122 protein-coding genes, 2 pseudogenes, 1 riboswitch and 1 other annotated feature (1 of these 126 running past the window's edge) are annotated in these 115343 nt (G+C 45.5%); of the genes and pseudogenes, 17 read left to right on the top strand and 107 right to left on the bottom strand.

The window, feature by feature from the left end; translation table 11 throughout:
- The 7 genes from ACFQ3W_RS17410 to ACFQ3W_RS17380 form a co-directional block, all read right to left on the bottom strand.
- Window positions 1-1492: the start of an MMPL family transporter gene (locus tag ACFQ3W_RS17410; protein ID WP_379320515.1), read on the bottom strand. The gene continues 1670 nt to the left of window position 1, outside the view; the window shows 1492 of its 3162 coding nt (coding positions 1-1492); it begins with the start codon at window positions 1490-1492; the stop codon falls past the left edge of the window.
- Window positions 1489-1938 (bottom strand): MarR family winged helix-turn-helix transcriptional regulator, encoded by a 450-nt coding sequence (locus ACFQ3W_RS17405; RefSeq protein WP_379320514.1) that lies wholly within the window; start codon window positions 1936-1938, stop codon window positions 1489-1491. The genes ACFQ3W_RS17410 and ACFQ3W_RS17405 overlap by 4 nt, the downstream gene beginning before the upstream one ends.
- A 174-nt stretch (window positions 1939-2112) precedes the next feature.
- Window positions 2113-2547: a GNAT family N-acetyltransferase gene (locus ACFQ3W_RS17400; RefSeq protein WP_379320513.1), complete on the bottom strand. Its 435-nt coding sequence runs from the start codon at window positions 2545-2547 to the stop codon at window positions 2113-2115.
- Window positions 2532-3218 carry a ribose-5-phosphate isomerase RpiA gene (rpiA, locus tag ACFQ3W_RS17395; RefSeq protein WP_379320512.1) on the bottom strand — a complete coding sequence of 229 codons (687 nt, stop codon included), beginning with the start codon at window positions 3216-3218 and terminating at the stop codon, window positions 2532-2534. The genes ACFQ3W_RS17400 and rpiA overlap by 16 nt, the downstream gene beginning before the upstream one ends.
- A gap of 190 nt (window positions 3219-3408) precedes the next feature.
- Complete coding sequence (locus ACFQ3W_RS17390; protein ID WP_379320511.1) at window positions 3409-4659, bottom strand: MFS transporter; 1251 nt, start codon at window positions 4657-4659, stop codon at window positions 3409-3411.
- Window positions 4660-4780: 121 nt separating this feature from the next.
- Window positions 4781-7120, bottom strand: a complete 2340-nt coding sequence (gene helD / locus ACFQ3W_RS17385) for an RNA polymerase recycling motor HelD (protein ID WP_379320510.1) — start codon at window positions 7118-7120, stop codon at window positions 4781-4783.
- 60 nt (window positions 7121-7180) lie between these two features.
- On the bottom strand, window positions 7181-8221 hold the full coding sequence (locus ACFQ3W_RS17380; protein WP_379320509.1) for an FUSC family protein: 1041 nt from the start codon (window positions 8219-8221) through the stop codon (window positions 7181-7183).
- Window positions 8222-8375: 154 nt separating this feature from the next.
- Here ACFQ3W_RS17380 and ACFQ3W_RS17375 point away from each other — a divergent pair, with 154 nt between their 5' ends.
- Window positions 8376-8927 carry a hypothetical protein gene (locus ACFQ3W_RS17375; RefSeq protein ID WP_379320508.1) on the top strand — a complete coding sequence of 184 codons (552 nt, stop codon included), beginning with the start codon at window positions 8376-8378 and terminating at the stop codon, window positions 8925-8927.
- A 106-nt stretch (window positions 8928-9033) separates the two neighbouring features.
- On the opposite strand, the gene ACFQ3W_RS17370 is transcribed toward ACFQ3W_RS17375, so the two are convergent.
- A complete protein-coding gene (locus ACFQ3W_RS17370; protein ID WP_379320507.1) occupies window positions 9034-10110 on the bottom strand; it encodes an AI-2E family transporter in 1077 nt (358 codons plus the stop codon).
- A 166-nt stretch (window positions 10111-10276) separates the two neighbouring features.
- Window positions 10277-10515: a binding site (T-box leader), on the top strand.
- Between the two features lie 93 nt (window positions 10516-10608).
- Between ACFQ3W_RS17370 and ACFQ3W_RS17365 the strand changes: the two genes are divergently transcribed.
- Window positions 10609-11682, top strand: a complete 1074-nt coding sequence (locus tag ACFQ3W_RS17365; RefSeq protein WP_379320506.1) for a bifunctional 3-deoxy-7-phosphoheptulonate synthase/chorismate mutase — start codon at window positions 10609-10611, stop codon at window positions 11680-11682.
- Window positions 11683-11803: 121 nt separating this feature from the next.
- Here ACFQ3W_RS17365 and ACFQ3W_RS17360 read toward each other — a convergent pair whose 3' ends face one another.
- Complete coding sequence (locus ACFQ3W_RS17360; RefSeq protein ID WP_379320505.1) at window positions 11804-12889, bottom strand: lactonase family protein; 1086 nt, start codon at window positions 12887-12889, stop codon at window positions 11804-11806.
- Between the two features lie 217 nt (window positions 12890-13106).
- On the opposite strand from ACFQ3W_RS17360, the gene ACFQ3W_RS17355 reads away from it, so the two are divergent.
- Complete coding sequence (locus ACFQ3W_RS17355; RefSeq protein WP_379320504.1) at window positions 13107-13457, top strand: LytTR family transcriptional regulator DNA-binding domain-containing protein; 351 nt, start codon at window positions 13107-13109, stop codon at window positions 13455-13457.
- A 108-nt stretch (window positions 13458-13565) separates the two neighbouring features.
- On the opposite strand, the gene ACFQ3W_RS17350 is transcribed toward ACFQ3W_RS17355, so the two are convergent.
- Complete coding sequence (locus tag ACFQ3W_RS17350; protein ID WP_379320503.1) at window positions 13566-14558, bottom strand: aldose 1-epimerase; 993 nt, start codon at window positions 14556-14558, stop codon at window positions 13566-13568.
- Between the two features lie 127 nt (window positions 14559-14685).
- On the bottom strand, window positions 14686-15951 hold the full coding sequence (locus ACFQ3W_RS17345; protein WP_379320502.1) for an MFS transporter: 1266 nt from the start codon (window positions 15949-15951) through the stop codon (window positions 14686-14688).
- Window positions 15952-16135: 184 nt separating this feature from the next.
- Between ACFQ3W_RS17345 and ACFQ3W_RS17340 the strand changes: the two genes are divergently transcribed.
- The 4 genes from ACFQ3W_RS17340 to ACFQ3W_RS17325 all read left to right on the top strand — a co-directional run bounded on the left by ACFQ3W_RS17340 (window position 16136) and on the right by ACFQ3W_RS17325 (window position 21742).
- Window positions 16136-16984, top strand: a complete 849-nt coding sequence (locus ACFQ3W_RS17340; RefSeq protein WP_379320501.1) for a C40 family peptidase — start codon at window positions 16136-16138, stop codon at window positions 16982-16984.
- 162 nt (window positions 16985-17146) lie between these two features.
- Window positions 17147-18076 (top strand): molecular chaperone DnaJ, encoded by a 930-nt coding sequence (locus tag ACFQ3W_RS17335; RefSeq protein ID WP_379320500.1) that lies wholly within the window; start codon window positions 17147-17149, stop codon window positions 18074-18076.
- Between the two features lie 87 nt (window positions 18077-18163).
- Window positions 18164-19216, top strand: coding sequence for a LacI family DNA-binding transcriptional regulator (locus tag ACFQ3W_RS17330; RefSeq protein WP_379320499.1), 1053 nt, complete (start codon window positions 18164-18166; stop codon window positions 19214-19216).
- Window positions 19217-19300: 84 nt separating this feature from the next.
- Window positions 19301-21742 (top strand): GH36-type glycosyl hydrolase domain-containing protein, encoded by a 2442-nt coding sequence (locus tag ACFQ3W_RS17325; protein WP_379320498.1) that lies wholly within the window; start codon window positions 19301-19303, stop codon window positions 21740-21742.
- Between the two features lie 101 nt (window positions 21743-21843).
- Here the strand turns inward: ACFQ3W_RS17325 and ACFQ3W_RS17320 are convergent, their stop codons facing one another.
- From ACFQ3W_RS17320 to ACFQ3W_RS17285, 8 genes are all read right to left on the bottom strand, one after another.
- A complete protein-coding gene (locus ACFQ3W_RS17320) occupies window positions 21844-24435 on the bottom strand; it encodes an ABC transporter permease (protein WP_379320497.1) in 2592 nt (863 codons plus the stop codon).
- The gene (locus tag ACFQ3W_RS17315) at window positions 24432-25115 is read right to left on the bottom strand and encodes an ABC transporter ATP-binding protein (RefSeq protein ID WP_379320496.1); all 684 of its coding nucleotides are present in this window, start codon (window positions 25113-25115) and stop codon (window positions 24432-24434) included. Before ACFQ3W_RS17315 ends, ACFQ3W_RS17320 begins: the two co-directional genes overlap by 4 nt.
- An 83-nt stretch (window positions 25116-25198) precedes the next feature.
- Window positions 25199-26188 carry a sensor histidine kinase gene (locus ACFQ3W_RS17310; protein WP_379320495.1) on the bottom strand — a complete coding sequence of 330 codons (990 nt, stop codon included), beginning with the start codon at window positions 26186-26188 and terminating at the stop codon, window positions 25199-25201.
- Window positions 26175-26861, bottom strand: a complete 687-nt coding sequence (locus ACFQ3W_RS17305; RefSeq protein ID WP_379320494.1) for a response regulator transcription factor — start codon at window positions 26859-26861, stop codon at window positions 26175-26177. Before ACFQ3W_RS17305 ends, ACFQ3W_RS17310 begins: the two co-directional genes overlap by 14 nt.
- Window positions 26858-27244 (bottom strand): BlaI/MecI/CopY family transcriptional regulator, encoded by a 387-nt coding sequence (locus tag ACFQ3W_RS17300; protein WP_379320493.1) that lies wholly within the window; start codon window positions 27242-27244, stop codon window positions 26858-26860. The genes ACFQ3W_RS17305 and ACFQ3W_RS17300 overlap by 4 nt, the downstream gene beginning before the upstream one ends.
- A 207-nt stretch (window positions 27245-27451) precedes the next feature.
- Window positions 27452-27700 carry a hypothetical protein gene (locus ACFQ3W_RS17295; RefSeq protein ID WP_379320492.1) on the bottom strand — a complete coding sequence of 83 codons (249 nt, stop codon included), beginning with the start codon at window positions 27698-27700 and terminating at the stop codon, window positions 27452-27454.
- Window positions 27701-27853: 153 nt separating this feature from the next.
- The gene (locus ACFQ3W_RS17290) at window positions 27854-29362 is read right to left on the bottom strand and encodes a DHA2 family efflux MFS transporter permease subunit (protein ID WP_379320491.1); all 1509 of its coding nucleotides are present in this window, start codon (window positions 29360-29362) and stop codon (window positions 27854-27856) included.
- Entirely contained in the window at window positions 29359-29805 is a 447-nt protein-coding gene (locus ACFQ3W_RS17285) for a MarR family winged helix-turn-helix transcriptional regulator (RefSeq protein WP_379320490.1), read from the bottom strand. The genes ACFQ3W_RS17290 and ACFQ3W_RS17285 overlap by 4 nt, the downstream gene beginning before the upstream one ends.
- A 290-nt stretch (window positions 29806-30095) precedes the next feature.
- Between ACFQ3W_RS17285 and ACFQ3W_RS17280 the strand changes: the two genes are divergently transcribed.
- Complete coding sequence (locus tag ACFQ3W_RS17280; RefSeq protein WP_379320489.1) at window positions 30096-31346, top strand: methyl-accepting chemotaxis protein; 1251 nt, start codon at window positions 30096-30098, stop codon at window positions 31344-31346.
- Between the two features lie 73 nt (window positions 31347-31419).
- On the opposite strand, the gene ACFQ3W_RS17275 is transcribed toward ACFQ3W_RS17280, so the two are convergent.
- The 10 genes from ACFQ3W_RS17275 to fabF all read right to left on the bottom strand — a co-directional run bounded on the left by ACFQ3W_RS17275 (window position 31420) and on the right by fabF (window position 47711).
- Window positions 31420-33612: an alpha-galactosidase gene (locus ACFQ3W_RS17275; protein ID WP_379320488.1), complete on the bottom strand. Its 2193-nt coding sequence runs from the start codon at window positions 33610-33612 to the stop codon at window positions 31420-31422.
- A gap of 128 nt (window positions 33613-33740) precedes the next feature.
- Complete coding sequence (locus ACFQ3W_RS17270; RefSeq protein WP_379320487.1) at window positions 33741-34376, bottom strand: GGDEF domain-containing protein; 636 nt, start codon at window positions 34374-34376, stop codon at window positions 33741-33743.
- Window positions 34373-37549 (bottom strand): hybrid sensor histidine kinase/response regulator, encoded by a 3177-nt coding sequence (locus ACFQ3W_RS17265; RefSeq protein WP_379320486.1) that lies wholly within the window; start codon window positions 37547-37549, stop codon window positions 34373-34375. Before ACFQ3W_RS17265 ends, ACFQ3W_RS17270 begins: the two co-directional genes overlap by 4 nt.
- 17 nt (window positions 37550-37566) lie before the next feature.
- Window positions 37567-38205: a class D sortase gene (locus ACFQ3W_RS17260; RefSeq protein WP_379320485.1), complete on the bottom strand. Its 639-nt coding sequence runs from the start codon at window positions 38203-38205 to the stop codon at window positions 37567-37569.
- A 227-nt stretch (window positions 38206-38432) separates the two neighbouring features.
- Window positions 38433-42167 carry a collagen binding domain-containing protein gene (locus tag ACFQ3W_RS17255; RefSeq protein WP_379320484.1) on the bottom strand — a complete coding sequence of 1245 codons (3735 nt, stop codon included), beginning with the start codon at window positions 42165-42167 and terminating at the stop codon, window positions 38433-38435.
- A gap of 182 nt (window positions 42168-42349) precedes the next feature.
- Entirely contained in the window at window positions 42350-42790 is a 441-nt protein-coding gene (locus ACFQ3W_RS17250) for a hypothetical protein (RefSeq protein ID WP_379320483.1), read from the bottom strand.
- Window positions 42791-42995: 205 nt separating this feature from the next.
- The gene (locus tag ACFQ3W_RS17245) at window positions 42996-44135 is read right to left on the bottom strand and encodes a response regulator (RefSeq protein ID WP_379320482.1); all 1140 of its coding nucleotides are present in this window, start codon (window positions 44133-44135) and stop codon (window positions 42996-42998) included.
- 123 nt (window positions 44136-44258) lie between these two features.
- Complete coding sequence (locus ACFQ3W_RS17240) at window positions 44259-45068, bottom strand: transglutaminase-like domain-containing protein (protein WP_379320481.1); 810 nt, start codon at window positions 45066-45068, stop codon at window positions 44259-44261.
- A gap of 13 nt (window positions 45069-45081) precedes the next feature.
- A riboswitch (cyclic di-GMP riboswitch) is annotated at window positions 45082-45161 on the bottom strand.
- Between the two features lie 105 nt (window positions 45162-45266).
- Complete coding sequence (locus ACFQ3W_RS17235; protein ID WP_379320480.1) at window positions 45267-46298, bottom strand: DUF4349 domain-containing protein; 1032 nt, start codon at window positions 46296-46298, stop codon at window positions 45267-45269.
- Between the two features lie 174 nt (window positions 46299-46472).
- Window positions 46473-47711 (bottom strand): beta-ketoacyl-ACP synthase II, encoded by a 1239-nt coding sequence (fabF, locus tag ACFQ3W_RS17230; protein WP_379320479.1) that lies wholly within the window; start codon window positions 47709-47711, stop codon window positions 46473-46475.
- A 142-nt stretch (window positions 47712-47853) separates the two neighbouring features.
- On the opposite strand from fabF, the gene ACFQ3W_RS17225 reads away from it, so the two are divergent.
- On the top strand, window positions 47854-48696 hold the full coding sequence (locus tag ACFQ3W_RS17225) for a helix-turn-helix transcriptional regulator (protein WP_379320478.1): 843 nt from the start codon (window positions 47854-47856) through the stop codon (window positions 48694-48696).
- A 305-nt stretch (window positions 48697-49001) separates the two neighbouring features.
- On the opposite strand, the gene ACFQ3W_RS17220 is transcribed toward ACFQ3W_RS17225, so the two are convergent.
- The 22 genes and pseudogenes from ACFQ3W_RS17220 to ACFQ3W_RS17115 form a co-directional block, all read right to left on the bottom strand.
- The gene (locus tag ACFQ3W_RS17220; RefSeq protein ID WP_379320477.1) at window positions 49002-49541 is read right to left on the bottom strand and encodes a GNAT family N-acetyltransferase; all 540 of its coding nucleotides are present in this window, start codon (window positions 49539-49541) and stop codon (window positions 49002-49004) included.
- A 41-nt stretch (window positions 49542-49582) separates the two neighbouring features.
- Window positions 49583-49897 (bottom strand): hypothetical protein, encoded by a 315-nt coding sequence (locus ACFQ3W_RS17215; RefSeq protein ID WP_379320476.1) that lies wholly within the window; start codon window positions 49895-49897, stop codon window positions 49583-49585.
- 38 nt (window positions 49898-49935) lie between these two features.
- Window positions 49936-50727: a lipid II flippase Amj family protein gene (locus ACFQ3W_RS17210; RefSeq protein ID WP_379320556.1), complete on the bottom strand. Its 792-nt coding sequence runs from the start codon at window positions 50725-50727 to the stop codon at window positions 49936-49938.
- A gap of 143 nt (window positions 50728-50870) precedes the next feature.
- Window positions 50871-51380: a GNAT family N-acetyltransferase gene (locus ACFQ3W_RS17205; protein WP_379320475.1), complete on the bottom strand. Its 510-nt coding sequence runs from the start codon at window positions 51378-51380 to the stop codon at window positions 50871-50873.
- 137 nt (window positions 51381-51517) lie between these two features.
- The gene (locus ACFQ3W_RS17200; protein WP_379320474.1) at window positions 51518-52138 is read right to left on the bottom strand and encodes a class I SAM-dependent methyltransferase; all 621 of its coding nucleotides are present in this window, start codon (window positions 52136-52138) and stop codon (window positions 51518-51520) included.
- Between the two features lie 34 nt (window positions 52139-52172).
- Window positions 52173-52601: a hypothetical protein gene (locus ACFQ3W_RS17195; protein ID WP_379320473.1), complete on the bottom strand. Its 429-nt coding sequence runs from the start codon at window positions 52599-52601 to the stop codon at window positions 52173-52175.
- A gap of 40 nt (window positions 52602-52641) precedes the next feature.
- A complete protein-coding gene (locus tag ACFQ3W_RS17190) occupies window positions 52642-53292 on the bottom strand; it encodes a sulfite exporter TauE/SafE family protein (RefSeq protein WP_379320472.1) in 651 nt (216 codons plus the stop codon).
- A 19-nt stretch (window positions 53293-53311) separates the two neighbouring features.
- The gene (locus ACFQ3W_RS17185; RefSeq protein WP_379320471.1) at window positions 53312-55303 is read right to left on the bottom strand and encodes a S9 family peptidase; all 1992 of its coding nucleotides are present in this window, start codon (window positions 55301-55303) and stop codon (window positions 53312-53314) included.
- A 131-nt stretch (window positions 55304-55434) separates the two neighbouring features.
- Window positions 55435-56913 (bottom strand): amino acid permease, encoded by a 1479-nt coding sequence (locus tag ACFQ3W_RS17180; protein ID WP_379320470.1) that lies wholly within the window; start codon window positions 56911-56913, stop codon window positions 55435-55437.
- Between the two features lie 67 nt (window positions 56914-56980).
- The gene (locus tag ACFQ3W_RS17175) at window positions 56981-57520 is read right to left on the bottom strand and encodes a DUF2812 domain-containing protein (RefSeq protein ID WP_379320469.1); all 540 of its coding nucleotides are present in this window, start codon (window positions 57518-57520) and stop codon (window positions 56981-56983) included.
- A complete protein-coding gene (locus ACFQ3W_RS17170; RefSeq protein WP_379320468.1) occupies window positions 57517-57834 on the bottom strand; it encodes a PadR family transcriptional regulator in 318 nt (105 codons plus the stop codon). Before ACFQ3W_RS17170 ends, ACFQ3W_RS17175 begins: the two co-directional genes overlap by 4 nt.
- Before the next feature lie 144 nt (window positions 57835-57978).
- Window positions 57979-58983 (bottom strand): aldo/keto reductase, encoded by a 1005-nt coding sequence (locus ACFQ3W_RS17165; protein ID WP_379320467.1) that lies wholly within the window; start codon window positions 58981-58983, stop codon window positions 57979-57981.
- 38 nt (window positions 58984-59021) lie between these two features.
- Window positions 59022-59444: an NUDIX hydrolase gene (locus ACFQ3W_RS17160; protein ID WP_379320466.1), complete on the bottom strand. Its 423-nt coding sequence runs from the start codon at window positions 59442-59444 to the stop codon at window positions 59022-59024.
- Window positions 59445-59519: 75 nt separating this feature from the next.
- Window positions 59520-60005 carry a GNAT family N-acetyltransferase gene (locus tag ACFQ3W_RS17155; protein ID WP_379320465.1) on the bottom strand — a complete coding sequence of 162 codons (486 nt, stop codon included), beginning with the start codon at window positions 60003-60005 and terminating at the stop codon, window positions 59520-59522.
- Between the two features lie 302 nt (window positions 60006-60307).
- Window positions 60308-60787, bottom strand: a complete 480-nt coding sequence (locus ACFQ3W_RS17150; RefSeq protein ID WP_379320555.1) for an AraC family transcriptional regulator — start codon at window positions 60785-60787, stop codon at window positions 60308-60310.
- Between the two features lie 129 nt (window positions 60788-60916).
- Window positions 60917-61201 (bottom strand): annotated as a pseudogene (locus tag ACFQ3W_RS17145) (helix-turn-helix transcriptional regulator); the annotation flags it as partial.
- A gap of 31 nt (window positions 61202-61232) precedes the next feature.
- Window positions 61233-61721: a GNAT family N-acetyltransferase gene (locus tag ACFQ3W_RS17140; protein ID WP_379320464.1), complete on the bottom strand. Its 489-nt coding sequence runs from the start codon at window positions 61719-61721 to the stop codon at window positions 61233-61235.
- Window positions 61722-61751: 30 nt separating this feature from the next.
- Window positions 61752-62615 carry an alpha/beta hydrolase gene (locus ACFQ3W_RS17135; RefSeq protein WP_379320463.1) on the bottom strand — a complete coding sequence of 288 codons (864 nt, stop codon included), beginning with the start codon at window positions 62613-62615 and terminating at the stop codon, window positions 61752-61754.
- Between the two features lie 22 nt (window positions 62616-62637).
- A complete protein-coding gene (locus ACFQ3W_RS17130) occupies window positions 62638-63144 on the bottom strand; it encodes a GNAT family N-acetyltransferase (protein WP_379320462.1) in 507 nt (168 codons plus the stop codon).
- Window positions 63141-63779 (bottom strand): hypothetical protein, encoded by a 639-nt coding sequence (locus tag ACFQ3W_RS17125; protein ID WP_379320461.1) that lies wholly within the window; start codon window positions 63777-63779, stop codon window positions 63141-63143. Before ACFQ3W_RS17125 ends, ACFQ3W_RS17130 begins: the two co-directional genes overlap by 4 nt.
- Window positions 63776-64390, bottom strand: a complete 615-nt coding sequence (locus tag ACFQ3W_RS17120) for a uracil-DNA glycosylase family protein (RefSeq protein ID WP_379320460.1) — start codon at window positions 64388-64390, stop codon at window positions 63776-63778. The genes ACFQ3W_RS17125 and ACFQ3W_RS17120 overlap by 4 nt, the downstream gene beginning before the upstream one ends.
- 161 nt (window positions 64391-64551) lie before the next feature.
- Complete coding sequence (locus ACFQ3W_RS17115; RefSeq protein ID WP_379320459.1) at window positions 64552-65235, bottom strand: MOSC domain-containing protein; 684 nt, start codon at window positions 65233-65235, stop codon at window positions 64552-64554.
- Window positions 65236-65336: 101 nt separating this feature from the next.
- On the opposite strand from ACFQ3W_RS17115, the gene ACFQ3W_RS17110 reads away from it, so the two are divergent.
- Window positions 65337-66227: a LysR family transcriptional regulator gene (locus tag ACFQ3W_RS17110; protein WP_379320458.1), complete on the top strand. Its 891-nt coding sequence runs from the start codon at window positions 65337-65339 to the stop codon at window positions 66225-66227.
- Window positions 66228-66371: 144 nt separating this feature from the next.
- Here ACFQ3W_RS17110 and ACFQ3W_RS17105 read toward each other — a convergent pair whose 3' ends face one another.
- The 31 genes from ACFQ3W_RS17105 to ACFQ3W_RS16955 all read right to left on the bottom strand — a co-directional run bounded on the left by ACFQ3W_RS17105 (window position 66372) and on the right by ACFQ3W_RS16955 (window position 89945).
- Window positions 66372-66992 carry a MarR family winged helix-turn-helix transcriptional regulator gene (locus ACFQ3W_RS17105; protein WP_379320457.1) on the bottom strand — a complete coding sequence of 207 codons (621 nt, stop codon included), beginning with the start codon at window positions 66990-66992 and terminating at the stop codon, window positions 66372-66374.
- 116 nt (window positions 66993-67108) lie between these two features.
- Window positions 67109-67348, bottom strand: a complete 240-nt coding sequence (locus tag ACFQ3W_RS17100) for a thioredoxin family protein (protein ID WP_379320456.1) — start codon at window positions 67346-67348, stop codon at window positions 67109-67111.
- Between the two features lie 129 nt (window positions 67349-67477).
- On the bottom strand, window positions 67478-67942 hold the full coding sequence (locus tag ACFQ3W_RS17095) for a DinB family protein (protein WP_379320455.1): 465 nt from the start codon (window positions 67940-67942) through the stop codon (window positions 67478-67480).
- A gap of 38 nt (window positions 67943-67980) precedes the next feature.
- The gene (locus ACFQ3W_RS17090; protein WP_379320454.1) at window positions 67981-69315 is read right to left on the bottom strand and encodes an MFS transporter; all 1335 of its coding nucleotides are present in this window, start codon (window positions 69313-69315) and stop codon (window positions 67981-67983) included.
- Between the two features lie 107 nt (window positions 69316-69422).
- Complete coding sequence (locus tag ACFQ3W_RS17085) at window positions 69423-69815, bottom strand: zinc ribbon domain-containing protein (protein ID WP_379320453.1); 393 nt, start codon at window positions 69813-69815, stop codon at window positions 69423-69425.
- An 8-nt stretch (window positions 69816-69823) separates the two neighbouring features.
- Window positions 69824-70285 carry an NUDIX domain-containing protein gene (locus ACFQ3W_RS17080; RefSeq protein WP_379320452.1) on the bottom strand — a complete coding sequence of 154 codons (462 nt, stop codon included), beginning with the start codon at window positions 70283-70285 and terminating at the stop codon, window positions 69824-69826.
- A gap of 36 nt (window positions 70286-70321) precedes the next feature.
- A complete protein-coding gene (locus ACFQ3W_RS17075) occupies window positions 70322-71020 on the bottom strand; it encodes a class I SAM-dependent methyltransferase (protein ID WP_379320451.1) in 699 nt (232 codons plus the stop codon).
- A gap of 20 nt (window positions 71021-71040) precedes the next feature.
- Window positions 71041-71715, bottom strand: a complete 675-nt coding sequence (locus ACFQ3W_RS17070; RefSeq protein WP_379320450.1) for an HAD family hydrolase — start codon at window positions 71713-71715, stop codon at window positions 71041-71043.
- A complete protein-coding gene (locus ACFQ3W_RS17065) occupies window positions 71712-72089 on the bottom strand; it encodes a VOC family protein (RefSeq protein ID WP_379320449.1) in 378 nt (125 codons plus the stop codon). The genes ACFQ3W_RS17070 and ACFQ3W_RS17065 overlap by 4 nt, the downstream gene beginning before the upstream one ends.
- Window positions 72090-72365: 276 nt before the next feature.
- Window positions 72366-72728 carry a DUF1304 domain-containing protein gene (locus ACFQ3W_RS17060; protein WP_379320448.1) on the bottom strand — a complete coding sequence of 121 codons (363 nt, stop codon included), beginning with the start codon at window positions 72726-72728 and terminating at the stop codon, window positions 72366-72368.
- Between the two features lie 244 nt (window positions 72729-72972).
- Complete coding sequence (locus ACFQ3W_RS17055) at window positions 72973-73470, bottom strand: GNAT family N-acetyltransferase (protein ID WP_379320447.1); 498 nt, start codon at window positions 73468-73470, stop codon at window positions 72973-72975.
- Window positions 73460-74509, bottom strand: a complete 1050-nt coding sequence (locus ACFQ3W_RS17050) for a serine hydrolase domain-containing protein (RefSeq protein WP_379320446.1) — start codon at window positions 74507-74509, stop codon at window positions 73460-73462. Before ACFQ3W_RS17050 ends, ACFQ3W_RS17055 begins: the two co-directional genes overlap by 11 nt.
- Before the next feature lie 17 nt (window positions 74510-74526).
- Window positions 74527-75126: a GNAT family N-acetyltransferase gene (locus ACFQ3W_RS17045; RefSeq protein ID WP_379320445.1), complete on the bottom strand. Its 600-nt coding sequence runs from the start codon at window positions 75124-75126 to the stop codon at window positions 74527-74529.
- Between the two features lie 35 nt (window positions 75127-75161).
- Window positions 75162-75671: a GNAT family N-acetyltransferase gene (locus tag ACFQ3W_RS17040; RefSeq protein WP_379320444.1), complete on the bottom strand. Its 510-nt coding sequence runs from the start codon at window positions 75669-75671 to the stop codon at window positions 75162-75164.
- Window positions 75672-75697: 26 nt separating this feature from the next.
- Entirely contained in the window at window positions 75698-76708 is a 1011-nt protein-coding gene (locus ACFQ3W_RS17035; protein ID WP_379320443.1) for a GNAT family N-acetyltransferase, read from the bottom strand.
- Between the two features lie 70 nt (window positions 76709-76778).
- Window positions 76779-77678 (bottom strand): aminoglycoside phosphotransferase family protein, encoded by a 900-nt coding sequence (locus tag ACFQ3W_RS17030; protein ID WP_379320554.1) that lies wholly within the window; start codon window positions 77676-77678, stop codon window positions 76779-76781.
- 150 nt (window positions 77679-77828) lie between these two features.
- Window positions 77829-78251 carry a hypothetical protein gene (locus ACFQ3W_RS17025; protein ID WP_379320442.1) on the bottom strand — a complete coding sequence of 141 codons (423 nt, stop codon included), beginning with the start codon at window positions 78249-78251 and terminating at the stop codon, window positions 77829-77831.
- 166 nt (window positions 78252-78417) lie between these two features.
- Window positions 78418-79230, bottom strand: coding sequence for a class I SAM-dependent methyltransferase (locus ACFQ3W_RS17020; protein ID WP_379320441.1), 813 nt, complete (start codon window positions 79228-79230; stop codon window positions 78418-78420).
- A 149-nt stretch (window positions 79231-79379) separates the two neighbouring features.
- On the bottom strand, window positions 79380-79856 hold the full coding sequence (locus ACFQ3W_RS17015; RefSeq protein ID WP_379320440.1) for a hypothetical protein: 477 nt from the start codon (window positions 79854-79856) through the stop codon (window positions 79380-79382).
- A 25-nt stretch (window positions 79857-79881) separates the two neighbouring features.
- Window positions 79882-80364, bottom strand: a complete 483-nt coding sequence (locus ACFQ3W_RS17010) for a cupin domain-containing protein (RefSeq protein WP_379320439.1) — start codon at window positions 80362-80364, stop codon at window positions 79882-79884.
- A 32-nt stretch (window positions 80365-80396) separates the two neighbouring features.
- Window positions 80397-80786 carry a VOC family protein gene (locus tag ACFQ3W_RS17005; RefSeq protein ID WP_379320438.1) on the bottom strand — a complete coding sequence of 130 codons (390 nt, stop codon included), beginning with the start codon at window positions 80784-80786 and terminating at the stop codon, window positions 80397-80399.
- Complete coding sequence (locus ACFQ3W_RS17000) at window positions 80783-81721, bottom strand: 5'-nucleotidase (RefSeq protein ID WP_379320437.1); 939 nt, start codon at window positions 81719-81721, stop codon at window positions 80783-80785. Before ACFQ3W_RS17000 ends, ACFQ3W_RS17005 begins: the two co-directional genes overlap by 4 nt.
- Before the next feature lie 46 nt (window positions 81722-81767).
- A complete protein-coding gene (locus tag ACFQ3W_RS16995; RefSeq protein WP_379320436.1) occupies window positions 81768-82547 on the bottom strand; it encodes an MBL fold metallo-hydrolase in 780 nt (259 codons plus the stop codon).
- Between the two features lie 16 nt (window positions 82548-82563).
- Window positions 82564-83028 carry an 8-oxo-dGTP diphosphatase gene (locus ACFQ3W_RS16990; protein ID WP_379320553.1) on the bottom strand — a complete coding sequence of 155 codons (465 nt, stop codon included), beginning with the start codon at window positions 83026-83028 and terminating at the stop codon, window positions 82564-82566.
- A gap of 179 nt (window positions 83029-83207) precedes the next feature.
- Window positions 83208-85721 (bottom strand): ABC transporter permease, encoded by a 2514-nt coding sequence (locus tag ACFQ3W_RS16985; RefSeq protein WP_379320435.1) that lies wholly within the window; start codon window positions 85719-85721, stop codon window positions 83208-83210.
- Window positions 85722-85725: 4 nt separating this feature from the next.
- Window positions 85726-86403 carry an ABC transporter ATP-binding protein gene (locus ACFQ3W_RS16980; protein ID WP_379320434.1) on the bottom strand — a complete coding sequence of 226 codons (678 nt, stop codon included), beginning with the start codon at window positions 86401-86403 and terminating at the stop codon, window positions 85726-85728.
- Window positions 86404-86474: 71 nt separating this feature from the next.
- A complete protein-coding gene (locus ACFQ3W_RS16975; RefSeq protein ID WP_379320433.1) occupies window positions 86475-87392 on the bottom strand; it encodes a sensor histidine kinase in 918 nt (305 codons plus the stop codon).
- 1 nt (window position 87393) lies between these two features.
- Complete coding sequence (locus ACFQ3W_RS16970; RefSeq protein ID WP_379320432.1) at window positions 87394-88095, bottom strand: response regulator transcription factor; 702 nt, start codon at window positions 88093-88095, stop codon at window positions 87394-87396.
- Between the two features lie 32 nt (window positions 88096-88127).
- A complete protein-coding gene (locus tag ACFQ3W_RS16965; protein ID WP_379320431.1) occupies window positions 88128-88661 on the bottom strand; it encodes an AAA family ATPase in 534 nt (177 codons plus the stop codon).
- A 36-nt stretch (window positions 88662-88697) separates the two neighbouring features.
- Window positions 88698-89402, bottom strand: coding sequence for a class I SAM-dependent DNA methyltransferase (locus ACFQ3W_RS16960; RefSeq protein WP_379320430.1), 705 nt, complete (start codon window positions 89400-89402; stop codon window positions 88698-88700).
- Between the two features lie 27 nt (window positions 89403-89429).
- Entirely contained in the window at window positions 89430-89945 is a 516-nt protein-coding gene (locus ACFQ3W_RS16955; protein WP_379320429.1) for a hypothetical protein, read from the bottom strand.
- 201 nt (window positions 89946-90146) lie between these two features.
- Here ACFQ3W_RS16955 and ACFQ3W_RS16950 point away from each other — a divergent pair, with 201 nt between their 5' ends.
- Window positions 90147-90902, top strand: coding sequence for a GNAT family N-acetyltransferase (locus tag ACFQ3W_RS16950; protein ID WP_379320428.1), 756 nt, complete (start codon window positions 90147-90149; stop codon window positions 90900-90902).
- Between the two features lie 41 nt (window positions 90903-90943).
- On the opposite strand, the gene ACFQ3W_RS16945 is transcribed toward ACFQ3W_RS16950, so the two are convergent.
- Window positions 90944-91507 (bottom strand): histidine phosphatase family protein, encoded by a 564-nt coding sequence (locus ACFQ3W_RS16945; protein ID WP_379320427.1) that lies wholly within the window; start codon window positions 91505-91507, stop codon window positions 90944-90946.
- Between the two features lie 190 nt (window positions 91508-91697).
- On the opposite strand from ACFQ3W_RS16945, the gene ACFQ3W_RS16940 reads away from it, so the two are divergent.
- Both ACFQ3W_RS16940 and ACFQ3W_RS16935 read left to right on the top strand, forming a co-directional pair.
- Entirely contained in the window at window positions 91698-92198 is a 501-nt protein-coding gene (locus ACFQ3W_RS16940; protein ID WP_379320426.1) for a DUF2975 domain-containing protein, read from the top strand.
- 13 nt (window positions 92199-92211) lie between these two features.
- The gene (locus ACFQ3W_RS16935; RefSeq protein ID WP_379320425.1) at window positions 92212-92421 is read left to right on the top strand and encodes a helix-turn-helix domain-containing protein; all 210 of its coding nucleotides are present in this window, start codon (window positions 92212-92214) and stop codon (window positions 92419-92421) included.
- A 57-nt stretch (window positions 92422-92478) separates the two neighbouring features.
- Here ACFQ3W_RS16935 and ACFQ3W_RS16930 read toward each other — a convergent pair whose 3' ends face one another.
- From ACFQ3W_RS16930 to ACFQ3W_RS16895, 8 genes are all read right to left on the bottom strand, one after another.
- Window positions 92479-93369 (bottom strand): DUF5050 domain-containing protein, encoded by an 891-nt coding sequence (locus tag ACFQ3W_RS16930; protein WP_379320424.1) that lies wholly within the window; start codon window positions 93367-93369, stop codon window positions 92479-92481.
- A 67-nt stretch (window positions 93370-93436) separates the two neighbouring features.
- Window positions 93437-94069: an immunity protein Imm33 domain-containing protein gene (locus ACFQ3W_RS16925; RefSeq protein ID WP_379320423.1), complete on the bottom strand. Its 633-nt coding sequence runs from the start codon at window positions 94067-94069 to the stop codon at window positions 93437-93439.
- A gap of 177 nt (window positions 94070-94246) precedes the next feature.
- Entirely contained in the window at window positions 94247-94525 is a 279-nt protein-coding gene (locus ACFQ3W_RS16920) for a hypothetical protein (protein WP_379320422.1), read from the bottom strand.
- A 270-nt stretch (window positions 94526-94795) separates the two neighbouring features.
- Window positions 94796-95098 (bottom strand): hypothetical protein, encoded by a 303-nt coding sequence (locus tag ACFQ3W_RS16915; RefSeq protein ID WP_379320421.1) that lies wholly within the window; start codon window positions 95096-95098, stop codon window positions 94796-94798.
- A 23-nt stretch (window positions 95099-95121) separates the two neighbouring features.
- On the bottom strand, window positions 95122-95322 hold the full coding sequence (locus ACFQ3W_RS16910; RefSeq protein ID WP_379320552.1) for an EndoU domain-containing protein: 201 nt from the start codon (window positions 95320-95322) through the stop codon (window positions 95122-95124).
- A complete protein-coding gene (locus ACFQ3W_RS16905) occupies window positions 95235-95579 on the bottom strand; it encodes a hypothetical protein (RefSeq protein ID WP_379320420.1) in 345 nt (114 codons plus the stop codon). Before ACFQ3W_RS16905 ends, ACFQ3W_RS16910 begins: the two co-directional genes overlap by 88 nt.
- Window positions 95580-95928: 349 nt before the next feature.
- Window positions 95929-96105, bottom strand: a complete 177-nt coding sequence (locus ACFQ3W_RS16900; RefSeq protein WP_379320419.1) for a hypothetical protein — start codon at window positions 96103-96105, stop codon at window positions 95929-95931.
- 69 nt (window positions 96106-96174) lie between these two features.
- Window positions 96175-96597: an NUDIX hydrolase gene (locus tag ACFQ3W_RS16895; RefSeq protein WP_379320418.1), complete on the bottom strand. Its 423-nt coding sequence runs from the start codon at window positions 96595-96597 to the stop codon at window positions 96175-96177.
- Window positions 96598-96965: 368 nt separating this feature from the next.
- Between ACFQ3W_RS16895 and ACFQ3W_RS16890 the strand changes: the two genes are divergently transcribed.
- The gene (locus tag ACFQ3W_RS16890; RefSeq protein WP_379320417.1) at window positions 96966-97367 is read left to right on the top strand and encodes an AraC family transcriptional regulator; all 402 of its coding nucleotides are present in this window, start codon (window positions 96966-96968) and stop codon (window positions 97365-97367) included.
- 27 nt (window positions 97368-97394) lie between these two features.
- Here the strand turns inward: ACFQ3W_RS16890 and ACFQ3W_RS16885 are convergent, their stop codons facing one another.
- The 8 genes from ACFQ3W_RS16885 to ACFQ3W_RS16850 all read right to left on the bottom strand — a co-directional run bounded on the left by ACFQ3W_RS16885 (window position 97395) and on the right by ACFQ3W_RS16850 (window position 106168).
- The gene (locus tag ACFQ3W_RS16885) at window positions 97395-97952 is read right to left on the bottom strand and encodes a GNAT family N-acetyltransferase (RefSeq protein WP_379320416.1); all 558 of its coding nucleotides are present in this window, start codon (window positions 97950-97952) and stop codon (window positions 97395-97397) included.
- A gap of 33 nt (window positions 97953-97985) precedes the next feature.
- A complete protein-coding gene (locus ACFQ3W_RS16880) occupies window positions 97986-98468 on the bottom strand; it encodes a GNAT family N-acetyltransferase (protein WP_379320415.1) in 483 nt (160 codons plus the stop codon).
- Window positions 98469-98636: 168 nt separating this feature from the next.
- Window positions 98637-101054 (bottom strand): glycoside hydrolase family 31 protein, encoded by a 2418-nt coding sequence (locus ACFQ3W_RS16875; protein ID WP_379320414.1) that lies wholly within the window; start codon window positions 101052-101054, stop codon window positions 98637-98639.
- Between the two features lie 98 nt (window positions 101055-101152).
- Window positions 101153-102763: an extracellular solute-binding protein gene (locus ACFQ3W_RS16870; protein WP_379320413.1), complete on the bottom strand. Its 1611-nt coding sequence runs from the start codon at window positions 102761-102763 to the stop codon at window positions 101153-101155.
- A 92-nt stretch (window positions 102764-102855) separates the two neighbouring features.
- The gene (locus ACFQ3W_RS16865) at window positions 102856-103776 is read right to left on the bottom strand and encodes a carbohydrate ABC transporter permease (protein ID WP_379320412.1); all 921 of its coding nucleotides are present in this window, start codon (window positions 103774-103776) and stop codon (window positions 102856-102858) included.
- A 13-nt stretch (window positions 103777-103789) separates the two neighbouring features.
- Window positions 103790-104713 (bottom strand): ABC transporter permease, encoded by a 924-nt coding sequence (locus ACFQ3W_RS16860; protein WP_379320551.1) that lies wholly within the window; start codon window positions 104711-104713, stop codon window positions 103790-103792.
- Between the two features lie 323 nt (window positions 104714-105036).
- On the bottom strand, window positions 105037-105111 hold the full coding sequence (locus ACFQ3W_RS16855) for a hypothetical protein (protein ID WP_379320550.1): 75 nt from the start codon (window positions 105109-105111) through the stop codon (window positions 105037-105039).
- Between the two features lie 19 nt (window positions 105112-105130).
- Window positions 105131-106168 (bottom strand): LacI family DNA-binding transcriptional regulator, encoded by a 1038-nt coding sequence (locus ACFQ3W_RS16850; protein WP_379320411.1) that lies wholly within the window; start codon window positions 106166-106168, stop codon window positions 105131-105133.
- A 310-nt stretch (window positions 106169-106478) separates the two neighbouring features.
- Between ACFQ3W_RS16850 and ACFQ3W_RS16845 the strand changes: the two genes are divergently transcribed.
- Window positions 106479-108209: a cache domain-containing sensor histidine kinase gene (locus ACFQ3W_RS16845; RefSeq protein WP_379320410.1), complete on the top strand. Its 1731-nt coding sequence runs from the start codon at window positions 106479-106481 to the stop codon at window positions 108207-108209.
- Between the two features lie 17 nt (window positions 108210-108226).
- The gene (locus ACFQ3W_RS16840; protein ID WP_379320409.1) at window positions 108227-109855 is read left to right on the top strand and encodes a response regulator transcription factor; all 1629 of its coding nucleotides are present in this window, start codon (window positions 108227-108229) and stop codon (window positions 109853-109855) included.
- Between the two features lie 117 nt (window positions 109856-109972).
- Here ACFQ3W_RS16840 and ACFQ3W_RS16835 read toward each other — a convergent pair whose 3' ends face one another.
- From ACFQ3W_RS16835 to ACFQ3W_RS16800, 8 genes are all read right to left on the bottom strand, one after another.
- On the bottom strand, window positions 109973-110629 hold the full coding sequence (locus tag ACFQ3W_RS16835; RefSeq protein WP_379320408.1) for a lysozyme inhibitor LprI family protein: 657 nt from the start codon (window positions 110627-110629) through the stop codon (window positions 109973-109975).
- A 161-nt stretch (window positions 110630-110790) separates the two neighbouring features.
- On the bottom strand, window positions 110791-111339 hold the full coding sequence (locus tag ACFQ3W_RS16830; RefSeq protein WP_379320407.1) for a hypothetical protein: 549 nt from the start codon (window positions 111337-111339) through the stop codon (window positions 110791-110793).
- Window positions 111340-111378: 39 nt separating this feature from the next.
- Window positions 111379-111831 (bottom strand): DinB family protein, encoded by a 453-nt coding sequence (locus ACFQ3W_RS16825; RefSeq protein ID WP_379320406.1) that lies wholly within the window; start codon window positions 111829-111831, stop codon window positions 111379-111381.
- Between the two features lie 7 nt (window positions 111832-111838).
- Window positions 111839-112552 (bottom strand): HAD-IA family hydrolase, encoded by a 714-nt coding sequence (locus ACFQ3W_RS16820; protein ID WP_379320405.1) that lies wholly within the window; start codon window positions 112550-112552, stop codon window positions 111839-111841.
- 5 nt (window positions 112553-112557) lie between these two features.
- Window positions 112558-113316, bottom strand: coding sequence for a class I SAM-dependent methyltransferase (locus tag ACFQ3W_RS16815; RefSeq protein ID WP_379320404.1), 759 nt, complete (start codon window positions 113314-113316; stop codon window positions 112558-112560).
- A gap of 30 nt (window positions 113317-113346) precedes the next feature.
- Window positions 113347-113943 (bottom strand): class I SAM-dependent methyltransferase, encoded by a 597-nt coding sequence (locus ACFQ3W_RS16810; RefSeq protein ID WP_379320403.1) that lies wholly within the window; start codon window positions 113941-113943, stop codon window positions 113347-113349.
- Between the two features lie 12 nt (window positions 113944-113955).
- A complete protein-coding gene (locus ACFQ3W_RS16805; RefSeq protein ID WP_379320402.1) occupies window positions 113956-114522 on the bottom strand; it encodes a GNAT family N-acetyltransferase in 567 nt (188 codons plus the stop codon).
- A gap of 38 nt (window positions 114523-114560) precedes the next feature.
- The gene (locus tag ACFQ3W_RS16800; RefSeq protein WP_379320401.1) at window positions 114561-114929 is read right to left on the bottom strand and encodes a DUF402 domain-containing protein; all 369 of its coding nucleotides are present in this window, start codon (window positions 114927-114929) and stop codon (window positions 114561-114563) included.
- Between the two features lie 144 nt (window positions 114930-115073).
- Between ACFQ3W_RS16800 and ACFQ3W_RS16795 the strand changes: the two are divergent.
- Window positions 115074-115343, top strand: a pseudogene (locus ACFQ3W_RS16795) (IS4 family transposase); the annotation flags it as partial.

The following is a 115343-nucleotide window of genomic DNA, read 5'->3' as shown; positions in this document are numbered from 1 at the left end:
CGTTCAAACCGTTTTTGATTTTGGTCAAGCCTTCATTGCCTTCGCCAAGACCTTTTCCGACCGTTTTCACTTGGTTGTTTAACTCAAAATCTTTAAGCACCTCACCGGTCGGACGACTTATTCCTCTTACGCTGGCTACCCCGTCTATCTTCGTAACCTCACGGCTGATTTTTTCAGCCAGCGCCATATAATCAGCATTGTCCATGCGTTCATCGTTTTTGATGACAACCGTGGATGGGAGCGACTCGCCCGGTTCAAAGCTGTCGGAGATGATGTTATACCCCTTGACGGACTCATACTGGTCACCAATTTCCTCCATGCTGTTGAAGGAGACGTTGCCACTGTAGGAGATCAGAAATGGTACAGTGACAGCCGCTACGATCAGAAGCGCTGCCCAAGGACGTTTCAGCGAAAAGGAACCGATAGCCCCCCAGAAGCGATTTTCTTTATGCTCCAAGGAGCTGCGCAATGGCCAGAACAGCTTCGTGCCGAGCACTGCCATAAAGAACGGAACGATGGTTACGAGCGCCAGCAGCATAACCGCAATGCCTACGGCAACCGCAACGGCAGAGCGGTACAGCATAAATTGCGACAAGCCGATTGTCGAGAATCCGACAAGGACGGCCAGGCCGGAGAAGAATACCGTTTTTCCAGCCGTACGGTAGGTGCGAACAATAGCCTCCCACTGGTCATCCGTATGCTGCAGTTCTTCCTTAAACCGACTGATCAGCAAAATGCAGTAGTCGGTCCCGATCCCAAACATGACCGCAACCATAAAGATCTGCGTGTAGGTCGAAATCGGAAAATTCACCGTGTCCACCAGGAAGGCTACAACCGACTGGGAAACTAGATAACTAATACCGACTGTCAGCAGCGGAATGAACGGTGCCACCATAGACCGGAATACCACGAACAGGATCAGCAAAATGAAAATTATCGTAAAGTATTCCGATTTCTGTAATCCTTGCTCGGAGCTGACCACCATATCTTCATTAATTTGCTTTTGCCCTGTCAAGTAGTGCTTGACCGGAACGGATTCAAGCTCTTGATGAATGCTTTTTTCGATATCCTTCAACGACTGCTCCTTATCCGTGACGGATAAAGACGTTAGAATCGTCTTGCCGTCCTTGGAGATCATCTTCTCCTTGGCGGCCGGCGTTTCAAACGGATCCGTGATCGATACAATCCCAAACTTCGCCATTTTCCCTCGCAAAGACGAGATGGCCTGCTCAACCTCTTTTGTCTTTGCATCGTTAATCCCTTGATCATCATGAAAAACGAGAGCAATCTGTGTCTCTTTAGCTCCCCCTTTCATATCAGCCACTTCCGACAAAATTGCGGAAGCTTCGGAGGAGGAATAGCCCTGCGGAACAGCAATTTCACCCTTTTGCCGCACCAAATCTCCCATCGATGGTGCCGTAATCATCAGTATGGCCGCTAAAGCGATCCATAACAGCAAGATTCCCCATCTTGCCTTCAGTATGAATCTCATTTTTCTGAACTCCCTTCCCCGATCAGTCTGGCTAGTTTTTCGAAAGCACTGATAAAGCCTTCGATCTCCTCCGCCTCAAAATGCACCATATAAGTAGACACGGTATGCATGATCTTTTGCTGGGCTTTGCGATAATTGGATTCTCCATGCTCCGTCAACGATAAATAGACGACACGACGGTCATCCTCATCCCGGGTACGCTGCAGTATCCCTTTATCAACCAGTCTTGTGATCATGGCTGTAATCGAGCTTTTGCCGACAGCAAACACATCGGCCAATTCCGTTGAAGTACAACGCTCATGTCTGGATATGTAGTCCAGCACTTGAAACTGATCCATGGTGATATCGTCTTGAATCCCTTCCTGTATTTCTGCATGCATCCGCTTCGTCACCACAAAATAAGCCTCCATGTAACGCTCGATCAACCGTTTCGACTCATGATCCACCCCCAAACTCCTCCTTAAACTCGTCCATATTGTTTTACTATGAAATAGTTCGACAATGAAACTATAGGCCATTGTACCTGGAAAGTCAAATCCTCAATAATTTGAAAAAAAGCGAGCGCAGGCGTTGAGAAATATCCTCCACCTGCACTCGCTTCAACAACGATTATTAGATTATTACTCTTCCGATTCTTCTTCCTGAACCAGATAAACGCAGCGAAAACGTTCCTCGCCGCTGGATTCATCGGTAACCCCCGTAATCTGAAACCCGATATTGCGAAAAAATTGCGCACCATCTCCATCTGTAACTGCGAGAATCATTTCCGGATTGGTTTGACCCAGGGCTTCCAAAACTAAATCACGCCCGTACCCTTGCATACGACACTCCGGATGAATGATAAGATGAACAATTTCAAGCACACGAGACGAATCGATTTTATAGCCAACTAACCCGATTAATTCCCCTTCATTTTCATATGCGTACATTTCCGCTGAATTCTCCGTCTTATACATGCGAATCGCATCTTCAAGCGCTTCGGGCTCGTACAAAACATATTCCAGCAGTTCCCGAATACCTGGATCCTCTATCTGAGAAGTTACTCTTTTGAACATGATGCCTCTTTCACCTCAGTACGTCCGTCTTCGTATCCTACAATCACCGTGCTTGCGATATTCACGAATAAGCCATGGTCAACTATGCCTGTGATCGCCTTGAGCTCCTCATTAAGCTTAGCGGGGTTATCAATTTTACCAAAGGCAGCATCAACAATGTAGTTGCCGTTGTCGGTAACATATTTCCCCCCCTCCCGCATCCGTTGTTCAAAAGGAACGGGGTACCTAGCTTCCAATTGTCTTAGCGTCCACTCATAGCAGAATGGTACTACCTCGATCGGCAGCTTGAACTTTCCAAGGTGAGGTACCATTTTGCTGCTGTCAGCGATTACGACAAACCGACTGCTGTTTATCGCCACCAGCTTTTCACGAAGCAGCGCCCCGCCGCCGCCTTTTATCAACGCCATTTGCGGGTCGACCTCATCAGCCCCATCAATAGCGATGTCCAAATGGCCTACCTCAGCCGCCTTTACCAGCGGAATTTGATATTTCACTGCAAGCTCCTCCGAAGCATTAGAGGTTGCGATAGCTCGAATGCGTAATCCCTTTTCCACCATTTCGCCGATTCTCTCAATGGCATAATAAGCGGTCGATCCCGTTCCGAGCCCGACCGTCATTCCGTCCTTAACCAGCTCTGCAGCACGGTAACCCGCAGCTTGTTTTGCATTCATAAGACTTGACCCCTCCAGACATGATTGCGACTTATTTAGCCATAATTGAGCGTGATATGTACATAACATGATAACTGTGATTTTCAGCTTTTATCATACCAAAAAAGCTAACATATTAGAACAGCGAGTACTCGGTCAACCTTTAGTACTCGCTGCTCTTTTTTTACATATTCTCTTATGATTAATCAAATTAGCCCTGGTGTAGAGGACGGGGAGTTTTAACCGTTTTTGAGCCTTTGCCCTTGTCCGGCTCCGGTTTGACCATGAATAACAGCAGCATAACGGCTACAAATGAAACTCCCGCAAACACAAAAAATAACGTCATATGTCCAGCCTTAACCAGAAGCGAAACGACCGGCGGACCTGCAGATACTCCGATAAAGCGCATACTGCTATAGATCGAAGTAATCGTGCCCCGCATTTCTTTATCGATCCCTTCGGTAATTAGCGCATCCGAGCTAGGAAGCACAATACCGATCCCTGCTCCGCACACGATGAGACAGCCAATCACAAAGTATATGTTATTAAAAAAACCGATACCAAATAAAGCAGCTGTTGCCAATACTAGACCGGCCACACCGCACCATTTCATTAGGCTTTTGTTTTTCCCAATCCTTTTGCCGGTCAAGTAAGAAGCCAGGCAGAGTGCTGCCAATGGAATGGCTAATACCAATCCCTTGATAACTCCGTTCAAACCATGTTTCACCTCAAGCTGCTCCGATAAGTAAAATAGGACACCAAACAACAGGAACATGCATATGCAGCCAATGGCAAATATTGCACTGAGCCAGCGTCCCTTTTGCTTGAGGACGTGTTTGATATCACGAATGAACTCTCTCAGCGGTTTACCTTCCGTCCTTTGCTTGGGAGCCTTAACCAAAAAAATAACTAGCAGCAACGAGATCAAGCACAACACGGGAATCGACAGCAGTGGAATGTACCAAATCCATGCGCCGAGTAGTGCACCAAGAATCGGGCTGAGCACTTTTCCAAATGTATTGGACGTTTCAATGACTCCTAGATTATGGCTAACTTCCTCCTCGTTATCATACAAATCACCAACGAGCGGCAGCACGATGGGAAAAGCGCCTGCAGCTCCGATGCCCTGAAGGAATCGGCCGCCGAGAATAAGCCAATATACGGTTATCCCCTCCGTAAACCAGTCGGCCACCCCGGAAATAGCACCACCGACACCGGCTATGATTAGACTAGGAACGATGATTGCCTTTCTCCCAAATTTATCCGAAAGATACCCGGCAACAGGAATTAACAAAATGGCTACTACCGCGTAAACCGTGATTAACATACTCACTTGAAAAGACGATACTCGCAGCTCTCGAGCGATCTGCGGCAGTATCGGGATAAGCATGGAATTTCCCAGCGTCATAATAAGCGGTATGGATGCTAAGGCAACCAATACGCCCTTTTTGTTGACCTTCATACCAATGGCCACCCTTCATGAAGGCGTTACTACATGCCTCATTAGTTTGGGCCGCCGGGGCAAAATTATTCCGCTTGGGAATTAGGTGTTAATCGCTCATACAGTTCACCCAAACCGTCGTTTACCGCCGATTATAGGTACTAGGTGATGCCTCTGAGATAAAGCGGCTCGGTTCCCCTAATGAATAGACGAACAACAAATGCATCGCTCTTGTACACGCCGTGTAGAATAGTTTGCGTTCAGCTTCCCGAGTGTATTTCTGATTTGAGCCGTCATGGATCAAAACGGCATCAAATTCGACGCCTTTAGCTAAATAAGCCGGGATGACATGGACCCCTTTTTCAAAAGACAAAGTCGTTTTTTTGATTAACTTTACCGGAAGTTCAGCCTTTAGCCGATTATAGGCATCGAGACTTTCCGCCGCTGTCTTGCAAATAATTGCTACGGACTCGAATCCTTCCGACATCAGCTTTTTAGTCGTTTCGCAAAGGGTTAATTCAAGTGTTTCAATGTTCGAAAAAACACGAACCTCAGGCTTTTCGCCTGGACGGTTAAACGGAACTATGCTCTCTCCTCCGGGTATCATCTCCCGGGTAAATTCTACGATTTCCCGAGTGGAGCGGTAGCTCTGCTCTAGGGTAATGAGTTCACTCTCCGCTTCCCCGTACAAATCGCTCAGCACCGAGGACTGCTGGAGTACGGATGCATGAGCATAGATCGCCTGGTTTAAATCACCCAGCGCGGTCATTTTCGCCCGCGGAAATAGCCGTTTCAAGAAAAATAACTGGAATGGAGAATAGTCCTGCGCTTCATCGATGATGACATGTCTTATCGACGAATTGGACCGAAAACCGAGCACGAGCTCTTTTAAGTACAGAAATGGGGTAATATCTTCGTAATACAGCTCACCCTGTCTGACCTTCTGCAGGGTATGTAGACATATGTCCTCCCAACGCTCCGGCAATTTCCCGGGATTGATTTCCACCATAATTTCCGTGTTGTAGAACAGCTGGGAGTACAGCTTTGTCACATCTACAAATCGCAGAGACTTCACCCATTTGCGAAGTGGCTTTAAGCGATCGCTAACCACCATTTTGGCAAGGATCGTCTTCTCTTCATCGTAATCGTTGAACGAATCGTTCTTTCCTTGCCCCCTGCGCATGCGCTGATATGCTCGCTGATAATCTTCAACATCCAACAACTGAATTTGCTCCTCAACCCACGGTTCGTTAAGCTCCCCCTTGCCAAAGGCCGCTATTTCTTTCAGCAGCCACTCCTTAAGAAGCTCGCAGCGGTTGGCGAGCCGAATCGCCGGATCGAATGCATAAAATTGGTTGTAAATGGCCTCCGCACTGACTACTTCCCGTCCTTGGAATCGCACCGGTTTGAAATTCATCGCTTTTTTCTCAAGCAGCTCTTTATAGCGAATTATCGCCTCGAGAAACAAAGCGGAGGATTTATACCGAATACCATGAATTCTGGCTTGGTAATCTTCGTCTTCCTTCGCGGACAGAACGTATTCAATTTGAACAAACGGATCTTCCAGTTGGAACTCACGTCCAAGCCGATGCTCAAGATACTCTTGGAACGTCGTTTGCTGCATATTTTCTTCCCCAAGCTCAGGGAGTACTGTTGAAACGTAGCTGTTAAACATCGGGTTTGGAGAGAAAAGAATCATCTGGTCTGCCTGAAGTACTTCGCGATGCTTGTAAAGCAAATAGGCGACTCGCTGTAAAGCTGCTGATGTTTTCCCGCTCCCGGCTGCGCCTTGAACGATAAGCATCCGACTGCGATCATTTCGGATAATTCGATTTTGCTCGCGTTGAATTGTAGCCACAATGCTTTTCATTTGGGCGTCGGAGCTGCGGCTCAGCACCTGCTGAAGCAGTTCATCTCCAATCGTCATCCCGGTGTCAAACATCAGCTTGATTTCACGGCCACGGATCACAAATTGCCGTTTCAGCGACATCGTGCCGGTAATTGTCCCGGAAGGCGTTTCATAGGTAGCTGGACCAGGTACGCTGTCGTAATAAAGGTTGGAGATCGGAGCTCTCCAGTCGTAAACCAGAAAGGATTCGTCTCCTTCTTCCAGAAGAGAAGCAATGCCCAAATAGATTGATTCCTCTGGCTCCCCGTCTTCTGCAAAGTCGATCCTTCCGAAGTATGGCGACTGCTTTAAACGCTTCATTTTGCCGAGGGCAGCCGATGCGTGCAAATGGCTTCTCTCACGTTCCGAGAGCACCTGAGATTGCTGCCGCAAACTGGTTGACGTTTCTCCGACGTCGTCTGCTTCGCTGAAGTTCACCGTTACCTCATCCCAAAAATCCTTCCGCATGGAAACAACGTCACCACGAACCGAGCCGACCTCCTGCTCGAGTCTGCGAATTGTGGAATCAATTTGAACTGAAACATATTCCACACGACGCTGTTCATCTTGCCAAGCTTGATCCGTATTATCCAATTCAATCGCTCCCTTGAACCTTCGATTTAATTTCACCTTTCTTATGCCGAAACCACTGATTCACTCCCCGGAAGAGGTGCCAGAAATCGAGGAGGAGACAGAATGGTCTGCAAGTCGGTTTAACCTTTCTAACTGATAGCCGTATTCATAAATTTCCGCCGAGACAATCGATAGCCGCAGTACACCGGTACGCTCTTCAGCATACCGGTCCAGCATCCGCCGCAGAAACTCATCATTTTCCTGTTCAAACTGCATGGCCTCTACATAATTTGGCTTCAGCTTATCATCAAACTTCAGCATAATGTGCTCGTGAAATTTAGTTAATTTCTCTAAGTGCTGATCAAATTCCTGATTCAGCTCCGGTGAACGGACCGCCTGGAAGTAATGCTGATCAACCGCATCCAGCGCTTCATAGCCTTTACGCAGCGCCTCAAGCATCTGCTTGTAAAGCACAAGCTGCCGATGATCGCTAAACTTAGGCGCCTTCAGTTTCTTTTCTTCTTCTTCCATCATTTTGTATTTATCAGTGAGTGAGACGATCGTATCCTCCAGTTCCCTTTTCCCCTGACGAAAAACCGTCTCCTTGATTTCATCAGAAACCGCCGTCCGCAGCAGAAGTGATAGCTGATCGAAGGTTTGACGAATTTGCTGCTCATATTGTACTCGTGGCTTAGGTGGAAAAACTAGGATATTGATGATAAATGCCGAGAGAATCCCAATCAAACTAAGCAAAAATCGGTTCAGGGCAAACTCCCATTGTCCGGAAGCCTCCATGACTGCAACTACAGTGACAAGCGTGATACCGATCGTATCCCCCATTTTCAACTTTAGACAGATCATGATCACGAGAATACAGACCAACCCTACAGCGATCGGCTCATTGGAAAATAACATCCCGCCCAACATTGCCAGTACAGCCCCCAGTGTATTGGTTTGGAGCTGTTCGACCAGATAACGCCAAGAGCGGTATATCGTCGGCTGCAATGCGAAGATGGCTGCAACCGCAGCGATGACAGGCGACGGCAGCTTGAGCCACAATGATATATACAGTGCCAGCGTAACCGCTAGTCCGGTTTTAAGCATCCTCGGGCCAAAAGTCACAAACATTCCCTCCCACGATCAAAAGCACATTTTTCTAGTTTAAGCTCATTTTCAAGAAATAAATAACTGCTTATTAGTTAACATGCGAAATTTTGGTCAAAACTGGTGATGACAAGGATTCTAAAAATGATGAACAAATGAGGTGACCCTATTCATGTCCAAACTAAAAGCTTTTGCCTTTCACGCAACGCTATCTGTCCTGCTAGCCATGAGCTTGCTTCCCACGGCAGGAACAGCAGCAGCTGAAGCTGTCCGCTTCATGGAGCCGCATGAGCCGCTCCCTCAAGATACTGCACCTAACAATGCCAATAATAACGCAGCTACAGAAAAATCGAAGCCACATTGCAACAACCAGGGTTTTCGCGGTGGACATATCGTCAAGGATACGGCTGACTTGCTAGGAATGGACCCAAAAACACTGCTCGCTCAATTGCATCAAGGGAAAACCCTGCTGCAAATCACTCAAGACCGTAAAGGCTGGAGTGAAGCCGAATACATTCAAAAATTGACGGTAACCATTTATCGCAACATCGATAAAGCTATAGCTGCAGGCAAGCTTGATCAGAATAAGGCTGCAAAAATTAAAGCCGGCCTTCCGGAAAAATTAAGCCGAGTCATCAAACGTCCCTGGAAACAGCACCCACCTGGTTATCCAACGAATGATTACCACAACAATCAAGTTCAATGGCATCCAATCTCTCAGTGACCTCACAAAACTTAGCAAAAAAATACAAAACCGCTGGAAGCAAATTCTCCAGCGGTTATTATTATCTCCAATTTTCATTGCTGCGGCAACTTTCGTTTAAAGAGGCTTATTCTTTTTCAGCTCTTGTGGACTTTAACGCAGCATTACTTAACAGCTTCGGATGTTTTCCTACCGGCACCTCCAAAATATCCAGCAGGAACATGAAAATAGGAACGCCGACAATCAAGCCCCATACACCCAAAAAATGTTCCGCAACAAGCAGAATGAGGAAGGTGTAAAAAATAGGCAAATGAGTCTTGTTGGACATGAACTTCGGATTCAAGAAATAAGTTTCAAGTGCATGGACCAAAGCGATCATGATCAGCACATAAACGATTTTGATGAGTCCGCCGATCTTAAATGCAATCGCGCAAAGCGGAATAAGCGAGATGATCACACCCATGACCGGTATGAGACCAAGCAGGAATATCATAATGCCAAGTGCCACTAGATTGTCGAACCCGAAAATCCATAAGAAGACGGTGGAAACCAAGGAATTGATCAAGGCGATCAGAAACTGTACTTCAATAACTTTTCCGAAAGAATGAACGAATTTCTTGCCGAAGTACTCCAGTTCCTTGAATAAACCGCCAGCACGACTATCTCTAAAATTAACCGTAAAATTCTTGACCTTTTCTTTCTCCAGGAGGAAGAACAAACTGAGCACAATCGCAATAAACAGGTTAAGACTCCATTTTCCGATATCAGTTATCGTATTTAATACAAAATTAAAGCCATTGCCAATATACTTGGACAAATCAATGCCCTTTAGAGATTCAACAATGTAGTTCATAATCGGATTGTCCGGAAGCACGGGCGGGTTGTCGTAAAAGGAAATAACCTGATTCACCAAATCGGTAAGTTCCGCTATAACAACCGGTAAATAGTAATAGATCGCCATTCCAAGAAGTACAATGATCAGGGCATAAATTAGGATAAGTGTAACCATCCGATTTAGTTTGACGACTTTATCGACATACCGAGCTATAAAATTGTGCAGACGGTTAATCAAGTATGTCAGAATAAAAGTGATGAGGACCATATTGAGCATGCTTCGGGAAAAATAGAGCACCAGCACAACAAACAACAGCGCTAGTATCCGGCGAAATCCCGCCATCTGAAACAGTTCCTTGAAAAACGTCATTATTTACAACCTGCTCCCTTATTTAAAACTGAAATTTTCAAAAAGACCTATGCGTTTATCTTAAGCGAGCCCACCTCACTTTGCAAATGAAAAAAACGCATTTTGTTTCATTTTATTTTTTTCACTATTGCCAATTCAGCGATACCGGAATATAATGCTAATCAACAAACCGACGATGACGGAGAAAAGTAAGTGGAAAACGTCCTGCCAGGGACGGTGGTGCCGTAGACTGAGAGCACACCGAGGATCGTTCCGCTGAAGTTCGCTCCTGAGTTGACTCTTGAACGGCAGATTCCTATAGCCTATTAGGGAGATCCGGCAGCACACCGTTATCTGTGTATAGAGCTGAGAAACAACAAAGTTGTCTAACGAGGGTGGTACCGCGGAAATATTTCCGTCCCTCGAAGGACAGCTTTTTTTGTTTAGACCAACTTTTATCTAGGGAATCCGGAAACCTAGACGTTCGATTCAGCATAACAACACTAAGGAGTGATCGATATGAGTGAACAATTGAATCTGCTGCGGCAAAAGCTAGACGGCATTAACGAAGAGTTGCTTCGCCTACTCAACGAACGAGCGGTTGTTGCCCGTGAGATTGGTGAAATAAAGGAGAAGCAAGGTGTACCTAAATTTGATCCGGTTCGGGAGAGAGCGATGCTCGAAGAACTGACACGACGTAACCCTGGGCCTTTCAAAGATTCAGCCGTTAAGCATATCTTCAAGGAGATTTTTAAAGCCTCACTAAACCTTCAGGAAGAGGATCATGCCAAAAATCTGATCGTCAGCCGAAAAAATCAACCTGAGGATACGCTGATTGATGTCAAAGGAACCGTCATCGGTGGTAGCTCCCAGGTGATGATAGCTGGTCCATGCTCTGTGGAATCCTATGAACAGCTGCGAACAGTCGCTGCGGCACTCAAGGACGCAGGCATCAAAATTATGCGGGGCGGTGCTTTCAAGCCGCGTACCTCGCCTTATGATTTTCAGGGGCTTGGCATTGACGGGTTGAAAATGCTAAAAGAGGTTGCCTCTGAATTCGGGCTTGCCACGATCAGCGAAATTGTCCATCCAGATCACATAGATATTGCTGGACAATATATTGACATTATACAAATTGGAGCTAGAAATATGCAAAATTTCGAGCTTCTGAAGGCGGCCGGCCAAGCGTCGATACCGGTTCTTCTTAAACGGGGGATTTCGGCAACGCTTGAAGAGTTCGTGCATGCCGCCGAATATATTGCCGTCAGCGGTAACACCCAGGTAATGCTGATTGAGCGAGGAATTCGTACCTATGAGAAATGGACACGGAATACCTTGGATATTTCTGCAGTTCCTCTTTTGAAGCAGGAGACGCATTTGCCGGTTCTAGTCGATGTGAGCCATTCGACCGGTCGCAAGGATATTCTGCTCCCTTGTGCCAAAGCAGCCCTAGCTGCGGGTGCCGACGGCGTAATGGTCGAAGTACACCCCGATCCGCAAACCGCTTTGTCCGATGCGGCTCAGCAGCTTGATATACCACAGTTTCAGCAATTGTGGAACGGTATCCGGGAGTCTGGATTGTTTAAGGAATAACGAAGACAAGGCAACCATCCTATTTGAAGTTCACATTATAACTGTAAAAGCACGAGTATCGGGGAATGGCCATCCCTGCTTCTCGTGCTTTTTCACATTAGCTTTTATGGAAAGTATGGTCTTAAATTTCGAACTGTACTGGTTTTACACAAACCGGCTTAGACACATTATAGGTAAGGCCGGTAGATTTAAGCTTGCCTGATTCCTTGTCTACCTTGAATACCACGAGATTGTTCGAATCCCGGTTTGCAGTAATCAGGTGCTTACCATCCGGAGTTATTGCGAAATGTCTAGGGTGCTCGCCTTCACTAGAAACATGCTCTACATAGGTCAATTTACCGCTAGCCCCATCGATAGAAAACTGAACAATGCTGTCGTGCCCCCGGTTTGATCCGTATAAGAAGCGTCCGTCCCCGGATATGGCAATTTCTGCAGTAGTGTTCTCGCCTTCGAAGCCAGACGGTAGCGTCGATACTGTATCCAACAGCTCAAGACACCCTCCTTCCGGGTCGAATGAAAATGAGGAGATCGTGGAGTTCACTTCATTTATAGAATACAAATACCGACCATTCGGGTGAAAAGCCATATGCCGTGGGCCAGAGCCAGCCGGGGTATGAACCTCACTTTGGAGTGTTAATTTCCCGGCAGCCGAATCCAGCGCATAGACAATAATCTTATCTAGGCCAAGATCGGCTACCAGGGCAAATCGATTGTCCGGACTAAACAGCACCGAGTGCGGATGAGGTCGATCTTGTCTAGCAGGGTCGGCCCCATGGCCTTTATGCTGCTGTTCATTAATAAGCTGCCCAATAAGGCCATCCGCTTGAACTTGGACGAGGCCCACATTTCCGCCGTGGTAGCCTGACACAGCCACAAACCGATTTGCCCGATCCAGTTGGATATGTGAAGCCGAAGGTCTTATTGTAGTGCTGCGGTTCAATTCTTGAAGCAACCCTCTTGCGGAGTCAACAGCAAATGCGACAGCTTCCCCGATCCGCTCCCCCTCCGATTGAGTCTCAGAGATAGCGTACAAACGATGATTAATCTCATCTACACTGAGAAAAGTCGGGTTTTTCATCCCTCCAGCCTCATCCAGTCGCTGCATAGCTCCACTGGAAGGATCCATTTCATATAAATAAACTCCGGAATTTGCCGTTTCGGCGTAGGAGCCTACGAATACCGTTAAACGTTGATGCTTTTCTGTCAATTTTATGACCTCCTTGACCTAGCTAATTGATAACGATTCCTGTCCTTATTTTTCCGTACTTCTCCGAAAATGTCCAGTCTCCACCGAGTAGGATGTATATAGAATGAAACATAGACTTGTTAGTAGACATAATTTCAAGTCTATGTACTACCCAAAAAAACAAAAATATGTTATACTGTAAGCGCTTCCGAAAGCATCATCTGAAGGGGGTTTTGGAATGATGAATGTCGGGCTGGAGGAAAGAAATGTATATGAGGATCTAGATCCTCATGACACGTATTTCTTCAAGATTGGGATTCATGGACTGGTTTGCTTCCACGGTAGGAATTACAGCATTAAACAGAGATTATCCGCCGAACAAACCTCGAAACTGATCTCAGACTCTTCGTTTTACCGCATCAGCACCAACTGTTATGTCAACCTGTCGAAAGTATCCGACATTCGGGACAACGTTGTGTTGTTCCGGGACGAAAGACACGGTATTAAGACGATCAACGTTCCAAGACGAAATTTGGAGCAAATGAGACGTCTGGTTCCGTCGTACAGGATGACCGCCGGAGTCAACTGAACCGCCCGTTCCATGCTTTCTAAGAACGGCAAAGAAAAAGCAGCCTTGAGAGGTCTTTGTTAAAGACGCTGACGGGCTGCTTTTTCAATACGAATTTTTAATATTATGCTATTTCATATATAGACGAGCAGTTTCTTCCCAAATTTCCCCAGCTTTAAGACTGAATAATCCAATCTCATCTGCCGGCAAATCGACTTTAGGCGCGTTTACCAAATTGATTTGCGGTTCTGGGCAGAAAAATCCTTCGGTTGCTCCATTGTTCCAAATCATCCACTGTTTATATGAAGTGCCTACATCATAAACCAAAGTAGCGCCGAGCTTCGTATCGGTCAGTTCCATCCGGTTTCTTCCGTTTTGCGGTACGGCGGTGTAGTGGTTGTCCAATGCTGTAAAGAACGGGTATACGCCCTCGCCCTGAAGCTGCTTCTCTTCTGGCGTCAACGGCTGGAATGCACCTGTCGGTAGCATTCGGTCGTTCAACTGCCAGCGTTGTCCAATGGTCAGTTTTACCTGATAGTCCTTCGCTTGACTGCCAGGCGCAAACGGAGCATTTACCGCCGTATGGAACGCTAATAGGCAAGGCATTTCCTCTTCCCCGTCATTTTTCACGAACAGGTGCTGCGATAAGCCGTTATCTCCGAGCGAATATTTCAATCTAACCGTAAATTTGAACGGCAGGTAGCGGTAAACTTCATGCTGCTCGTCTACGGTAACTTTAACCGTTACATAGCTTTCATATGCAGTTTGTCCAAAGTCCTCCACTTGCCAAGGCGTCGTATGGAGAAAACCGTGCAAATGGTTGCCGGTGGAATGCTCATTTACTGGGAACTGAAATACTTGCCCTTTCCACGGGAACAACCCATCTTCATAGCGATTCGGTGGAAACAGGACAGGAATGCCATGTACGCCGGGATTGCTCTTAAATGTCTCCATTTCTCCTTCAGCAGGTTCACGCAGGAAACGGTAACCGCTTTCTACATCACGATAAGCGATCAGGTTTCCACCAATTTCCGGCAACATAACTGCCTCGTAGCGACCGGATTTCAGCCAAACCGCTTTTTCGCCTTGGTAAGTTCCTTCATAGGCTTTTCTTTGTGTCATATGTTTAACTCTCCCTTCAATCTTTGCTGCCTCATTTGTAATATACCTAAAGCGCCTTCAAAAGTCACCCCTACTTCACACAGCAAATGGTGATGGCACTTCTTGGCAACCATTCGGTTTCTAACAATTAATAATGATCCCGTAAAATACGCCGACCAAATGTTACAGCAAGTATGATCATAGCCCCGCCAACCATAACCTGCATCCCGAAAATCTGCACCCATTGTGGCCAGTGCTCAATCCATTCCAGCACTTGACCTCCCAGCAACGGACCGAAAAAGGAGGCAACCCCGGTTATTGCGGAATACATCGCCATGTACATAGGACGTTCCGATTTTGGCGTATCCCCGATCATAAAATTAAAGGCCAGTTGGTTGAAGCCGCCCACCCCTACCCCAAATACCATATGAGCAATGAACAACACCGGCAACGTCGGAAGAATCGATAGGCCTCCCCAGGCCAAGATGGAGAAAGCGATGAGCGGCAGCGTCCAGAACAACAACCGTCTGTTGCTATATTTGGCATTGAGATTTCCCCAAACATAGAAGCTTCCCATCATAAAGACGGTTTGAGTCACATTAAGCAGGGAGATCGTTTGATAGTTGATATGCAGCAGCTCCAGCATGATGTAAGAGTACAAAGGAACTACCAGGTTTTGCAAAAATAAAAAGCTCCCCAGAAACAACGTAGATTTCATAAACAATCCGTCATTTAGCGGCTTGCGAAGCATCGGTAAAAATTTGCTCTCCACCGAGCGCTCAAAGGTCACATCCGGATAGAACAAAAATACAACGATGTTGGCTATGGCACAGACCCAAACAACAATGTATAAGTATAAAAACCCTTGGGCATGAGGAAAGCGGTCGAGCATCATGCCTCCACCAAACATAACAAGAGTACTTAGCGCATTCAGTACCGTGTTGCGAATACCGAAGTACCTTCCCCTGACGCGGGCCGGCACGATGTCGCTAATCATCGAGTTCCAGAGCATAGCCCCTATCGTGTTAAAAATAAAAGCTACAACGTATAAAGCGATATATGCCATCACCCAATAGGCCTTGGGGAACAGAAACGGAACCAATCCCGTAGCCCCCCACAGGATGCGATGCATGGCTACAAACAGGACAAGTGCCCATTTTCGGCTTGCAAGCCGCTGAATTAAGAACGCCACAGCAATTTGAGCGACATTGACAAAGGTTGTGATGGCCAATACAAAGCCGATTTGTGCTGAGGTTGCCCCCAGATAAAGAAGAAATCCGGTAAGAAACTGACCGCCGAGCAGCGTTAGAAAGATGGTGGCGGGCACGCCCTCCCAAGTAGCAATTGCCAAATTTCGTCGCTGTATAGAAGCTTTTCGGCGAGTGGACGCCTTCGTGTTTATGAGACTTCTCATGATGATATACTCCTTTAGCTTCTGCCCGAATAGTTATCTTTTTTTTCATACATACTTCTATTATGGTCTCAACGAAACCTTGGCCAAAGAAATCCAAATTTCTAATTTCAATCAGAACGGAGTGCAACGAAGAATGCGCAGCCTAAAGGTAAAAAAGTTTAGTTTATGTGTTATCTCTGCCGCCTTGCTCATTTCGCTTATTTCCTGCGGACCACAAACCCGAACAAGAACAAATTCCATCCCGCCGGCAGCCCATTCTCCGGTGAAAACGGAAACAACTGCAAACAAGCAAAGTGTAACCTGGATTCCACTTGAACGAGCTGCGAGTCAACTCGGCCTTCGCCTAAAGCACTCGGACAACTCCGTAAAGATGGGATATACGGACGTTATGTTTGAAGTGCAGCCTAGCCAAAGACACGCCATTTCTTTCGGCAAGCCTATTTCTCTACCTCAGCCCCCGGTTCGTGAGAACGGCCAACTTTATGTTACTGCCGACTCCCTCTCTGCCCTGCTGCAGACAAAAGCGGCGATCGACCCGAAGACAGGTCAACTAAGCATCGGACCAATCAAACCTCCTAGCGGTACTCAGGACATGAATCCTCAGATGACCGGAACAGGCAGATACGGTATCCTTGGGGTTGCTCAGAATCAAGACGAAATGGTGGCGTACGCCAAACGATATCTCAAGGTTCCATATGAATTCGGAGCCGCCCCCTATGAGCAGTCCAAAAGGTTTGATTGCTCCTCCTTCACTCGCCATGTATTTAAAAAATTTGGTCAAAATCTTCCCCGTCTGGCCAGAGATCAAGCCAAGGTAGGCATTCCTGTCGAAAGAAAGAACCTTCAAGTGGGCGATCTGATCTTTTTTACCGTTCCAGGTAGATTTAAAAGCGATGGAATCGCCGGCCATGTCGGAATTTATATCGGCGGTGGGAAAATTATTCATACCTGGGGAGCTCCGGGCGTGCAAATCAGCTCGATCGATACCGGGTATTGGAAGAACGTCATCCTCTCGATGCGCCGCGTCCGATAAACTAAATGACTAATTTTTACGCCGAGGCTAAAACCTCGGCTTTCACTATTTATGCCGTATTTCCCTTCGCTACAAATACAAAGTATAATAAATGCAAGCGCTACTTTCCATATCATTTTCTAATGTATTTAAAACCCGAGGAGAAACTAGAGGAGAAATACGATGGACAACTTAAAACAAGCTTATGAAGAGCTAGGCCTTCCCGAAAACGCTTCAAGGGAGGACATCGAAAAGGCGTTTGAGATTTTATTGAAAAAATCACGCTCCCGCCAATCTGCCCCAGACTCATCCACCGATCCCGAAGCAGATGAATATGAAAAAAAACTAAGAGCCTATAAACTTATCATAAAAGCGGAGGATCAGCGCAAAATTGCGGAAATGAGCGAACAGCGCTTCAGCAAATGGGGTAAATTCGCCGGTACTGCAGAAAAAGTCGATGATTTTTTTCGGCTATATAAAGCTCGTGTCATCATTGGACTCATCGCCGTGGTTGTTCTCATATTCGGCATTAACGCATATATCGACCATCGGGAGGAGCAAAAGCGCCTCGCGGCTCTGCCTCCTATCGATTTATCGATCACTATGGTCGGTAATTTTATGACCGACGAACATAACGGAGGAACGCCTGGGCTTGAAAAGGCCATGACGGCTCAGTTTCCAAACTTTAAACGTTTGTCCCTGGAGATGTTATTTTTGCCTGGTCAGGGAGAAGGCGGAATGGCCGGCACAGATGTAGCTTATCAACAAAAAGCACTAGCGGTCATTGCAACCTCGTCGCCGGATATTTATATTACAGATAAGTCCTCCTTCAATTGGCTTGTCGGAGGCAGTGCCTTCCTCAGTCTGGATAAAGAAGCGGCAGGCGAGCTAAAGGCGCTGCTGCCTGAAGGAGCGAAGGTCATGGGCAAAACTGATGAGGACACCGAGGAACATGTTTATGGTATTGATGTTACAAACAGTTCTCTGTTTAGTCAGCTCCCGCTTGCCAAGAAAGAAGTTATCATCTCGCTTCGAGGGGACACAAAAAACAAAGAGAAAGCTTTAGAATTGATCAAAGGATATTTGAAGAGCTTACCTGCGGCGGCGAAATAGCCGCCTTTTTTTCAACGTTGATTATTTACGACGCATCAAGTACAATAACCGTATAAACGCGCGTTTACGAAGAAAGTGGGGACCTTAATGCGCAGTGAAGATATTGCCAAACTCGCCGGGGTATCCCGCAGCACCGTATCACGAGTGATCAACAATTATCCCAATGTTCCAGAGTCAACACGGGCCAAGGTACTACGTGTCATCGAACAGCACCATTATGAGCCGAACAGCTTTGCCCGCGCGCTCGCCGGGAAACGGACGGATACGATCGGCTTGTTTGCGATTAGCATGACCGAGAAAGAGAACGCCAGCCGGATTTACCAGAACAGCTATTTTGCCCCGATCGTGGACATGGTTGTCGATACGGCGAATGCCCGCGGCTTCTATGTGCTAATCCATACCGTATACTCGCCAGGTGATTTTCAGAAGGTCAAACAGGCTTTTCTGCAAAAAAGAATCGACGGCGGTATCCTGGTCGGTACGCAAAAGGACATCGAACTGGTGCGTGAGATGGTTACTCAGGAAGCACCTCTTGTGCTGATCGATTACGACATCTCCGAAATTATGGCCGAGCGCTTGAACAAGAACCATTTGGCTGTAATCAACTCAATGGACTACGAGGGCACTGTAGAAGCGATCGAATATTTGATCGGGCTTGGCCACCGGGAAATCGGCCTTATCAAAGGCCGAATGAACACATTCTCAGGACGCGAGCGGTACCTTGCTTATGAGAACACGCTAAAGAAGCATGGCTTGCCGATTCGAGAATCCTTCATTCTGGAGGGTGAATTTCTCAAGGAAAGTGCGTACCAAGAGGTTCTTAAGCTGACGCAGCAGGAACAATTGCCAACCGCCTTGTTTTGTTCCAATGACGATATGGCGATTGCCGCCATGGAAGCGTTTACAGAAAATGGAATTTCCGTTCCGGATCAGGTGTCCCTCATCGGATTTGACGATGCGCAGCTCGCTTCACGGATCACTCCGAAGCTCACCTCTGTCCGCCTTCCTATTGACGAAATGGCCAAGGCCGCCGTTCTGAAGGTGATTGAGCTGTGCGATGCTACTGAGCCGACGTTCAGCACGATTAGCTTTCCGACCCGCCTCGTGGTTAGAGATTCCTGTAAATCACCAGCCTTGTAAAAATCATTCTCCCCTCCTTTATAGAGGGGAACGTTTTTTCGACAAAATAAACGCGCGTTCACAAAAGAAGGGAGAGTTCATTTTATGAAATTCGGAACTTTTGACGACACAAGAAAAGAATATGTCATCCATACACCGCAAACGCCTTATCCATGGATCAACTACCTGGGCAATGAGCAATTTTTCGGACTTATTTCCAATACGGCTGGCGGCTATACGTTTTACCGCGACGCCCGCCTGCGCAGATTAACCCGGTATCGGTACAATAACATTCCACTCGATACTGGTGGACGTTACTACTACCTCCGGGATCATGATAACGGCGACTTCTGGACACCAGGCTGGATGCCGGTAAAACGCGACCTTGATTTCTATGAGTGCCGGCACGGTCTTGGCTATACTTCCATCACCGGTGAGCGCGGCGGCATTTCCGTGACTCAGCTTGCCTTTATTCCGCTTGGATATAACGGTGAGGTTCATCGTTTAACCGTGAAAAATACGAGCAGCAGCCAAAAGACCGTCTCCCTGTTCTCTTTCGCCGAATTCTGTCTTTGGAATGCTCAGGACGATATGACCAACTTCCAGCGGAACCTGAGCACCGGCGAAGTGGAAGTGGAGGACTCCGTCATCTATCACAAAACTGAATACCGCGAACGTAGAAATCATTATGCTTTCTATTCCGTAAACCGGCCGATTGACGGCTTTGACACGGACCGCGAATCGTTTGTGGGTCTATACAACGGCTTGCATGAACCGCAAGTGGTTGTTGACGGTGAAGCTTCCAACTCCATAGCCAGCGGCTGGTCTCCGATCGGCTCTCACGAAGTGAAGCTGACGCTTGCCCCTGGCGAGGAGCAAAGCCTCGTATTCATTCTCGGCTATGTTGAAGTTCCGGAGGAAGAGAAATGGGAAGCTCCTAGCGTTATCAACAAAAAGCCAGCGCTAGCCATGATCGAGAAATTCGCAACCGATGCCGACGTAGACCGCGCGATGGAAGAACTTGCAGCCTACTGGGAGGGACTCCTCTCCAAATATCAAATTGCTAGCAAAGATGATAAGCTGAACCGGATGGTTAACATTTGGAATCCATATCAATGTATGGTGACCTTCAATATGTCGCGTTCGGCCTCCTATTTTGAATCCGGAATTGGCCGCGGCATGGGCTTCCGCGATTCGAACCAGGATTTGCTCGGCTTCGTCCATCAAATTCCAGAGCGAGCTAAAGAGCGGATTCTTGATATTGCCGCTACTCAATTTGAAGATGGTAGCGCATACCACCAATACCAGCCGCTTACCAAGAAAGGCAACAACGAAGTCGGCAGCGGTTTTAACGACGACCCATTGTGGCTCGTTCTCGGTACGGCGGCTTACATTAAAGAAACAGGCGATTTCAGCATTTTGGATGAGCAGGTTCCGTTCGACAGCAATCCAAACAACACCGCTACCTTGTTTGAGCACCTGAAACGCTCCTTCTACCATGTAGTACACAATCTCGGACCGCACGGGCTTCCACTGATCGGACGCGCAGACTGGAACGACTGCTTGAACCTCAACTGCTTCTCCAAAGAGCCGGGCGAATCGTTCCAAACAACAGCAAATATCGAAGGTCGTGTAGCCGAATCCGTATTTATCGCCGGGTTATTCGTATTCGTTGGTCCTGACTTTGCTGAGCTTTGTCAGATACGTGGATTGGATTCCGAAGCAGCCGAAGTTAAAGCACAGGTTGAGAAAATGCGTGCAACTACGCTCGAACATGGTTTCGATGGGGATTGGTTCCTCCGTGCTTACGACCACTATGGCGAAAAAATCGGCAGCAAAGAGAATGAAGAAGGCCAAATCTTTATTGAGCCGCAAGGAATGTGCGTCATGGCCGGCATCGGCGTTGAGGAAGGCCTCGCCGGCAAAGCTATGGTATCTGTTGCAGAACGTCTGGATACGAAATACGGTATCGTATTGCAGCAGCCGCCATATTCCAAATATTATTTGAACCTTGGCGAAATTTCGACTTATCCGCCAGGCTACAAGGAAAATGCCGGCATTTTCTGCCACAACAATCCTTGGATCATGATCGCCGAAACCGTACTCGGACATGGCGACCGGGCTTTTGAAGTGTACTCCAAAATCGCTCCGGCATACCTGGAGGACATCAGCGAAATCCACCGGATGGAGCCTTATGTCTACTCGCAAATGATCGCCGGAAAAGACGCCGTGCGTCACGGGGAAGCGAAAAACTCCTGGCTGACCGGAACGGCCGCCTGGAACTATGTAGCGATCACACAAGCCATTCTTGGGATTCAGGCTGATTTTAACGGCCTTAAGATAGATCCTTGCATTCCTTCTACTTGGGACGGATTTAAAATCACTCGCGTATTCCGTGGGGATACCTATGTGATCGAAATCAACAACCCGAATCATGTACAAAAAAGCGTCAAGAGCATCACTGTTGACGGTCTGCCAATTCAAGGCAACGTCATTTCGCCAGTCGGAGACGGACGAGTGCATCAGGTCGTAGTTGAACTCGGTTAATGTGCATCAAATGCAGCTCTTGAAGCTATCATAAATTGTTTCATAAAAAAAACGCCTAACGGCGTTTTTTTATTTTTAAACAAGTCAATATCAATTTTGAATCAAGTCAAGTCATCCCGAAGCGCGTCAATAATATTTTCTCTTTTTATCTTGCTAATGGCATAGAGCATGGTAACGAACACGATTAAGAGCACGCTGAACACGCTGATTGCCATACTGCTCCACGGGAACACAAAATCGATATTGTCTGCCCCGCCGCCGAACATCCCTTTGTAAATCAGCCAAGAGAAAATAGCCGCTAGGGGAAGCCCGAATAAGAGCGCCCTCATGCCATAAAAGGCACACTCGAAATTCATCATCTTTTGGAAATCGCGATCAGACATCCCCACGGAGCGAAGCATGGCAAGCTCCCGCCGGCGCAGCTTGATATTCGTGGAAATGGTGTTGAACACATTGGCAACCGCAATCAGCGAAATCATAGTGACAAACGTATAATTGAACACGTTAGCAATGAATATCATATTGCGGTTCTGATCAAGTACTCCAGAGAAATTCAGCAGGAAGTAAGACGTTATTCCCGCATCCTGAATCATCGTTTTCATTTCATCCGTCGACTGTGTGGGATGCTTTGACCGAAAGGTCAAACCCTTATCCACATGTGTACCGGGAATTTCAAACTTCGCTTTCAGCGAATAGGGGGCCATCACCTTAAAAAGAATTGGATTCTTCTTCGTCGATCCGGATTTTCCTGGGGGCGTGATGGTATCAGGCGGCACGGTATTGACAAACTTAATGCTTACGTTTCGCTGTTGTTCCAGCTTCGGCTTGCCATTTGTTTCGGGAGCGATGGTAAAATTCATGGAAGAACTCTTAAATAGATCCATAAACTCATTAGCCTCATGTTCCCGATTGTCGTCTGTCATATGACCTTCTAATTTGGCAACGGCGATCATTTTCGCATTTTGATCGGTATATTCGTCTGCGGGCAAGCCCAAGCCTTTGATCATTTTCAAATAGGTGCTGTCATCAAGGAACTGGATGTCCATGGGTAGATGAACCGTTTCATGCGGCGAACGTGGATCGACATATTTCCAATAATTATCTGAAAGATCGCTTGCTTTGGCCACGCAGGAATACTTCATAAGCGCTTGATAAGAGCTCTCGTAAACACCGTCAGCGGTTTTTAGTTTGTCATAAAGCGACAACAATTCGCTATCGTCCATGTCTTCCGTGGCCAAACCGATGTCATAAGTAGTAAACACTACGGCCCGCCCCGCCACCTGTTTCATATCCGTTATAAAAGCACTGGCCGATATAAACAGCACTACGCTTAAAGCTAGGGATAGCACAATACTGCGATAGCGTTTCTTGTTTCTTTTAAAATTCTTTAGCGCAAGGGTTCCCTCCAAACCGTAAATACGCTGCGCGAGTTTTGACGTTTTCACGGCTTTGGATTCAACTTTGACTTCGTTGGTCTGGCGAATACTCTCCATCACGGGAGTGTTTGCGGCCTTTCTGGCCGGGATATAGGCCGAAATCAGAATCGTAACCAGGCTCACCGCTGCCGCAACGACAATGGCGGGGATGGATACCGTTAAGACAAAAGGGACGTTGCTGTATAAAATGCCCCCAAAATTCTTGCCTACAATGGAAATCACAAGCGCGATGCAGCCTATGCCAACGATAACGCCAATGGGTATGCCTGCCGCACCGATGCAAAGCCCCTCAAACAGCACCGAATTTCGCAGCTGCTTGGCTGTGGCTCCCACCGACGAGAGAATCCCGAACTGATGTGTGCGTTCGTTCAGCGAGATGGTGAATGCGTTATAAATCAGAAAAATCGAGCCGATCATGATGATGGCAACCACAATACCGCCCACCGCGTACAGAAGCGTGTTGAACAAATTATCGTCCGAAAGGCCCATGAAGCGCAGTACATCATCGTTTAAGACATAGCTTTTAGTTTCGGCTGTGCTGCTTGCGTAAGCGTGAACCCTATACGGATTCTTAAGCTTGACAAATAAGCTGAGGCTATCCGCTTGATCCCCGGCATCGGCTTTTGTAATCAAGGTATATCCCGGCGCGGAGGATGCCTCAAAGTAGGCTTTTTGGTAGGTACCGACAACCGTATAAGTTCTCGTGGCTTTTGGTACAAGAGTTTCTTTCCCGGATATGTAAGGGGCTTGTTGACCTAGCTTCTTGTTGCCATCCATGCGGCTTCCGACAGTAAGTGAAAGCTTATCACCCACCGCATATTTAACGCCGCCCTTGACTTCGACGCTCAACGGAACAATGATTTCTCCGCTGTTTTCAGGCAGCCTGCCGGACATCAGATTGATGGGCAAGGTATCGAAGGTTTTCTTATTAAATCCGGCTAGAAAAAGATACGGCTTTTTGGGGCTTTTCCCGCCCTTAAGCGCTGCGTAGCCGATATTTTCAAATGCCGCAGTGTTAACGACTCCCTTGTCGCGGGATCGTTCCTGTACGAAAGAAGAAGGGACGTCCGAAAACTCAACGTGCCAATCCCCATATTTCTGGGCCGCGCCGTTTGCCATATAGTTCAGCAGAGAAACGCCAAAGGTGAGTACGCCCGTGATCATAGCAGCGGACAGAACAACGCCGATCACCGTGACAATAGTACGTGTGCGACTCTTTTTCAAGCCTTGAAGGGTAACTTTGTTTAAAATGTTCATGGCCGCACCCTCTCATCTCGCACCACTTTGCCGTCTGATATGCCGATAATGCGGTCTGCTTGCAGGGCGATATTTTCATCATGCGTGACGATGATCAGGGTCTGATTGTATTTTTTATTGCTTTCTTTCAGCAGCTTGATAATTTCATGTCCATTCCGGCTGTCCAAACTGCCCGTGGGTTCGTCGGCCAGCATGACCGCCGGGGCATTCATCAAAGCACGTCCTATGGAAACACGCTGTTGCTGACCGCCCGAAAGCTGATTGGGTAAATGCGTTTTTCGGTCTTTTAACCCAAGCAATTCGAGCAAGTCATCAAGCCGTTCCTCGTTGACTTTCCGCTTGTCCATCAGGATAGGCAAGGTGATGTTTTCCACCACATTCAGCGTGGGAATGAGGTTGTGAAACTGGTAAATCAGTCCGACCTGCCGCCTGCGGAAAATGGCGAGTTTTTCATTGCTTTGGGCATATACATCCTGCCCCTCCAGATACACCTTTCCGCTTGACGGCACGTCCACGCCGCCGATGATGTGAAGCAATGTGGATTTGCCGGAGCCGGAGGAGCCGATAATTGCGGTAAACTCCCCCTTTTCGATGGTAAGCGAAACATGGTCAAGCGCGGTGACTTGGTTGTCACCCTTGCCGTAGACCTTGCATAAATTTTCAATTTTCAAAAACTCCATTATATGAGTCTCCTTTTCTCATGGTTTACCCATATAATAAAACCTTCAACTTACATCTCTGTGACTATCAGGTGAGAGATTCGTCACTTTGGGAAACGAATGGCAAAGTTCGCGCCGCCCTGCGGGTGATTTCTAGCGGTAATCGTCCCTTCCTGCCGCGTTATAATCATCTTGCAGAGAGAAAGTCCAATCCCGTATCCTGTAGCGTTTGGGTTTTTTCCACGATAAAACCTGTCAAACAGGCAGGGTAAATCTTCTTTTTCAAAGCCCGCGCCGCTGTCGTGGATGGCAATCTCGGTAAACAATGGGTTGTCCGTGCAGACAATCTCAATCTTCCCGTTCTCGCCTGCGCTTTCTATGCAATTTTTGAGGATATTTTGAATGGCTTCCGAAAGCCAACCTGAATCGCCCTGAATAATCATCCCTTCCGGAGCAACGATTTGTAAATCAATATCGTGTAGTTCCATGGGGATTAGGAACGGACGAACCGCGGCGCTTATCAAGCTGTTTACAGCGATCTGCTCGCTTTGGAACACCACAATACCCGCGTCCAGACGAGATAATTTCAGCAGGGAAGTAAGCAGCCAATCCATATGTACAAACAATTCCTCTGTTTCCCGCATCAATGCTTTCCGGTCATTTTCGTTAGAGGTATTCTCTAACAATGACAGAATCAGGTTCGCGGATGTGAGAGGGGTGCGGAGCTGGTGGGCTATGTCAGCCAGCGAATCGGCAAGATGTTCTTTTTCTTTTTTCAGTGCGTCGTTTTGCTCCCGAATACGCAGCGTCATTTTTGTTATCTCGCTGTGCAGAATGGAAAGTTCGCCCTCGTCCGATTCACCAATATACAGATGGTCAGCACTATGAAGTACAAGATCGATTTGATCTGAAATCTGCGCAATGCTTTTATATCGGGCTTTGGTAAACGCAAAAAACGCTGTTCCATAGGCGGCGGTAGAAAAAGTGGCAAGGATTCCAGCCGCCGTATTGATTGCAAACCCCAGTGTCACAGCGGCGGCAGCTATAAAGGAGAACAAAATGGCAAACTGCCGAAACTCTCTATTCCGAAGCATGCCCGTCCCCCAATTTATACCCTGTCCCGCGAACGGTCAGAATGATTTGCGGGCTAGCCGGGTCGCTCTCTATCTTCTCCCGCAAGCGTTTTATGTACACGGTTAATGTATTGTCATTAACAAACTCGCCCGCAGCGTCCCACAATTCGTCAAGCAGCCTGCTCCTTGTGATAATATTTTTTGGGTTGTTAATAAACACCAACAACAAGCGGTATTCTAAGGCTGAAAGAAAAACCTCGCTACCGTCCTTTTTCACGACACCGCTTGCCGTATCGACATGAAGCCCATGAATATCAAAATTTGATGGAGAACGCCCGCTTTTTCGCAGGGCGGTTCCAATTCGCGCAATCAATTCACGCGGACGAAAAGGCTTGGTAATATAGTCGTCCGCACCCATGTTCAGCCCGGTAACAACACTCGCCTCATCGCCGGAAGCCGTTAGAAAGATAACGGGAACATCCCCTGTTTCTTTGATTTCCGTGCAAACCGTAAAACCATTTCCGTCAGGCAAAGAAATATCAATCAACGCTAGGTCAAATTTATTCCCGGCAAGCACGGTAAGGGCGTCACTTCGCGTAGGGGCATGGGTGACTGTAAATCCCTCCGAGCGGAGCAAAAGCATAAGGTTTTTAGCGATTGTCTTATCGTCCTCGACCAAAAATATCCGTGTCATGAGTCAGATCTCCGTTTCCATATCCATTCTTGCAAGTCGTCTAAATCTTCGTCAGTCAATTCCTTGTCTTGATGAAGCGTCGATAGCAGACTGATAAACGAATTTTCATGGTATTGCTTAACAAAATTCCTAGTTTCAAATTGGAGATAATCTTCTTTTGAAACGAGTGGATAATACAGTCTTTCCTTGCCTTTTTTTTCTGAGCGTATGAACCCCTTTTCTACCAACCTGCTAAGTAATGTGACAACCGACTGTATAGGCCAGCTTTTTTCTCCCGACAAATGCCCCATTACCATAGATGAGGTTACTGGCGGCTCGTAGCCCCAGATAGCTTTCATCACTTGAAACTCTGCTTCGGGAAGCCTTTTCACATAATCACCCATTCTACTAACACAAGTGTCTTAGATCGATTGCATGATACATCTGCATTAAACGGTTGTCAATAGTGTATCTAGTGCATTTTAGTGGTAGTTTTACTCTTGGTCACATCCTTTTGGTTCTTGTCTCTCACCATCCACTAGTAAATGTATTTTATACATCTATTTCAATATAAATTGGAGTTTTTGGAATTTTAGTTGCATTTCGTACATCTAAAATGATGCATTTTTCCTTGGCAGGTTCGTTTTGCTGATTTTAGCTGCACTTTCTGCATTTAAATGCTCAAAGGTTCCAAATAGGCGGGATTTAACTGTAGAAAATACATTTAGTTTGTAAGTTCCAACGGTAACGGTAATTCCTACCGTAAGGGTTAGAGGGGGGCAGCCTATTTCGGCCGACACCCATTTTTCACTCGCCATATTACTTTTTTGCTGATCGTCTTTTATTTTTCCCACATACATAGCTAACAAGATTCTTTCCTCGGCTATTTTATACTTTCTGATATATTAATAAAATGACAGGGAGAGCTCATTTAGCTCTCCCTGTCATTTTATTAATGATTGCCTTCTGGCATTTCAACTTCAACTTCCATTTGCCCTTCGGATTTTATTCCATTAAGCTTTGGCTGGTTTCATTTCAGGCTTTTTGTTGTCGCCTTCTTTATGGATCTGCACCTTCCGGATAAAGAAGGCGAGCACGAAGGCGACTAAAGTAATACCTGTTGCCACTACAAAAGCATAATCGATGCCGTTGATTGTGGCGTCTTTTGTGATCTGCGCCAATTGATGAGCATTTGCCGGATCCTTAGGATTGATTCCCGCAGATACGATCATCTCCGTGACCTTGTCTTTCGTACGGGTCGACATAATCGTGACGAGCAGCGCAGTTCCAAGGGCGCCAGCAATCGTCCGCAGCGTATTGGACATCGCTGTACCGTGTGCGTTAAGCCTTGACGGCAGTTGATTCAGGCCTGCAGTCTGAATCGGCATCATCAGCATAGACATACCGAACATCCGGGTCGTATACATCAGGATCAGATGCGTATAGGTTGTTGCTGCACTCAGGTTGCTGAATTCCCAGGTGGTTATTGTCGTAATAGCCAACCCGATAACTGCTAGCCATTTGGCTCCGATCTTATCAAAGATCATACCGGTAATCGGGGACATTATGCCCATTAGAATTGCTCCCGGCATCAAGAGGAGACCCGATTCAAGCGGCGAGAAGCCGCGGATTTTTTGCAGGTAAATCGGCAGAAGAATCATCGCCGCATACATCGCCATCGTAATGACGACATTAATAACCGTCGTAAGAGCAAACATGTCGTATTTAAACACTCTGAATTCAAGCAACGGTTTATCCGACTTGATTTGGCGCCACAGGAACAATACCAGCGCCAGTACACCTATGATAAGACTGATAATGACTTCATTTTCACCCCAGCTAGTGCTGCCCGCTTCACTGAACCCATACAGCACACCACCAAAGCCCAGCGTGGAAAGGATAACGGATAGTTTATCCAGTTTAGGGCGACTCACCTCAGTTACATTTTTCATAAATATCATGCCAAGGATAATCGAAAGGATGGCAAACGGTAAAATAATCCAGAACAATACGTTCCAAGGATGGTTCTCAATCACCCAACCTGATAGTGTCGGACCTACCGCAGGAGCGAAGATCATGGCAATCCCCATCATGCCCATGGCCTGCCCACGCTTTTCAATAGGGAAAATCGTCAAGAACACTACGTTCATCAGAGGCATCAGCACGCCAGCACCGGCTGCTTGAATAAGCCGCCCTGTCAGCACCATGCCGAAGTTCGCACCGATCCCGCACACTAGCGTCCCAATCGAAAACAAAATCATTGCCGAAATAAATAACATTCGTGTCGTAAAACGTTCCATTAAGTAGGCGCTGATCGGTATCAGCACCCCGTTCACAAGCATAAATCCGGTGGCTAACCACTGGATCGTCGTAGCGCTAACTCCGAGATCATCCATCATACTTGGCAGCGCAACGTTCATCAAAGTCTGGTTAAGAATCGATACAAACGCCCCGATGAGAAGCGCCATAACGATCGGCCACTTTTTGACATTCGCTGTATTCACAGTTACTTCCTTGTTCATAGGTTCCCTTCTCTCGCTTTCTCTAATGACTCTATTATTTTTCTATGTGTTATGAGTAAATGTTCAATATCTTCTTCAGCGGTGTTCAATACGCCGGAAATCACTTCCGAGTACTTCTGGTCCGTTTGGAGGTAAATCTCCCTTCCCTTCTCCGTAATTTCCAGCGTCACGCTTCTGCGGTCACTATCGGAACGTTTCCGTACAACCAAGTTTGCCTTTTCCAAGCGATCAATGACGCCGCTAACTGTGCTATTCCCCAAACGCAGGACATCCGCCAACTCGGTTACTCCAATTTGAGGATTGTTCTGAATAGCTTTAAGCGCCATAAATTGGATTCCAGTGATGCCGTAAATGTCTGCCTGCTGCGATAACAGCTGATAGAACGCCTTCTTCACTTCACGAAAAGACTCCACAATCTCGTGCATTCTTTGCTTCTGATCCAAGCTGAAATCACCCTTGCTTTTAGTTATATGATTTAATATTTCGCATACGAAATATCTCATGTATAAAATTTAACAGTCGCTCAGGGGTTTTGTCAAGCAAAAATGTAAATAATAATAACTTGTTTACTTTCAATTTACAAAATTCAACCTAAACATTACTCTACTACCACCTTCTCATGATTTTCAGCCGAAAGTCCTCACCTAGCAGAATAATTCGTCCTATACCAGCCTCTTTCCCGATGTTATAATTAATGGTAGATATAACCTAATCCAAGGAGGGCTTGATTCTTATGTCATGGTTCAACAGACTTCCCCTATCGTCCAAAATAACGGCTGCTTGCTATCTTGTTGCAGCGTTGTTTGCCATCCCCGCACTGCTGGCTTTTGTGCTCCTTGGTAAGATCCTAGTCGGGATCATTCTTATCGCGATATTGGGAGCGCTTACTTACCCGCTTTCTCGCTATCTTCAGAATGCACTTACTGCTTCGTTTTCCGACTTAACGAGTGCTTCCTCCAAAATAGCTAAGGGTGATTTCACGGGCCGTCTCATGGAAACTCGCGGTATGGAAGACCTTAACCGTTCCTTTAATGGGATGGTGGACAAGCTCCGCAAAATTTTGCAGGAAACGTCTGAAATCACCCGCAAGGTTATGGATTCCAGCCGGAGCATCTCTGAGCGAAATCAGGAAATGATTGAGGTAATGACTCAGGTGACTCACTCCTCGAATGAACTGGCTTTGGGGGCCAACGCGATTTCAGAGGACGTTAGCGGCATGAAGGATTCGATCGGAGAAATTGAACAGAAGGTCGGAAGCTATACGGAATCAACGAGGGAAATGACCAACCGTTCTAGGGAAACCCTAAAGCTCGTGGAACGTGGACGGGAATCCGTAGCAAAACAGGCGCAAGGCATGAGCAAAAACGTTGAAGCTACACAAAAGGTGGCCGAGTCGATCGAAGCATTGGCAAATACAGCTCAAGGGATTACGAAAATTACAGCTTCGATCTCGGAAATCGCCGAGCAAACCAATCTACTTTCACTGAATGCATCCATTGAAGCAGCTAGAGCCGGTGAGCACGGTGCTGGCTTTGCTGTCGTTGCAAACGAGGTTCGGAAGCTGGCAGAAGAAGCGACATCCTCAACTAAGGAAGTTTTTAGCCTTGTCCGCAGCATTGAACAGGATGTGAAGCACGCCGGGCAAAACATCAAAATAAATGAAGAGGTAGTACGTCAGCAGAGCCAAATGATTCGTGAGGCAGAACAGGTTTTCCAGGAAATCGTTCAAAGTGTGCAATACATTTCTGAGGAAATCGCCGCCTTCTCCAAGGAAAGCGAAGCAATGCTGGAAAGCGCCCATAACATTTCGTCCGCTATCCAAAACATCTCGGCGATTACAGAGCAGTCCGCTGCAGGAACAGAGCAAGTATCTGCCTCTATGAATGAACAGATTAATTCGATTCGCGAAATGGCTAACGAAGCGGAAGCAATGAAGAACGCTGTATTTCAACTGCAGAAAACGATACATATTTTCAAGTTTTAGCTACTTTAAAAAAAGCAAAAAGCGCAGGTTGCAGGGTCCTAGGATCCTAACAACTTGCGCCTTTTTTTCTTAATTATTGAACAGCCTTCAACCGGATCAACATACTGCTGAAGTCTCCGCGAAGATGAGAGACTGGCAAGCCAACGGACATCAGTCTGTCGCCACCGTATACTTTGCCGCTTTCTTCCAGCACGTAATCCTTATCGGCATCAAGCCCCTCTAATTTCACATTCCGCAACGGCGCATTTGGTTCAGCCAATACTCGGAAGTAGAACAACAGAACCTGAGTTTTATCCTGGCTCACAAACATCCAAGATGTTTCATTCCCCTCAAACGGACTGAGAAGGCGATACATTTCCCCCTGCTGGACAAGGCCGCGTATTTCCTTATACATCTCGATCTGCGCTTTAGCCGTGGTCTTCTCTTCGTCTGTAAACCGCGTTAAGTCGAGTTCATAGCCGAAGTTGCCGGACATAGCCACATCGCCGCGGAACGCAAGGGAAGTTGTACGTTCGACCTGGTGGTTTGGAACCGCGGATACATGGGCTCCCATCGTCGAGACAGGATATACCAGGCTGGTGCCGTATTGGATTTTCAAACGTTCCACAGCATCCGTATCATCACTGGTCCAGGTTTGCGGCATATAATACAGCATCCCGGGGTCAAAGCGTCCGCCACCGCCAGAGCAGCTTTCAAATAAAATGTTCGGGAACTGGCTTGTAAGGCGTTCCATCAGCTCATAAAGCCCCAGCATATAACGGTGGGCTGTCTCTCCTTGCCGCTCTGCCGGGATGAGCGCCGAAGCGACCTCTGTCATATTCCGGTTCATATCCCACTTCACATAAGAAATCGGCACACTGGAGAAAATGTTGCTTAATCGCTCATACAAATACTCACGGACGTCGCTGCGCGACATATCCAGAACGAGCTGATCTCGAGCTTCCGTACGCCGCCGTCCTGGTACATGAAGGCACCAGTCCGGATGCGCACGGTACAGATCACTGTCCGGAGACACCATCTCCGGTTCGACCCAAAGGCCGAACTGAAGCCCAGTATCTCTTACTCGTTCAGCGAGGCTTCTAAGACCCTCAGGCAGCTTACGTCGATCCTCAAACCAATCCCCTAAAGAGCTGTCATCACGATCTCTACGTCCAAACCAGCCGTCATCCAGTACAAACAGCTCGATCCCGAGCTCACTGCCCGATTTTGCGATCGCTTCAATTTTATCCGCATTAAAATCGAAATACGTGGCTTCCCAGTTATTCACCAGGATCGGCCGCTCCTGATCACGGAATTGTCCTCTGCATAGCCGTGTCCGGTACAACCGATGGAACGTCCGGGACATACCGCCTAAGCCTTCCGCCGAAAAGACCAGCACCGCCTCCGGTGTTTGAAAGCTTTCTCCTGGTTCCAGTCTCCATGTGAAATCAAATGGATTAATCCCCAAGGAAACACGGGTCGTTCCGAATTGTTCAACTTCCGCCTCCACGGAGAAATTCCCGCTATAGATCAAGCTGAAGCCGTATACCTCTCCCTGCCGCTCGTTCGCATCAGGACGTAGCAATGCCATAAACGGATTTAACTGGTGGGAGCTAGCTCCTCTACGGCTATTGATACCGGTTACACCAGGGGCCAGTCGTCTACGCTGTACATGTCTCTCCCTCGCCCATGCACCGGATAACCATAGCGCATCATAGGAAGCGTCCGGGAGGTCGATAGAAGCGCTAAGGGCCCGCTCCAACTGGATCGTTTCCTTACTGTCATTGCTTAATTTGGCCGATCTTGCAATGGCGTCAATATCGTTAAAGACCGTGTAAGTTAAGTAAACTGTTAAACCTGCTAACGAATCGAACAACTCCAGCTCAAGCGTGTCAGCCTCGCTATCTTGCTCGGTATAAACGGCCGGAAGCCCTTCCAGTTTCGCTTTACCCGAAAAAATACGGTGTGACTTGTACTGCAGCTCGGTTGCTCTTGTCCCGTTTGTAAGGCGCACTTGATAAGCAGGATTTCGAAAATCGCTAGTCCCATATTGCGGATATTCCTGTGGAAGCGTATCCAGAGAAATCGACTTATCGTCCGAAAACGTATTCGGGGTAAAGGAGGCGCGTTCCTGAAAATTAATAATTTCGTCCAAATGGTTAGTATGGCGGAGCTTTGCTCCATAATAAACATGGGCAGCAAATCCGCGAACTACTCGAATAATGTAGCTGGTATTGCGTGATTGGAGATGAAATAGACCCTTCGCTTCGTCAAAAATGATCGGCATTTTCACGATCCTCCCGGAATGTTCTAATCTGACTTATAAAAGTAGCATATTTTACATTCTACTATGTTCTCCAGGAGGAGTAACTTTAATTAAGTGATCTTCTACATGGATTTTTGTGTCTTTTTCGCCTAACGTGATGGTTGAGAGGGAGATACCTGCTCAGGCATCAGGCTTTCTCCAAAAACCCAATAGCGGTTCTTGCCGAGCCTTTTGGCGTAATACATTGCGTTGTCCGCTTCCTGAAGCATGCGACTGCGTTCAGCCCGGTACCCTTGGCTTATACTGATCCCGATGCTTGCTGTCACTGAAACGTCTCGGCCCTCTATGTAATAGGGTCTAGCGATTTTATCCAGCAAAAGTCCGGCCATGATACGCACTTTATTCGGGTCGCAATTTTTCATGATGAACAGAAATTCGTCCCCACCGACCCGAAATGACAACTGGTTTTTGTTCGTGACCTGCTTCAAGCTTCGACTGACTTCCCGAAGAAGCTCATCCCCTGCCTGATGCCCATACGTATCATTGATTTCTTTGAAAAAATCAAGGTCCAAGCTTAGCACCGCCAGACTCTCCTTACTTTTGTAATTTGACCAGAAATTGTCGAGCCCATTTCGATTTAACAAACCGGTGACCGGATCTTGGTATGCGAGCTCCCTTAGTGCCGACCTTTCCTTGAGCAGGAAGCGCAAAACGATGGTAAAGCCAATTAGCAGGATACATACAAATCCTGTAAAAATGTAGGAGTATGGACTTGTTATACTCATTTCCTATAATCACCAACCAGAACACTACTATATTTTTCACCATTTGCTTTAGTCAGCTTGGGAATACTGAATGCTACCGTTGTTCCTTGACCAGGAGCACTGCGAATATCAAGCCCATGACCATACATTTGCTTCAATCTGCGGTTCGTGTTTATGAGTCCGACACCTTTCTGTTGGCCTGTATTATTTTCCAGAAGCCGGCTCAGCTTCTCCCTGCTCATCCCAACGCCGTTGTCTTCTACGCATAAGTCAAAGCAGTCCGCTTTCTCGGTAATACGGATCGTAACGGTCCCCCCGCTGGAGCGAGATAAAACGCCATGTCTAACTGCATTCTCTACTATCGTCTGCAGCGTAAGAGGAGGCAGTTCGGCAGACAGATTAAGCGGGATTTCCCAAAGCACCTCTAGCCGGTCTCCGAACCGCTCCTGCTCAATGTAAATATACGAACGGAGAAGCTCGAGCTCATGCTCCAGAGGCACAACCCGCTCCATATTTTGCGGGTCAAAGCTAACTCGTAAATAGTTGCCAAATTCCTCTAAAAGCGCGATCATTCTCGAAGGGTCGCTATCGCTTAACGAAGCGATTGAATTTAAAGTGTTAAATAAAAAGTGAGGTTTAATTTGGGCTTGAAGCCACGCCGCCTCCATCCGCAGCCGTTCACTGATCGACTGCTTCAAGTTAATTAATGAATGCACTCTTGATTTTAGCTCCAGCGCACCGATCGGCTTCGTTACATATTCATTTGCTCCCGAGGCAAATCCGGCATAAACATCCTCAGGCCGGCTTCTGGCTGTAAGCAGTAGTATCGGAAGCTCAGAGATTGAATAGTGGTCACGGATTCTCCCCGCCAGTTCATACCCTGACATCTGTGGCATCATTACATCGGCAACGACCAAATCCCACTCCCCTTTCTCAAGGAGACCTAAAGCTTCTTTGCCGCTTGTCACTGAGGTGATCTCATATTGCTCTGATGCTAGCATATTATGAAGTACCTTGAGATTAACAGGATCATCATCTACCACTAATATATGTGGCTTATGAAATCCAGCGGTTAATTCCGGCAAAACCCAGGCCTTCTCGTCAGGAGTGAACTCCTGATCTATTCCTGCCGCAGCATTTGGGATCACTTCCGAAACGATAGTTTCGGGTTGTTCTCCCATCGTGTCATTCGCCAGAGGGAGCGTAAAAGTAAACACAGCCCCTTGCTGAGGTAGAGATTGAACCAGTAATGTTCCTCCATGCAGCTCTATCAACTGCTTACATATGCTAAGTCCTAGCCGGAAGCCACCATCATTTTCCGAAGTTCCGATATCGCTATATTGTTCGTTTAGCTCCAATAAAACACGCATATCTTCCCCATTGAGGCCATAACCAGAATTACTCACATAGATATGAGCCATTTCATTTTTTATCTCGGCGTAAATCTCAATCATTCCTTCGTTCGTTTGTTTAATGAAACTATATAGTAGGTTAAACATGATTTGCACAAGACGGTTCTCGTCCACAAGTACCGCCGGGAAGTTATCAGGAATACGGTTCACAATCTGCACCTGTTTTCCCTCTGATATATAGAACAGCAGATCCACGACCCCGGAAGCCACCGCCGGAAGATGGACACTCAGCTTGTTCAACCGAATGTTCTGTTCTTTTAACAAAGCGGCGTCTAGCAAGTCGTTTAGCGATAGCGACATTCTCTGTCCGAGGCGAATCATAAGCTGAAGATTACTGCGTTGCTTTTCCCCTAGCCTTCCACCTTCCTCCTCCAGCACAGACTGGGCCATATTAAGCATGCCATGCAGGGGATTGCGAAGCTCATGAGAAGTGCTCACCAGAAAATCGTCTTTCATTTTGTCTGCACGCTGCAGCCTATCCGCCAGCTTCTTAGCCTGGACCGAAGCATCGGAAAAACGAACAAACCAATAGCAGGCAAAACCAAGGAAAGCAATAATAAGATCAAACGGATAATACGGCATGTCCAGCCAAAATTTAGTTTTGACGACACCTCCAATCAAAATGTTGACGGAGAGCGCCACCACCGAGAGCAAGATGTAAAAGGCTCCGTTCTCCCCTTTTTTGATGGCGGTCAGAACCATACGCGGAAGCAAGATAACGATACAAATCATCATTACGAGCAGCAGCTTGCGCATAAGTGCAACATAATCCAATGGAAGAGTAATTGTTGTCAAAATGCTTAACAAACCAAAGATAGTGAGTACGCTACTCATCTTACCCGATTTCTGAAAGCCCGGCAGCTGTTTTGTACATAGGGCAAGCAACAAAGCCATCGCCATGTAAGTCGTAATTCTTAATTTTACCGACCATTCAAAATCAATCGGGAACCATATCAATAGCAGTTTGTCGTCTTCAATGAGTGTCGACATGATCGCTATCAAAATTGCAGCTGCGTATAAGACCAATTCTTTCCCTCGGTGTCCGAGGAGACCTAAAATGCCTACATACAATCCGTGCAAGAGCAAAACAACGCAAACAATCACCTGCATCGTTTGGGAGAAAAATACTTCATTCGCTATGGCTGCAGATGATCCGAACTTGATAGACTGCACAATTCCGCCGTTGTCTTTGAGGAAATAATTCGACACTTGTATGGTAATATCAATCACTTTGCTATCGCTATAAAATGTAGCGGTATAAGGAACGTTTCTCCCGCGGTCCAGGCTTATCGTTTCTGCCGGGTGGCCAATTTCCATAAGCAGCTTCCCATTGACATACAAACGGGATGCTGTTTGAATATTTGGAACTCTCAGACTATACAACTCGTCAGTATTATTAACAAGTAACCGCAGCCGATAGGTTCCATAACCTAGACCGGATTCCTTTGACATCGCTGAGCTCCATTCCGCAGGTACCTGAATCCATTTGCCGCCTGATGCAGATATCGCTGATATCTCGGAGTCTGGCCGCTTCTCCGGTGCTACAAAACGCCCGGAGTGAAACTCCCATTCACCGTCTAATGTAACGATTTCGCTGCCTGTATACCTCCATTCTCGCAGATCAAGAACGCCCTGCTCTGCCAACGGATGGCCGGGAACAGTTCGAAAGCTGTACCATAAGAGTCTCAAGCTTATGAGCATGATTAGAAACAACGCTAGATACAGCAGTATTTTTCGATTAGACATCACATCTGCGGCAGTTTTCGGCAAGGCCAATTTCATTCCTTTGATTTACGGATTCATTCCAGCTTAGCTTGAACTATAAGTCGGTGCGTCGGATTTTTCAAGGGATCACAAGTGATCAAAGTTAGTATTTTTTCTTTTCCTTTGTCCTCGAGGACAGAAAGATCCGTCGGTTCCACCACAGATATTTTGTATACTACGTAAGTAAATCGCTCGGTTTCTGTGTTAATGATGATCTTATCTCCGCTTACCACTTCATTCAAACGGTTAAAAAGACGGCCTTTCTTATGAGCTCGGTGTGCGGCAATAGCGGCATTCCCAGACTTTCCGAGCGGCGGTGTCTCAGACATGTGTGTGGCCGCATGCTTCATATTTTCCTTTGTCGCTCCTTCTAACACAGGAAGCTTTAAATCGATTGCCGGGATTTCAATTGTTGCGATGGGCGAGTTCCCACCGGCTGTGGTCAGCTGAGCTGAGACAGGTTGAGCCTCGGCCGTCTCCTCCGCTAGTAATTGGGAGACTCTCTCGTAGCTGGCAGATAAGCTTGGGTCCAGCTTTGACATTCGATTGTGCCTTGCTTGCTCTGCCTCCTTAAGCAGCTCGTTCTGCTCTTGGTCCGCTTTCCACTCCATGAGGGAAGGAACCAGCAGGATCAAGAACCCAACGAGGACGAGAAAATAAGACAACTTTCGCATGAATCTGGCCCCCTTTCTTCAGTAAATATATCTTACGACCGGTTGATCACTGGTCAATACCTTGCCGGAATTATATTAGATTCTCCTTCCTATCTATTTTAGCTATATCAACTGAACAATTTCTTAACAAACGATGGAAGACTTTATAAGTTTAAGGAGTTGTGCACCATCACCTAGAAAAAGGGCGTCTCGATAGATTGAATAAATCCTCGAGACGCCCTTTCTATTTACTTTTGTTTGACATATTTTCTTCTTAATGCAATGCCCATAATAATTAAGGTAGCTCCGGCGATTTGAATCGGCCATGGGCTATTTTCCCCGGTCTTCGGCAGAACACTTAGCCCCGGAATTTTACCTTTACCTGGTCGGTCACCGTCGCTTCCACCAAGCGGATTTCCATCATCGTCCAACTCGATATCTGTTGGCCCTCCCGGTTTCGGTGTTGGCTTCTGTCCATTCGTTCCGTCGGCCGGGATTGAATCATCCGGTACCGTGACATCTCCGCCCCCAGGTGGAGTTGTTCCTCCCCCTGGGTTAATTGGGGTGCCTGGATTGGTTGGATTGGTTGGATTGGTTGGACTGGTTGGATTACTTGGATTGCTTGGATTGCTTGGATTTTCTGGTGTGCCCGGGTTGCCTGGATTTCCAGGGTTACCTGGAGTTTCCGTTTTTTTGCTATTGACGACAGTCACGGTTAGCGTGTCCGCTGTTTTCTTGATGCCTGCATCCAGCGTAATTTGACGCTCCGTTCCATCCAAAACATAACCTGCAGGGGCCGCAGTTTCTTTCAGAACGTAACGGTCATACGCAAGGTTTACGAAAACCGCTTTACCATAAGCATCGGTCGTAACCATGACCGGCTCTTTCTTCTTATCCGCATCCTGGAGGACAAATGTGGCACCGGCCAGAACTTTGGAAGGATCATCCTTATCAACCTTAATCACAACGAGCGTTCCTTTCGCCGGATCGGTTGGAGAAACAGGCTTTTTCGCATTTTCCACGAGCCACGTCTTCACACCGCCGGTTTGCTGAACCTGACTGTCAATTTTGATCGAAGAAGCCTTCGAATCCGTTGCATAGCCCGTTGGAGCCTCCGTTTCCACTAAGCTATAGGTATCGTAAAGCAGCTTCGTAAAGGTGATTTTGCCGTCCGTATCCGTTGTTTTTTCACCGATGACCTCGCCCTTTCCACTCAGCAGCTTGAACTTGGCACCGGCCAGCTTCAGATCGTGATTGTCTTTATCAACCTTCGTAATTACCAAAGAACCGCGTAAACCGGAGCCCGTCCCTGAACCCGTGGAGTACCGGACTTCGATTGATTTTGTCGTTTCTTTCGTACCTATGGTAACGCCATCCCCCGTAAAGCTTACCGCATTGGTAACCTGTTCTTTGTCGGCCGAAACGGCGATTTCGGAGGAATACTGAAGGATGTAAGCCGTACCGATCGGTTTTACAAAAGTGAGCTCGAAGGTTTGACGATCGTTCTGTTCATCGTTGTTGATGACCAGCTTATAGTCTTTAACTTCAGTTAATAGATCTCCTGGTGCCACGTTTCCGGATGGGTCAACAACAGCTTTATACAGCTTAAACGTCTCAGGCTTCAAAATTTGGTTGGAGCTAGGCGTATCTACGATTTTGGCATTTTCTACATAGGACTGTCCTTCGTTGATTTTGATCTGCCAGTTGATTTTGTCATCGTTTTGTACGCCGCTTTTACTAACGTAAACTTCGCCGTGCGGGATGTTAACGGTTTTGCTCCAGCTCCATTTTTCGCCGCCTGCGCCGCTAAGCACAGCTACGTTAGGAATTTGGTCAACTACCAGCGTCTTGTCCAGCTTTGTTTTAAAGCTGATCCAATAAGGTTCGTTGATATCCCCGAGCTGTACGCGCAGTTGATTACCGGTATAGCTGATTTTGCTAGGATCGAGCTTCACTTCCACTCCCTTAACAGGGTTTCCGTTTGGCTCTACGGTTGCCTTGTAAACCTTGACGGTGTCAAGGATCAGGCTTTGTCCTTCCTGCAGCTCATCCGTAATTACTGCACCTTTCACCGAGTGCTCATTGTAGTTAGCTACGATATTCCAGGTGATTTCCTTGGTGCGTGCATCGTAGCTGCCATCCTTGGCGCCGTTGTTTTTCGTGTAATCGTTCGGTGTAAACGTTGCTTCAATAGGATAAGTTGTTGGACCTGTTCTCTCCGTCCAATCCAGTTGTGCCGTATTCTTGTAGTTGGAATTCGCAGGTGTAAATTTCGTCTTGTAAGTAATGGTATAGGTGTCCGTGAATGTACCTGTAAATGTTAGCTTAAACCCTTTATCCGGCTGGTCCGCCACTACGGTATGCGAAATCACCGGATCGCCGCCGGAGGATACAACGACAACGCTACCTGGAATAAAGCTCAGCCCGCCTCCTGAAAAGGTATCCTCAATTTTGAGGTTAGTCATCGGCTGCTTGTCCTTATTGACGACGATAGTCCAGGTCAGTTCTTTGCTGCTGTAATCAAAGCCTGACAAAGATTTTACGCCTATGCCACTCTCTAAGGTCTGCTGCGCAGAGCCGCGATTATCCTTACCGTTTAAAGTGGTATAAACGCTATTAGTCACTGTGGTATTCTGATATACACGATCCACCGCTTTTGTACTGTATACAATCGTATATGCGGCATCGATCCCTTGTTTAAACTTCAGATCAAACCCGTTCTTGCCGCCTTCGCTTGAATCCGTTACCGGAGTAACCGTGTACAAGCTGCTATCCACATCTTTCCCTGCGGCATCCAGCACCTTCACCGGACCTGCAAGCTCAAGTCCGTTGTCAAAACGGTCGTGGATGATTGCGTCAGCCAGAGGAATCAACTTTTCTCCAGCATTGTATACCACTTTCCAGAGGACCGTTTGAGTCTCTTCGTTATAGGAGACAGCCTGTTTCGTGAGCAGCTTTTCACGCTGAACCGTCACCGTTTTGTCTACTTGTTTGGAAATCGAATTATCACCCTTGATTTCCGCCTTGTTTGTAAAGGTCGATTCATCCTCACTCGTTACCGCTGTCGAATAAGTGATTCGGTATGCAGAACTAATGGACGGATCGGTAAATTTAATTTGGAAAGCAGAGCCGTCCGGCTCCGAGCTGACCGTAAATTTTCCTGCATCTGATGCAATCTCGCTTCCAAGAGTAGGCGGTCCATCAACGTTAGCCTGAAGCTCGTACACTTTGATCGAAGCCGGATCAAGCGTTAGTCCTGCCGGGATCTGATCAGTTACCACGGCGTTATCGATTTTGTTCAAAGACGTATTCACATCTATGGACCAATCGATCTTTTTGTCCCTGTCAGCAACTCCATCCTTTGTTAATAGGTCGCCGCCCTTTGGTGCAAAGAACACCTTAGTTACCTGCACACCGCCGCGAATAGGAAAGTATATGGGCACTTCCACGCTGCCATTAATGGTCTCTTGGCTGAACTCCGTTTGCACCCTGAATGTACCTTTTACATTGGAGTTATCCACCTTATCATTAAACAAAAATATGACGTGACCGTTCGTTTCTACAGTAAAAGTCCCGATGCTTTCGCCACCATCCATGATGAGTGATCCGTCTATTTTGTTGTAAAGCTTGAACTCCTTGGGAATATCGAATTCGAATTTGTCTCCGGCCTTGTAGCCGTGTCCATTCTCCAAAGCCCATTCATATTCGATGCTGACCGCATCCCCTAAGTGGGAACGCTCTATCCGCTCTGGATTATATACGGCGTCGATCACCGTACCCTGCTTGTCCTTCAGTGTAATCTTGGTCAAAATGCTGTCTGCATTGCCGCCTCCATACGTATCGTCGGTTACACTTGCCGAGCCCTCGCTTGATGACGCCGGCCCTTCCGCCGAATCCGCGCTGACCGGCATGATCCCTGCTCCAAATAGCCCTTGGAGAACAAGCATGCAAGCCATCATGATGACCATCATTTTTTTCTTCATACTTAAGTGCTCTTCCCTTCTTTCTAGCTTATGTTAATTTTCAATAGGATCTGTTCTCTCAACCCCTTTGCCACTTTCTAGGAATAATCATCAGTCTAATCGTAACGTTTCGTTCTGAACAAATTCTCAACAACCGCAAAATGAATCAAACCAAGAGATCATTTCATAACTTCATTGGAGCGTTAGATTGTGAGCTGTGCTGCTGTTTTCTGTCCCCTCAGCGTGTAGAATTCGTAAAAATTGTTTCTTTGCACGGCTTCCACCAGCCACATGCAGAAATCACGCACCGCATCCCCCCTCCAGAACCCCCCATCCTGATATAGTACAGGAGTATATGAAAATTTCAGGACGACGTCTCCCTTCCAGAGAAAGCAGAAAATATTTCTTGTTTTTTGGCACAACAGCTCAAATTGAAAAGTACTCTTCTTCAGATGATAGAAATGTCCATCGCCAAAAAAAACAGGGCCTTCCGGCGAAGCCACGATGCCAATCCGATGCTCCCGATAATCCATATAGAACCCCCTTAAGTGGTTCCCTTTGTCCTTTTTGGTCATCTCTACCTCCCTCAACGAGGGCAGCTCTAGACCTTTCGAACCATCTCTGAAGTTGATGACAATGTTCATAAGACAAGAATCCTCCCATTACGGACTGATCTTTTTTGATTTCCGTTTCAAATGGAGTATAAGACAAGAATCTATACAAATTCTGAACATCTCATTTATTTCAATATTCCATCATTCTTTGAGGCACCCAGATGAAAAAAAAGCGTGAATTACAGGACATATCCTGAAAATTCACGCGTCTTCTTACATCCGGTCAATGTATAGTTTATACCTTCGAACCTGCCTTTTCGCACCAGTCCCTATACCAATCGGAAATTTCCTGATTGGGCTCTACACTTAACTCCTTCAATAGCACCTCCGAAAGCTCCCGATATAAACGGTGAACCATAACGTCATTGTGCTGCATGGCACAAACCTTCATTAATGCGAAATGGGGAGTCTCCTCCTGAGGCTGCAGAGAGCAGATCTGCTGATAGCTCATAACCGCTTTATCCAATAGCTCTTGCTCCAAATACCAATCCGCGATTTCCATTGATGTATTCAGCCAAAGTGCCTTGAGACGCTGGCGCTCACTTTCCGCCCACCAGTAGTCATACTCCTGCAAATAATCACCGGTATACAATTTCATCGATTCCACATATTCGTCCACAGTCTCGCTAGATATAGGCGGCAGATCTTTTAGCCTGGTCTCCCAATTCTCTATATCCAGACAGACCTGGTTAATGTTCAAAATATACCCTTCAGTCGTATTCATAATTTGAAAATGATCGCCATATGGCTTCAGCGTTTTTCGAATATGATAGACGGAGGTGTACAACTGTGAATATACCTTATCCGATTCATATTCCGGCCATAATAGATCGATTAACGTTGTTTTCCGGACTAATTGATCCCGGTATTGCAATAAGTAGAGAAACAATTCCTGGGCTTTCGTTGTACGCCATTGGAGGATCGTGCTTGATCCGGAACCTAACTCAACACTCACTTGTCGGAACAAATTCATCTTTATGCATTGATTGGCAGCAGTTGTATATTCCTGTTTGATCTCCAGCCGTTCTCGGACCCGATCCACAGTTTTGGTCAATCGTTCGATCCGGATTGGTTTAACAATATAATCCAGTGCATTCAGTTCAAAAGCTTTGACCGCATATTCATTGTAAGCCGTAACAAATACGACATTGATATCCGGTTTAGTTTCCAAAATTTGTTCAGCTAGCTCAATCCCGTTGATTTCAGGTAAACTAATATCTAAAAAAAGAACGTCGACCCGAGCCTGGAGAATTTCCTTTCTCCCAACGATCGGATCTGAGTACTTTCCGACAATCTCAATGTCTGCCAGCTTCATCAATTGCCTTTCAAGATAATCCAATGCCAGCCGCTCATCGTCTACTAGGATTACTCTCATAGAGTCAAACTCCCTAATTATGAAGTTTATTCATTTTTCACATCTCTGATAGAAGAATAGCATAGATTGTCGAAACAAAGAAGCCTTGAACACGGATGTTCAAGGCTCTTTCCGATATTAATTTTAGTATGACTTCTCTACTTGATATTTGCTCGCATCTTTGATCATCGTGAACTTAGTGATTGTTCCCTTCCAGCCTGCGTCGACCGTCGTATCAATGATAACCCATTTATTATCGACGAACACTTCATTCCATGCATGGTACGTAGAAACATAATCTGACTTGCCCATCACAAGTTTAGCGGGAATCCCTTCACTTCTTAACATGGCCGCATACAGAGAGGAGAATCCATAGCAAATATCTTTCTTTGACGATAAAGTACGATCAATTTGAGGCAGATAGCTTGAAGCGGCACTAAATGCCAACTTGTTGTCATATTTGATATTGCTGATAATATATTGATAAATCGCTTTTACTTTATCATAGTCGGTTGTCGCGTTTTTCGTAAGCTCCTTCGCTTTCTTGACCGCAAGGCTATTGATATCCCAATCTACATTTTGAATCGAATTAAGATATACCTGGTTCTCGTCGGCTAAGTTTAGCTGCAGCGTATCTTTATAAACTTCACGATACTTGCTACCATTAATCTGTTCCAAAAGACTAACCGTATATTCCCCGTTTCCCAATTGGAGGACAAACGATTCTCCGGACTTCCCAGGCGTTAAATTGTAGCTGTACTTATTCTGCCCCTTCACAATCAGAAGCTTCGTCTTGATATTGGGCTTTACATCATAATTGATGCGAATCGCGCCCTTGTCCAAATTGTCCGTATTCAGCCAACGGCTGGCTTCGGCGCCCAAAACCTTTGATCCACTACACCATGAAAATAAAAAAGTGACTGCTATTGCTAGCGGGATCCATTTCCGCATCATCCATAAAACTCCCTTCGGTAGCTGGCTGCCATTTGGTGAAAAGGCCCTGTAGCTTTGCGTCCCTGCCTTTCGACAGGTTTGCCATTATCGTATAAAGTTCTACTTCTTTCGGAACAAAGCGCCAAAATTCTCTGCGTTTGTGTTGCAATAATAGTAACACACATCACAAAATATGCAACACTTGCCAAATGAAAAATCTTACTCCTCTTTATCTGTTGTCTCCGGCATATCAGGCACAACAACCTTTTTGTTCCGCCCTGATTTTTTATGTCTTACCCACAGGAGAATACCAACAATAGCAGCAATAGCTATCAACGGCAATGCTCCAGCCACAATGACGACCAGCCACTGCGCCAATGCAGAGAGTACATCAATCGTTCCATTCAAAGCATCCTTCGCTCGACCCAACAGTGGAGTATCTTCCTTGTCACTCGATACAATGCTCGACTTCGGTTGATACACACGAATCTCAATCGTGGAATAGGCTACATTACTATCGATATATCGCATTCGTCCCTTGATCTGCTCAATTTCCGTCTGAATCCGCTCCAGTTCCCTAACGAACTCTACAAGTTGACTTGTTTTGGTGGCTTCCTCCACAAATTTCAGGTATTTGGCTTCCATGGCTTGCTTCACTTTCAGCCGTGAGTTTAAATCAACATATTCCTCAGACACATCCTGTCCTTCAATGCTACGCTGAATCGACTCAGGCTTAAGTCCCTCCAATCGGTCGAGAAAGGAAGAAAATCCGTTAGAAGGCACTTTAAGCACAAAACTACCGCCTCGCTCTTCCTGTGACTGGTTCTCCGAAAACTGAATGATATATCCCCCAGTTAACGCTACCAGATTGCGGATTTCTGACTGTGCTTTGGCATAGTCCTTTACTTCCATCACTACATTCGCCTGGTAAATCAGCTTTTTGTTAAGTCCGGCTTCCGTAGCTTCAGGCTGAATTCCTGAGGATTGCTGTCCGGAGCCAACAGTTTTGCCGACTCCAACCGTTTTCGGGTCCACCGTCGATTTCTTTTCTAGGGGTGACTCGCTAGGGGTAGCGCCTTCCCCTTCCGCAACCTGTGCTTGGTCGACTGCCTCTGCGGTACTGGTACTGGCCATGTTGCTGCTTACCGCCTGCGATTCGGCATTCATATCCTCCGCAGTACTTCCACATCCGCTTAGTAGCAAGGCGATGAGCGCCCCCGACATCACAACCTTCATTCCCCATCTTCGCATTGATTGGCCCCCTTGTCTTTGATATCTCTCGAGTCCCTCCAACCTCTTTATGGTTCATCCTGGAAGCAGCCCATTATTGGAGTGATCTCTTGTATCTTCAAACGAAGCCAATAACTAGAAGGTTGCTGCAAAAAAAAGAAAACCGCCCTGCTTTGTGCTGAGCGGCTTGTAGCTTTATTCGTGATATTTTCTCAGTACGATGGCCGAATTGTGTCCGCCAAATCCAAAGGAGTTGGACAGCCCGATATCGAGTGGAACGGCTCGTGCTGTATTCGGAACATAATCGAGGTCGCATTCGGGATCCGGATGCTCCAGATTAATCGTCGGCGGAATAATGCCTTCGTTCAGCGTCTGCATCAGTGCGATTGCTTCCGCGCCGCCTGCAGCCCCAAACATGTGGCCGGTCATCGACTTGTTGGCAGTTATCGGAATGCTGCCGGCCTTATCGCCAAATGTCTTCTTGATCGCCTTTGTTTCCCCGAGGTCTCCGACTACCGTGCTGGTAGCATGTGCGCTGATTACGTCAACATCCTCAGGCGAGATACCCGCCGATTGCAGTGCCTTCCGCATCGCCTGGTGGGCTCCCACTCCCTCCGGATGCGAAGCCACTACGTGATAGGCATCCGAGCTGGCTCCGTAGCCGATCACCTCGCCTTGGATGCGTGCCCCACGTGAAATCGCATGCTGTAGCGATTCCAAAACGATGATTCCCGCACCATCGCCCATCACAAAACCGTCCCGGTTCGCATCGAACGGACGGCTCGCCTGCTCCGGCGCATCATTGCGCTGCGACAGCGCTGTGGCGTTCCCGAAGCTGGCCAAGGCCAGGGGGTGGACCGCTGCCTCTGTACCGCCGGCGATCATCACATCTGCTTCCCCGCTCCGGATGAGCCGGAATGCCTCACCAATTGCCGTATTGCCGATCGAGCAAGCCGTCACCGGAGACATCGTAGGACCTAATGCTTGGTAGCGAATGCTGATTTGTGCTGCGGCCATGTTGGATATCATCATCGGTACGAGGCTCGGGCTTACCCGGCCAGGACCACGGTTTTCCAGGACCTTCACATTGTCCACAAACGTTGTAATCCCGCCGATACCGGAGCCGACGTATACACCGAACCGCTCGGAATCAATCCGATCGGTTTGCAGGTCAGCGTCCTGAAGGGCTTGCTCTGCCGCGTACAGCGCATATTGGCAAAACCGGTCCATTTTTCGTGCCTCTTTACGTCCAAATAGCGCCTCCCCGTCAAAATCCCGTACCTGTCCAGCAATTTTAGTACCAAAATTTGTTACGTCAAAAGTATCAATCGGCGCAATCCCTGATCTCCCCGCTTTAAGGTTACTCCAAAACGTCTTTACATCATTCCCCAGTGGGGAAACAATCCCCATCCCGGTGATTACGACTCTTTCCATTACGTTTCCTCCTCAAGACTATCGATCAATTCACTGGTCCCTATACTTCACCATTGTATGCTTTATTTATCCTATTACAAGTTTTTGTTTATCCTAGTATAATAGGTAATACATTAAGCGATCAGATGGAGAGGTGAACATCTTGGCCAGCGAACCAAGACTCGAAGCATTATCGGAATTTCTAAAAAGTCAGCGCTCCAAGCTTCATCCCCAGGCTGTCGGACTCCCTTCGGGGTCGCGTCGCCGAACACCCGGTTTGCGCCGCGAGGAAGTAGCCCAATTGGCCGGAGTCAGCACTACCTGGTATACCTGGCTGGAACAAGGTCGTGACATCAAGGTTTCCGCTTCTGTCCTTGATTCAATTGCAGGGGCCTTGAGACTTAATGCAGATGAGCGTAAATATTTGTTTGATCTGGCGATGGATAGCGGACTTCATCATTCGGAGCTCGTGCAAGCGAAAGAGACAACCATTTCACCTTCGCTTCACAAAATTTTGCAGGAGCTGAAATATTGCCCGACCATGATTTCGGATCGACATTGCCAGATCGTTGGCTGGAACCCTGCAGCTTCCCATGTATTCCTTGATTTCGAACGAATACCGGAGGAAGAACGAAATATGATCTCCTTAATCTTCACCAAAAAAGAGCTGCGAGCCTTAGCGGTAAACTGGCCGCATTTCGTCAAAGGGTTTCTCGCAATATTTCGCGCCTACTACGGCCAATATGTCGCCGACCCTTGGTACTCGCAGTTTCTGGAGAAAATGTCGCGTACTTCCCCCGACTTTCAGGAATTATGGAACCAAAGCGAGGTTAGCGCCGCACCAGAGGTGACGCTTGAATTTCGCCATGCCAAAGGCGGCAAAATGCTGTTCAACCTGACCTCTCTGCAGGTGCAGGGTGAGGCCGATTTGCGGTGCAGTATATACACCCCTGCCGAAAATACAACGACGGAAGCCAAACTTAGAAAGCTGCTAGAAGGACAATAACCGACGCAAGGTACGCAAAAAAGCAGCCCGGAAAGCAATTTCCCAGGCTGCTCTTCTTTATATTCCACGCTGTAAATGTAAAAAGTGCAGCTAATTTATGCGTACAAACCGTTTATAGAAATTTAGCTGTAAAGCCTGCATCTAAAGCGGTAAATTTTTGTGAGAAACCAAAATTACGCCGATTTAGCTGCACTTTTTACAACTACTCACCCCAATCAGCCTCAAGCGCGCAAAATAGATGCACAAAATGCAGTTACAGTTACTCCCGCTGCTCACCACCATTTTTTCCAATCCCACCGTATTCTCTAGCTCCGATATTCTTCCGCCAGTACGCTCATGATGATAACATCGCGATACTTCCCGTGCTTGAACAGACTCTGACGCATCCGGCCTTCCTCCTTGAAGCCGCATTTGACGTAGCAGCGGTATGCCCGCTCGTTATAGTCGTAGACCTCCAGCTCTAGCCGGTTTAGGTTGAGCGTTTCAAACACGAACCGTTTCAATAGCTCAATCGCTTCCCGCCCGTAGCCTTGTCCAAGCAGCTCTTTGCGGCCGATAACGATGCCGAGCACCGCCGATCTGCTGAGCCAGTTGATTTTATGTAAATCGATTTGACCGATATATTCCAAAGAATCTTTTTCCGCGATAACGAAGCCCTTCGTCTCCGTCCTGCCTTCCACCATCATCTTGAGAAAAGCCTCGCTGTCATGCAGCGTTTGCGGAAATGCAAAAATATTGCTTAGGCCATAAATAATTTCTTCATCGTTGACCCACTGCCGAATATACGGCAAATCCTCCATCCGATACTCTCTTAGCGTGATTCGTTCCCCATAAACATAAGCCATGACAAATCCCTCTTTCCTCCCGTGATCGATAGCAGGCTTCCTCATTTCGATAAATTGGCGTAAATCATAATCCCCAGGTAGGGAATGACCCAAAGCAATGGAACCAAATTCCACAGCATCGATGGTTTCCACTTTCCCTTGGCGAAGAAGTACCAGCTTAGCATGACACCTAACAGCAAGCCACCAGGATAAGCCTCAAGGTAGTAGAACAAGATCCTCATCCCCGTATCCTCCTGCGACCCCTGCGGACCGAAAAGGTAAGCCGATATTCCGAGCACCACCAGCCAGACTACAGAGAACAGAAGATAGACGATTTGCGACAGGATGAGCAGGATTAAGGTTTTGCGTTTAGTCATCGTTGTCCGTGGCTCCTTTTCGAAATGAGCAAGCTGAATTAAATCCATTGTACCACGAAGCCGATTAAAAAGGCGGCGGGTGCAATCATAGTTTGGGCCAACAGTGTTCCAAAAAAACGCGAAACCATCAACAACATATAGATTTTTCCAAGCTGCTGCTTGGATTCCTCATGATGCAGCGCCCGCTCGGTAATTACACCAAGCTGCGGGTCGATGAAGACGGTGAGCAGTATGGTTGCCATCCCGTTAATGATTCCGGATGCCTGGGAAGCTGTTGTGCTAAGTTCCGGCGATAAATGAGCGGCATAAAGCGAGGCTAGAACGCCAACGGAATAAAATGCTGTTACTAAAATATTCAATATTATAAACCGTTTCGGTACTCCTAAATATCGGAATTGCCGAAGATGAAAAGAAGGTCGCTGCAAATAATGCTTCGTATTTCGAAGTTGACTGAACGTGACACTAGTCATCAGCTTCGGCAAGGACCCAACCACCTCAAGCTTAGAGATAACCCTGCCAAAAAGATTAACGAAGGTGGGAAATAACGCGATCGCTATGACCGTTCCTGCGGAGCCCGAGAGCAAGATCAGCCTTAACACCTGCATCACATCAAACTCAGGATGGATTCTGGCGTAATCGATGAATTTTGCCGTGAGCGGCGCCTGAATGAGGTTGGCCGTTCTAGAGACTAGCACGATGATCCCAGTTAGTGACAACGCAACAGCAATTTTGTTCAGCTTCACCCCGGCAAAACGAACGGAGTACGATAGCGTTTCCGCCGTATGTATGATCAGCGTTAACAGAGCTACTATCACTAAATTGAGCGCAATAAAGCATTACCTCCTAGATTTCCCCTTTAAGAATCGCATATCTTCTCCTCCAAAAAACGCACCGGCTTCATCCCAAAGCCGATGCGTTTATCTGCTAAATTTACTCACTTGACGTCCCGCTGACGGATTGACTCCATTCAAACTTAACTAATCTGCTTCACATACTTCGCTAGAATGGTATGATGATCAAATATCACTTCTTCGTTCTCCTCTACGAACACAAATCCGTTGGACTGATAAAACAGTGTACCAATCCCATTATCCCGTTCCACTAGCGCAAATATTTCCTTTATTGAGGAATCTAAACGAATAAGCTCATTTAACAGTGCTTTGCCAATTCCCGTTCTTTGATACTCTTTGAGGACATACAATCTCGTAAGCTCGCTTCGGCCGTCTACGGGGTCAGACAATTGACCGAATCCAATAATTTCTCCATCGACTTCGGCAACGAGAAATTTTCGGGAAGACCGGGTCTGATCATGGGAGATGCTTTGTTCAAGACTGCTCTTGGAATAGGCATGATTTAGAAAATTAGCTATAAAATGCTCCGGATAAATTAATTCATAAGTGCTGTTCCAGGTCTCTATCGCTACTTCTCGAATGCCTTCGATGTCATTCAGATCTGTAGGTCGCAATCTCAACGATGCCAGCATGTGCAACATCCTTTCATTTCTGGAGCTTTTCCAAAAAAGCTATGCTCATGCCATAATTATACATCCGCGATATCAGAAGTGTAAGACCCCTGAGTATGCAAAGCTTAAAATTTAAGGTTTTTTCATTGGTTACTCGGTTACGCATCAGCCTTTTTTACAATGTAATCGACAAACCCTTGTCTAATTTTTTCACCTTCATAAATTCTTTCTAACACCCGGTCTTCCTTGTACAAAATCTCCATATCGGAAAAGAGCAGATCCGGCTCTCCTGGCTCGTAGTACGAATGAATCACCGGAACAGAATCGTCGAATTGCTCGTGCTCATGTTTTCCGAGATCCCGGCCCTGGCCGCAGCGGCTATCGTTTACGGTCAGAAAGTTGACGAACATTAGTCCACCTGGCATCAAGATGCGCTTCATCTCACTCACAGATTGCTGGACATCCGCTTTACGCATATGAAACACGGAATTGTAGGAATAGACGAACCCCATAGACTCACTGGCAAAATCCAAATGCCGCATGTCTCCTTGCTGAATATGCAGCAGTTGTGCTTTATGCCGGGCATACTCATTAGCGAGCTCCAATTGTTTTGGATCAAACTCTACGCCGTTCGTTTCATACCCGTAAGTTCGAAACAGACTTAATGGAGGCTGGCTCCCCCCGGCGCCGCAATCCAAGATCGTTCTCGGCAGCCTTGATTCTTCCTGACAATACTGCAAAAATCGGTATAGCGGAATCTGTTTAAAAATGTCCAGCATCGCATAATCTCCTTTCGTTTTCCGGTTCACTTATCTATTGCTTTTGTACTTTAACGACAAATTTCCAGGTTGCCGTATTCCCAGAGTATCTACCCCGATTCTCGGTTACGGTCACGGATAGTGATTTGTCAGCCGTTTTTTTGATGGACGAAGCCTTGATCGTCATCGTGTCGCTACCGGTATCAGGGATCTTATCTTGCTCTTCAGCGATTGCCTCCACCTTTAAGCTCACATTAGGTTTTAAAGTAAAGGTTTTGCCGGTACCCTCGCCAATTTCGCTCCCGTTCACTTTTAGCCCGGTATACCACTCGTTGCCAACATGGTTGTTTTCCTGCAACTCCGCGCTTACAAAGGTCACTTTGACCTTGACAGTCTTCCCAGATGCCGCATATGTCGGCTCAGCCGAAAGACAGAAGAACAGTGACAAACACATTATCCAATTCAAAATAACTTTAAATCTCATGGAGTACTCCCCCTAAGATTAAAAATTTAAGTCTTACCTTTTATTGCATAACCACGCCCAAAATCGTCCAAATTCCTGACAAAATAATGATCCACAAGGCCAACTTCTTGAACCATTTCTCGTCGAGCTTTCGAAGCGCCCGGATTCCTAACCATACACCGACAAACATACTCGGAACGAACCACGAGGTATAGGTGAGGAGCTCCTTACTTAACAAACCGCTGTAAAAATATGAAATGATCGTTACCGAGTTCAAACTTATCCCATAAGCGGTAATGTTGGCTCTGAACGTTTCTTTGTCTACCCCTTGATTCGATAGAAACAAAGCAACGGGAGGCCCGCTCATAGAGATGCTGCCGTTAAGCAGTCCGCTCAGCGCCCCGACTGGTACAAATGCAAGCTTTTCATGGCGAATCGGAAAGGACTTTCCGGACAGCAATATTCCTCCGACTATGATTATAAAGCCTCCCGTAATCACTTTGAGCACATTTCCATCAAGAAAAATAAGCAAATGAGTTCCCACCGGCGCGGCGAGCAAACTGGCCAAAATCAGCAGCCAAATTTTCTTTAAATCAACGAATCTGAAACAGCTCAGCAACACAGCCACATTCGTACACAAGCTTAAAATAACAACAATCGGTACGGCCTGCTGCAGCGGCATTATTGTGGCAAGAATCGGCATGGATATCAAGGCGAAGCCAGTGTTTTCCTTACTTTTGCAAGTAATACTGGAACCATGCGCTCATTTCCTTCAGACGGCGAATCCGGTGCTTCGGTTTGCCCGACCGGGACAACTCATGATTTTCCCCTTTAAATATACACAGCTTCGAGTCCACCCCGTGCATCTTCAACGCGGTAAACATCTGCAGAGCCTCCACCTGCCAGCAGCGGTAATCCTCGTCAGAGTGAAGGAACAGCGTCGGCGTCTTACAGCGATCGGCATATTTAAGCGGCGATTGGTCCCACATTTTATCGATATTTTCCCATGGAGTCGAGGCGGTCTGATCCGTGGCAAAGTAATATCCAATGTCGGTCGTGCAACACATGGAGATCCAGTTGGAGATGGAGCGCTGAGATACCGCTGCTGCAAAACGGTCGGTATGCCCGATGATCCAGTTGGTCATGAAACCGCCGTAGCTTCCTCCAGTTACACCAACCCGGTTCCGATCGATGGCCGGATAAGCCGCTAGCACCTTATCGGTAAATTCCATCAGGTCGGCATAGTCAATGCCCCCATATTGCCCCCGATTATCGGCAAAATCATCGCCGCGCCCGTCGCCGCCTCGAGGGTTGCAGAACATCACGAAATAGCCTTCATTCGCCCAAAGCTGCAATTCATGGTAGAACACGGTGCCATAAACCGTCTTTGGCCCCCCGTGGATTTCCAAAATGGCCGGATAAGTTTTGTTGGCATCATAATCCTTGGGCAGCAGAACCCAGCCGTCAATCTCTACGCCATCTTGATTCATAAAATGATGCGGCTGAGGAACGGCAACATACTTATCCTTCAGGACATCGTCGTTGAATGAAGTGATTTTCGTTTCCGTCAAAGTATGTAAATCAAGCCGGTACAGCTCCTGAAGTCCTTGCGTTCTCATTCCGACGAATATGCAGGTTTCTCCGCGCAGATCAAAGCAATCCACTGAGCCTTCCGCCGTACTCGCATATTCGATTTCACCGGTAAAGGAAAGCTTGCAGAGCCGGGAGCAGTAACGATCAGTTACGATAAAGTAAACGCCATCCGTCGCCACCTTGTAGGACTTGCCCCCGCCCAACCGGCAGTCGGATCCAACCGAGGAACCAAACGAAAGGTCCGGGTCAGCAAACCGGGTAATTTTTCCACTCATGTCCACAAGAGAATATGTAGGGTTTTCATTAATACTGTACTTTCTGCATTCTGAGGCAGCAAATACGATTTGATCGCCGGCAAAATCAGCAAAAGCAAATTGGTATTTCCCGCCCGGGATCAGTTCCTTTGCCTGCTTGCTCGTTAAATCATAGACACAAAGCGAATCGGTAATCTCCATCTTGGAGGTAAATTCCGTCCCTACATAAAGCAGCCGATCTTTCGCTTCGTTGATTTTGGCAAATTGCACGCTGTACAGTTCACCAGTGATCGGTGTTACACTTCCGTCTGCTGTATCGAACAGGTAAAGCCGATTCCGCTTCTTGTTGGTGACGCCTTCGCCGTTACTCCAAAAGGGAATTTCGTCCACCACCATATAATCCTGTTCCTCTTCATACGCTTTGAGCGCTGCTTCCCGTTCTTTCCCTTCCAGGCCTTGAAGCGATGATGCCATATTGTCGTGCATCGCACTTACGAGCCAGCGTGTTCCACCAAGTGGTTGAATTTCCGACACTCTTAGCGGAACGGTAAACGCCTTAACCGCCTCACCACCATCGATACGGAGCTTATAAAAATCTGTTTCCGGCTCGAGCGGCTTCTCCTTCTTGTGCTCACGGTTTGCCGAAAATAGTAAAGTAGCATCGTCAAGCCAAATATAAGAACTTGCGTCCCCCATACCGGTAAGCTGCCGCGTTTCGCCAGAATCTAGACGGTAAAGCCAAAGGTCGGATAAGTAACCGTCCTTCTCCGGTTTGCATGTTCCTAAGCAAAATGCAGCGACACTGCCATTGGGGGATAACTCAACATTAGAAAGAAAGCGGTAATCTGTAAAATCGGCAAGCTGTAATGGTTGCATGATTTACGACTCCTTTGCTATTTTTTACTCATTCTACTACTTACCAAACGAGAACAGAAGGAAAAACCTCAAAAAGTCCCAAAAAATAGTAGGGATTTTTGAGGTTTTCGTTTATGTGTAGGAGACAACTTCTAAGACTTTGGCTTATCCATGGGCTCATGCCTGGTCTTCTCCGCATATTCCTCGGATGCTTCCATTTGTGCGTAAGGCACATGAATTGGCCTGATACGTCTCGCAGGTGGTGCGACACGAAATCGCGCCGCCCGAGAAGGATGGCGAGCGAGCATAGTTTTTAGATAATAAATTCCGGTCAGCGCAGTAACCAGAATCAGCCCTGCGATAAGCCCAGCTCCTTGCCCTGGAATAAAAGGCATGCTGGCAAAGATTCCGATCATCCCTATTAATCCCAGCCAGGATGTATATGGGAACCCGGGGAGTTGACATGCCGCCTCCGGCGAACAAGGAGTCCGCTTACGCCATTTGTAATGAGAGCCCAATATTACAAAATAGGCAAACAGGAGAGAAAATCCTCCCAGGCTGATTAAGAACAAATAGACATGGCGTGGAAGCAGGAAGCCAAGACCCAATCCGCCGAGCATGGCAAGGCCCGAAAACAAAATCCCGCGGTAAGGGACCTCCGTCTTTTCCTTCAGCCAGCCAGGAGCGTGGCCCTCCGCCGCCAGGGATCGGATCATCCGCCCTAGCCCAAAGGTAGAAGCCAGCATCGTGGATAAAATAGCTGTAACCATAACGATGTTGATCAGCAGGCCCGCCCAGTTCATTCCCCAGCGATTTAAAGCGAGCACAAAAGGGCTCTGGTCCTCGATGATCCCCTGAGTAGGAAACAAAAGAAGGATTACAGCAATGGCCGCTACGTAAAGTCCCACCAAGCTGATTAATGTCAAGTTGATTGCTCGGGGAACAGTTTTCTTTGGATTTCGCACTTCCGATGCAGCAAGCCCGATTACCTCAAAACCGGCGTAAGTAAAAATGACGATCAGCATACTGCCTGCAATCCCGGCAATTCCGCCGGGGAACCAGGGCTGCCCGCGCAGTTCACCGGCACCAATGGCCGGAGTACCCGGCATTAGCCCGGCGATAATCGCGAGGCCGATAGCGATAAATCCGGCGATAGCAAGCAGTTTGACGGCAGCCAGGCTGCTCTCCAGCTTGCTCAAATATTTGGCCCCAAGCAAATTGAGCAGGGTGATCCCGATGATAATTGACGCTCCCATCAACGCGGGCGATAGATTAGGAAACCATTGCCTAAGAAACGTAGTTGCGGCGATCGACTCGCTGGACATGGCAAACACAAGACCAGTCCAGTACACCCAGCCGGTAATAAAGCCTACGGCGGGGCCAAAGCTGCGCTCCGCATACGTACGGAAGGAGCCGGCCACCGGATCGGCCACCGTCATTTCCGATAACGCGTACAGAATAATATAGATCAACAAGCCGCCAAGAATATAGGAAATAAGAATACTTGGCCCCGCCGCTTTGATACCAACTCCTGATCCTAAAAAAAATGAGCCCCCCACAACCGTCCCCAGTGCAAGCATCGTTAGATGAAACGTTGACAACCCTTCTTGCTTCTCTTTGGTTTTTGCCACAGTTACCTGCCTCCTGACATGCTTTATGCAGGAAGTATTGGCCAAATCAGGTGGAATTATGTCTGCCTTATTCTTTCATACTTTTCTTAATTTTTCGCATCGTAAGTCCCAGATAAATTGCAGCCCCACCGGACAACAACAGCCCAGCAGCAAATTGCACATCATCCGATAAGTTCATAAACTCAAGGTTCACCAGCAGCAGTACGGCAAGAACGAGGGCTATGAGCAGAAAAATGATAAAGGAAAAAGAAATAGCCCAAATGAATCGCTTATTTCTCTCATTTAGCTGCTCCTGATCGGTGAAAGACTCCGGGCGCTTATCGGCATACTTCTTACGCCAAACATAGGCGCTGGCCATTTGGCCCACGAATTCCCACCCAAACTCTTCATAGGTTGGCTTGTAGTCCTTTCTCGGCACGGCTTGAAGATCAACGACATAGCTGTAGCGCTCCGGGTTCCCTTTCGTAAATCTCATGACGATCGAACTCCACTGGCCGATATGTTGTGGATGCCAGCCTTGAGCCGCCAAATTCTCAAACCATTGCTCATAATCGGCCGGGATCACATGCCGAAAGGCGGACAATAATACGGTTTTCTTTTGGCTCATAGCAACCCCTCCACATTTTCATAAATCTCTTTAATACGTCTCGCTTCTTCCACTAAAACTTGTTCTCCCAGCTCCGTCATCACGTAGAATTTCTTCCGGTCCTCTTCCCTTGTCGGAGATATCAAGCCATCTTTTTCAAGCTTGCCTAATGTTTGGTAAATAGTTCCTGCGCCCAATGTTATCCGTTCATGAGTGATCTCTTTGACGTATTGCATAATGCCGTAACCATGCCGTTCCTGGCGCAAGGACAACAATATGTAAAGCATCGTTTCGCTCATGGGAATAAAGCGTTTCTTCACCTTCTCAAAATTCACTATCCCATCGCCTCCATACATCACATCAAACTATATCACGTCGTGATATAGTAATCTTATATCACAGCGTGATATATGTCAATTTATAATAAGGCAAAAAAATACCGTATCCTGTTTCGGATACGGTAGCTAAAATGAGCAGTTTTATTTAGTGGAATGAATAACTTGATGGGATATCTTGCCGATCCACTCCACTTCAGCAGGAGTCAGCGAAAACGTCATCGCCTTCACATTTTGCTCGGCGTGATGGACCTTTGAAGCTCCCGGAATCGCAAATACGGTTTCGCCATGAGCATGAATTAGCCAATTCAAAGCGATTTGTGTCGGGGACACGTCATATTTCCGGGCTAGCTGCTCCAGTTCATCAATGAGCGGCTTCGATTTGCGGAGGCCCGAATCCCGGAAAGTCGGCATCCACTTGCGTGGTCCCTTGATCGACTTGACTAACGAAGGGTTGCTGTGGAATTTTCCGCTTAAAATGCCTTGCTCCAGCGGCGAATAAGCGATGATGGCAACCCCAAGCTCTTTTGCCGTATCCAGGATCCCGTTCTCTTCAATTCTACGATCAAGCAGGCTGTATTTGACTTGATTCGAGACAAGACGGAGTCCATGCTCTTTGAGAACGGTATCCGCTTCGCGCATTTGCTTGGCCGAGAAATTGCTGACCCCGATGTTTTGGACTTTCCCTTGCTTGACTAGCTTAGCCATTTCTTTCATCTGTCTAGCAACCGAGGAGAACGAGTACGGCTGATGCACCTGGTAGAGGTGAATGGTTCGATGGTCCAGCATCGAGATCCGTTCATCAATTGTTTTCGGAATATTCCCTGCGGAGCGTAGAATCGGCCACCATTTCGTAGCGATATATGCATGCTCCGCCTCCGAAGTGCCAATTTGCTTCAAGGCGTCTGCCAGCATTTTCTCGGATTGACCGCCGCCATACACCTCTGCGGTATCAAACCAGTTGATACCTCCGTCCAAGCTGGTTTGGACAATTTTCAGCACATCCTCCAGCCCCAGTGCTGGCCAAAATTTTCCGACCGTCCCTTTTCCGTTGCTAAACTGCCAACAGCCTAGTCCAAGCGGGGACAGACTTAAATTGGAGTTGCCCAGTTTCCGTAAATGATTGACCGTTATCGTTTCTTCGCTCATTATTCTTCGCACTCCCACTAGTGATATTCATGTAAGACTTACAGGACTCCTTCATCATAATAGGTTACTTCCACATTTCGGTCGACAATGGTTTTTATCCCCTCTAAATAGAAAGGCATCAACATATCAGCTTCTTCCAAGTCAATCCAGCGGATTTCCTGAATTTCCTCCGGCCTGCTGATTTCTATTTCCCCGCTAACCATCTCTGCTCTAAACGTGATCAAAATAACATGCTCCTGCTTTTCCGAATGAAAAAATTCGTTCACTGCAACAACCCCGAACACTTCAACATCAAGACCCGTCTCTTCCTTCGCCTCGCGAATGGCGGCTTGCTGCAGGGTTTCACCCGGTTCAACCGCTCCCCCGGGAAGCGTCCATGAGTCATTCTCATTTTTGACCATCAACACTTTGGACATGGATTTATCGGTAATTAACGAATACACTACATCAATTCTTCTCATGATTGGGACACATTCCTTTTTTTTAGGTATCAAATCTGCTTCAGTTATGAAGTTCATATTTAGTACTCCAACAGCTCACTTCACCTTGAAATGATAAATGTATTGAGGCCCTTTTATCCCTATTTTTCTAAATCCTTTGTCCTCAAATCCCGTCTTGATATAGAGCTGTTGTGCAGCGATATTTTTGGAATTTACGGCTAGAACAATTTCATCGACATCGGGAAAATGCTCCAAAACAAACCTGGGAACGAGGCTCATCGCCTCTTTAGCGTAGCCCTTCCCTTGATACGGATAACTTACAGATAAGGCCCGAAGCAGTATCGCCTTCGGGTTGTTAACCAGCTTAGCAATATCCGAATTCATATGAAGAACAAAAAAACCAACCGGAACATGTTCATCCTTAACGATCACGATCGGATATCTGTTAGGGTCTGATATCGACAGGTCCAATACCTCTGACGGAAGTCCGGTATATCCCAATTGGTCGACTGGAAGCTCAAAACGACTTAAGTCCTGGGTAAATTGCTCTTTATATGAACTTAGACTGATACTAGAATTCATCCTTTGCACCTTCTTCAAACAAATGTAGCTCCCATTCATACAAAGCAACCCAACCTTAGATTACGATAATCTTGGGCTGGGTCATATGAGGTCGAGATATGTGGTTAACCTTGCTTTCTCACATTATACCTTATTTTTCATAAAAATTGTTTTCATTTCACTTTATCTCTTTCATGCTCTATTATACTAACGCAGATCAAGGGTCACTTCGGTAAATGCAGGGAAAGGCCACTCCCACCCGGCTTCCGGCAATGGATAAAAAAAAGGAGCCAATCGTTTTACCGAAGACTCCTCTAAGCAAACTATGCCCGCTTCTTGATCGGGATATATAAATCAATCTTGGCCTTTCCTTCCGGATCATCGGCCGGATTATTCATGCAAAACTCTAAGCAGTGCTTATCGTCAGGATCATAATCGCTATTCGGCAGCCATCCGCCAAAAATGCTTTGATAAGCGATTCCGAACTTGTCGATCGTATCGTAAAAAGAGTACATCGCGTAAAGCCCACCGGGTAAAATTTTGTACTGCACCTCCGGGTCATGTTCATCCTTGTTAAAGGACTCCGGAATCGTTACGCAGGCATCATAGCGGCAAGCATACTCTTCCGTACTGCTAGGATCATCCAAAGATATTCCGATAAAGGTTTGCTCTGGAGGATACAAACGATGTTTTCCTGACCATTCCCCAAGCTTTCCCCAAGCCTTGAACGTCTCTAAATAGCTTCCAACATGCCTTACATAAGCAACTTCCATGTCCGGCAATTCTTTTATGACCATGTTCATTTGCCAAATCCTCCTCAAAAAGTTATGGTTGCTAACTTCATCATACTGAGAAGGACGGCCCAAGGCTGCTGGTTTGTTGCTATGAAATTGTGAAATATTGCTATTATGTCTAGTGTTTTTTCGCAGCTCACTTGGTGTTTTTTCGAAATACCGTTTAAAGGCGGAATTAAAGCTGGATGCAGTCTCGAATCCACAAAGCAATGCGATCTCCAACACGGTTTTATCCGTATCCCGTAAATAAATGACAGACTGATCTAGCCGCCGCTTCATGATGTAGGCCATAGGAGTGGTACCAGTGATGGATGCGAAAATTCTTGAGAAGTGATACTTGGAGAAATGAGACATTTCAGCCAACTTGTCCAGATTGAGCTTCTCCGACAAGTGCTCGTCAATGTATTCTTGAACCCGATTCATGCGTTCGACGTAATTGTTCATGGACTACTCCTTATCCTGATACCGAGATAAAGGTTTGAATCGGTCCATCCCAATCCTCTTCCCTGATTTCCCGATAATCATTATTCGTATATCTTCCGATGATCTTTCTCCAAAAATGCTGGGCCGGCGCATTGGCTTCAATTTGGGCGACCCTCCAAACGCCTTGGAATTGGTTGAATATTTCGGCCGCCGCTTTCTCGCCAACCCCTTGATGCCGATATTTTTTCATCACAAAAAATTCAGCCATCCAAAATACCGGCAGCTCGTCCATATCTTCAAGCTTTCTAACCAGGGCAAATCCAGCGAGCGCTCCGTCTACACGAATAAAAAACGGGTGCCTGCCATCCTCTGTCCAGTAATGATCTAAATACTTATATTCATACAATCCACTCTCATTGACATCTTCCGGGTCAAACTCACTAAAATCATATTTGTAAAGTTCAATAAGATTACGCAAAGTAGACTTCTGATGAAACTCGACTCGCTGCAAAGCGATCATGGTGTACCCCCCTCCTTCTTTTTGCTCAGGTCAGTGACTTAAGTGTAGATGAAGAAAATCCACGACGTGGCGAAATGCGTCTTGAACGGTTGGCTCTTGGAAATGCTGATCAAACACATGATCCGCCCCTTCCATCGTAATGAGCTCGGTAGGAACGCCATTTTCCTTCAGCTTCTTATGCATCATGACCGACTGCTCATATGGTACGTCCGTATCTCGATTTCCATGGAGAAATAAGGTCGGTGGAAAATCGGAGGTGACATGATCGATTGGATTGTAACGCTGCAATTTTTCAAGGTCGTGTCGATTCACACCGGTAACCTTCTCTACCCAAACACCCTGCTGACGGCAGTAAAGGTAGTAATTGAACCGTTCCCAAGCACCTTGCGTAAGTTCGTTGCTTCCTATGTATGTATCTGGATCCTCAATGATAGGTCTCTCGCAGTAATAATCGCTAGGTTTAGCATACCATTCTCCCAAAATATCGCCGTACCCGTAAAAAGAAACGATCGCTTTCGGCTTAACTTTCTCACCCATGACCCCGGTTAATAGGCTAAGATACCCGCCTGCCGACCCACCCATGACGGCCACATTTTCGGCGTCAAAATCATACCACTCGGACGCTTGAGACCGTACCCACAGCATAGCATCCCGTACATCCTCTACAATCGCGTCAAGCTTCGTTTCCGGTGCAAGGCGATAATCGATATTTACCACGCTAAAGCCAGCCTTCTTAAAATATTCAATTTGCTCGTCAGGCAGCCAAGCTTTGGACCCGAAAATCAGCGCTCCACCATGAATATACACAATCACCGGCGACTTGTTCCCTTGGTCATAAATATCGGCTTGAATGGAACAATTATCGAACTGTTTATAGATTCTAGTTTCTTTCATGGAGTGTAGCTCCCCCCTTGGCTTAATCGTTATCAAATGTCTGGCAAATCACTGTATGTAAGCCTTCTAACTCACCCAGAACCACCTTCTCCTCCCTTTCCGTAAATTGGATCAGGTGCTCCCTATAATACTTCTTCCAAAAATGGACGGCAGCCATGTTGTTCGCCAATTGATCAACCCGAATTTTTCCATGAAATCGTTCGAGAATTCGTTCTACTACGGCTTTAGCAATCCCCATTCCACGATATTTCCTTAGCAAAAACATTTCCTGAATTGTGAAGTCTACCTCCTTCGGAACAAAAGGTGGGGCGCAAACTAAAACAAAACCTATATTGCGACCTTCATAAGTAATGAAGAAAGGATGCAGCTCGTCCCGTTCCACGTAGAGATGGTTATCCTCCAGATCATATAACCCGGTATCTAGCGAATCTTCTCCGGTAAACTCCGATAGATCATATAAATACAGGTTGTATAAATTCAGAAATGTATCCAAATGCTCTTTTGTGATAGTAGTCAGTTCAATTTTCATTTCGTAGTACCGTCCTTATGAATAAAATCCGTTAATTTTTCTGAAATGATTTCAATAATGTTCAGCGTCTCTTTAATCGTATCAGCCTCTAAGGAGTGTCCTACATTTTCAATGATCATCGTCTTGGCGCTGTCTCTAGCCCTAAGCACCTGAAGCAATTCTTCCGTCGCCAAATGATCCGCCGTGCCTATTGCAACATAATCCTGTTCCGATAAAAGTGGCATCGTGACCTGGATGGGAGTAAGCACGAAGTTTCTGGCTTTAATATGGCTGCTGATTCTCTTGGCAACATAAGTACCTAAGCTTTTACTCACAAAGACGATATCCCTATAGCTCTTGCGCTCCAAAACTTGCTTTATGGAGAATAAAACCTCCTTGACCAGATCGTCGATTTGGCTCGGTTCAAAGCCTGCTTTCGTTTTCTGGAACCCGTACTCTGTCACCAGTAAATCACAGTGATTCTTCATTGCTACCTGTTGGGAAAAGTACAATAACGGTTTATCGCAGTGGTACCCGATGCCGGGAAACAAAACAACAAGCGTATCGCTCTCTGCCTGGGTATAATAACTGTTAGCCGTAATCACACCCCAAATGGATGGGGACAAAATCTCGGTTCGCTCTACCTTCATCTTCATGCTTCTTCTCTCCTTACAAACTGCATCGCATTTCTGATATCTTCAGCGATCATCTTCCGTTTACTTTTCTCGATATTAAAACTGTCACCGGTTTGCGTGTAGGAAGGATAAAAGCGAATTCCGCGATACAGAAACTCCTGATTTCGTATCTTATAGGTTGAGCCCGAAGGAATGACCTTCTCGCCAAACTTCCGCTTATAAATGTAGTTTATCGATTTGATCGCCACATCGCCCATGCACATGATCACCTTTACATTTTTGAACAGGTCCAATTCCTGCTCCAGACAGTAGCTGCAATGCTTGACCGTATCGGCCGTCACCAGATAGCCCTGCTTACTGCATTTGAGCGCGGTAGTTAAGTAGATTCCTGTGTCACTCAATTCTGCAATAGATCTAAAAATGTACCCGGCATCCTCAAAAGCAGTTTGGGTTGTCTTGAAAAAAGAAGCATTCTCACCGGCATAAAAATAATCGTTAAGCTCCTTAGGCAGCGCTTCTGAGATCATGACGAGCTTTATTTTTTCAACATCCACCGGCACTTGTGGCGAAAAAGCTTCATGGTTAACGTCACTGCACAGCTTTTCACAAATCGGTTCTCTGAGCATTTGCATTTGGATTCTCCATCCCCGTTCGATAAAATGGCGAAAGCCCCAACCACAGATAGCTCTGATCTTAGGCTGGGGCGTATGTAGACAAAAGGAGCTTATTCTATTATAAGATATCCCCCGAATTAAGCATACCACCCGAAGGTACTAATGGCCGTTATTTTTCTCTATTTGTTGCCAGTTAACCGCTCCTTGGAACTTACCTCGGTACCGGCCAGTCGTTTCGTAAAAGTCGCTCGCCAGTTTTCCGAAAGCTCCTCCACATCGAGAATCCGATGGATACCTTCCACGTTTGTTTTATCACGGTGCATAATCTCGTTGGCAAAGTCAACCGTAACTGCTTTCGGATGGCTGTGGAGCTTAACTAAACCGTCTTCTTTCTTCACATTGCCCTGTTCCAGCACGCGAAAATAGAAGCCGGTATAGCCCGTTTCTTGTACCCTTAGCAGCATTTCCGGTACACCGTATTTGACGGACAATTTATAGCAGGGCTGCCTTGGCTGGCTGACCTGCACGACGGCTTCCCCCAATTGAAACACGTCGCCGATACACACTTCGGTTTCCAGCAAACCCCGTATTGTCAAATTTTCTCCGAACGCACCATAATCCAAAGTTCTGTGAAGTTCTTTTTCCCAAAACGGATAATGCTCATAGGAATAAACGCATACTGCCTTCTCCCTGCCACCATGGTGAACAAGATCGGCCTGTCCATCTCCCTCGAAATTGACCCAGGATAAATAAAGCGGTTCATGGACAGGAGTTTTAAAAATGCCCGTTGATACTTCCTTATTATTATGCTGCATCTGCACGGGCTTGCCTATATTAATCGATAGAATTTCAGTCTGAATCATGAAGATAACCTCATTTCATTCTGGAATGGATTAACTCTCTTTCCGGTATTTTATGAGATAATAGATAAGTATACCTCATTACCTAGACAAGGAGAGCTTTGATGGAACTGAAGCAATTGGAATATTTTATCGCCGTATGCCAGGAGCTGCATTTCACAAGGGCCGCTGAAAAACTCGGTATCGCCCAACCATCACTTAGCCAGCAAATTCGGCTGTTGGAACACGAAATCGGGACTCCACTATTCGACCGCATTGGGAAACGAACTGTGATTACGGAAGCGGGTAAAGCACTGCTGCACCATAGCTATAATGTTTTTCATGAGCTGTCTCAAGCCAAGGCCGCCATTAGCGAGCTTCAGGGGCTTGATAGAGGCACACTTAAAATCGGCGCTCTATTAACCGTCGTGAATTATTTGCTCCCGCCTACCGTCGCCGGGTTCCACCGAAAGTACCCCAACATCGAGCTGTCGGTGCTCGGTCTGCGGACCGGAGATATTAGGGAGGGGCTACTCAAGAACGAGCTTGATTTAGGGATCGTCTTCCTGCCGATGGAACATCATGATTTAGAGTGTGTCCCACTATATAAAGAAAACCTCGCCCTAGCAGCGCCTGTCAATCATGCACTCGCGAACGAACCGTTTGTGACGCTGGATATTTTAAAAGAAACGCCATCTATCTTGTTGCCAAACACATACTTCTTAAGACAAACAATCGACGAACAGTGCCGCTTGCTCGGCTTTACGCTACAGCCGGTCTTGGAAATGACGACAATGGAAGCCATCATAAATATGGTCGGGCAAGGTGTAGGTGTCACGATTTTACCGAAAGCTTACCTCGAATATATCGACAATAAGTCGATCCGGACGATTCCGATTCAGAACCCCGTACTTACAACACAAATCGGCGTAGTGTACCGAAAGAACAAATATTTATGTGCCGCCAGCCGCGTCTTTATGGAACAGCTGATTACGTCTACAAAAAGGGACGACTAGCCAGTCTAAAATGCATCGTCTGGAAGTCTCCGGACGATGCGAATTTGGGCATGGATTACGATTTAGTATAAGTCGAGTAAATTATGGGTGCAATACCAGATTTTTTATAGTAACAATAGGTATGGCCTATGGTTAAGATCGATCTTACGCTTTCGGCTTGGAGAGCGGGGTATGTTCGGGACATTGTTGGAGAGAGGCTTGGTGGGTAAGATACTTATGGATAAGGTCGCAGTAATGGGGCTGGGCGGTTTCTCCTACATTCGGATGAAAATGAATACACCCTAAGCACGGCTCCGCTACCGTAAGATGACCGCGATCCTCCAGGGACGAAATGATTGAGCCAAGTCCAAGCTCCAAGTTCGCTAACATAATATCTGAAATTGGGTGGAGGGCTTCCTCCAAGACATGCCCCCAATTTTCCAGCTTCGGTATAATTTCTATCCCTGCCGAGGTCAACTGCAGTAAAGTTACCCGCCGATCATCAGATTTTTGCACTTTTGAGATCAGCCCTTTACTCACCAATCCGTTAACGATCTTCACAGCGGTCACATGAGTTGTCCCGATCGTACTCGCAAAATTGCCTACAGTAGCCACATCGCTTCGGGTATATTGGCAGAACAGCAGCGCCTGCACTTGTACGGGCGACAATCCAATCACATCGCTTTCCTCCTGTGTCACCTTCTTGATTGCCTGAGACAGCCGGAACAAAGCCATGCTGATACGAGCGGATCGAACGTTTTTGCGATGCTGGGGATCAAAAATCATAGCCTACCGAACCTTTCCTGTACATTCTTTTAACCATTCTACATGGAAACATGGCCGGATAAAAGGCAATATGGAAAAAGAAGAGGCGCCCTATTCGGCACCTCCCTTCCAAAGAATCAACCTTTCTTTACATCTTCCAGACTTGCGCCAAAATTGATATGGTACACATTCCCATCGATGACCAAGGCCGGAACGGATTTAACTCCGACTTTCTCCGCCTCTTCAATACGCCCACGATCTGTTCCCAAGTGTACGATTTTCGCATCAACTTTGGTTTTGTCGAGATAACCCAGCACCATCTGCTCAGCATCTACACAAACAGGGCACCCGGCATGATAAAATACGGCTTTTGACATATAGATCAGCTCCTCGATCATTTATGTAGCATCGCTACACAAATGATTATAGGGGCGATCAATGATTCGCTTCAATTACAGATTCATTATCGTTACGATAGGTTATTCCAATGGTTTTATGTATCGTTTCTAAATCAGTTTCTTGATTTGTGCCATATGATGCTGGTCGTGCCAGATGAAATCCTTTAAATAGGATGAAAATTGAAACGCATTTCCGTCTTTACCAGGGTAGTCCTTGTCAAGCGCGGAATCGGGCAAATTTTCAATTGTTGCAGCGATCTTCTCACGATACTTGATCGCTTGATCAAGGAGTTCGTCCGTCGTTAGCGTTTTTCCATAGCTCGCTGCTTGACGGTTAAAATCATCAAAATTGGATAGCTCCAGGGCAACGTCTTGATCAGCAGCAATTTTTGTAATGGCATCTTCATAAAAATACTTATCCCACATCATGATATGAGATACGATATCCTTCACGCACCACTTTCCCGCTTCCAGGCTAGAGCCCCACGCTTCCTCGGATATCCCGCGTAAAGATTGCACAAACGGAATCCATTCCTTAAATTCCTTGATTAATGACTTAATTTCGTCATTCATTAATATCGCGCTCCTTAAGTTATTTTTCGGCAAGCATGTTAAATATCTAGCTCATTAGCTGAACGGATTGAACCGGGTTCTTTTCTAAAGTAAAAAAAGCCTTCATGTATATGTTCCGTTTTCGGGAGATTTCGTGATGTTTTGTCTAGTAACCAATAGCAGCCCACGAGAAAAACAGTTAATCCACATAAGGAAATTACGGCGTAACTGTCCAGCCACAGCCCAAGCATTCCACCAAGAAGGCTACCCAAAGGCATAGCTATCCCGCTGAGTGCCATTGTAGCTGAGAAAATCAGCCCCATATATTGTTGAGGAATACCTTTTTGCACAACCGTATTGATAATGACATTAACTGCACCACCGGGAAACCACGCTAGACCATAAAAGACGATGACTAACCATGTCAACGGACTATACACACTCATCGACCAGGCAATACCTGCAACTATAAAAGCCACTGCATACAACAGACCTAACCGTATACGTTCCAATTTTAGAAATGGGGCACATGCTGCACCAAGCACACTGCCAAGGGCCTGCACCATTAACAAAAGTCCGTACAAATCCGGGCCACCGAGCTTGTCACTAAATACAGGAAGCACACTAAAGGTGGCTCCACCCGCTGCATTAATAATGATAATGCCATACAGCAGCTTGGCTAACGGCGTTTGTGTAAGAAGTTTGATTCCGCTAACTAAATCGTTTTTATAGTCAGCTAATAGCTGCTTCACCTTATCACTTTTCCCATGAACCTGATTAATGACAACCTCACTTTTGGCCTCTTCCAACTTTACAGATGGATTAGCAGAATTGATCCGTAGTTGGGCAAAAAGCATCGCACCGATAAAGAAGCCCAAAGCATTCCAAAGATATAAGGATACAGCACCAATCACAATAATGAGGACACCGGAAATGGCATTGCAAGCTACATCGATACCTTGATAAGCCACCGAGAACAGAGAATTGCCTTTTGTCAATTGCCTCGCATCTAAAATTTTAGGTAGGGTAGACATTTGGACAGGGTACACCCAAGTGTTGCATATGCTCAATATAGGCGTAATCGTCAAAACAAGACCAACAGTCAGCACGTCAAAAAAGGAAGCGATCGGGACGATAAGTAAAAGTAAAGCTTGGATTAACTGACTGTACACTAAAATACCACGTATCGGTATTCGGTCAATGATAGGCCCAGACAGAAGCTGAATGATTCTAGGCAAGATAGATAAAAATCCCGCCAAACCGGTATAAAAGGATGAACCTCCTAGATCATAAATTAACCACATGGCAGACACAGCGTATAGACTATCACCGATGTTCGTCAAAATTCTTCCGAAAAATAACAAACAGAAGTTTTTATTTCTGAAGATATCCAAATATTCACCTCCGGTTAAATTCTCGCTATGAGCCATGAGCTTAACGCCATTGTACCAGGGCTAATTTGACAACAGCGTGTCATATTAAAACGCCAGGTTTAATTAAATTACCTTCCAAAAAGGATATCGAGCACAGTACTTAGCGTTCCGGAGTTTTTGTTTGCAAGAATACTGGGATTGTACACTTCAACGTATCCACAGTGATGGCATGACACAAATAGAAAGTGATTGTACTGAACATCAAAAATCTTGCTCAATCCGGTTCCTGTCATCGCTACCTCATCCACATCACACTTGCGGTGCCCGCATTTAACGCACTTAAACCGCTCTTTAATAACCTCCTCCAGATTAACTTCCGAGTAAGGAACCTCTTCTTCCGTTTCTGGGGAATCTTCAAACAGTATATCCCCCTGTTCATCAATGAGAACCTCATGCTTACACTCAGGACAGATATTGTCTATGATCTCAACTTCTTTTGTACACCAAGGGCATTGAATCATGGATTCTGTCACTCCCCCAAAAAGGTGCTTTCAAAATATGGACCATCGACTTGGTGTATATATTTTCGGATCACTTTGCGCACTGGTTCTGGCAATACATTATGCTCCTCCATCCCGCTGACGGGAATCCAATAAAACTCCAAATGCTTTTCCTGTGATGGCGGATTGTCTGTATGGTCTACACCTTCCAATTCGGCGATAAATAAGTGATTAATTTCCTGGTTATAGACACCTTCCTCCTCATGCTCAGCTTCAACCGCCCCAAGGTACTGTTTCACGGTGCTTGCAAGTCCAAGTTCCTCCTGTATTTCTCTAGCTAAAGTAGCTCTGATTCCTTCATGGAACTCCACATGTCCACCCGGCAAAAAGGTGTTATCCATACCTATACAGTGTGCTACAAGAAGATGATCGCCGGATAAAAAAACTCCCCGGGCCAACACATGATACCTCTGTTTTGTTTCCTGCTGCATACTGATCTTCCTCTCTTGAACGCCTAATCTTACTCCTTATTTTCGAGCTAGGAATGTTAGCCAGTTGCTTCTGAAATCAATCTCTTTTTCATACTTTCGTTCATGAATCGACTGGGAGACGGATTTTTCCACCAGGATATCCCAATCGCGATATAGTTCATGTAGTAAGCTAAAAGTGTCCGCAGTCTTCATATTCAATTCGATTATACCGTTCGAGACCTTTCCCGTTTCTATGTCCACATCCAGGTTTTCGGTACTCATCAGAATAGCGTTAATCCCTTGGTTTTTTGTTCCTTCGATCATCCGAGAGACGACCATGCGAAAAGCCTCCACCGAAGAGACGTGCTCTAAACAAGAGCAAGCTACAATATATTCATAACTATTATCCGGGATATCATAGGCTTCTACATCTGCTGCTTCGGAAACAATCAATTCATGAACGTCGTATTTTCTCGAGTTTGTTACTAATTGGTTTACAGCCATGGGGAGTAGATCTACACATGTAATCCTTCCGTTATGCGGTTTTATCCTCTGAGCAATTGGAATGCTATTTCTACCAACTCCGCACCCCAAATCAAGGACATGAATATGGTCTAGATCCAGTTCATCAAGCATATCCAAAACGATCTTGACTGGTTTGGACAACCAAGAGCCTGGCTCAAACAGGATGTGATGCGCATAAAAATCCTCATGGTATTTAACTTCTTCTGTACGAGCTTGGATAAATCGATTCATCCAGGCCATTCCCCCGTGCCTTACAAGATTTGTTTCAAGTCATTCAAAGATTCGATAACGAAATCAGGTTTGATTTCATGCTCCCAGGTTCTCTTGTCCCGGTTCAACCAGCATGTTCTAATCCCTTCCCGGTGGGCTCCAATGATATCCGATTCGGAATCACCAATATGTATGACCTTACTTGGATGCACCTTATAAAAATGAAGCAGTTCCTTGAACATCAAATTATCTTCATCATTTTTATAAGATTGATAGTGCTCCGAGATGAAATTTCGAATCCCATACTTCGTGTAAAATTGCGGAATCATCGCCTCATCGGCATCACTAACAATGCACACCTTATATTGCTTCAAGATTCTATCCAAAAAGCGAACTGTATCCTCATAAAGCTCCGCCTTCGTATGCTCTTGAAAAAGAATGTTACACGCCTCTTCCACATCAAATTCAATGTTAAAACGCTGAAAAACACTCTCAAAGCTTCTTTCATATACTTCTCTGGTGAAATGAAAACGTTTTGTCTCTTTAAGCTGTTTCCAATGCTCCATAAAGTACTGTAATAATAACTGGGCATACTGCTCCGCCGACTCTTGAGTATATTTTTCAGACAAAATTGAGGTCCATACCTGTTCTCTCCTGGAGTCCACGTTGACCAAGGTTTGAAACATATCCAGACTAACCACTTCAAATGTTTTCATCGGGTCTCATCTGCCTCGCTATAAAAGTTGACGATATTTCTGTCAGGGTCCCGGAACCAGAATGATCTTGAACCCCATGGGTGGGTTTGCGGCATCTTTATGATTTCAACAGCCATAGTTTTAATTTTCTCGTACTCTGCATCTACATCATCGACCTTAAAATTTACCGTAAAGCAGCCATGCCCCGCGCCTTGCATCGAGCCCGGAGCCATTTGTTCCATCCCCTCGGTAGAAAAAATTGCCATGCCAACTCCATCCGTTTTCAGTTCAACATGAACATCATTGCCTTCTGCACTTACGCCCAGCACCTTTTGGTAGAAAGCTGTAAGTACGGGGACTTGATTCGTAATTAAGCAGATCCCGGTTACCTTCACTTCGCATCTCTCCCTGTATCTTTTTCGTGTGTAAAATCACGAAACGCCCCAGCCTTAGATAGCTCTGATCTAAAGCTGGGGCGTTGGTTGATGGAGCCTCTTCCACGATTATACATCGGTAATCCGACGGCCGATAGCCCTAAAAAGGAGGTTCACGAGCGACATTAAGGGTTCAAATCATAGAAGAGAATAAAAGTACCAGAATAGCTGCACAAAATACAATTAGGCACCCGCACACGCGTGCCTTTTTTCAAGCGAATTAACTATTCCTACTGCTTAGTATAAAAACAAAGAAATGAGCGCTAAAAATGCGGGAAGCCCCTGCATTAAGATGATTGATTTTTTCGCGGTAACCCCTCCATAAACCGCTGCAACCGACACACAAATGAGGAAGAACAATTGAATTTGGTAACCGAAATCTCCATTTGGATGGAGTAGTCCCCAGATCAACCCCGCTGCCAAAAATCCGTTATAAAGCCCTTGATTGGCCCCCATAGCTCGGGTTGACAGCGCAAAGCTTGGCGTTAGTCCGAAAACCTTCTGGGCACGAGGCGTCGTCCACATAAACATTTCCAGTATCATGATGTACACATGCTCTATGGCCACCAATGCAACCAGAATAATACTGAGCACTTGCATAGAAAATCCTTCTTTCCTCTGCTTATTAATGTCACAAAATTAAATTTTATCAAATTAAATAATAAGGAAGGTTCCTGGATTTGTCAACTCAGAACACAACTAAAAATACTCCTTATAAACATTAAATTATCTGATCATCCCATATAGCTACAGGAATAAAGTGGTCATCCAATTTGCGCAAGATCGTGGCTTGGGAAATAAAATTGTTTTCATCATCCCATTCCCCCCAAAAAACCTTACTCCATCAATAAACCTTCGCCATGTAATATTCGTCCACGTAAGCTCCATTTACGATAATCGATTTGTTCTTTGTCCCTTCAATTTCAAATCCCATCCGTTGGTACAGCTTAATTGCATTGGCATTATGTGTCATTACCGTTAACTCCAGTCTGGTAAGAGCGCTCGTTAATCTCCAACTCTCCATAGCCTGAAATAGCCCTTGCCCGATCCCTTGTCCGGTGAACTCACTTAAAATACCAATCACTACATGCCCCCGGTGCCGATTTCTTTTCGCCTGCCCGCCTACGACGGTTAAGTGCCCCACTATGTGTTTATCGACTTCAGCAATAAATATGTTTGAATTACCTGATTCCCGAAAAGAGATGATCGTATCTCTTTGCCGACTTTCGCTAAGTACTCTTTCCCCCGGTTCAAATAACATAAACTTCGTCTCCCGGTCTAACTGCTCATGCAAGCCCACTAATTGGGCCGCATCTTCTAAGCTTGCCTCCCTAATGATCATACACGCTTTCTCCTAACTGGGCCTGATAGATCAACTCATCTATTTTTCCTGTTAATATGCCTGCACCTCTACTGATGTTACCAATCACATGTGCTTGAATAGGTTGCCCTGCATAGACGGAGGATTGCATTGTCACGCCCGGGTCACTTCCCATAACAAAGTATTTGAAAACGTGATTGCTTTTCATGGAAATCCATAAGCCATACCCATAGCGTAATTGCTCGCTCTCACTGGAATGCGGCGTCAGCATCAGGTTCGTCATTTTTTCGGATAAAATTCGATGACCGAACAATGCATCCCAAAACTTTGCCATATCGAATACCGTGGTAAACGCTCCCCCGTCTGGTCCTCCGATTATGGGTAAAGAATATAGATTTGTTCGCCAACCAGCCTCTTCATCGATATATCCAAGCGCTGTATTCTTTGGCAACTGATCCATGCGGAAATACCCCGAATCAAGCATCTCGCATCTTTGAAAAATGTTCTTCTCTACATACGCGGTAAATGTCATGCCAGTCACTTGCTCAATGATTAACCCCAGCAATATAAAGCCTGCATTGTTGTAGGAAAAAGCTTCTCCCGGCAGCGACTTCATAGGCTTATCCTGAAACAGAGGCAAAAAATCGGCAGGAGATTGAACCTTGTACATAGGCAGTGTTTCCCACAGCTGTTCAAAATCGTCCATAACCTCTTCATCGAAGTAATCAGGAATGCCTGAGGTATGTGTCAGCAAATGATGCACCGTAATGCCGGGATCAAAATGTGGAAATGAAGATGCTACGCAGTCTTTTAGATAGGAATCAAAACTCAGGATTCCAGCTTCTACAAGCTGACAAACTGCAACCGCTGTGAAAATTTTGCAGCCCGAGGCGATTCCAAACCCGGTATGCGTCGTGTTAATGATTTCCTCGCTTCGATTCGCATAACCGTAACTGCGCTCAAGTATATTTTCATTTTCCCGGAGCAAAACCGCTCCTGAAAAAGGATGTTGTTCGTTATATTCTGTAAGAATGTCTGCGACTTTCTGTGACAGATTCATGGCTGTTCTCCTTCTTTTTATGCCTCTACTTCGCGACGATTGTTTCTACGTTCTTCGGACCATTCCTCTCGAAGCATCCCCATCTTGATGGAGTCATAATATTCGTTTTCATAGAGTCTGGCTTTCCTGATTTGTCCTTCTAATTTCATGCCTAGCTTCTCGGCAACCCTCATCATTCTTTTGTTACCAGACCAGGTGGAAAGTCCAATACGCACCAGAGGCAGCGTATCGAACAAATAATCCACCCATAATCGCAGCGCCTCTGTTCCGTACCCCCCGTTCCAATAGCCTGCTTTATAAATGACGACCCCGATCTCCAGCCAATTGGACTCCTTATGTTCCCAATAATAATTAACAGTTCCAATCATCTCGTCATTAACCTCGATGATCATTCTTGGCTTCGGTGCGCCGTATTTGAAAACGTACTTGCTCGTTTCCTCCCGATACTCATCAAAGCTTATGTATTCAAGGGGAAAGTAGGGAGCATCCCACTTTTTCCACGCTGCTTCTTTCTCACCATAGACGAGTTCATATAACTCGGGTAAATCTCCTTCGTGAATGGCTCTTAAGCTCACTTTTTCACCACGAATCTGAAGCTCTTGCTTGGAATCGCTCATTGTCTCCCCTCCATGCTAAGCTGAAGTGATAAAATCTACGATAAGTAATACGTCATATACTCCTCATCGTAACCTTGTCCATTGTACTCTATTGCATTTTTTTCGATGCCGTAAGGCCGAAAGCCCAGCTTCTTGTAAAGCTCCACCGCTGCAGTATTTATGGTGACGACACTTAAGTTGATCTGCTTTAAACCTTCCATGTTTCCGGCTTTCTTCAAAACTTCTTGCAAAAGCAGTCTAGCAATTCCGCACCCGCGATGTTCCGGCGACACATAAACGCCCCAAATCATACCTTTGTGCTTAATTTTGATGCCCTGTCCCCTTCGAAAACCGACAATGCCGATTAACTGTTCCTCTACTGTAAAAGCCCCTAAAACAAAGTGATTTTCTTCTGCCTTAATCATCTTCAGAACCTCACTTTGTGGCATTTGTGCCGAATCCTCATAGGAATTACCGAATGCCTCGGGGTTCGTTCTTAGTGCCTCAAGCCTAAGAGCCCAAAAGGGTTCGACATGCTCCGGCTGTATTTTTTTGATTTGAATCATCTTCAAAACATCCCCCTCACTCAAGACTAGGTTGATGGTACGTCTGCGAAATCACTCACGCTGCAGACCCAGACCATGTGCACGGAACCCGGTCCCCAATAATCCTTTACAACAGCATAGGGCTGGCCAAATTTCTGCTGCCATCTTTTTTGCGCACGCCGATATCCGCTATCCAGGCAAAAACGTTCTACTCCCTGTCTTTTTAGAAGATTTGCTATATCTCTGATCAAGGCCGAGCCTATTCCCATGCCCTGGTAGCCAGGCAGAATGTATAAGCTGCCCAACTCCCCTATGCCACTCAATTCATTATTCGTACAGGCTTTAGCATCCTCACCGCAGGGACCGAAAGAGATAGTACCTACGATCTGTTGACCCATTTTGGCGACAAGAAAAAAGGTATCCGAACACGCCTGATCCAGTGAAGCGCGCAGCATCTGCTTTTTATAATCAACTTCACTCTGAATATCCTCTTGAAGGTCACCAAGTCCCTCTTTCGCAAAAGCGTCCGGTATGGACGTTTCAAAAACTCGGCACGCCGAGATTTCATCGGATGGTGAGAGACTCTCAATCATCAAACGGCTCGCGATAAAATCACGGATTTGTCTCATATGGTGTTTATCATGGGATGTGAAAAACCGAGTTAAATACGATGCCAGCGTAAACTCACGTTCACCGGGATAACCCCCTGAAAATTGGTCCTCATCCAGGCTGTTCACCTGGTCAATCATCAACTGCCGGTTTCTTTTGGTTTCATCGATGATCTGCTGTTTGGTCTTGTCCTGTCCGTAGCGTATGGATTGTTCATTGTACCCCAAATAATCGGGATGCTCCGCCAGTTCTGGAGACTGGCTTTCGATGGAGGCTGGAAAAGTCACCTTATTAAAGTACATATCCCACCGCATAATATGAGTGACCACATCATGAATTCTCCATTTTCCTTCACCCAGCGGCGCAAACCAAATCTCATCATTAATGTCTTCGATCCATCCTATAAATTCTAAAAACTCGTTCAATTCCGAGATTAACTGCTCTTTCAATGGATTTCCCCTCCAAAATATGGCTTAAGGAGATCATATCACAGTAAGGGAATGTACGTTCTTCTTTTTCTCACTGTGCAATCATCTTGTAAGCATGGATTGATTTCCAGATCAGTTCCTCATCCTCTACACCCTGATGGACAAACAGCTTTAGTGGAAAGAACAGCCCTTCCATCACCGACATCCTAACATCTTCTTGAAACTGATCGTATGTGTATTCGCTTGAGATCTTGCTGCATAGCGAACGATAATACTGCTCGAACAGACTTAACGTTTCCGTTCCACCATGAAAAAAGTCGTGAATAAATAAGGTGACCAGATCCTCCGTACAAAGCCCAATTCTAACAGCTTCGAAATCGATGAGACGTGGCTTAGAAAGGCTGTCTAGTGGATAAAGAATATTGCATGCGTTCAAATCACCGTGGATCACCGTAGTATGTTGGCGTTTCGCAATTCGCTGAATATGGCGCTCCGCGTTTTTACTCAAATCTAGCAAACTTTTTTCATAAATATCAAACTGTTCTGGTTGCAGGTTAAAGTCTTGCCTTGCTCTAAAGCTCATGTAATCTCGTTCCAAATAGGAAAGGTGCTGAAAATACTCCGCTGTAGTCTCCAAATGCCGAGGGGCGGGGAGCTCTCCCGTTTCCCAGGAAACCGCATGAAATTGGGTGATCGTCTCAACCAATGCGGATCGCTTGTTTGGCTCAATAGGAGCCTCCCAATTCGCCAGGCTCTCATGGGTAGGGGTCAAATTTTCCATTAACAAAACGCCTTCCTGTGAGGCGGCATCATAATCGTTGCAATAAATCTTTGGCATGGAGATATCTTTGTTCGAGAAGTAGCTGTAGATCCTATTTTCACATGGGACCTCTTGAGAAATCGTATTTTTTTCGAGCAGGGACAAGATTCTCTCGCCTTTTCTATGGATATAAATGCTTGTTAGTGATGATCGTTTTCGCTTATCAAACATAGATCTATTAATGTGATCAACATCCAAAATGCCCTGTTCTCTCAAAATATTGATCAATCGGCGGTCGCTGAGCGGCATCCCAAGGTCCCCATTCATCATAAAATTGGAATTTCGACTTCTTTGCTCCAATTATAATTTCAAGGCCACGTGTTAAGCGCCCTCATTTATCTCAAAAGCTGCCAATAAATTAACCAATAGCAAGAAGAAAGGATATAAAAAGAGTGCGGCGATCATCACTAACCCCGTTACAGGATTTGGATCGTCTCCAGGGTTTGTCATCGGAAAGATTATACGAAACAGGTATGCAAAAAGGACAAAATAAGGGATCCAAAGGAGAACCGTAAAATAACTTGCTTTTCTACGCATGAGCCAATATCGTATTAATCTCGGAAACAGGAGAGCCGACGAAATGACCATGACCAGAATGAGGATTGCTTCCAAGTTTGATACCATACCCACCTCAAGCCCGGTCCATCTGCTTATTCTATAAACATTTACCATCAGCTCAATTCCGACGAAGATAACAAAGCCAAACAAGGCGCTAACGATATTCAGCTTCGTAAAAAAATTCACCCTGTTCCCCCCTGCCCATAACTCAATTAAAAATACTCCCACATCAGCCTTTCCACCCACTCCGGCGTTTTCTGGTTTTCGTGGTTTTTCTCACAATCTTTTTCTCGTTTTCTCTTCAAGATAGATGTCCAAAGCTTTGATCCCACGACGGGCCAATCCCTTCCTTTTATTCTCTCTTTCCTATGTACAGCAGATGGGAAGAAGCACCTAGCATGTACGGGTTCTCTGACTCTTTGATAACCATCTGCAATACCTGCTCAGATTCCTCATCACCGCGCTGTCGCCAATAATCCCACTGCTGCTGCGACATAGCTCCAGCAATACTTCCGGAACCGATAAGTTTTATCGTGCTAAAACCTTGGCTTTCCATAAACGGCCTAATGTCTTCGATGTCAAAATAATAGGCTCCGGTGAACCTTCCCTCATCCTGGTGATCAAATACCCCAGTTTTCAAAAAATGCTGTATTCCTTGTACCGTATGATGGGGCTTCCAAAGTTCGGGATACATCAAAGAAGTCGTCAGAAACTTGGTTCTCGACATGAAGGCAACAAAGACGATACCACCTATTTTGGTTACCCGGTACAGTTCACGGACGGCTTGGATTCGATCTTCTTCTGCTTGCAAATGATACAGGGGCCCGAGCATAAGTGCAGCATCAAACTGCTGATCCGAAAGTCTCGTCAGATGCCTGGCATCCTGTGTAAAAAATCCGTCGAACTGCTCGCTAATCCCGTGCTCATGAGCTTTTTGCTCAGCAATTTCCAACAATCGCGGGGTTAAGTCTGTTAATGTGACCCGGTAGCCTTGCTTGGCCAGCTCCATAGAGTATTTTCCAGGGCCAGCCCCGTTGTCCAAGATGCGTCCTTTTGTAGGAAGATGGCTTCTGATGTGATGGAGATTCACCATAAATTCCAGAGGTTCGCGATCAAGTCGTCCCCATTCATCAAATGAGCTGTAGTAGGTTATCACTTTCTCCATCGTAAAACATCCTTTCCCTGTTGTTTTCACTGGGCTTTCCTTGAAATGTTCGTAAATACACAAAAGCCCCAATTCTAGATAGCTCTTCATCTAGACTGGGGCTTGTGTCGTGGAGCTTATTCTTATTCCATAATTATACATATAGCAACCTAAAAGCGATACCCCCTACTTAGTAGGAGTCGCCCTAAAAAGAAGGATATGGTTATTCCCATCCCTATAACATAAATGTTATAAAACAAATGATTTGTATACTGGTTAATCCATCCGAAGCGGTACACTATGGAAGTTTCATGATTCGTAAATCCATTAAGCGTTTCTCGAAGAACATTAATTTTTAAAATCTCCCCAGCAGCCATCAAAGCGAAAAGAACGATAAAGATACATGAGAGGATTTTATTGGAGCGTTGATCTGGATGATTTTGATAATATGTTTTAGTCAGCTGAGAAGTGGTAATTATCAAGGTAATTAAACATACAAATCCAAAGATCACAAATAAGACACCAGGGTTGCCGTTACCTGATACGCTGTGTCCGGATCGATATTTTAAGGTAAATAAGTCCACTAATAAGGCAAGAATGATGCTAGTAAGTAACAACACAAAAGATAACAATGCTCTTTTTCTCACGATGGCCTCGCTTCATCCCATAAACTTACTTCCATTTGTCACTAACCTGATCTTCCCCTTTGTAATAGTCCACCCGATCCTCTGTCTGGTATACCTCCTGCTCCGGCAGGATGTTGATCTTGCCCGAATCGGGGTATTCTACGACATCGATCCCTTGGTTCGTGCGGATGTCGAGATACTTAAACGGCTGGTCCGTATTGTTGAAAAGCTGATGCGCCCCCGTAGGCCCCATTTCGAAAAAGGCAATGTCCCCTTCGCCAAGCTCTGTAATCCCCTCCGGTGTGCGAAGCAGCGCCTTTCCGGATAAAACAACAAACAATTCCTCCGCATTGCGATGAAAATGATAAGGAAACGAATATTTGCCTGGATCTAGGGATCTTAGGTCGAAAACCAAATGCTTTGATCCTGCGATCTCAGCCAGCCGCTCACTCGTGTGCCAAGCGAACTCAGGTATTGGCGATTTTTTCAGAGCATAGTTTACATTGTTATCGTTAAAAATGGTTGCCATGGATGCCCCTCCCTTTCTCTTATCAAGCCCTACTACTTCTTAGGCGCAACAATCTCCACCTTAATTCTGTCAGGATCCTCAAAGAAGACAGCATAATGTTCCTTTCCACCGGCAAACGGATGTCTGTCCGTGTACAAGATTTGAACTCCTTTTTCCACTAGTTTCTTTGTAAGCTCATCGACATGTTCTTTGGATTTTGCAAAAAAGGCAAGATGATTGAGGCCTACCCGTTTTCTGTGATACGAAACGTCCTGATACTGAGCTTCCGCTTGAACGAACACCAAATATGTATCGCCATAGATCCAACTTATTCCCTGCTCCCATCTCTGATACCGGGTATACCCCAGATCTATCAGGAGCCAATCCCAGAATTCAATGGACTGCTGCAAATCGGACACATTCACTTCAATATGATGAATCAACCTTGTTTCTCCTCTTCGGGCGAAGTTGAACCCTTTTCTCTGGTTTTATACGGAACCTTTGCTGAAGGCACTTGCTTGGACGCATCCCGCAAATGCACTTCCTGATCATCAAAGAAAATATGCGCCCCAAACGCTTTTAGAATCTTATCCTTCGAAACGCCCCCCATAAAAAAAGCCTCATCCATGCGCACGCCCCAATTTCGCAAAGTGAGAATGACCCGCTTATGCGCCGGACTGTTTCTGGCCGTAACCAAGGCGGTCCGGATCGGATTGCTGTCGGCGTCAAACTGCTCCTGCAAAAAGGACAACGTCTTTAGCAATTTGGCAAATGGGCCTTCCGGCAGCGGCTTTTCCGCATTCTTTTTTTCATACTGTAAAAAAGCATCCAGCCCCTGAGCCTGATAAATCAGCTCCGATTCTTCCGAAAAAAGCACGGCGTCCCCATCAAACGCGATCCGAATTTGTTCGATTTCATCGTTAGCATAATTCGTGCTGGGACCATAGATCATTCCGGCGGCGATCCCAGCATCCACGGCATCCTGCACATCCTGGTTATCCGCCGATAGGAACAAGTCCACACTAAACGCCTCCAGGTAAGGGACTAAGGAATGACCTGACGTTAATGCGGCTCGGGAAATATCGAGTCCATAATGATCGATCGAATTGAAAATTCTCAGGCTGGTGTCCGCACTGTTTCTGGACATAATGATGACCTCCGTCATCCGTTTTTCCGGGGTAATTTCATTTAAGTGGAGAATTGCCTTGATGAGATAAAATGCAAAACCGGGCTTCAGTACCTCATTCTCATGTTCAATCTGATAATCGCAGTACGCCTCTATCCCTTGAGTTCTATATATTTCATCTTCCACGGACAGATCAAATAACGCCCGGGAGGATATGCCAATTACAAGATATTTCGACAAATCTACCGGCATAGTCTTGATTCCTCCTTTCATACCATGAATGAGAAGATCGCTAGTTTCAGAACTGAATACTAAAGCAAGTAAATGTGTGTAAGCCTGTTCCATGCTTAATAAGTTTATGATCTTGTAAAAACTTAGCAGCTTTCTTAACCTCGATGAATATCTCGGGTTCCAGTCCCAACCGATGATGTGATCCGAATATTTTACGAACCGGCAACTCAGCAATGCGTACCAGCGATTGTACGAGCTGCTGTGGATCTGTCGTTGGGTAGAAGGCGTAAATCGTTCCCTCATACAGAAGATCTCCTGAGAACAAATATCCACATGAGGTATCATATAGACAAATATGACCGGGGGAATGGCCGGGGGTATGAAGTATCTTCAGCTCACGCTCCCCAAGGTTTATTGTATCTCCGTCCTTTAGCAATCCTGCAGGTTGCCCCTGAAAAGGCTGATATATCCGGGCATCAAAAGATTCCGGAACCGGTAAAGTAATGTCCCGGGCTATGTCCTTCCTGATTTGCTCCATGGCAAGTCCTTTTATGCCGTGGACTATCCAATCCTCCTCCAGTTCATGAACATAGAAATCTGAAAATTGCTCATGACTGCCAATGTGATCCCAGTGAACGTGGGTCGTAACCACCATAATTGGTAAGCTTGTTAATTGATCGGTAATTCTTTTGATATGATCAATACCAAGGCCAGTATCAATTAATACGGCTTTTTCTTTCCCGAGAAGCAGAAAGGAATGCACTTTCTCCCAATGTCCATACTCGCTTATGGCGTAGGTTTGATCATCAATTAGTTCCACTGTAAACCATTGGTCCTCAATCAGCATCGATATTTCTCCCCCCTTACTGCCACTTCATTTCTCTATCCCCTTGCTCATTCCACATGCCAAAGCCTTCAGAATATTTCTTGTCAAAAAACATAGGTAGCCGCTCCTTAAATCCTTCCGCTAGTGGGAGCAACTCAAGCTCATGCTTGTCCACCCAAAATAGGCGGCCTTCTTCGGTTTCATCCAGCAGTTGGCCCGAAAACTTGTCCGTCCTGTAGCTAAATACGAAATATTTATCCCCGGTAGAGTCATTGTACCAGTATATTATTCCGCAGAGTTCAAGGTTCGTGATAGCCAGACCCGTCTCTTCCTTGATTTCACGAATCGTCGAGTCTATAATGCTCTCGCCATTCTCGATATGCCCTCCGGGAAATGAAATTCCTTTCCAGGACTTGATTCGATCCTGAACAAGAACCTTGTCCGTTTCTTTATCATAAATCATGCACATATTCGTCAGTTCAACCTTTGACAAGAAAATCATCTCCATAATTATTCGACTATGTATTGTTCGCTGCTCAAGATTTAAGAGAATGTTCCTATTACGAGATAATTGGACAAAAAACATACAAAAAGTATAGCATAACCACCGACAGTATTCTCAAGACAAAACAAGCCCTCTTTAGCACGAAATTAGTGCTTGAGAGGGCTTGTTGACAGCACCTATTCCGCTTCTCTTAACCGCTCGACAAGAGTGGCTTTGTAGAGAGAACGGTATGCTGTTTCCGGGGTTATAGCGCATACTGCTATAATGGCAAACGTGGCAATCATCACAGGAATAAAGGGATAGGTAAACACCGCATAGGTGGCTTCCTGCTGAAACAGCTTGAAAATTCCAAAGGTAATGAGGGTGCCTGCGGTAGAAACGAGAAACAACGTTATGATAGCATATCCAAGTCCCTCGCCCAACAGCATTTTCCTGACCTGCTTACGGCTCATGCCAACACATTCCAGCGTCGCCAGCTCCTGTCTACGAACCATAATGCCGACTGACATTACATTCACAAAATTAAGGACGCCAATCCATGCAAGGACCAACGCAACGCCTCCGCCAAAGATGTACAACATCATTTTTGAATCGTACATCTCCTCCTGCGCCTCCAGCTTCGATGAGCGGGAAATTTCGTAATCGCCATCCGTAAGCTGCTTTAAAGCATCAAGAGCTTGCTTGTCATAGCCTTTAGAAACATCGATATTTATTCTTGCTGTTATAGGTTCGCCGTATAGCTCATGCATGAACGTATTGGATACAAACAACGTAGGTGCAAGACTGTAACCTACTTCTTCAAAGTCTTGCGGCACATAACCACCCAAACGTATCTTTTTTGATTTGCCACCGACTTTGTCTTGGATTCCTGCTGCACCCTTAGATTCCATTGCGTGAACGGTGAGCTCATGAACATTTTGAAATAAGCGTGGATTGTTGGTAGCTATAAGAGCAATCTCGCCGCGTTCAAAAGCTTCAAGATCAATAGGGTCATCAAGCGTCTTATTAAGCTCCGTAAGAGCATCGCTGTCAATACCCGCAATGAGACCGCTGAAATTATCGCGGAAATACTGCTCCGGTAAATCCTCCTCTTTATTTCGTTTCATAAAATCGGCCGCATATGCCCCGAACTCGTGAGAGGAATAATCGAGGCGCACCCACTCCTGCGTCAAGCTGTGTACTTTTTCCAATCCGGGCAGGGAATCGATCGATTCCTTAAAAGCTGTGTCGAATTTCTGCTTAGGCTTGCCATCCGGTCTCAATGTATTATTTTCCAGTACAAAATCACTTTCCATATATGAGGCGACGTAATTGTCCGTATTCATACTGTTTACAAGCGTTATGATGGTTGTGAATGTTGTTATTCCCAAAAACAAGCTCAGAAGCACGACCGCTGCCCGTTTTCTGTCTCGAAAGATGTTGCGTGCGGCCATTTTATACGGCTTGCCCTGGACAGACGAATTCGTGTGGCTCTTTCTCAATTGGATTCCTGTAAACTTCTGCGCTTCAATCGGAGAAATGCTTGCCGCTTTTTTTGCAGGCTTAAATCCTCCCAAAAGGGCAGTAAGCAAAGCAAAAACAGCCGCGCAAAGATAAATCAGCGGAGAGAAAGACACAACCGTACCCGTGGAAATGCTTACGAATCTGGAAATGAACAGCGGAACGGCAAAAGATGAAATCAATAATGCTGCCGCCGCGCCGACTGGGATTCCGACTACACACAGACGTAGGATTTGCCCTATTACAATATGCCTGATTTGCCTTGGCGTTGTACCGAGCGTTTTCAGCAGTCCGTAAAAGCGCACATCCTGCGAAACGGAAATATACAGAACGTTGTAAATCAAAAGATACCCTGTCAGGATTAAAAAAGCAACAATTGCCAATAAGGCAATCAAGCTCTTTTTCATGGATTCTGTATCCACATTGTATGCCGGAACAATTTTTACCTGCTGATCCGCTAACAGCTTTAAATCCCGCTCCAGCCGCTCGGAATATTTCGACACCTGCGATGAATCCGTGAACAATACCGTTGCGGCTCCTTCGGCTTGGACGGTTTTCCCGCACTTTTGCGACAGCACCTCGGATACTAAAAGAGAATCGATATTCCCGGAGCGGATGTGCATATAGCTGGTAAACCAGCCCGATAACCGGAAAACCGCTTTGACAGGCTTATCTTGGCCTGTATTTTTGGTGTAGTAGGCCAGAGGAATTTCCATCCCGATGGCCGGATGGCTTATCCCCATCCGTTCCAGCACCCATAGGGGCACCATAATTTCATCCTCTTTTTGCGGATAGCTACCCACAATATCCGTAAAGGCAGGGGCACGAAGCTTCTCCCATTCGGTCTGATCAAAGTAGTACAGCGCTAAATCCATGTCACCCATCTGCGGTGTATTCTTTATATAGGCGACATGATTGCCCGTACCGACTGTTTTGATATAAGGCAATTTCTGAAGCTGCTCCATTTGCGAAGCAGTCGGTTTGGTAACCGCGGCATGGGCCACCGTGCCCATCAGTCGCATTTCCTGCACCTGCATGGACTTCAGAAGACTCATACCGATGCTGAAAACAGAGGCAAGAAGCAGCGTGGTCAGCGCAATGGCTGCAATGATGAAGAAATTTCTTCTCCTGTTTACCCGGAGACTTTTTTTCGTAAGCCGCCGGACAACAGCGCCATTATTGTTTCTCATATCGTCACCGCCCTTCCACGGAGACGATTCTGCCGTCCTCAATCCGAATCACCCGGTCGGCAAGCTGAGCAATCTGCTCGTTATGGGTGATCATCACCATGGTTTGATGGAATTTGGTAGACGTCATTTTCAATACTCCTAAAACGTCCTGGCTCGTTTTGCTGTCCAGATTCCCGGTGGGCTCGTCCGCAAGAATAATGGATGGCTTTGTTGCCAGCGCACGGGCGATGGCGACGCGCTGCTGCTGCCCACCGGAAAGATTGTTGGGAAGATTATTTTTCTTCTCCAACAGGCCCAAGGTTTCAATAATGTTTTCCACAAAATCTTCGTCTACGGTGTTCCCATCCAACTCAATCGGCAATACGATGTTCTCATAAACATTTAAAATAGGAACAAGGTTATAATTCTGGAATACAAAACCCACATTCCTGCGCCGGAAGATAGTAAGCTGCTCATCCCCCATGGTTGAAATATCTTTGCCGCCAACAATCACCTTGCCGCTGGTCGGCGTATCCAAACCACCCAGCATATGCAGGAGGGTGCTTTTCCCCGAGCCTGACGTACCCACCACGGCGACAAACTCGCCTTCCTGAATTTCCAGATCAACCCCATCGAGCGCCTTAACGATGTTGGGTTCATTACCATAGTATTTTTTCAAATCCTCTGTAATCAAAACCGACACGCTATATGCCTCCTTTCTCCTGTGCTTTCATCATAAGCCGTAGTTCTTACAGGCTCCTGACAAAACAGGATTTATTTCTTACAGTTTTGCAAGAACATCGAGAAGGTCGTATACTGCCCCGGTTTGGAATCAACGAGGATATTGCCTCCCTGCTTTTGAAATATCAGCGATGCCAGATAAAGCCCTAATCCCGCCCCGTCTGCTGTCTTGGCATTCTGTCCCCGGTAAAACCGTTTGAATATAGAATTCCATTCATCGGGAGCAATGCCGATGCCGTAATCCGTAATGCTGATTTTCGTATAAATGGGTAAGGATTCTACAGCAATATCGATTTCATTGTCGGGCTCGGAGTATTTTATTGCGTTTTCCAGAATATTCGTCATCGCCTCACATGTCCACTTACGGTCATGGAGCAGGAGGATATCCTCAAAATACGCTGTTTGAATCGTAATGTTCTTCTTTACTGCTGCCCCATATACGCCGCTGATGCTGTCGGAAATGGTTTGCTTGATGCCTGTGGGAACCGGGGACAGTTCTATGGCTCCAACCTCGAGCCTCGACATTTTGACCAGGCTGTCCATCATCCATTGCAGCTTTTCCGTTCCCGCTTTGATACGGGACAAAAACTCCTGCTGCTCGGCGGCAGTGATGTTACCCTCCAGCAGCAGGTCGGTATACATGGAAACACCGGACAAAGGCGTTTTCATCTGATGGGACATGTCCGACAGAAAGCTCTGGATGATTTCTTTCTCCTGCCTGGTTTGCGAAATATCCATTCCGTTCATATGTATGATTTTCATGGCCTTATGCGTGAGCTTGGAAAGTCGGCTGTCCGTTGTCTTATCAAACGGCAGTTCTGCGTTTTTGGTTAGCACGCTGTCCAAAACCTGATCAATCGAATCAAAGGTTTTTCTCACATAACGGTTACAGAAATAAACGGTCAGGAGACATAACATGGCAGCAGTGACGATTGTAACCGTAAGCGCCATCTTACGCCCCTCCGATCCAAATGTAACCGATGCCATGAATGGTCTTAATGATTTGGGGATTTCTCGGGTCATCCTCCAGCTTTGCACGCAAGCGGCTGATGTTGACGGGCAGTGTGTTTTCATCCACAAAATTTCCCTCATTATCCCACAGAGAGGATAAGATCTGCTCCTTTGTAAGCACTTGTCCGGCATTTGTCATAAAAAAAGAAAGCAGCCTGTATTCCGTAGCGCTGATCGGGATTTCTTCATCTTCACGAAAAAGTTTGCATAGGTCAGCATCCAGCTTGTATTTGCCGGAACTGATGGTATGACTGATTCCCGACAACGAACGGCGGAACAAAGCCTCCACTCGCGCACGAAGGATGGAGAGCGAAAATGGCTTCGTAATATAGTCGTCCGCACCGGCCAGAAGACCAGACACCTCGTCCGTTTCCAAATCGCAAGCGGTCAGCATAATGATGGGAATTTTTGAATAGGCTCTGATTTCTTTACACAGATCCATCCCATTGCCGTCCGGCAAACCTAAATCGAGTATGATAAGGTCTGTGTTTTGCTGTTCAAGCATCCGTTTTCCTTCCTTGATGCAGCCTGCTGAAACGGCGTGGTAGCCATCCTTTTCAAAGGTAAAGGCAATCCCTCGGCTTAAATTTTCATCATCTTCCAGTATCAAAATTGTTTTTATCTCTTTTGCCTCTCCAGCCATGCTTTAAAACTCCTCCAGTGATAAATTCCTTTTCACGCATTAAAAATGTATTTATCACAGCTCATAATTTCTTCAACTATCATAGACAATTGGTCAGTTTGATATTGATCTGTGTAAAGCTTGAATCGATCGGACAATTCCGGGTCATTTTCAAATTGCTCCAGCAGCTCCAAACTCCGTTCTCCCATCCAAGCCTCTTCCGATCTCAGTCGATCCCTATAAGCAATTGTCTTCTTATCGACCAGCAATACAACATAAACGATACGAGCCCCTTTGCCGCTTAAAGCTTGTGCCAGCCACTTCACTTCCTTAGGGAACGCTATATAATCAATGACAACATCGTACCTATAATCTAATGTATTGTTTGTTAGGCTTAATATATTGGTCCACGTCAAATCGTAAGTGTCTTTATCAAGCCAAGGCTTACCTCTCCCATTCACAGGAATATGACTCACATCGTCGCCAGAAATATAAGCGCTTTTGCTTATGGCCTGAACAAGTATTTGAGAGGTTGTCGATTTTCCTACGCCCGCCGGGCCGGAGATGATATACACTGTATTTCCCATAACTTTTATCCTTTCAGTCACAAGATTATGCTCGATCTACAGCGGTTTTCTTCGGGCAATATACATCCCTCTTCCGCTTATTCCCTGCTCATCATATTCTACTTCTAATTTGGCGTCGTGAAACGCACGAATCATTTCATCTACGCTAAATAGGCCCAAGTCATGAGTTTCGGAAAAATAATCAATTCCCGCCTTACTGCCGAATAAGTAGTCAAATCGGAGTACAGACATTCGGTCATGCTTCTCCGTATAAGACATTCTACACATTTTTATTCCATCTTGCTCGGCAGTCAATGTATCTACTCTACCAGCATTCCATACCTCTGGCGTGAACCAAGGCTCAACCAGGATTACCCCAGCCTCGTTCAAATGCTCTTTGAACTGCTCGAGAGTCCTCACCACATTGTCCAGCGTCTTGACATATCCAATAGAGCTAAACAAACACATGACGACATCATACGTTTTTTCCAATTTGAAGCTGCTCATGTCCGCCGTATAAAACTGGCCTTCCGGGTTTTTCGCTTTAGCAATGGAGACAAATTCAGGATTTAAATCAATCCCGTCGATAGAGTAGTGCTGTTTCAAATAATAAGCGTGCTGTCCGGTCCCGCAAGCCACATCAAGTATCAATTTCGGTTCATTCTCTTGTTTGATTAAATACTCATGAATCATATTTGCTTCCTGCTGATAGTTTTTAAAACTATAAATTACATCGTAATATTTCGATGATAAATCGAACATACTAACTCCCCTTTCACAAGGCCTCGGCTAGACTTCTCTAGACTCTACCTTTCTGCGTAGATAAGCTTCATTGAGACCATGGTTACAAAAAGCGAACTTCTTCCCGGTCATCCCTTGGATGCGATCAATGACTTGCCCGAGGTGATAGCTGGTGTGCTCTACCAAATGATACAACTGGTGCACATCATCCTCATTCATTACATGTTCCTTGTTGATGTACCTGTACATCAGCAGTCGCCATTCCTTGAGCTGAGCTTCAAACATCGCAATAATTTCTTCAGCCGTTAGCGTCTCTTTGGGAAAAAAGTTTTCAAAATGGAGCTTCAGTTCCCCCTCCATCCGCTTAAGTCTCAGACAGCTTCTTGCGATATGCTCACATACATGCAGTGCAATCCCACCAACCGTATTCCCTTCTGGATAAGGTTCCGTCCATAAATCCTGTTGGCTTAAGCCCTCCATGGCTACTTTCAACTTCTCAAAGTACAAATCGCACATCCGGTGCATCGTAATCCGCAAAAAAACATCCATCTCTTCTTGTTCCATACAATTTCCTCCTTCACTCACCAAAGCGGATACACAGCCATTTTGAACAGATCTAAGTCACTTTGGGTTTACCATAACAATGATCGAAATGCACTTTATATCCTATTTATCACATACTTTACGAGGGATTGTGTTATCATTTGCTGTGACCGTTATTTGGCAACTCTTGTGTCAAAAAAGATTAACTGGGGAGATTTATACATGACAAACCATGAGATCCTGCACATCGCCATGAAGCAATCTGCTATTGATTTAAATAGCCACGCCGAAGATTTTGCCGGGCCCAAAAACAAAGTCGTCCTTTCAAAAATGAATGCTGGACGCAAAAAATATTTCGAACAACCTCATTTTTGCCAGCTTGCCTGTTACGGAGAGGCCGTTGTTGCCTCAGTTGACAAGCGAATCGAGGAATTTATGACTTCCTTCGTGAATAAACACCTTGGTTTTCGCTGTTTTGATATGCCGCAGCTAAACACACTGAATGCCGAACTTAACAAGTATGACAAGTGCGTTGGAATCATATCAGAATATTATCTCCCCGACATGACCCGAAGCAGAGAAGTACAACCTGATTTTGATATCAAAATATTAACGGACAATGAAATACTCCCTCTTTACGATGACGACAGATTTCATATGGCTTTAAGCTATACTTGTGACTCCGAAAGACGTGACGTGATCGCCGTGGTCGGCTACAAAAACGGTGAAATCATCGGCGTTGCCGGCGCAAGTAACGACAGTGAGACCATGTGGCAAGTAGGCATAGACGTCGTTCCGGCCTGGCGCAAAAAAGGGGTGGCGTCTATACTGACAAAAATAATAACAAACGAAATTGTTAAAAAAGGGATTGTCCCCTTTTACGGCACCGCATGGTCCAATATAGCTTCAAAAAATACAGCCATTAGCAGTGGCTATATATCCGCATGGGTAGAACTGGCTGCTATTGATAAGGATTGAGACTAAGGCTAATGGTGCCGTCGTTCATTGCTTTTTTCTGCTTAATCGACAACCCAGATCCTTTTTACGTCCGCTAACTGCCCACACGCAAATTCGAGTCGGTAAATATCCGGCATCGTCAGCGACTCCCAAAAATCATAATCATACTTGGGATCGAAAGCATTCATCATTAAGGTCATAATATCCCCATGGGTGCCGATTACAATGGTTTTTCCCATGTTTTCTTGGAGGATTCGTGTCAGTACTTTCATAGATCTAGCTTGGGCTTCTATACTTGATTCACCATTTTCAAAAGAAAAAGTCTTGTTGATATAAACTCTACGTTTAGCGCTCTTAAATTCCATGTTGTCAAAGTTCCCTATAGTCCGTTCTCTTAAATCTTCATATGTAAAAATCTCTTTTGAACGCATTTCAGCGAGCTTCTGAATGGTTTCTATCGATCGTTGATAAGGGCTGGAAATGAACTCATCAATCTTTATGTTCTTCATGATGTCGTATACCCGATCTGCATCCTGCTTTCCTTTTAAGGATAGCCCTCGCGTTCGCTCCAGCCCTTCGATAAACAGAGATTCCGCATGCCTGACAAAATATAGGATTGTGCGCAAGACGATTCACACCACTTTTCGTTTTATTAAATATGTCATTTTTATGTTTTTGATAAATAAATTAACGTTTATCGTTAATTTATAGTTGAAATTCATTAATATCTGAGTAATAATAACGATGTAAATAATGATGAGAAGAGGATATTATATGAACAGCTTACGGGACAAAATCCAATAAAGCAGTCAAATCATGGCCAGTATTACTAAGTTATTTTGCATTTTGCTTATTGTTGGCCTGTGCATACCTGTTGTCGTATTGATTTGGATTGCATTTGCACCAAATACTGATTTTTCTGCATTATACGGACTTAGCTTTTACTCGTCAGCGGGACAACTTCTGAATTCAACCGGTGAACTCATCGCAGAAATGCTGACCATATTTGTATCAGGCGTGCTATTACTTTGCATTCTGTTCTTAACACATCGTATGTTTAAGTCTATAAGTCAATATATCGATCCGTTTAGCCCAGAAAATGCCAAAAGACTTAGAGAAATAGCGTTCATAATATTCATTTATTCGATAGCACAACCTTTTTTAAAAACCAGCTTTTACGACTATTTCGCTCCAAAAATCACCATGCAATCCTCTTTCAATGTAGCATTTATTATACTTGCTTTAATGTTCTACTTTTTTTCGATGGTCTTTGACTATGGTGCTGAACTACAAAGACTGTCTGACGAAACTCTATAAGGGGTACTGTGATATGGCAATCATATTAAGGCTCGACCGTGTAATGGCTGACAGAAAAATATCATTAAACGAATTAGCTGACAAAGTTGGAATAGCTAACGTCAATCTTTCAAAAATCAAAACAGGAAAAATAAGCGCTATTCGTTTCTCAACACTAGAAGCGATCTGTGATGTTTTAGATTGTCAGCCTGGAGATATACTCGAATATAAGAGAGAAGAATGAGAAAAATATAGACGGATACCCAATCAAAGGTATCCGTTTTGCTGTGGCACCTAAACCTTATTCATGAAGATCCAGCTTCACTATTTTAGACATGTCATAAAAAAATACAAATTGATCGATCACACTGATTTCCATCGACTTGATCTGGTTGATTTCCTCTCTCCCAGTACCGTCGGTTTTTATACGGACTAAATTCTTTTTACCAGAAGTATTGCTGTAATAAATCCAGTCTTCGGAAACGTTGATGTCTGTCGCATCATCTTTTGAAAGCAAAGTCAATTTAGTACCATCCGTTTTCATTTTGTACAACATGCGGTCGTAGTTGAAATACAACCACTCCCCCTCCACGTTAAGCTCGTAGATGGTTTTGCCGCCTAATAGCTTTGTTTTTGATTTTCCATGGAGATCGATTTTAAACAATTTCTGATAGAACGAAGTATAATAAATACTGTCTCCTAGAACTACCATTTCACTGACATGATCATTGCTCAATTTGGTATTCCCAGTGCCATCGGTTTTCATTTTATGGATATATCCGTCTTGATAGCCTGCTCCGTGTGTATAATATATCTCATCTCCTATGACATTGATATGAAATGCTCCGTTCGTTAGTACTTGCTTATCGGTACCATCAAGCTTTTGTTTGATTAATTTCCACCCGTCGCCGGAATAATATAAATAATCGCCAACGATATTCATATACCAGGGAGATCCATCGGATATTTTTGTTTTCTCCGTACCATCTTTTTTTACTTTATAAATACCTCCCTCCTTCAAAAAGCTGCAGTAATAAATCCATTCGTCTGTGCTGGCGTATACTCCATTATTGTTTAAGTTTCCGGAAGTATTTCCTCGCTGAAGGTCTGTTGCAGCTGTGGATGAAGCAAATGCAAACGTGTTGGCTGTTAACATCATGACAAGACAAAGCATCATTAACTTTTTAATCAAATTTATCCCCTCGACTTTTTTAGTTAATATTGAAACATGAGGTTATAACGATTCATGCCATTCGCCTCTATCCATTCAAATAACTTTCCCAATCGTAATCGTCGACCTTGACAAAAATCCCTTTCTCAAAATCCCGTTCATAAGCGCACAGAGGCTCTTCGTGGATAAAAGATATAATAGAATCATCGATATTCAAAATAACGCCGATGGATATCACCTGAAAGTTGTCGGAATTTTCGTTATCGCCATCATCCTCATATCCGCTGAAAATGGTCCATCCGGTATCCTGCTCATTTTCCGGCTCGTCTCTCATCATGAAATTAAACTCTCTTCTCTCTAGCACATCGTTAGATACGACAACCTTCCGGTCAAAGTAGAAGTCCCACGCTTTAGACTCTGGATCGTCATACATCGTGTCGCAGATGTGCTCTGGGGTGAACCTGATTTCTTGCCCATACTGAAGAGACGAAATATAGACAGGCTTATTAGCCAGCGTTCCAACGAAGGCATCCCCTTCTCGCTGCGTAATTTCTACCCACATTCGCTCACCGCAATATTCTTCGTGCTCTTCATCGCTTAAAAATATCAGCTTCACCATGTCTCCCACGGCCAAAAGATCGATAACCGCTTTACTCGGGACATAAAAAGTATAAGGCGACTCCTTGTTTCTGTCATAAACACTGTCCAGGCTCCAGGCCATCTTATCACGCTCGATTCTATATGGTTTTTTTATATTATAAAGAAGAAGCTTATAGTCTTTCCTCACCCTCCGCATACTCGTACAGCTTTGTCGATTCAAATGTCAACGAACTCAGCATATCTCGAATATATTGCTCTTGTTCTTCAAGGGGGACGTGGTATGGAGGACTCTGATCCTTTAAGTTAGGAACATAACCCACCCGACTTCTTCACTTGGAAACTTCATTTTTCCTTCCACATCTTTATTGGGGTACAGTTCAACATAAACCTGCTTCTCTTTGTTCAAGTTCCAGTAGAAATGTTTATATACGTAAGGCAATCTGGCTTCTAGCATCCCTTTATTACTAGTTTTCGAGAATGTCCGATTCATCGGGGCTAAAAAAGCATAAAGCTCATCCATAAGTTTCTTCTCATCTTTGCCCCAACATAGAATCCCGTATTCTAGCATCTTATTCATAGGCATTATCCTCTCACTTGTTGATCACCCCTTATGGTAACAATTGTAAGAGGCATTTTCAAACTCTACTAGCATTGACTTCATATATTAATAGAAAAGACTTGATGTCTGCCTTCTTGCATAGTCGCAAATCAAGTAAAAAAGCAAGCTCGTCAGTACGAGTTGAAGCAAGCTTTATTTCTCCCGCCCTCGAAATCCTCGATGGTTTTAATAAGGCGGAGAGGGGGACATTATTGTCTTGGTATCTAAATATAAGAGTTACCTCAAAAACTAACCCATGTAATCTTCCGCGATTTGAATGTGATTCTTAAGCTCTAAGTCTGGGTACCTTCTATCTAGTTGATACAGTAACTCTATATACTTTTCACTTTGTAGATTGTAAGCTACATCTTCAAACACTTCACTAAGGAATGAAAGTTCGGTTTTCGAACATTCTTTCAAAAAACCTATTGTTAATTCTTCATCTTCACTAAGTAAATCAATTAATTCTGTCCATTTTTGCTCAATTCTAGGATCATTATCATCAAGTAATGCTCTTGCTCCCAAAACCGCCCGTACTTTTTCACTAAACATAGTACTCGTTACCTCCACCTAAATTATGGTTGCATCATATTGTCGGGGAAAATCGTTCCAATTTCCCCATTAGTTTTAATTACTCCAACTCGGACACCATTATATTCACCAAATATAGTTACCCCATCTGCCATATTCACATGGTCAGGCATATTGGCAACATATTCACCAGCCTTACTAATATCCTCTTTCGTCCATGTTTCTGGAAACCAAGCCTGACCAATTCCAGTTCTTTTACCTTTTGATTTGTGTCCTGGAACATCACCTTAGTTAAAGCGAGTACTGACTTTTCCGCTTGTAAATATTGATTTACAGCCGCTTGCAGCCCCCTCACTTTACTCCTTAGACGATCGTCCATATGCCCGGAGTACAGCATCATCTTCTGCAGACGCTCTCTAACTTCCCGCACCGCTGATCGCACACTCGTCTCCGAATATTCGGATTCGACACCACTAAGCAATCGGCTCAGCTCACGGGACAAGCCGACATTCGAATATTCGACTGAACGCCTGACCTGATCCAGAGAACCTGCCAGCTGCTCGATTTTGTGAGTATTTACTTTTTTGCAGCATGCTTGATCTCCGCCTTCAAATGGGGAACGCCCCTATATTCGGAGGTATTTTACCAATATAAGCCAGTTCCCACAATAGATACATGGTATATATTTAACTGTACAAAAGTCCCAAATCAAGCAAAAAAGCTCACTTCAAGCTCGTTTAGTACGAGTTGAAGCAAGCTTATTGTCCTCTTCCCCGGTAAACAGTTCCTACAGCATGCGCTCCCAGTTGTTACGGAAAAAGGTTTTATCTATTCGGTTGTCCATCCCATGCTCATACTATGCTCTTTAAACGCCTCATCTCGGTAATCTTTACTTCTAAATGGTCCAGTTTGCTCCGGAGTTTTTCGGATTTTCTCAAGGTTAGAACATGCAGCAGTTGAAGAGTGTAATACCAAGAAATAATAATTGTACCATCATGGCCTTCTTCCTTGTAAAATGCTGCTTTCATTTACGGCCTCCTCACCTAAATTCGTTTACCCGGACTCACTCATTCGGGCTCCATGGCATACCGTTCAAATCACTCCAATAGACCAAGAATTTCCTTAATCAATTTCTTTTGTCCCATGGGGAGCCCTTCCGGCCAAGCGTCTACATCGCAATACATGAACTCCGAAATTTCAGAGCTTCGCGCGAATGTTCCACCGACAATTTTGCCCGTGAAAATCAAATCGACTCGGTTAGGCTTTGTTCCATATATCGCTTTAGCTAATCCCGTAATTTCGACCTTTAGTTGCGTTTCTTCGTAAATCTCTCTTTCGAGCGCCGCCTCAGGATCCTCTAATTCCATCCAACCACCGGGAATTCCCCATGGCTCGCGACGGTACACATGCTTTAGCAGCAAAACCTGCCCCTCCTCGTTGGTAATCACGCCCAAGACTGCCACAAGGAATTTACTCTGAGCCCGGTAAACGACCCAGTCTTTAAACCTTTTGAAAGGCATGTGTATATACATGTAAACCAACCAATCCCGAGGCACTAAGTTTATCAGCTTGGAAAGCAAACGCATCACCTGCCTAATTGTAGTTAATCCTTTTCTAACGATTTCCTCTACTCTTACGTTTAAACCTCAAAGATTGAATCCACAATGATCGGAAGATTGTCTCGAACCGAAACAGCTCCGAAAAAAATGAAGTCACCGATGCTTTGATCGTGTCACTTTTCAGAATTTGTTCGGCTTAACGACACATATTTATAGGTTAACATTTCCGTATCTCCTATCACCTATATGATATATTTGCAGTATAGAAACGCATACGCATTCTAATCTGTGAACCCTCAATCATCACTAATTTGAAGGAGATGAAGACGTTGGCGGATGTAGTAAAGGTCTACAAGGAGCATATACCGGCAGTTCGATTTGTCGGCAAGAAATATGGAGATGATGATCGCATCAACGATAACTTTGGCGCCAAATGGGGTGAATGGTTCGCTAATAATCGGTTTGAGGCCATTGAAAAGCAAGTCAAAGGGAGCATGAAAGACATTTATGAAGATCAAGATGCCTATATCGGATTGATGCGCTGGAAGGAAGGCGAGCCTTTTGAGTACTGGATCGGCATATTTACGCCGGAAACCACTATGGTGCCTAAAGGCTATGCATACGTTGATTTTCCGGAAAGTGATTTAGGGGTATGCTGGGTTTACGGAAAAGAAACCGGTGTATACGGGAAGGGAACGTTATGCCTGCCCCCGATTTACAACTCCAGATGATCAGGGGAATATCATTTTAGATATTTGCTATTTTATTGCATAGATATCAGTACGGAAAGCAGCCTCACGAGTCAACTCAAACTGGTATCCGGTAAACTCAATAGGATTCCCCTTCTCATCTTTATAAAAGAAACCGGAACTTTCAAGTACGATGTTCATGCCAAGCCTATGGAGCAGCTTACATGATGGATGATTATCTACCGCAGTTCCGGTTACTATTTGTACAGCATTCAATTCATGAAAAGCGTGCGTCACCATCGCCCTGCAAGCCTCAAAAGCATAACCTTTTCCATGTTCATTAAAATTGAAGCAGTAGCCGATGTTATAAACTCCCGCGTCATCTGTCGGATTTAAGCAGACATAACCAATGAAGCGGCCATCTTCCTTCAAGCAGACCGCCAAATATTGATCCTCACCAGCAAACCATGAGCATACTTTTTGGATCTCTTCATCTGAAGTCGGCCACGGATGGTCATAAATCGCATAGGAAGACGACATGTATTGAACGATCATCTCCTGCAGCGGCCTCCAATCCTCCTGTGCAAAATTTCTAAGCACCAGTAGTGCGGTCTCCAACTTGATCATCAGCTACCCCTCCCTGAACACTTTTAAAAAAACTCAGCCCACACGATACTCATAAAAAGCGATTTCCACGCCATCCGGCATAATCCGATTACGCACATATTCGAAGCCGTTTTCTTTGTAAAATTTCGCTAAATACTCCCGATCGGCATAAATCTCGATGCGGATAAACTTCTTGTTTCTTTCTTTGGCGATAACTTTAATCCCATTGATCATTTGTGCCGAAACTCCTGATCCTCGATATTTCTCAGACACTCCGAATTTTTTCAGAAAAAACGTATCGTCTCCAGTAACTTCCGGCCACCAAAATTGGTTCTCATCCTTTAGCATGAAGGCCCCAACGGGTTCACCATGATCTCGGCAAATATACATTTCAGCCCCGGCGTTATCCTTTAGAAAAGGTTCCCGCTCCAATCCAGCCAAGCTCCACATATCCTTGCCGCTGTCTCTCAACCAAATCGCAATTTCTCGTAAAATGTTTAAAAATAGATCCTGTTCGTTTTCGCGTATTTTCGTCATTTGAACTTCCACGGTAAGCTTCCTCTCCAAGTTGTTCTAGTCTGCCTATTCAGCCAATAAAAGCCCCAGCCTAAGGAGTTCTGAACTTAAGGCTGGGGCGTGAGTGAATTGAGCCGTTTCCATGATTATACACCTGCTAGTAAAGAAGAGACAAACTAATTTATGATATTACAGTATTGCAGTGATGATCTCACATAAAGCACCGTAGAGCGTATCATCCAATTTCATCGAAGCCAATGCTGCAAGGGCGGCCAAAGGCTGCAAATCCTTAACAATCCGATAGATTTCTTCCTTCGTCTGAAAAGCAATTTGTGCACGGTCCAAAAGCACGAAAACCTCTTGTTCCACTGAATTGCTGGCCAACTTGCCTTCCATAAAGCTTACAGTCAGGGTATCAGTTACAGCAATATCCTGTGTAATTACGTACAGGGTATGTTTTGCTTCGTCATAGGCCGTTTCGATGGCGATGTTCTTACCTCCTGCTGCAGCCTTAACCTCCGTATCTGTGAGGCCGACAAAAGCCAGTTTCCATTTACGGCGATCCGGCACGACAGCGGTATCTCCCTCTGCGGGTAAAATCGTAAAAGTACTCCCATCCGGTTCAAAGCGAAAATCCATCTCCGTACAACACCAGTTTTCATCCTCATCATCAAGCGTGTTCCCTTCGTCCTCCCAAAGCTCGAAATGGCCGTTAGCCCCGGCATATACCCGGACTTCCAGCTCTCTAGGATTATCAACCCGGTTCGTGTACGCGGTCAAATCCACCAGTGGAACGATAGCCCCTGCCTTCGCCAGTACAGGAATGGAATCTAGGCCCCGATATAGAGACAGCTTCCTTCCACCGTCATAAATTCGCCCGCTAAAAAAGTCGATCCATCGGCCCTTCGGAAGCCACGCTCGAAATTCAGCCATTCCCGTTTTCGGGTCGACGGGTCTTGTAATCGGACACGCAATCATCTCCGAGCCAAAATAATATTCATTAGGCACCTCATAAGCCTCGCCGCACTCCGCATGATGATAATACATCGGCTGGATGAGTGGAACGCCTTCGCGGCTGGCATAACGGTTCATCGTATAAAGGTACGGAAGCAAGCGGTGCCGCAGCCGCAAATATTCCTTCATAATATCGGCAGCAATCTTGTTAAATCGCCATGGCTCCTTGCTGTTGAACGGGCTCGCCGAGCTATGAAGCCGCAGGATTGGCGAAAATACGCCAAACTGCACCCAGCGGGTCGCCAGTTCATCGTCCAAATAACCCAGCATATGCCCGCCGATATCATGGCTCCACCAGCCGTACCCCACATTTGAGGCATTAGCCGTAAAATACGGCTGGAAGTCCAGCGATTCCCACGTGATGATCGTATCGCCGGAGAAGCCAACCGGGTAACGATGGCTGCCAATTCCCGCATACCGCGAAAACGTCATCCGTCGTTTCCCTCTCCGCCCGCTATCCAGGTAATGATAATGATTTAACATCCAAAGCGGATCAAGCCCATCGATCTTCGTGACGCCGCCCTGCTGCCAGTCGATCCACCAGAAATCTACGCCCGCTTCTTCCAGCGGATGGTGCAGACATTTGAAATACGCCCGCAAAAAGCCAGGATCGGTAAGATCAAATTCCACCGGATCTCCCTTTTCCGGGTCCAAGCCCATTTCCGCAGCAATTGCTAGGTAAGGCTCCTCAAACGCCCTAACACCGTCCGCCGGATGCACGTTTAGCGTGACGCGCAGCCCTTTTTCGTGCAGCCATTGCAAAAATTCCGGCGGGTCCGGAAACAGCTCGCGGTTCCAGGTATAACCCGTCCAGCCGCTTCCGTACTTCGGATCAACGTCCACGAGATGCCAATCCATGTCCAGAACAGCCACGGAAAAAGGAATCTCTTCGCGTTCAAATCGTTCCATCAGCGCTTTATACTCCGCCTCGCTATACTTGTAGTACCGGCTCCACCAGTTGCCAAGTGCATAACGCGGAAGCAGCGGCGTCCCGCCGCAAAGATGGTAAAAATCCTTCAAACAGCTCAGATAATCATGTCCGTAGCCGAAAAAATACAAATCGATGACGTCCCCATTACGAGGGTTCACAAAGCCGTCCTCCTCCAATAAAAGCGAGCGGCTGTCATCAAGCAGCGTATACCCACCACGGGACAGTAGCCCGTGCTCTAGCGGGATAGCGCCATCTGCGTTATCCAGAGTCCGCGCAGTCCCTCCAAGGTCCTGAGGTACGTCCCCATAATGCCAAATGTTCATGAGATGTCCGGCCCCATTTCTTACTTCCACACGGAGGCCGTTTCGGGAAAACGGCCGTTTGTCATACACAAGGCGTAAGCGTTCCGTTCGGATTTCCAGCCTGTCTTCCTCATCAATCAATCGGTACTTGGGAACTTGAAACTGACGGTTCACCACAATTTGCGTTACCCGCTCCTCAAAGCACCCGGCTTCGTTATACTCCATTCGGATAAGCGCTGAAGTGAGAACAGTAAACCGGTAATGCCCCCCTTGAATGATAGCACCGGGGTTAGCCTTCGGCACGGAATGCAGCCACTTCCCAAGCGGAAGCTGATTTGTTTCTGTTGTCCAATTATCCATGATTCAACACCCTTTTTCGCGGTTTGAAATGCTCTATGATGCGGTTAATGCCGCCCCTGCAGAAGGCGCAAAGGCGGCATACCCTGATTTAGATGAATTTATTTGACGCTCATGTAGCGGTTATATGCATCGGTACGGATTTTCATCAATTTATCCAATCCCATGTCGTTAAGCTTCTTGACATAAGCATCCCAATCCTTATCGATTCCGCCTTTGGTTACCCACTTGGCTCGCATGGAGGAAATGTAGCTGTCAATATCTGTGGTCAGGGTCGGCAGCTCTTGGAATTCCTCGGCGGTGTACATGACATTCGGGAATGGGGTCGTTACATACTCACTGCCCATCTTATCAATTTCCAGCTTGAGTCCGTCACCGGCTTTAGGGTTAAGAACAATACTCTTCTCAAAGGATGGGCTAACATATTTAGGTCCGAAATCGCGAAGCGACTGATCCCAATACCAGGCGTCGGCGCTAGTGCCGCTCGGCGGGTCCATCAGGGTATAGGTTCCATTATCATTCTTCTTAATGACTGTACCGATGGCGCCCCAGAAGTTTTGGATACTCGCTTCGTTAGTATAGAATTGATCGGCCCAGCGTGCGGCAACTTCCGGATATTTGCATGACGTTGTAATCAATAATTCATTCCGATTAAAGCTCATGCCATTCGGATCGCCCGGATTATAGCGTTTACCATCTGGCCCAGCGATTGGCGGAATAGTAGCATACTGACTGCTCCACTTGCCGAATACCGCATCCGGGGTCCATTGATTTGTGAATCCGACGATAGGAGCATCCGCATTTTGCTGCTTCGCTGACGTCATCGTCCCATCCTGTGTGAACAGCTCTTTATCGATCAGACCTTCCGCATACAGTTTATTCGCATACTTGAGGCCTTCCTTGTACTCTTCACTAATTGGATAGTACTCAGGCTTGCCGTCTTTCACCAGCATACTGTTCGCATTGATATCGGTAATGCCAAACGGATTTAAAAAGTCCGGGGACAAGCCGGTTTCGGTATATGGAATTTCATCCTTCTTGCCATTTCCGTTCGGATCTTTTTCCTTAAACGCCTTTAGCACATTGTACAGATCGTCCACGTTCTCAGGGACTTTTAGTCCCAATTTATCGAGCCAAGCCTTGTTAATGACCGGCTGGTTTTTTGTTTTCGGACGGGATGGCAATCTCGTCGGCAGAGAATAGATTTTTCCATCAGGGAATGTACTGATTTTTTTCAATTCCGGCGTCTCTGCCATAGCCGCTTTAAGATTCGGCATGTATTGATCAATATAATCATCCAGCGGACGGAAATAACTTAAGTTATTCACGATATCCGAATCGGAAAAGGTTTGGTCGCCTAAAATAATGTCCGGGAGCGTACCACTGGCAAGCATAATTGATTTTTGCTCGCCCCAGTCATTGGAGGAAACGACCTGCCAGTCGATCTTTACGTTCGTGTTTTTCTCTAGATCTTTCAGCCATTGGTTCTGTTTGAAGCTATCGCCCATATTTCCCCAACGCATCGTCAGCACCTTTAGCGTCACAGGCTTGTTGACGATCGGCATACCTTCTTTGTTAAAATCGCTCGTCTTGCTCGGTTCAGAGCTGCTGGAATTACCACCGCTGCAACCAGCAAGTCCAAAGGCTAACGCGGTTGCTAAAACTAGCGAAATCCATCTTTTGGCCGAACGTTTTCCGGCTTGTTTGTACATTTGACATCCCCCAATCATCTAATTAATTACTAATTCAAAGGACTAGATTTGAAAATGACTTTTTAAACAATAGACTTGTAAACCATGCTTGGCTAGCTTTTGACGGCGCCGATCATCACCCCCTGGTTGAAGTATTTTTGTACGAAGGGGTACACGCACATGATCGGGACAGTTGCGATAATAATGACGGAATAGCGCATCAGATTTGCCAGCCGAAGCGCGATTTGCGCGGCTTCACCGGTTCCCATGCCGGATTGCATCTGGTTGGTAATCAAGATATTCCGAAGCACCAGCTGCAGCGGATGAAGATCCGGATTTTTCAAATAAATCAAGGCATTAAAGTAAGAGTTCCAATACCCGACAGCGATCCATAATCCGAGTACCGCAATGATGGCCTTGGACAGTGGCAGAACAATTTGGGCGAAATACCGCAGGTTGCCGCAGCCGTCAAGTTGTGCCGCCTCCCACAAATCATCGGGAATACTCGATTGAAAAAAGGTTCTAGCCACAATAATATCGTAAACAATGACGGAAAACGGCAGGACCATGACCATAAACGTATCATACATATGAAAATCGCGAATCGTCAGAAAGGTTGGAATCAACCCGCCGTTGAAGAACATCGTAAAAATGAAGAACAAGGACAACGTCTTTCTGCCGAAAAGATCTCTACGCGACAGCGCGTAGGCTGCTGAGATATTTACGACTAAGCCGATCGCCGTGCCTACTGCCGTATAAAGAATCGTATTTCTGTATCCGACCCAGATATTATCATGCTTAAACAGCTCCCTATACCCGTCCAGCGTGAACCCCTTCGGGAGAAACCATACCTGCCCGTTGGCTACGGCAGACGGATCACTGAAAGAGGCAACGATAATGAAGTAAAGCGGATACATCAGAATGATCAAAAACAATATGGCGAAAACATATAACGCAACTTCCATCACCTTATCGGATTGTCGATTATTAACCGGTTTCATCGCAGCACTTACCTCTGGATTAACGGTGCTCATCTTTTCCCCTCCCCTACCATAGACTGTTGTCGCTGAACTTCTTCGAAATTTGGTTCACGATAATTAGCAAAATGAAGTTGATAACGGTGTTGAACAAGTTAACTGCCGATGAAAAGCTGTACTGGCTGCTCAAAAGGCCGATTTTGTAAATGTAGGTGGATAAAATTTCGCTTGATGAAATGTTCAGATCGTTTTGCATCAGGTACACTTTTTCGAACCCGACTCCAAGCAGTCCGCCGACCCGAAGGATTAAAAGTGTTATTGCTGTCGGCATCAGCATCGGGATATCGATGTAGCGGATTTTGTGCCAGCGGCTTGCTCCATCTACTGTGGCCGCTTCGTACAGGCTTGGGTCAACCGCAGAGAGCGCAGCAATGAAAATGATGCTATCCCAACCGACATGCTGCCACACGTCCGACCAAACATAGATACTGCTGAACCACCCGGCAGACCCCATCAGGTCTGGAGCCTCTGCACCAAACAGCTTAAACAGGTTTCCTACGATGCCGGTGCTTGGAGACATCAAGATGATCATCAGTCCCACCATAACGACCGTCGAAATAAAGTGCGGCATATAAGACACTGTTTGAAAAAATCTTCTAAACCAGTTGGCCCGCATCTGGTTGACCATCAGCGCGAGTATGATCGGGATCGGAAATGTGACCATACTGTATAAGCTGATAATAATCGTGTTCTTGATTGTCGTTGAAAACTGATACGAATTGAAAAATTTCTCGAAATACTTGAATCCCGCCCAAGGACTTCCCCCAATTCCCATGGCCGGACTGTAGTCCTTAAAAGCGATGAGTACCCCGTACATCGGCTTGTAGGCAAATAACAACGTAAGCACCACTGCCGGCAAAAGCAGCAGATAAAGTCCACTATTTCGTTTGATCTGTCCGAGTGCTCGCTTTACACCAACTGAACCGGAATTCATGACATCCCCTCCTCCATCTTTTTGTCTAACCCGTTTCATACCCTCGTCTCCCCGGCTCTTTGAACACCCTAAGTATATCGCCCCTCTGCTTACGTTTACCGGACCACCAGCAGGTCTAAAACGGACTTTCAGCGTCTGATCTGCAAGGTTAGAAGCTCCTCATTGGCAGCGTGAATCGAATCAATAACACAATTTAGACCATTCCTTGCACTATCCGGACTTTGGTTAATTCCTTCTCTAAAATAAAGAAAAGCCTAGCGGAAATTTTCCACTAGGTTCTGTTATGGGCAAATTGGAGTTACTGCCAGCTTTATAGTTCAAACTCACATCTCAATCACAATCGGCACTACACTGCTCTGCAGCTTGCCGCTCGAAACCGATACCTTGCTGCCATCGATCAGATTTGTATAGACGCCGTCAAAAAATATGAATAGGAATCATGGATGACTCCCGCACGATCAGCTCATGCGGAATAATGAGGCGTTTCGGTCCTCCAAATTCACTATTCGCATGCTGCATGTTCTGAATGAATACCTGGGCGGCCGTATCCCCCAAATGATAGATGCCGATGTCGATACTGCTTATCGGTGGAATAGACAATTCCGCGAGCGGAATATTGTTAAAGCTCACTAGCGCCAGATCATCCGGAACTTTAATTTCTAGTTTGTTCAGTGCACGGATTACTCCCAGCGCTACGAGATCGTCGTAGACAACTAGTGCGGTTGGCCGATCTGGTTGATTCATGAAGTAGGACAAGCTCCGATAACCGCTATTTAGTAGAAGTTCTCCTTCAAAGACCCATTCAGGATGCCAAGTGAGGCCGTTTTCTCGCAACGCTCTTTTGTACCCTTCCATGCGGTCAACCGAAACAACCAAATTGGAAGGCCCACTGACGAAGCCGATCCGTTTATGTCCCATCGTAACTAAATGATTAACGGCTCCCCCTGCAGCCGCTCTATTATCGGTATCCACGGACCAAATCCCATCATACTTGTCGCTTCGCCCTATCAACACAAATGGGTAACCGTTCATTTTCATAAAATCGATAACGGCATCTTCTTTGCGAGAAGAAAGCAAAATGGCACCGTCCACACGACCTCCCCTAAACAAGCGGGAGACTTCCTTCAGTTCCTCTTGTTCACTCGCTCCCGAACTGATAATGATGTCATAGTTAGACCGATTGGCTCTAGCAACGATTCCACGAATCAGCTCCATAAAAAACGGATTGGAGACCCATTTTGCAGTTGGCTTGGGCAAAACAAGACAAATCGCATTCGCAGTACGCGATACGAGGCTTTTGGCTACGGCACTCGGACAAAACTCGATCTGATTCACAATTTGTTGGACCTTCCGCAAGTTTTCCGCTCTCACCCGCTGCTGCCCTGACAAGGCCCGTGAGACCGTGGATATAGACACTCCCGCCCTACGAGCCACTTCTCTGATCGTAACCGCCATATAAGCCTCCTGTGATTTCCACTCTTCGAATTTACTTTTAGAATAGCCTTTTCTTCGTGCGCTTGGCGGACCATAAGGCAACGTTTTACGGACCTTTCCTCTCGAAGTTAGCAACTTGGTCTATAGCCAACTTTCATGATTTCGGGTGAGAATAACAGAATGCAGACTTTAAAATGTGTTATCCGGACTTTTAGGCAAAACCCCATGGTTTCATGATTCTATTTTCATGATAAGGTTTTATAATAGGGTTATTACATCATAAAAGCGCATTCATAAATTAGCTTAGGAAAGGATGCAGCACTGACAGATTATGGCTAAAAAGACAGAAAACAAACAGTATCCAATCCGGCATTATGTAAAGATCATGTTCCTCATCTCATTCATCGTTCTAGTTTTGGATTTTGCCATCAGCATTTCCGCCATCTCGATTGTCAAACAGCAATCTACACAGTATCTACAGGATACAGCCAATTTGTACATTAACCGGATCAATCATGATTTCGCCTATATCAATCACTATACCGGTTGGACGTTGGCCAATGATGAAAGCCTCGAAGCGATGAATACAAGCGAAATGAACAGCAGCGAGTTTTTTAAAGCGAATGACAATTTGCATAAACGTTTTTCCGAGCTGCAAAAAAACTACGGTCGCGAATACAATTTCTTCATCTATCTAAAGAAACAATCGTTCTTCCTCAATTTTTCGCCTATTAGCATTTCCTATATGGATTATCAGGAACTCAAGAATCAAATTATAGCCAATGTCGAAGCGGACAAGAATGTTTACAAAAATATTTATTCCAAATGGACGCCGGTTCAGATTAACGGCAAATATTTCATATCCAATATCGTTCCTTATTATGACAGCTATATCATCAGCCTGGTTTCTGCGGATGACCTGGTTCGCCCTTTGCGTCAAATCAATTTAGGGGAAAACGGCTTTGTCTCCCTCATCGGAGAGGACGGGCAGAGCGTAACCAGCCCAATCTCCAACAGCGGCAAACTACTGGACGAATATCCGCGGGTCTCTTCCTTCCCCAACCTCTTTCAAGCCGGGACCACCGTAGATGGGGAATTTTCGAACGCTACTTTTCATGTGAAGCTGGTCATTCAGTTCGGGACGTTTGAGAAAATTATGATCGCCCAACTGCTCATTATTCTTTTGGCTGTCATCATTACCTGCAATCTGTGTTTTATCCTACTTTATTTTAAAAACAAGGTGCTAAAACCGATCAAGAGCTTCTCTTATAACCTGACATTTTGGACCGGAGACGGCGAACCGCTTGAGTTTGAAAGCAGCAAGATTATCGAGCTAGAGAAAGCAAACAAGCAGTTTTTGAATTTGGTTGAGCAAATCAAAAAGTATAAAATCGACCTCTATGAACGAGAACTGGAGAAACAGCGAATTCAGCTGGATTATATGAAGCTGCAAATTAAGCCCCACTTTTTCTTAAACTGCTTAACGAATATCTATAGCATGGCGCAAATGCAGATGTACAAAGAGATTGAACAGATGACGCTGTCCACCTCGAAATATTTCCGGTATATTTTTCAAAACGGTGAGGACTTTGTAAGGCTGGAGGACGAAATAGATCATGTCCGAATTTATCTGGATATTCAGAAGCATAGGTATCAAAATTCGCTGGTATATCGCATAGAACAGGACGATAGCATAACGGATGCCCAAATTCCACCGCTTGTCCTGCAGACCTTTGTGGAAAACGCAGTAAAATACGCCGTATCCCGTGTCTCGGAAGTACAGATTCTTCTAACCGTCCGCTATCAGGAAGCAGCTGATGAGAGCGAGGAACAAATCATGATCCAAATTTCCGATACCGGACCAGGGTTTCCACCTGATATTTTGGACCATTTGCATTACGGCCACCCTTTGGATCAATCGGAAGGTACTCACATTGGAATCATGAATACGCTGCAAAGATTGGACTCCCTCTATCGACAAAAAGCGAAGATCCTGTTTTCCAACAGGATAGACGGGGGGGCCTGTGTGACTTTATATCTTCCGGCACGTGCGCTGGAATGAACAGGAGTGTGAGAAACATGAACGCATTGCTTGTAGATGACGATTATTTTGTGGTCACTGCATTAGAGAAAAAAATAGATTGGAAATCGCTGAATATCGAGTCGGTGTATACGGCAAACAATGTCGCTCAGGCGCGTGAAATATTGGAGAATCATCCGGTTCACATTTTGATCTCGGATATTGAAATGCCTCAGGGCAGCGGACTCGAGCTGCTTGCTTGGATTCGCGAGAAGAAATACAATATCCAGACCATTTTTCTGACCAATTACGCCGATTTCAACTATGCGCAAAAAGCGATCGAGCTGCAAAGCTTTGAATATTTTCTTAAGCCAATTGAGTTTGATAAGCTCATGCTGATCATTCAGAAAGCGATCGATCGAGTTAAAGAGCAGCAGTCTAAGGAAAAGGCGATCCAGGAGGGATACTATTGGAAGAAAAATCAAGCTAATATTGTCGAGTATTTTTGGCGGAAGCTTGTGGGGAGCAGCACCTCCGTCCCCGTTAAACCAGCTGCAGTAGCCCAGGCGTTAACGGATCAAAATCTATCCTATCAAATGACCGATATCATAACGCCGATGCTGATCAATGTATTTCCTTATAACGGGAGCATGGGCCGTGAGGAGAAAGGTTTATTTGATTTCGCGCTGCTAAATGTGCTGAACGAGCTGCTGCGTGATCCCTCCTTTTCTACGGAAACGATTTTGGAATACAAAGAATACAATTGGATGGTTGTCCTGAAGTGGAATCAGCCTCCGGCGCCCTCTATGCTGAAAGTACTCAGCTCTCTTTGGATTGAAAGAGCTAATCAATATCTGAAATGCGATACATGCTGCAACATCGGTTTATCCGGCCAACTGGAGCATATTGGCTCAGTCATTCACCAACTGCTTCTAATGAACGAAAATATGACCAAAACCCGGAATCATACCTATTTTACAGAACGGGACTACTCCGAGCAAAGCAAGCTAGATTACTGTCCACCGGATTTATCCTATTTGGAGGAGATGCTTAACCAAAATAACCCGGCTGCGTTTCTTGCCGAAACGTCCCGTTACCTTAGAGACAGACTAAACAATAAGACGCTCGGCACCTCTAACCTAAGCCTGTTTCGCCTGGACATCGTGCAGCTGGTATACGCTTTTCTCAAGCTTAAGGGGATTGAAGCGCATAAACTATATACGGGAAAGACGAATGACCAATTGCTTGCACATTCCTTATATTCGATTGAGGATATGGAGGAATACTTGAGATATTTAGTCAATACTGCGATGGAGTATCGGGATTTCGCTGCGGAAACCAAGTCCGTTGCAGAAGAAATCAAACAGTATATTCATGCGCATTATGGGGATGACCTGACTCGAAACGGTCTGGCTGAGGTCGTGTACTTGAACCCGGACTACCTTGCAAGGCTGTTCAAAAAAGAGACGGGTGTCTCCCTAGGAAGCTATGTCATCCAGGTTCGTATTCAGGAGGCTAAGCAGTTACTCGAGGCCACGAACCTGTCCGTTTATGTCATCGCGAATAAGGTTGGCTACGCCAATTACTCTTATTTTTCCAAGTTGTTCAAGCAGGAAGTTGGACTTACTCCCAATGAGTATAAAAAGAACCCGCTACCTGGTGCTCTGCGGGCGGCCGCAAGTAAATAGGCAGAAGAAGACCTTCTAATGCTCATCTACTTGGTAGTGTGGCATAGAAGGTCTTTTAATCTTAGCCTATTCATAATTGATATGTATGAGCAAAACTTTATTTAGGGATTCGTTGTATCATTTATGCAAAAATTCAACTTTTCCGCCCAACATTTCATAATATTCGAATAACTGAATGGTCCGGTCTCTTAACCGGTTCTTAGAAGCGATCTGTGCATTAACCAATCCCTGAGTTCCTATGTTATGACTTTCGTCCTCGATAAAAGTCTTATACACAAATTCGTTTTCTTTTACGTGGTTCTGCAACCATCCCTTTTGAGATTCAATCAACAATTTTTTTTGAGGAGCACTTAACTTTTTCAAAAGCTTCTTATATATATTGTTCAGTTCCTTGTCCCATATATCAGCATACTTTGCTTCTAATTGAATCCATCCGGTTGTATTAAAGTTCTCTGATTCGAATTTTTTGTATTCTTTGTGATAATCCCGATCAATAGGGTTTGACTTCATCAAATCCGTAAATTCACCAGATACATCATAAGAACCATAGCCTATCTTCGAAGAATCCCCCATAGACTCGGCATTGTTATTCTCCTTACCCTTCACAGCAGCCTTCTGACTTAGATTAGTTAATTTCTCGGTCCCCTGTTTTACTATAAAACTTGTCGATAGATTCGGATTAGTTTCTACTTTTGCTTGGTTTTCTGTTTCTTTTGCGCATCCACATAAGGAAATCATAAGAATGAAGCAAATCGATAGCAATTTGGTTTTCATAAATTTAGGCTACATCCCACTCTGATATAAAATTAATTATTTATAGGAGAAAACAACCATCCGTCTTTTATCTTATACCAACTTGGGAATATTCACCACAGACCTTGAAACAAAAGATACCCCCTAGATTGGCCACTATTTTAAATGGGCTTATCACATGATTAGTTCAAGTATTGGTTAATGACTTCATCATCCCAAATTTGCACTTCAATATATCTTTCCGGTCCGTTATTTCCCTCTGGATTCCAAGATTGTGGCAACCCGTATGTCTCAATCAGTTTTAGGATTTCCGCCTTGGTATAAACTTGTTCTCTGTATTCACGACCATCCTTGTATCTCATGGTTGGAAACAGGTCTCCGTATGTAAAGCTTATCATCCCTTCCTTAAATTCATCGAGAGGAATGACGATCTCTTCTCCTCGTTTATACCAATCTTTTAGCCAATCGCAAGGCCCTAACGTCATATAATGGGGATATTTCTTAGTGGGCTTCCCACCCTTATGAATAAATAGATTTCGAGCCTTACTTTCTAATTCTTGTCTGACTACCAAATAGTCTGTAGAGCGCTTACTGGCAAAAGTGGCACCTTCGGTTTGGAGTTGATGTAGGACCGCTTCAGCATCGTTCAGTTCAAGTGAGGATAAGTTTTTGAAGGGCCCCTTCTCCTCTTCATAATAGTGATAGAGATAATAATTGATAAAACCACACACCTTTTAATTTGCTTTTTGTAGATACCCATTAACGGCAATTTAAGAGGGTAGAATGGCCTTCAGATGATGGATCATATGCTCAACATAATCTTCGATCAACCATGCTGCGGTTTCTTTTCTACCATCACTTAATTCCACCTGTTTGGTAAAGTCCTCATCAGCATATGACTGTACGACACTTGCGATTTGCTTGTTCAGTAAAGTCCATAACTCCAACACATCTTGACAGCTCATTAATCCATCCTGATAGTTATTTGCAGCAACCCATAGATTCTGATCATAGGATTGAATTTGTACGATCTGGCTTGAACCAAGGAGTTGAATAAACCGCAGATGGTTGTTGGCTGCAGAATCGCACAAATGCCCCAGTATTTCTTTTTTCGACCACTTTCGCTGATCGGCCTTGCGAGCAAAATCATCATTCAACATGCTGATTCTTAGTGGTTCTCGATATTTCTCTACAATACTCAAAATTGTTTTAGAATAATCCATTTATAACTCATCTCCTTAAGTTCTTGATGACATCATATAAATCTCGTACAGCTGTATGCTTCCTGCATGTTATTTTACTATACATATAGTGCTTCCAATCCCTGCATAACAGAAAGCTTCGGATCCCAAGCTCGTGTGCTCCATCACAATTCCTTACGTTGTCATCAATAAACACGACCTCACTGGGGGACAGATTCAGTTCTTCAAGCGCTGTTTTATACATGAGCTCATGAGGCTTCGTGACTCCGATGACAGATGAAATCACAAACGAAGAGAAATAATCACGTAGTCCCGCTTGCTTGAACACATGCTCCAATGAAGGCCATGCGTCTGATACTACAGCCAGCTTATAAGTCTTACTGAGCTCGGGGATTAGCTCAACTGCATCTGGAAAGAACTTATACTTCTCATAGTTATACACCAAGTCCGATGCGAGCGAGTTCACGATCTCGTCAGTTAAACCCAATTGTGGCAGCTCAGCAGCAAAGATACGATAGAACCCCAAAAAATGCGCATATTCCTCATCTTCATTTTTGATCCATTTTTGCTCGGATATATAGGCACTTGCTGTATGAAATGCCAGGTTCAACACTTTTTTATCGATGTCTTTATACTTTTGTTCATTAACAAACTCAGAAAATTTAGGCGGTATAAACCAATGCCCCGTGGCAGGCTCATTCAACACCCGGCCAGAATCAAACAGAATCGCTTTAATCTCCATGGTAACTATTTCTCCCCAACCATAAAGAACTGTTTAACCTGTTCATTTTCGGTGCTAAAGGGCTGTCCGTCATAATCGACAAAACGCACATTATTAAATCCGGCTGCCTCCAGGATTTGCACGCTGCAGTGGCTATTCACATTTTTTGCACCAAGCCCTGTCTTATGAATCATCGTATCATTTGGTATATCAAAGATGATTTCTTCATGCTCGGATACACAGGTTGCTCTATTGTATTCATGGCGGATCAGGTGATATATTCCGTCTTTGTAGGTCCATGTACGACAATCATTATGCCGGAGATCGTTATGGTACTTGATATAATTGTCGTTCCACATCTCATAAATGAATACGCCGCCAGGCTTTAGCGCCTTGTATATTCGATTTACGGACACTCCCGTCAATTCTACGGGGTCGGTACATACCGCAATGTCAAACTGATGATCAAAATCTAGCTCGTTAAAATCACTTACGACATAATGGGCCTTCTCCTCATCTTTGTTATAGTTTCTTGCATATTCGATGAAGGTTTTTGAAATATCGATTCCGGTAACCTCATAGCCTGACTTCAGCCAAACATGATGGTATCTGGCAATGCCGCAAGCCACATCTAAGATCGCTTTCCCGCCGCTTTTCGAGAATATGCTCAGCAATTTCTCTGCCATCCTTAGTTGTGTCTCCAAATCGTCAAATCCCCACTGGATATACCCTGTATCATAATCCGGTTCTCCGTAGCGGTTATATTGCTCCTCGATGATTTTCAAACTTGATCAGCCCCTTATGAATGAGTCGGTTTATTTTTTCTCAGCTATAAAAATGTAAAATTCTAAGCTTGGAAACCGGTCAAAGGTCTGCTTTGTAATGACTTTGAGACTATTATTCTCACGTATGTAATCCTCAAATTGCGTTTGGGTATGATATTTGGAAAAATCCATATAGAATAACAACCCTCCCGGCTTCAAAATTTTAACGATATTATCCAGTGTCTCCCGGTATTTTCCGATTTCCACGATCGTGCTTCCGATGATGGTTGCCACATCGAATGCATTGTCAGGTAGAGAGGTTTGTAGAAAGTCTTCGCAAATCACCGTTGATGGGTTAGGGTGTTGTTCTCTGGTTTGTCTGTACTTAAGGGTCTCACAAATTTCAGGGTTAATATCGACACTGGTCAAGTAACCCTTTCCATGAAGGCAATGGCCCAAATATTCGTCCCAGTCGCCAGCTCCAATACCAATATTGCACACCTGGGCTCCTTCGGGAATTTTAATCTGGTTAGCAAAAAAATCTCTAATCTCTAGTTCAAGATAAAGCGAGGTAGGCGATAAATTCCATGGCCCTGCTTCCGGGCCGTAAGCACTTAAGTAATATTCAAGCAACGTTTTGTCATCCATAGATCGTCACTCCTAGTTTGACGGTAAAAACAAATCTAAATAATTTGATTTTGCCTCATTACTTAATAACTCCATATATACTTCATCATAGTAATGACCGTTCAAGAAATAACACTCACTTCTTTTACCGAACATACGAAAACCTGCTTTTTCATAGCATCTTCTTGCGGAATGATTGAAATCAAAAAATCTTAACATAATACTGTGCAAGTTTAAAACCTTAAATCCATACTCAGTCAGCAATTGAATGGCTTCTGTCCCATAGCCTTTGTTTCTATGATTGCTGTCACCAAGAAATATTCCAAGTTCTGCTGTACGATGAATAGGATGGATTGCAAAAAGTGAACAATTCCCAAGCAGTTCATCTGTATCCTTAAGCACAATGGCAAAATTGTTGCCTTCCTTGGCCATATGGTCGAGTACAGCCTGCTCTTGAGGGAGACTATACAGTTGTGAGGACGAGCCTATTCGAGATGACAAAGTCAAATCGTTAATCCATTTTGTATAAATATCTGCATCAGCAGGGTTGATCGGCGACAGGTAGAGTCGTTTTGCTTCAAGTTTTTTAAAGTACCTCATAAAGCAGCCCTCCTTTTAACAAGCTTCTAATGATTTTTTTAGATACTTTTTAAAAAATCGTAGTATACTTGGACCTTATTCATAAGATGGTTTGTTCCCATTTTTAGGCTATCTCTAAGATTCGCCCCCTCTAGAAGTGCATGATCATATTCCTCTTTTGTTATTTTTCCTTGCTGCAAAGCTCCAAGTAGTTCATCTTCATCAAGCGTAAAAATCAGGCCATTGGGAAGAGCTACGACATCAAGGTATAAATCCTCACAATAGGGAATACCGTTCTCCGTGATGGAGATTTTTCTTGCAATATCATAGTAACACTGGACTAAATCTCCCTCTGCATTAAAGGTTGCGGTAAGCATAAAATTTCCGCTAGAAGGAAAAAACTGCAGCCATACATAATTATTACTCAACTTTCGCACCTGGGAAATCGCCTTAACCCCTTGGTACTGTAAGAAGTATTCAATATATTGAACCTTATTGACAAAAAACACCTCACTTGTTTGGTATCATGGAAGTGACGAGCAACCACGCCAACAAGAAAGGTGCGTAACCCTATGTTACAACAACATTCCCTGTATGAACAGTCTCGCTTTTCCAAACTTTTTGCTAGGCTCCACATTGGGAAAGCCTTACGACAAGCAGGTATTTCCAAATCCTTTGGTCTATCGAGTTTAGCAATTTTCCAAATCGTATTCTCTTTGGTCTTCGAAGGAAAGAACTGGTTTCGACTTCTGGAAAGTGACCGCGGAGCCGACCTACCCGGAAAAGATGTTATCTACCGGTTCTTGAACCATGCTTCCTTTGCTTGGCGACGCTTTTTGCAG

Origin of the sequence: Paenibacillus puldeungensis (genome assembly GCF_042678945.1) — a bacterium.
Taxonomy (GTDB): Bacteria; Bacillota; Bacilli; order Paenibacillales; family Paenibacillaceae; genus Fontibacillus; species Fontibacillus puldeungensis.
Note: the sequence above shows the minus strand (reverse complement) of the source record. Positions and strands in the feature narration are given on the sequence as shown.

What these genes read in the sequence shown, in the direction of transcription:
- ACFQ3W_RS17400 (WP_379320513.1), bottom strand. Translation starts at nt 2,547, where the DNA reads ATGTTCAAAAGAGTAACTTCTCAGATAGAGGATCCAGGTATTCGGGAA.
- rpiA (WP_379320512.1), bottom strand. Translation starts at nt 3,218, where the DNA reads ATGAATGCAAAACAAGCTGCGGGTTACCGTGCTGCAGAGCTGGTTAAG.
- ACFQ3W_RS17390 (WP_379320511.1), bottom strand. Translation starts at nt 4,659, where the DNA reads ATGAAGGTCAACAAAAAGGGCGTATTGGTTGCCTTAGCATCCATACCG.
- ACFQ3W_RS17375 (WP_379320508.1), top strand. Translation starts at nt 8,376, where the DNA reads ATGTCCAAACTAAAAGCTTTTGCCTTTCACGCAACGCTATCTGTCCTG.
- ACFQ3W_RS17370 (WP_379320507.1), bottom strand. Translation starts at nt 10,110, where the DNA reads ATGACGTTTTTCAAGGAACTGTTTCAGATGGCGGGATTTCGCCGGATA.
- ACFQ3W_RS17365 (WP_379320506.1), top strand. Translation starts at nt 10,609, where the DNA reads ATGAGTGAACAATTGAATCTGCTGCGGCAAAAGCTAGACGGCATTAAC.
- ACFQ3W_RS17355 (WP_379320504.1), top strand. Translation starts at nt 13,107, where the DNA reads ATGATGAATGTCGGGCTGGAGGAAAGAAATGTATATGAGGATCTAGAT.
- ACFQ3W_RS17350 (WP_379320503.1), bottom strand. Translation starts at nt 14,558, where the DNA reads ATGACACAAAGAAAAGCCTATGAAGGAACTTACCAAGGCGAAAAAGCG.
- ACFQ3W_RS17345 (WP_379320502.1), bottom strand. Translation starts at nt 15,951, where the DNA reads ATGAGAAGTCTCATAAACACGAAGGCGTCCACTCGCCGAAAAGCTTCT.
- ACFQ3W_RS17335 (WP_379320500.1), top strand. Translation starts at nt 17,147, where the DNA reads ATGGACAACTTAAAACAAGCTTATGAAGAGCTAGGCCTTCCCGAAAAC.
- ACFQ3W_RS17330 (WP_379320499.1), top strand. Translation starts at nt 18,164, where the DNA reads ATGCGCAGTGAAGATATTGCCAAACTCGCCGGGGTATCCCGCAGCACC.
- ACFQ3W_RS17325 (WP_379320498.1), top strand. Translation starts at nt 19,301, where the DNA reads ATGAAATTCGGAACTTTTGACGACACAAGAAAAGAATATGTCATCCAT.
- ACFQ3W_RS17320 (WP_379320497.1), bottom strand. Translation starts at nt 24,435, where the DNA reads ATGAACATTTTAAACAAAGTTACCCTTCAAGGCTTGAAAAAGAGTCGC.
- ACFQ3W_RS17315 (WP_379320496.1), bottom strand. Translation starts at nt 25,115, where the DNA reads ATGGAGTTTTTGAAAATTGAAAATTTATGCAAGGTCTACGGCAAGGGT.
- ACFQ3W_RS17310 (WP_379320495.1), bottom strand. Translation starts at nt 26,188, where the DNA reads ATGCTTCGGAATAGAGAGTTTCGGCAGTTTGCCATTTTGTTCTCCTTT.
- ACFQ3W_RS17305 (WP_379320494.1), bottom strand. Translation starts at nt 26,861, where the DNA reads ATGACACGGATATTTTTGGTCGAGGACGATAAGACAATCGCTAAAAAC.
- ACFQ3W_RS17300 (WP_379320493.1), bottom strand. Translation starts at nt 27,244, where the DNA reads ATGGGTGATTATGTGAAAAGGCTTCCCGAAGCAGAGTTTCAAGTGATG.
- ACFQ3W_RS17295 (WP_379320492.1), bottom strand. Translation starts at nt 27,700, where the DNA reads ATGTATGTGGGAAAAATAAAAGACGATCAGCAAAAAAGTAATATGGCG.
- ACFQ3W_RS17290 (WP_379320491.1), bottom strand. Translation starts at nt 29,362, where the DNA reads ATGAACAAGGAAGTAACTGTGAATACAGCGAATGTCAAAAAGTGGCCG.
- ACFQ3W_RS17280 (WP_379320489.1), top strand. Translation starts at nt 30,096, where the DNA reads ATGTCATGGTTCAACAGACTTCCCCTATCGTCCAAAATAACGGCTGCT.
- ACFQ3W_RS17275 (WP_379320488.1), bottom strand. Translation starts at nt 33,612, where the DNA reads ATGCCGATCATTTTTGACGAAGCGAAGGGTCTATTTCATCTCCAATCA.
- ACFQ3W_RS17270 (WP_379320487.1), bottom strand. Translation starts at nt 34,376, where the DNA reads ATGAGTATAACAAGTCCATACTCCTACATTTTTACAGGATTTGTATGT.
- ACFQ3W_RS17265 (WP_379320486.1), bottom strand. Translation starts at nt 37,549, where the DNA reads ATGAAATTGGCCTTGCCGAAAACTGCCGCAGATGTGATGTCTAATCGA.
- ACFQ3W_RS17260 (WP_379320485.1), bottom strand. Translation starts at nt 38,205, where the DNA reads ATGCGAAAGTTGTCTTATTTTCTCGTCCTCGTTGGGTTCTTGATCCTG.
- ACFQ3W_RS17255 (WP_379320484.1), bottom strand. Translation starts at nt 42,167, where the DNA reads ATGAAGAAAAAAATGATGGTCATCATGATGGCTTGCATGCTTGTTCTC.
- ACFQ3W_RS17250 (WP_379320483.1), bottom strand. Translation starts at nt 42,790, where the DNA reads ATGAACATTGTCATCAACTTCAGAGATGGTTCGAAAGGTCTAGAGCTG.
- ACFQ3W_RS17245 (WP_379320482.1), bottom strand. Translation starts at nt 44,135, where the DNA reads ATGAGAGTAATCCTAGTAGACGATGAGCGGCTGGCATTGGATTATCTT.
- ACFQ3W_RS17240 (WP_379320481.1), bottom strand. Translation starts at nt 45,068, where the DNA reads ATGATGCGGAAATGGATCCCGCTAGCAATAGCAGTCACTTTTTTATTT.
- ACFQ3W_RS17235 (WP_379320480.1), bottom strand. Translation starts at nt 46,298, where the DNA reads ATGCGAAGATGGGGAATGAAGGTTGTGATGTCGGGGGCGCTCATCGCC.
- fabF (WP_379320479.1), bottom strand. Translation starts at nt 47,711, where the DNA reads ATGGAAAGAGTCGTAATCACCGGGATGGGGATTGTTTCCCCACTGGGG.
- ACFQ3W_RS17220 (WP_379320477.1), bottom strand. Translation starts at nt 49,541, where the DNA reads ATGGCTTATGTTTATGGGGAACGAATCACGCTAAGAGAGTATCGGATG.
- ACFQ3W_RS17215 (WP_379320476.1), bottom strand. Translation starts at nt 49,897, where the DNA reads ATGACTAAACGCAAAACCTTAATCCTGCTCATCCTGTCGCAAATCGTC.
- ACFQ3W_RS17205 (WP_379320475.1), bottom strand. Translation starts at nt 51,380, where the DNA reads ATGCTGGCATCGTTGAGATTGCGACCTACAGATCTGAATGACATCGAA.
- ACFQ3W_RS17200 (WP_379320474.1), bottom strand. Translation starts at nt 52,138, where the DNA reads ATGCTGGACATTTTTAAACAGATTCCGCTATACCGATTTTTGCAGTAT.
- ACFQ3W_RS17195 (WP_379320473.1), bottom strand. Translation starts at nt 52,601, where the DNA reads ATGAGATTTAAAGTTATTTTGAATTGGATAATGTGTTTGTCACTGTTC.
- ACFQ3W_RS17185 (WP_379320471.1), bottom strand. Translation starts at nt 55,303, where the DNA reads ATGCAACCATTACAGCTTGCCGATTTTACAGATTACCGCTTTCTTTCT.
- ACFQ3W_RS17175 (WP_379320469.1), bottom strand. Translation starts at nt 57,520, where the DNA reads ATGAGCCAAAAGAAAACCGTATTATTGTCCGCCTTTCGGCATGTGATC.
- ACFQ3W_RS17165 (WP_379320467.1), bottom strand. Translation starts at nt 58,983, where the DNA reads ATGAGCGAAGAAACGATAACGGTCAATCATTTACGGAAACTGGGCAAC.
- ACFQ3W_RS17160 (WP_379320466.1), bottom strand. Translation starts at nt 59,444, where the DNA reads ATGAGAAGAATTGATGTAGTGTATTCGTTAATTACCGATAAATCCATG.
- ACFQ3W_RS17155 (WP_379320465.1), bottom strand. Translation starts at nt 60,005, where the DNA reads ATGAATTCTAGTATCAGTCTAAGTTCATATAAAGAGCAATTTACCCAG.
- ACFQ3W_RS17150 (WP_379320555.1), bottom strand. Translation starts at nt 60,787, where the DNA reads ATGAACATGGTCATAAAAGAATTGCCGGACATGGAAGTTGCTTATGTA.
- ACFQ3W_RS17140 (WP_379320464.1), bottom strand. Translation starts at nt 61,721, where the DNA reads ATGATCGCTTTGCAGCGAGTCGAGTTTCATCAGAAGTCTACTTTGCGT.
- ACFQ3W_RS17135 (WP_379320463.1), bottom strand. Translation starts at nt 62,615, where the DNA reads ATGAAAGAAACTAGAATCTATAAACAGTTCGATAATTGTTCCATTCAA.
- ACFQ3W_RS17130 (WP_379320462.1), bottom strand. Translation starts at nt 63,144, where the DNA reads ATGAAAATTGAACTGACTACTATCACAAAAGAGCATTTGGATACATTT.
- ACFQ3W_RS17125 (WP_379320461.1), bottom strand. Translation starts at nt 63,779, where the DNA reads ATGAAGATGAAGGTAGAGCGAACCGAGATTTTGTCCCCATCCATTTGG.
- ACFQ3W_RS17120 (WP_379320460.1), bottom strand. Translation starts at nt 64,390, where the DNA reads ATGCAAATGCTCAGAGAACCGATTTGTGAAAAGCTGTGCAGTGACGTT.
- ACFQ3W_RS17115 (WP_379320459.1), bottom strand. Translation starts at nt 65,235, where the DNA reads ATGATTCAGACTGAAATTCTATCGATTAATATAGGCAAGCCCGTGCAG.
- ACFQ3W_RS17110 (WP_379320458.1), top strand. Translation starts at nt 65,337, where the DNA reads ATGGAACTGAAGCAATTGGAATATTTTATCGCCGTATGCCAGGAGCTG.
- ACFQ3W_RS17105 (WP_379320457.1), bottom strand. Translation starts at nt 66,992, where the DNA reads ATGATTTTTGATCCCCAGCATCGCAAAAACGTTCGATCCGCTCGTATC.
- ACFQ3W_RS17100 (WP_379320456.1), bottom strand. Translation starts at nt 67,348, where the DNA reads ATGTCAAAAGCCGTATTTTATCATGCCGGGTGCCCTGTTTGTGTAGAT.
- ACFQ3W_RS17095 (WP_379320455.1), bottom strand. Translation starts at nt 67,942, where the DNA reads ATGAATGACGAAATTAAGTCATTAATCAAGGAATTTAAGGAATGGATT.
- ACFQ3W_RS17085 (WP_379320453.1), bottom strand. Translation starts at nt 69,815, where the DNA reads ATGATTCAATGCCCTTGGTGTACAAAAGAAGTTGAGATCATAGACAAT.
- ACFQ3W_RS17080 (WP_379320452.1), bottom strand. Translation starts at nt 70,285, where the DNA reads ATGCAGCAGGAAACAAAACAGAGGTATCATGTGTTGGCCCGGGGAGTT.
- ACFQ3W_RS17075 (WP_379320451.1), bottom strand. Translation starts at nt 71,020, where the DNA reads ATGAATCGATTTATCCAAGCTCGTACAGAAGAAGTTAAATACCATGAG.
- ACFQ3W_RS17070 (WP_379320450.1), bottom strand. Translation starts at nt 71,715, where the DNA reads ATGAAAACATTTGAAGTGGTTAGTCTGGATATGTTTCAAACCTTGGTC.
- ACFQ3W_RS17060 (WP_379320448.1), bottom strand. Translation starts at nt 72,728, where the DNA reads ATGCAAGTGCTCAGTATTATTCTGGTTGCATTGGTGGCCATAGAGCAT.
- ACFQ3W_RS17055 (WP_379320447.1), bottom strand. Translation starts at nt 73,470, where the DNA reads ATGATCATTAGGGAGGCAAGCTTAGAAGATGCGGCCCAATTAGTGGGC.
- ACFQ3W_RS17050 (WP_379320446.1), bottom strand. Translation starts at nt 74,509, where the DNA reads ATGAATCTGTCACAGAAAGTCGCAGACATTCTTACAGAATATAACGAA.
- ACFQ3W_RS17045 (WP_379320445.1), bottom strand. Translation starts at nt 75,126, where the DNA reads ATGAGCGATTCCAAGCAAGAGCTTCAGATTCGTGGTGAAAAAGTGAGC.
- ACFQ3W_RS17040 (WP_379320444.1), bottom strand. Translation starts at nt 75,671, where the DNA reads ATGATTCAAATCAAAAAAATACAGCCGGAGCATGTCGAACCCTTTTGG.
- ACFQ3W_RS17030 (WP_379320554.1), bottom strand. Translation starts at nt 77,678, where the DNA reads ATGTTTGATAAGCGAAAACGATCATCACTAACAAGCATTTATATCCAT.
- ACFQ3W_RS17020 (WP_379320441.1), bottom strand. Translation starts at nt 79,230, where the DNA reads ATGGAGAAAGTGATAACCTACTACAGCTCATTTGATGAATGGGGACGA.
- ACFQ3W_RS17010 (WP_379320439.1), bottom strand. Translation starts at nt 80,364, where the DNA reads ATGGCAACCATTTTTAACGATAACAATGTAAACTATGCTCTGAAAAAA.
- ACFQ3W_RS17000 (WP_379320437.1), bottom strand. Translation starts at nt 81,721, where the DNA reads ATGCCGGTAGATTTGTCGAAATATCTTGTAATTGGCATATCCTCCCGG.
- ACFQ3W_RS16995 (WP_379320436.1), bottom strand. Translation starts at nt 82,547, where the DNA reads ATGCTGATTGAGGACCAATGGTTTACAGTGGAACTAATTGATGATCAA.
- ACFQ3W_RS16990 (WP_379320553.1), bottom strand. Translation starts at nt 83,028, where the DNA reads ATGATTTTCTTGTCAAAGGTTGAACTGACGAATATGTGCATGATTTAT.
- ACFQ3W_RS16985 (WP_379320435.1), bottom strand. Translation starts at nt 85,721, where the DNA reads ATGAGAAACAATAATGGCGCTGTTGTCCGGCGGCTTACGAAAAAAAGT.
- ACFQ3W_RS16975 (WP_379320433.1), bottom strand. Translation starts at nt 87,392, where the DNA reads ATGGCGCTTACGGTTACAATCGTCACTGCTGCCATGTTATGTCTCCTG.
- ACFQ3W_RS16970 (WP_379320432.1), bottom strand. Translation starts at nt 88,095, where the DNA reads ATGGCTGGAGAGGCAAAAGAGATAAAAACAATTTTGATACTGGAAGAT.
- ACFQ3W_RS16965 (WP_379320431.1), bottom strand. Translation starts at nt 88,661, where the DNA reads ATGGGAAATACAGTGTATATCATCTCCGGCCCGGCGGGCGTAGGAAAA.
- ACFQ3W_RS16960 (WP_379320430.1), bottom strand. Translation starts at nt 89,402, where the DNA reads ATGTTCGATTTATCATCGAAATATTACGATGTAATTTATAGTTTTAAA.
- ACFQ3W_RS16955 (WP_379320429.1), bottom strand. Translation starts at nt 89,945, where the DNA reads ATGGAACAAGAAGAGATGGATGTTTTTTTGCGGATTACGATGCACCGG.
- ACFQ3W_RS16950 (WP_379320428.1), top strand. Translation starts at nt 90,147, where the DNA reads ATGACAAACCATGAGATCCTGCACATCGCCATGAAGCAATCTGCTATT.
- ACFQ3W_RS16940 (WP_379320426.1), top strand. Translation starts at nt 91,698, where the DNA reads ATGGCCAGTATTACTAAGTTATTTTGCATTTTGCTTATTGTTGGCCTG.
- ACFQ3W_RS16935 (WP_379320425.1), top strand. Translation starts at nt 92,212, where the DNA reads ATGGCAATCATATTAAGGCTCGACCGTGTAATGGCTGACAGAAAAATA.
- ACFQ3W_RS16925 (WP_379320423.1), bottom strand. Translation starts at nt 94,069, where the DNA reads ATGGCCTGGAGCCTGGACAGTGTTTATGACAGAAACAAGGAGTCGCCT.
- ACFQ3W_RS16920 (WP_379320422.1), bottom strand. Translation starts at nt 94,525, where the DNA reads ATGAATAAGATGCTAGAATACGGGATTCTATGTTGGGGCAAAGATGAG.
- ACFQ3W_RS16915 (WP_379320421.1), bottom strand. Translation starts at nt 95,098, where the DNA reads ATGTTTAGTGAAAAAGTACGGGCGGTTTTGGGAGCAAGAGCATTACTT.
- ACFQ3W_RS16900 (WP_379320419.1), bottom strand. Translation starts at nt 96,105, where the DNA reads ATGAAAGCAGCATTTTACAAGGAAGAAGGCCATGATGGTACAATTATT.
- ACFQ3W_RS16895 (WP_379320418.1), bottom strand. Translation starts at nt 96,597, where the DNA reads ATGCCTTTCAAAAGGTTTAAAGACTGGGTCGTTTACCGGGCTCAGAGT.
- ACFQ3W_RS16885 (WP_379320416.1), bottom strand. Translation starts at nt 97,952, where the DNA reads ATGATCAAGTTGGAGACCGCACTACTGGTGCTTAGAAATTTTGCACAG.
- ACFQ3W_RS16880 (WP_379320415.1), bottom strand. Translation starts at nt 98,468, where the DNA reads ATGACGAAAATACGCGAAAACGAACAGGATCTATTTTTAAACATTTTA.
- ACFQ3W_RS16875 (WP_379320414.1), bottom strand. Translation starts at nt 101,054, where the DNA reads ATGGATAATTGGACAACAGAAACAAATCAGCTTCCGCTTGGGAAGTGG.
- ACFQ3W_RS16870 (WP_379320413.1), bottom strand. Translation starts at nt 102,763, where the DNA reads ATGTACAAACAAGCCGGAAAACGTTCGGCCAAAAGATGGATTTCGCTA.
- ACFQ3W_RS16865 (WP_379320412.1), bottom strand. Translation starts at nt 103,776, where the DNA reads ATGAGCACCGTTAATCCAGAGGTAAGTGCTGCGATGAAACCGGTTAAT.
- ACFQ3W_RS16860 (WP_379320551.1), bottom strand. Translation starts at nt 104,713, where the DNA reads ATGAATTCCGGTTCAGTTGGTGTAAAGCGAGCACTCGGACAGATCAAA.
- ACFQ3W_RS16850 (WP_379320411.1), bottom strand. Translation starts at nt 106,168, where the DNA reads ATGGCGGTTACGATCAGAGAAGTGGCTCGTAGGGCGGGAGTGTCTATA.
- ACFQ3W_RS16845 (WP_379320410.1), top strand. Translation starts at nt 106,479, where the DNA reads ATGGCTAAAAAGACAGAAAACAAACAGTATCCAATCCGGCATTATGTA.
- ACFQ3W_RS16840 (WP_379320409.1), top strand. Translation starts at nt 108,227, where the DNA reads ATGAACGCATTGCTTGTAGATGACGATTATTTTGTGGTCACTGCATTA.
- ACFQ3W_RS16835 (WP_379320408.1), bottom strand. Translation starts at nt 110,629, where the DNA reads ATGAAAACCAAATTGCTATCGATTTGCTTCATTCTTATGATTTCCTTA.
- ACFQ3W_RS16825 (WP_379320406.1), bottom strand. Translation starts at nt 111,831, where the DNA reads ATGGATTATTCTAAAACAATTTTGAGTATTGTAGAGAAATATCGAGAA.
- ACFQ3W_RS16820 (WP_379320405.1), bottom strand. Translation starts at nt 112,552, where the DNA reads ATGGAGATTAAAGCGATTCTGTTTGATTCTGGCCGGGTGTTGAATGAG.
- ACFQ3W_RS16810 (WP_379320403.1), bottom strand. Translation starts at nt 113,943, where the DNA reads ATGGATGACAAAACGTTGCTTGAATATTACTTAAGTGCTTACGGCCCG.
- ACFQ3W_RS16805 (WP_379320402.1), bottom strand. Translation starts at nt 114,522, where the DNA reads ATGAGGTACTTTAAAAAACTTGAAGCAAAACGACTCTACCTGTCGCCG.